We start from the raw sequence: 112,403 nt of genomic DNA on the forward strand, positions 1-112,403 counted from the left end.
TGTGAGGCGTTGAGCTAACCAATACTAATTGCCCGTGAGGCTTGACCATATAACACCCAAGCAATTTGCTGACGCAGATTGCGGTGGTGGAGATGATACGAACCGAAAGTTCGCAACGAACCACAAACATCACATATCCGGATTCGCTGGGCTGTCCATCTGGACATTCTGGCTACAGAATTTCTTGACGACCATAGAGCATTGGAACCACCTGATCCCATCCCGAACTCAGCAGTGAAACGATGCATCGCCGATGGTAGTGTGGGGTTTCCCCATGTGAGAGTAGGTCATCGTCAAGATTCATTTCGCAAAACCCCTATCTGCGCATGCAGGTAGGGGTTTTGTCTTTGTGGGCAAAAAAATCAGCCCTGCCCGAACCCCTGTAGGAGCAGCCTTGTGCTGCGAAGAGGCCGGTAAGGCTAAAGATTATCTTCGGCTGCAATGGCCTCTTTGCAGCACAAGGCTGCTCCTACAGGGGTCTGTGGTAAGTCGCCGATCGCGACACAAGGCCGCTCCTGCAGGGTCTGTGGCAACAGGTCAGGATCATGAAATGTACGTCATCTATGCCTGATGAAACGTAGGGCAATGCTACGCTCGCGGAAATACTCAGCACGGATACCCACCATGGACATGAACTGGCACCAGGCCCTGCAAGAGAGCCTGCGATGGCTGGCAATCGCTTCGTTCATCACCCTTGTCTGCTTTACCGCTGCCGCGACACTGGCTGTACGTTGCACGCGCTGGGGCAGCCAGTTCTGGCAGCTTGCCGGGCCCTACTTCAGTTTCAGGCGCAGTTGGCGGCCACTGCTGGTGTTTGCGCTGTTGCTGGTGTTGACGCTGTTCTCGGTGCGCCTCAACGTACTGTTCTCGTTCTGGTACAACGGCTTCTACAGTGCCTTGCAAGGCCTGGATCAATCCGCTTTCTGGTACATGCTCGGCGTCTTTGCCGTACTGGCCACCATCCATGTACTGCGTTCGCTGTTCACCTTCTATGTAACCCAGGCATTCAGCATTCGTTGGCGGGTCTGGCTCACCGAGCGTCTGACCCACGACTGGATGCATGGCGATGCCTACTACCGTGGTCAGTTTCTGGCCGAGCCGGTGGACAACCCTGACCAGCGTATCGAACTGGATGCCAATGCATTTGTCACCAACTCGGTCACCCTGGCCTTGGGTGCTGTCAGTGCACTGGTGTCGCTGGTGGCCTTCACCGGGATCCTCTGGTCGCTGTCGGCACCGCTGGCGGTTGCCGGTGTGGAAGTCCCCCGGGCGATGGTGTTTGCCGTGTACCTGTATGTCATCGTTGCCACCTGGATTGCCTTCCGCCTGGGGCGCCCGTTGATCCGTCTGAACTTCCTCAATGAAAAACTCACCGCCAACTTTCGCTATGCGCTGATGCGCCTGCGCGAGAATGCCGAGAACATTGCCTTCTACCAAGGCGCCTCGGTGGAGCGTGGCACGTTACTGGGCCGCTTTGGCGCCTTGATCGTCAATGCCTGGGCGCTGGTGTTCCGGAACCTGAAATTCAGTGGTTTCAACCTGGGTGTTAGCCAGGTTGCCGTGGTGTTCCCGTTTATACTCCAGGCGCCACGCTTCTTCAGCGGTGCGATCAAGTTGGGTGACGTGATGCAGACCGCCCAGGCCTTTGGCCAGGTGCAGGATTCATTGTCGTTCTTCCGCGAATCTTACGATGCGTTCGCTCAATACCGGGCCACCCTCGACCGTCTGACCGGTTTTCTTGATGCCAACCAGCAGGCGAGCGCCTTGCCGCGTGTCACCCTCGAGGCTCAGCAGCATGGGCTGGAAATCATTGATCTGCAGGTGCTGCGGCCAGACGGGCATGCCCTTGTCGCTGACCTTGGCCTGAGCCTGCACGCCGGTCAGGCATTGTTGATCAAGGGCCCGTCGGGCAGTGGTAAAACTACCCTGCTGCGAGCCCTGGCGGGCCTTTGGCCTTACGCTGAAGGTAAGGTCAGGCGCCCGCCAGGCCATCAGGCGTTGTTCCTGTCGCAGCGCCCCTACCTGCCGCTGGGCGACTTGCGGGCGGTCATCGCCTACCCGGCAGCCAGCAAGCCCGAGGACGAAGGACGTATGCAACAGGCCTTGCGCCAGGTCAACCTGGCTCATCTGGCGGAGCGGCTGGAGGTCAGTTGCGACTGGTCGCATATTCTCTCGGTGGGCGAGCAGCAGCGCCTGGCATTCGCACGGGTGCTGTTCAACCGGCCTCAGGTAGTGTTCCTCGATGAGTCCACTTCGGCGATGGACGAAGGGCTCGAGCACGCCCTGTATTCGCTGCTGCGCACGGAAATGCCGGGTGCGCTGCTGGTCAGTGTTGGCCATCGCAGCACGCTGGCGGGGTTCCATACTCACCGGCTGGAGGTGGATGGGCACGGGGGCTGGTCGTTGCTCAAGCAAGAGCCGGCGTTGGCCTAGTCCGGTGTGCTCAACGTAACAGCATCACCCCCACCAGGGTGGTGCTGGCAAGCCCTGCGCCGACCAGGAAGGTTGCCTGGAACCCCGCACCATCCCACAACAACCCTGCCACCACGCTGGCCGTCAGCAGTGCCACCCCGGTCAGCAGGTTGAACAGGCCGAAGGCGGTCCCGCGCAGGTTGGCCGGTGCGCTGTCGGCGATCATGGCCGCGAAGATGCCTTGGGTGAAGCCCAGGTGCAGGCCCCAGGCGGCAACCCCTAAGGCCAGCCCCGCCCAGCCAGACAGCAGGGCCAGCAACAGGTCGGCGGCGATCAGCAGCCCCAGCCCCGTCATCAGCACGCCGCGGCGCCCCAGACGGTCCGACATTACCCCGGCAGGGTAGGCCGACACCGAGTAGGCCAGCGCCATCAGCACCAGCACCGCAGGCGCCCACATTGGCGCCAGGCCCATGTCCTGGGCGCGCAGTAGCAGGAAGGCCTCGCTGAAGCGGGCAAGGGTGAACAAGGTGGCCAGGCCGATCAGCCGCCAGTAGGCCGGGCCCAGGCGTACCCGTTCGTGCACCGCCAGCGGTGCGCGCACGGGCGGTGTCGTGGCAGGCGTTTCAGGTTCGTGCACGAAGGCGATGAGGATGTACACCGCCACCAACGCCGGGATCACCGACACCCAGAACACCCTCTGGAAGTGGCTCGCGGTCAGCCACATCAGCACGATCGCCAGCAATGGCCCGAGGAAAGCGCCAACCGTATCCAGCGCCTGACGCAGGCCAAAGGCGGCACCACGCAACTCGGGGGGCGTGACATCAGCCACCAACGCATCACGCGGCGCCCCACGGATGCCTTTGCCGACCCGGTCGACGAAACGTGCTGCGATCAGCCACTCCAGCCCGGAGGCCATGGGGAATACTGGCTTGGTCAGCGCGCCCAAGCCGTAGCCGAGCACGGTCAGCAGCTTGCGCTTGCCCAGCCGGTCGCTGAGCGCGCCGGAAAACACTTTGGTGATCGAGGCGGTTGCCTCGGCGATACCTTCGATAACGCCCACAGCAACCACCGAAGTGCCGAGCACGGTGACCATGTACAGTGGCAGCAGGGCGTGGATCATCTCCGAGGAAATGTCCATGAACATCGACACGAAGCCCAGCGCCCAGACACTGCGCGGGATCTTTGGCAAGGTTCGGCTGGCATTAACGGCGCCGCTTTCTTCATTGCTGCGCATCTGGGGTCTCGTCAGCGTTGCTACGTTCAAACTGTAGGAGCCCACGCGCAGGATGCAAACCGGAACCACGACCGGTCAGGCCAAGCTGCGCACCCGCCGCCAGACGGTGCTGCGGCTGACCCCCAGGCGCCGCGCGGCCTCGTCCATGTCGCCGTCGCAGCAAGCCAGCACCTGACGCGCATGGGCCGTTTCGGCTGCTTTGCCCAGGCTACGCAGGTTGTCGGTGGCGGCATGGGGCAGCTTCGCCGCTGCAGCCGCGCCGGCCTCGAAGAACTCCGGGAACAACGTGGCCAAGTCGACCTTGTCATCGTGGCCCTGCGGACTCAGGCACAAGGCCGCGCGCTCGGCGATGTTCTCCAGCTCACGCATGTTGCCCGGCCAAGGGTGGCGCAGCATCAATGGCAGAATGTGCTGCACGTGCTCGTCACTTGAAGGCGGCAAGCCCCTGGCTCGGCAGTGGCGCGCAAGCAGGGCATTGAACAGCGGCACGATGTCTGCGATCCGCTCGCGTAGCGGCGGTACGGCCAGGCGCAGGATATTCAGGCGGTAATACAGGTCCTGGCGAAAGCGCTGGTCGGCGATGCGCGCGGGCAGGTCGCAATGGGTGGCGGCAATCACCCGGATATCCACTGCCTTCGGCTGGCAGGCGCCCAAACGCAGCACCTCGCGCTCCTGCAGCACCCGCAGCAGGCGGGTTTGCAGGGCCACCGGCATGTCACCTATTTCGTCGAGGAACAAGGTGCCGGTGTGCGCCAGCTCGATCAGGCCGGGCTTGCCGCCTTTGCGCGAACCGGTGAAGGCACCGTCCTCGTAGCCGAACAGTTCACTTTCAAGCAGCGACTCGGGCAGCGCCGCACAGTTGATCGCCACGAACGGCCCCTGTTGGCGCGGGCTGGCGTGGTGCATGCTTTGCGCCAGCAACTCCTTGCCGGTACCACTCTCGCCGGTGATCAGCACCGTGGCGTCGGCCTGTGCGTAGCGCTGAGCCAGGCTCAGGATGGCGCGAAATGCCGGCGCGTCACCGAGCAGTTGCTCGAAGCGATGGCGCGCCTTGAACGGGCGCGCATCGGGCTGTTCACGGCCGCGCCGTGGCAGGCGGTGTGTGGGGGGCTCACCAGCCTTGGCACTCAGGGTCACCAGGCTGTCGAATGTATGGCGCAGGCTTTCAGCATCCAGCGCCAGCACGCCTTGGGCACCCGCGGCGTCGGCCAACTGGCATACCGTTGGCGAGCCGATGATCACCTCGAAGCCATCCGCGACCAAGCGTTCGACCTGATCCCGGGCCTGCTCCAGGCTGGTGTAGGTGTGTTCGCGAATCTGCAGGGTGAACAGCGCCTGCATCGCCGCCAGTTCCGGGTACGGCTGGGCGAAACTGAGGATACCCACCCGGCTGGCCCGGTCGCGGGCCTGCACCAGGGCACGGATCAGGTCGAACTCGCCCAGGTGCAGGGTTCGCACCGAGGTAATCAGGTGATGTCGCAAGTAATCGGCGGCAGCCCCGGAACACAGAATGACGTCTGCCTGCTGGTGGCTTTCCAGCTTGCGCGCCAGTGGCAGCAGGTCGGCCAGGCTGGTTTCGATGACCTCTATACGGGCTTGTTGCCGGTAGTCGGCGCTTACTTGCTCGATCAGTTGCGCCATGCGGCTGGGAGCGGCGGGGCGATGCAGGTGGGTAACCAGCGCAACCACGCGGGGCAGGTAAGCGGTGACGGGCATACAGGCTCCTTGTCTACAGCAATTGGGGCATTACAGAGGGTTTACCAGGTGCCCGCCATCCACGGCCACGATGCTGCCGGTCATGAATGCGCCGGCATCACTGGCCAGCAACAGCAAAGGGCCGTCCAGTTCGTGCAGTTGCCCCAGGCGGCGCATCGGCACGTGGTTTTTGATGTAACCCTGACCGTCCTCGCTGTCGAAGTAGTCTTCGTTCATCTCGGTCCTGAAGTAGCCTGGGGCAATGGCATTGACGCGGATCCGGTAGCGGGCCAGCTCCAGTGCCATGGCCTTGGTCAGTTGCACCACGGCGGCCTTGGCCGTGCAGTAGTGGCTCAGGCCGCTGCCGACCCGCAGGCCGAGGATCGAGGCGATGTTGACGATGCTGCCTGGCTGCCCGGCCTTGACCAGGCGCTGGGCTGCGCACTGGGCAACATGAAACACACCGTCGAGGTTGGTCGAGAGCATGCGTTGCCAGTCCTGCTCCCTCATATCGAGAAAGCGCCCGGGGTCGCCGATACCGGCATTGTTGATGATCACGTCGACCACGCCAAAGCGTGCCTCGGCTTGGTCGAAGGCCTGCTCGACGCTGTCGCGGCGGGTCACGTCCAGTGCCACGGCAAGTGCTTCACCGCCGTTGGCCTGCAGTGCGTCGGCCAGCGCCTGCAGGCGCTCGACCCTGCGCGCTGCCAGCACCACCCGGGCGCCAGCAGCCTGGGCCAGGCGTGCGAAATGCGCGCCCAGGCCGCTGGAGGCCCCGGTGACCAGCACGGTCTTGCCAGTCAAGGAAAATGTGTTTGCAAGCATGCTGTCGGCCCTTGGTCAAAGTACTTCGAACAGGCCGGCGGCACCCATGCCTCCGCCCACGCACATGGTCACAACCACGAACCGCTCCCCGCGCCGTTTGCCTTCGAGCAAGGCATGCCCGACCATCCGCGCACCGCTCATGCCATAGGGATGGCCGATGGCGATGGCGCCGCCGTTGACGTTCAGCCGCGCGGGGTCGATACCCAGCTTGTCGCGGCAATACAGCACCTGGCAGGCGAACGCTTCGTTGAGTTCCCACAGGCCGATGTCGCCCACCTTCAGCCCATGCTGCTTGAGCAGGCGCGGCACGGCGTATACCGGGCCAATGCCCATCTCTTCCGGGGCCAGGCCGGCCACCGCGATGCCCCGGTAAAGGCCCAGCGGCTCAAGGTTGCGCTGCTCGGCCAGGCGCGCGTTCATCAGTACGCAGGCGCTGGCACCGTCGGACAGCTGGCTGGCATTGCCGGCGGTGATGCAGCCGCCTTCGAGCACGGGTTTCAAGCCGGTCAGGTCCTCCAGGCGTGTCTGCGGGCGGTTGCCTTCGTCCTGCGTCAGGGTCACCTCGCGGTAACTGACCTCGCCGGTCTGCTTGTCTTTGATCAACTGCTGCGCTGTCACGGGCACGATTTCGGTCTCGAACAACCCGTTGCGCTGGGCGGCGGCGGTGCGCAGCTGTGACTGTAGGGCGTAGGCGTCCTGGGCGTCGCGGCTGATGCCATAGCGCTTGGCCACGTGCTCGGCAGTCTGCAGCATCGGCATGTAGGCATGTGGGACACGTTGAATCACGCGGCTGTCCTGCTCGGCCAATGCCCATTCCAGGTTACGCGCCTGTACCGCGCTGATGTTTTCCTGGCCGGCGCCGACGGTCACCTGCATGCCATCGACCATGATCTGTTTGGCGGCGGTGGCGATTGCCATCAGCCCGGAGGCGCACTGGCGGTCCAGGGTCTGGCCGCTGACCGACACCGGCAGGCCGGCAGCCAGCGCGCTCATGCGGCCCAGGTTCCAGCCAGCGGTGCCGGAGGGCATCGCGGTACCCATTATCAGGTCTTCGATTTCATCACCGGCGATGCTGGCGCGGACCACCGCCGCCTGGATGGCCTGCGCGGCCAGGCTCGGCGAGCGGGTGTTGTTCAGCGCGCCGCGAAAGGCCTTGCCGATCGGGGTACGGGCGGTGGAGAGAATGACGGCTTCTTTCATGTCCGGGGTTCCTTGATGAACAGGGGAGAACGGCTCATAGGCTGGCCGTGCGCAACTTCGCACTGGAAGCCAGGCGCCGCAGCAACGGGGCTGGCTGTAGCCACATGTGGCCATAGGCGCCGAGCGCTTCGCGCTGTTGCTCGATGCCCGCCAGCACGTTGTCCAGGCCGAGCTCGCGGGCATAGTGCAGTGGGCCCCCACGCCAGGCCGGGAAGCCGTAGCCGTTGGTCCACACCAGGTCGATGTCGCCACTGCGCAGGGCAATGCCTTCATCGAGCACCTGCAGGCCCTCGTTGATCAGCATGAACAGGCAGCGGTCGTGGATTTCGGCGTCGCTGATGGTGCGCCGGGTGATGCCCAGCCTGGCCGCCAGTTGCACCGCAATCTGCTCCACTTCCGGGTCTTCGATGCGTTCGCGGCCTTCGTAGCGGTAGAACCCGCGCCCGCTCTTCTGGCCGTAGCGGCCCAGGCTGTAGAGTTCGTCGGCCAGGCGGAAGTAGCTCGGGTCGTGGGCGATTTCACTGCGCCGTGCCTGGCGCACCAGGTAGCCGACATCAATGCCGGCCAGGTCGTACATGGCGAACACGCCCATGGCCAGGCCCAGGCCGGTGAGGACCTTGTCCACCTGGGCTGGCGAGGCGCCTTCAAGCACCAGGCGGTGGGCTTCGCGGGCATAGGGTTCGAGCATGCGGTTGCCGATGAAGCCAAAGCACACGCCCGACACCACCGGCAATTTGCCGATGCGCTTGGCGACCTGCAACGTGGTGGCCAGCACGTCGGGCGCCGTCAGCCGGCCGCGCACCACTTCGAGCAGGCGCATGACGTTCGCCGGGCTGAAGAAATGCAGGCCGACCACGTCCTGCGGTCGGCGGGTACAGGCGGCGATGCGGTCGACGTCAAGGGTCGAGGTGTTGCTGGCGAGAATCGCGCCCGACTTGCACACCCGGTCCAGGGTGCGGAACACCTGCTGCTTGATCGACAGGTCCTCGAACACCGCCTCGATCACCAGGTCGGCGTCGGCCAGGTCGGCGTAGTCGAGGGTGCCTTGCAGCAGGTTCATACGTTGATCGAGCTGCTCGGCGCCAAGCTTGCCGCGCTTGATGCTGCCTTCGTAGGTCTTGCGGATCTGCGCCAGGCCCCGGTCCAGCGCTTCGGGCTTGAGCTCCAGCAGGCGTACCGGGATACCGGCGTTGATAAAGTTCATGGCGATGCCGGCGCCCATGGTGCCGGCGCCGATCACCGCTACCCGGTCAATGCCGCGCAGCGCCGTGCTGGCGTCGATGCCGGGTACGCGCAGCGCCTCGCGCTCGGCGAAGAACTGGTGGCGCAGGGCGGTGGCCTGTGGGTCTTGCAGGGCTTCGCGGAACAGTACCTGCTCGCGGGCCAGGCCCTCGGCCAGGGGCATCTCGCAGGCGGCGCGGACCGCGGCGAGCACGCGCAGGGGCGCAGTCTGGCCGGGCTTGCGGGCGATCAGCTGTGCCTCGCGGCTGGCGAAGAAGTCGCTTTCCAGGCCGTCGGCCAAAGGTGTTGCAGGGGCGCTTGGCAGGGCCGGTTGGGCCAGTTGCTCGCGAGCCAAAGTGCAGGCTGCTTCGAGTAAGTCCTGTCGGCTTTCGACCAGGCGATCGATCAGACCCAGGGCAAGGCCCTGGCGGCCATCGATCGGGTCGCCGCTGAGCATCATCTCCAACGCCGGGGCCACGCCGATAAGGCGCGGCAGGCGCTGGGTGCCGCCAGCACCGGGCAGCAGGCCCAGGCGGACTTCGGGAAGCCCCAGGCGTGCGGTGGCGGTAGCCAGACGATGGCTGCAAGCCAGGGCCAGTTCCAGGCCGCCGCCCAGGGCCACCCCGTCGATGGCGGCAATCAGGGGTTTTTCGATGCGGGTCAGGGCATCGAGGAGTTCGGGCAGTGCCGGCGCCTCCCAGGTGCGTGGGCTGCCGAACTCGCTGATGTCGGCACCGGCACTGAACGGCAGTTGCTCACCGTGCAGGATAATGGCCTGCACTTCGGGGTCAGCAGCGGCCCGGCTGCAGGCCTGCATCAGTGCCTGGCGCAAGTCATGGCCAAGGGCGTTGACCGGCGCGTGGCGCAGGCCGATCAGGGCCAGTTGGTTTTCGCGGCGATAGTCGATGAGTTGCATGGGGTAACCTTCCTGTTAGTGGGCCGTGGGCGCACGCCCGACCCGGTGGGAGCGGGCTCGCCCGCGAACACCGGCGAAGCCGGTGCCATGCACCGCGGTGTTTTCTTCGCGGGCAAGCCCGCTCCCACAGGGTAAAGCGCCGCTTGCCGGGGTTTTGACCGGCGCGCTGGTATCAGCGGGCGAATGCGGCCTCGCTGATGTCCATCAGGTTGTTGCTACCGGTGCGAATCAGCGTTTCGTGCAGGTTGGCGCGTGGCAGCAGGCGTTGCAGGTAGAAGCGTGCGGTCTCGCGCTTGCCTTGGTAGAAGGCCGCCTCGTCGCTGCCGGCAGCCTGTGCCCGTTCGGCCACGCACGCAGCGCGCAGCCAGAGGTAGCCGAGCAGGGTGTAACCGCTGAGCATCAGGTAGTCGTAGGCGCTGGCGCCGATCAGGTTGGCATCGCCTGCGCTGGCGTCACTCAGCCAGGCACTGACTTCGCGCCAGGCAATCACTTGCTTGAGCAGGGCCTGGGCCAGGTGGGTCGGGGCACTTGTGCTCTGGGTGAAGTCTTCGATTTCACCGAGCAGTTCGCCCAGGGCTTCGCCACCATCGGCGAGCACCTTGCGGGTCAGCAGGTCGAGGCCCTGGATGGTGTTGGTGCCTTCGTAGATCGCGGTGATGCGCACGTCGCGTGCAATCTGCTCCATGCCCCACTCGCGGATGTAGCCGTGGCCACCGAATACCTGAATACCCAGTTGCGCGGCCTCGTTGCCGGTTTCGGTGAGGAAGCCTTTGGCAATCGGCGTGAGCAGCGCGAGGCGGCGTGCCGCCGCCTCGCGCACGCCGGCGCTGGCGCCGTGGTGCAACTGGTCGACGCCCTTGGCGCAGGTGTAGGCAAGCATGCGGCCACCTTCGGCATAGGCTTTTTGGGTCAGCAGCATGCGCCGTACATCGGCATGGCCGATGATCGGGTCGGCTGGCTGGTCACTGCGCAGGCGGGGTGTGGCGCGCATCTGCACGCGGTCCCGGGCATAGGCCAAGGCACCCTGGAACGACGCTTCGGCGTGGGCCTGGGCCTGCTGGGACACCGCCAGGCGCGACTCGTTGATGTAGGTGAACATGGCGTTCAGGCCACGGTTGGCCTCGCCCAACAGGTAGCCTGTGGCGCTGTCGAAGTTGAGCACGCAGGTAGCGTTGCCGTGGATGCCCATCTTGTGTTCGATGGAGCCGCAGCTCACACCGTTGGGCGCGCCAAGCTGGCCTTGGGCATCGACCTGGATCTTCGGCACGGCGAACAGCGAAATGCCTTTGACCCCCGCCGGCGCGCCTTCGATGCGCGCCAGCACCAGGTGGATAATATTTTCGGTCATGTCGTGCTCACCGGCGGAGATGAACATCTTGCTGCCGCTGACCTGGTAGGTGCCGTCGGTTTGAGGCTTGGCGCTGGTACGCAGCAGGCCGAGGTCCGAACCACAGTGGGCTTCGGTCAGGCACATGGTGCCGCCCCAGCGGCCGGCGATCATCGGTGGCAGCAAGCGCTGCTGCAGGGCTTCGTCAGCGTGCTCGCTGAGGGTGCTGATGGCGCCTCCGGCGAGGTTGCCGTACATGCCCCAGGCGTGGTTGACGCTGCACACCATCTCGTAGTTGACGAACCCCAGCGACGGCGGCAGGCCCTGGCCACCGAAGGCCGGGTTCTTGTCCAGGCCCAGCCAGCCGTTGTCGGCGAAGCGTTTGTAGGCATCGGCAAAGCCGGGCGGGGTGGTGACCTTGCCGTCCTGCCACTGGCAGCCGTGCTGGTCGCCCACGGCGTTGAGCGGGGCCAGCTGCTGTTCGGCGAATTTGGCACCTTCTTCGACGATGGCGGCGAAGGTAGCCGCGTCCGGGGCTTCACAGCCAGTCAGTTGTTGGTAGTGGCGGCTCAGGCCGAGCAGCTCCTGGGCAACAAAGGTGATATCGCGCAATGGGGCGGTGTAGCTGGGCATGCCGAACTCCTGGCTGGGTGGACTCGGCATGTTGTAACAGGCAGGCCCGGGCACCGCGTCCACCCCGGGGTGGAATGGCGGGTGGAATCGCGGCGAGGGCCAGGTGGAGGTCAGCCCAGCAGTTGCAGTTCGCGCGCCGAACACAGGGCGCTGTCGCGGTCGGCCACGTCGAGCTTGCGGAACAGGTTGTTGATGTGGGTCTTGACCGTGCTAAGGCTGATGAACATCGCCTCGGCGATCTGCCCGTTGCTCTGCCCGCGGGCCATGCGCTGCAACACTTCCAGCTCACGGCGCGAGAGCGGCACGATCAGGGCGCTTTCCACGTTTTCCTTGTTTGCCAGCAATGGCCGGAACAGGGCATTCAGGTGCTCGCGCAAGGGCGCTGGGGCCTGCAGGCCCAGGCGTTGGCGCACCTGGGGCAGCAGCAGTTGGCGCAGGGCCTCCAGGCAGACGTCACCTTCATACTGCAGCAGTTGGCCGAAGCCGTAGGTGCAGGCCAGTTGCAGCGCCTGTTCGAGGCTGAGCAGGGCGTCGTCGCGGGCGCCACGGTCCTGTAGCAGGGCAGCGTGGAGCAGCAGTGCGTCGACCAGCAGGCGGCGGTTGCCTTGGGCCTGCGCTTGAGCCTGCAAGCTCTGCTGGATCTGCCAGGCCTTGTCGCGCTGGCCGAGGTGGCGTTGCACCCAGGCATAGGCAAGCCACTCTTCCGGTAAGAGTTGCTCGCCATATTGGCGCCGGCACCAGTGCCATTGGTCGAGCCAGTCGGGCAGGTAGTCCTGGTCATTGTCGCGCAAGGCCAGGCGCGCGAGCCAGGCGCCGGCCTGGCGGTAGAGGGTAAGCAAACGGTTTTGGCGGGCCAGCCGGCGTACCTCTGCCCAGCGTGCCCTGGCCTGGCCGGTCTCGCCCAGCGCCCAGTGCAGGCATGCCTGGTGGTGAAACACCCAGGGCAGCGCAGCGCTGTGGGGGAAGCCCAGTGCCAGCACCTCGGCCTGGGCCAGGGCTTGGCGTGCCTGGGCCAGGCGGTTGGCTTGCAGCAGTGCCAGGCCTTTGCCCAGGTGGCGGAACAGTTCATAGAAGCGCCCCGAACTGCCGGCGGCAGGCAGCTCGGCCATGCCTTGCAGGCGCGCCCAGGCAGCATCGTTGGCACCCTGGGCCAGTTCGATCTGCGCCAGCAACAGTTGCAGCAGGTTGGTGTAGCCGCTCAGGCCAAAGCCCTGCAGCTCGCGTAGGGCGCGGCTGCCTTCGGTGTGGGCCTGCTCCAGTTGGCCGAGCGCCGCCAGGCAGTTGGCGCGGTCGAAATACAGCACCGAGCGCGCTGCGTTGTGCTGGGGAAACCGCTGCAGTGCCCGCGCCGCGAGGGCCAGGGCGTGCCCCAGGTTGCCGCCCAGGTAGGCCAGGCGGCTGCGCAAGAACATTACCGTCTGCTGCACCCGCTCGGGGTGGCGCGGCACTGCCTGGCGGCGCTGCAAGGCGTGTAGCTGGTGCAGGCACTGGCAGGCCTGGGCGATATCGTTGGTGACCATCACCGTGGAGGCCTCGGTCACCGCCAAGGTGAAGCTGTCGTTGCCAGCGTGGCCAGCGACCTCGTCGAGCACATCGACCAGGGTGTTGACCTTGCCCTCGCGCAGCAGCTCGAAACCGTGCCGGTCGACGATGTTGAGCACGGCATCCAGGTCGCGTGCCCGGCCGAACTGGTAGATCGCCTCGGTGTAGCGGCGCTGGGCCAGCAGCCAGCTGGCAGCCTGGCGGTGCAGCTGGCGCAAGCGTTGGGGGTCGCGTTGTTCCAGGCGTTGGTAGAGGCTGTTGCGCAGGGCAGGGTGGTAGCGGTACTCGGCGTGGCTGCCCTGGGGGACTTCAATGATCAGGTCCAGGCGCTGCAGCTGGCGCAGCGCGGCGGGCACGTCGGCATCGGCGGCCAGTTCGCTGGCAAGGCCTGCATCAAACACCTGGGCCACGGCGGTGTGTTCCAGAAATATCCGCAACGGCACGGGCAAGCGCTGCAGCCGTTCTTCCTCAAGAAACTGCCGGGCATGGGCATAGGCCTGGCGGGTGATCGGGCGCAGGTCAGCGGGGGCCTGGCCGGTGCTGTGCAGCGCCTCGCGGTAGGCCTCGAACCAGAACAGCACACCGCTAAGCCAGCCTTCGCTGCCGGCGCGCAGCTGGTACAGCGCATCGCTGCCCAGGTTGACGTCCCGGGCCTGTGCCAACTGGCGCGTCTCTTCGCTGTCCAGGGCCAGGTCACGGGCGCCCAGCACAATCAACCGACCCTCGCGGCGCAAGTGGGCCAGCGGCAGCGGGGGCGGTCCTTCGCTGGCGGCGACCAGGCGCAGCGCAGGCGGCGGGTCATGCAGCAGCGTGTCCAGGTACTGCCAGGCGGGCGCGGCGTTGAGCAGGTGCAGGTCGTCGAGCAGCAGCGTCAGCGGCGCCTGGCGGGCCTCCAGGTCGGCCAGAATCAGGCTCCACAGGTGCTCGGCCTGCGGTGTATCGCGTTGTTGCGCAGGCAGTTGCAGCGCAGCGTGCAGGTGCAGCAGCAGGGCCAGTGGCTGGTTCTCGGCGCGGGTCAGGCGCAGCCATGCCCAAGGCCCGGCCAGGCTGCGGGTGAACTGGCCAAGCAGTGTGCTCTTGCCATAGCCCAGCGGTGCTTGCAGGAGCACGACGCTGCCTTCGTCCAGGGCGTTGGCCAACTGGTCGAGCAGCCGCGCTCGCACCACCCCCCTGGTCGGCTCGGCGGGCGGGCGAAGCTGGTTCGGTTTGAGCGCGGGAAGATGCATGGCTAGCAGGTTCCATCGGTTTGGCCAGACATCCTAGCCGAGCGCACGCCCGGCGCGGGGAAATTCTGCTGGGGGAGGGCAGTGGCTTGCTGTGCAGAATTGAACGGCGGTTTCAGCTGTGCAATGGCGCTGTTCAAGTTTGATTTGAATGGCGTTGAGTGCGCTGAAAGATTAGATACAACTTATTGATTTTTAAGCGAATATTTAATTCATAGGAAGCTGGCAACCATCTTGCTTAGAGCCACGGCACTCGTGAACAGTGAGTTGGACCGACCATGCCAAGCAGTCATTTAGCGCAGCAATCCAGTGCTCGCATCGACGTCGCAGACGCCCATGAGGTGCTGTCTGCCTATTTACAGGAGCGCCTTCACGGCCAGCCGGTGCGCATTACCCATAGCGAGCGATTGTCGGGTGGCGCCATCCAGGAGAACTGGTTGATCAAGGCCGAGGTTGCCGGTGTGCCGCAACGTTGGGTACTGCGTACCGATGCGGCTTCCGCCGTGGCCGCCAGCATGAGCCGCGCGCAGGAGTTCGCCGTGCTCAGCGCCGCTCACCAAGTGGGTGTGAAGGTGCCCGAGCCACTGTGGCTGTGCCAGATGCCACAAGTGATCGGGCGCGATTTCTTCATCATGCAGGCCCTGGCCGGCCACGCTGGCGGCCACCACTTGACCAGCAGCCAAGGCGCCCCCGAGGGCGACCCGGGGCTGTGCCGGGCGCTTGGGGCCAACCTCGCACGCTTGCACCAGCTGCGCCCGCCGCAATCGGCGCTGGCGTTCCTGCCTGCACCGGTGGCCGATGCCGTGCAGGCCAGCGTCGACCAGTACCGCCTGTTCCTCGATGCCTTGCCGGGTAGCCACCCGATCATCGAATGGGGCCTGCGCTGGTGCGAGCTGAACAAGCCTGCCCCCCTTGCCACTTGCCTGATCCACCGCGACTACCGCACAGGCAACTACATGGTCGAGGAAGGTGAGCTCTGCGGCGTGCTGGACTGGGAATTTGCCGGTTGGGGCGACCCCCGCGAAGACCTGGGCTGGTTCACCGCACGCTGCTGGCGGTTTGCCCGGCCGGACCTGGCGGCGGGCGGCATCGGCCGCCTGGACGACCTGCTCGCCGGCTACCGCAGCGTCTCGCCACTCGACCTGGACAGCGAAACGCTGCGTTTCTGGCAGGTCATGGCCCACCTGCGCTGGGCGGTGATCGCCCTGCAGCAGGCCGAACGCCATGCCTCAGGCCAGCAACGCTCGCTGGAACTGGCGCTGACCGGGCGCATGGTCAGCGAGCTCGAACAGGAACTGCTGTTGCTCACCCAAGGAGGCCGCGCATGAACCCGCCCGATGCCCAGGACTTGCTGCTGACGGCGCGTGACGCCCTGCTCAGACAGTTGTTGCCCGCATTGCCGGCACACTTGCACTACGAGGCGCGGATGGTGGCCAGCGCCTTGCTGATCGCCAGCCGCGAGGCTGCCCAGGGTGCGGCCTGTGCCGACATCGAACGCCAGGCCATGGCCGGGTTGGTGCAAGGCCAGGCGTCGCTCGAGCAAGCCCGCAGCGAACTCGCCCAGCGTATTCGCTTGGGTGCCTTCGACCAGGCCGGCGAGCCCCGCGCCCACCTGCTGGCGGCACTGCGCACCATCAACCGTGCACAACTGAGCATCACCAACCCCAAGGTATTGGCCCATGACTGAACAGCCTGCCCAGCCGGTGCGCCGCCGCCGCTGCTACCTGGTCCGCCATGGCCATGTCGACTACTTCGACACCAGCGGCCGTCCCCTCGACCCGCGCAGCGTGGCGTTGTCGGCCAACGGCGTAGCCCAGGCCCAGGCGCTGGGGCAGGTGCTGGCGCACACGCCATTCGACCGCGCCGTGTGCTCAGACTACCCGCGCACCCGGCAAACCCTCGACCAGCTCCTGGGCGGCCGCGTCCAGCCTGTGGAAGAGCACGCCGGGTTTCGTGAGATCCGTGCCGGCCGCTTGCGGGAAATCCCCCGTGAATACCTGCACCGTGAAGTGGCCCAGGCCTACCAGCTCGCCGATCACCCCGACGCAGCCTTTTTGCGCGGTGAGCCTTGGGCCGCGTTCCAGCAACGCGTGCTGGGCAGCTTCCAGCAGTTGCTGGAAGCACCTGACTGGAACGCGCTGCTGCTGGTCAGCCACGATGCGGTCAACCGCATTCTTCTGGCCTGGGCCTGCGGCGCCGGCCTTGGTGCCTTGGCTGCCTTCGAGCAAGACCCGGCCTGCCTGAACATCGTCGACATCGACATGGCGGGCCCGCAGGCGCTGCGTGCCTACATCCGCACCCTCAACTACTCAGCCTACGACCCTGCCAAGGCAACGATCGACCAGACCGTCATGGAGCATGTGCACGCCTCCATCGACCCACGTCGCCTGCTCGCCTGACCCTGATGACCCTGCTAAGGAATACCGCCATGCATTTCGCCCTGTCTGCCGAGTTGACTGCCCTGCAAGCCAAAGTACGGCAGTTCGTCGCTGACGTCGTCATCCCCCTGGAGCGCGACCGGCGCCAGACCCCCCACGGTCCGTCGCCCGAGCTGCGCCAGGTGCTGATCGAGCGCGCCCGTGAACACGGCCTGCTGACTCCGCATGCCTCGCGTGAGATGGGCGGGCTGGGACTGAGCCACATCGAGAAGGCGATCATCTTTGAAGAGGCCGGCTATTCGCCGCTTGGGCCGGTAGCCCTGAACATCCATGCCCCCGACGAAGGCAACATACACCTGATGGAACAAGTGGCAACGCCTGCGCAAAAAGACCGCTGGCTCAAGCCGCTGGTGCAGGGCCGGATCCGCTCCTGCTTCGCCATGACCGAGCCAAGCCCGGGCGCCGGCTCCGATCCTTCGATGCTCACCACCCAGGCCGTACGCGACGGCGACGACTACATCATCAACGGCCAGAAGTGGTTCATCACCGGTGCCGAAGGCGCGCAAGTGGCAATCATCATGGCGCGCATGGAAGACGGCAGCGCGACCATGTTCCTCACCGACACCGACCGCCCCGGTTTCATCCTCGAGCGCATGATGGACTCGCTCGACAGCTGTTTCGCCGGCGGCCACGCGGTGCTGCGCTTCGACAACCTGCGCATTCCCGCCAGCGATGTGCTGGGCGAAGTGGGCAAAGGTTTCCGTTACGCCCAGGTGCGCCTGGCCCCGGCGCGCCTGACTCATTGCATGCGCTGGCTCGGCCAGGCCCGTCGTGCCCATGACGAAGCCTGCCGCTACGCCAACCACCGGGTATCGTTCGGCAAGCCGCTGGGCGAGCATCAGGGCGTAGGCTTCATGCTCGCCGACAACGATATGGACCTGCACACCACGCGCCTGTCGATCTGGCACTGCGCCTGGGTACTGGACCAGGGCGAGCGCGGCAACTTCGAGTCGAGCATGGCCAAGGTGCTCAGCTCCGAGGCCATCTGGCGGGTGATCGACCGTTGTGTGCAGGTGCTCGGCGGGCAGGGCGTTACCGGCGAGTCGATCGTCGAGCGGATTTTCCGCGATGCGCGCAGTTTCCGCATCTATGACGGCCCCAACGAAGTGCACCGCATGAGCCTGGCGAAGAAGATCCTCGCCCGTACCGCGCCGGGGGTGGCCGGATGAACCTGGACAGCTATCGCAACCAGGTCGTGATGATCACCGGCGCCGCCAGCGGTTTTGGCGCATTGTTGGCCGAGCGCCTGGCCGGGTTGGGCGCCCACCTGGTGCTCGGCGACCGCAACGTGACGGGCCTGGAGCGGGTGGCCGGCACCTTGCGCGAGGCCGGCGCCACAGTGCTGGCGGTGCCGTGCGACGTGACCCGTGAGGTGCAGGTCAAGGCGCTGGTGGACGCGGCCATGGCCACCTTCGGCCGCCTCGATGTGGGGGTGAACAACGCCGGGATACTTACGCCGATGAAGCGCTTCGTCGACACCACCGAAGAAGAGCTGGACCGCAGCCACGCGGTCAACACCAAGGGCGTCTTCTTCTGCATGCAACAACAGCTGCGCCAGATGTTGCCGCAAGGGGGCGGGGTGATCCTCAACATCGCCTCCATGGCCGGGCTCGGCGGTGCGCCCAAGCTGGCCGCCTATGCGGCGGCCAAGCATGCGGTGGTCGGGCTGACCCGAACCGCAGCGGTCGAATACGCCCGCCGAGGCATCCGCGTCAATGCGCTGTGCCCGTTCTACAGCGCCACGCCCATGGTTACAGGGAGCGATGTGGGCGAGGAACAGGCGTTTCTCGCCCAGGGCTCGCCGATGAAGCGCCTGGGTACCCCCGACGAAATCGTGGCGGCCATGCTGATGCTGTGCGCCCGTGAAAACAGCTACATGACCGGCCAGGCGATCGCCGTGGATGGCGGTATTTCGGCGTTCTGAGCCATGCCAGCCGCGCCCCGGCACTGAAACCGGGGGCGCTGTCATGAACTGAAAAACCGTTGTCGTCCGATGATAAGCGGCGTATTGCGCAACGGCCTAAATTGCCCTTCAAGACGCATGTTGCTGTTCAACAAAAACTACAAGAAGGGAGATTGGCATGGCCAAAGCGGTACGTTTCTACGAAACCGGAGGGCCTGAGGTCCTGCGCTACGAAGACGTCGAAGTCGGCGAACCGGGCCCTGGGCAGGTGCGCCTGCGGCACGTGGCGGTCGGCTTGAACTACGCCGACACCTATTTCCGCAACGGCACCTACCCGATCCCGCTGGCCAACGGCATGGGCGTGGAAGCGTCCGGCGTGGTCCAGGCGGTGGGCGAGGGTGTCAGCGACGTAGCGGTCGGCGACCGGGTGACCTACACCGGCTTCATGAATACCCTCGGCGCCTACAGCACCGAGCGCCTGATCCCTGCCGCGCCGCTGATCAAGCTGCCGGAAACCATCGCGTTCGAAACGGCCGCGGCCATGACCATGCGCGGCCTCACGGCCTCGTACCTGATGCGTCGCCTGTACGACTTCAAACCGGGTGACAGCATCCTGCTGCACGCCGCTGCGGGTGGTGTCGGGTTGATCGTCTCGCAGTGGGCCAAGCTGCTGGGGCTGACCGTGATCGGTACCGTGTCCACCGACGCCAAGGCCGAATTGGCGCGTGCCCATGGTTGCGACCACACCATCAACTACAGCCACGAAGACGTGGCCAAGCGCGTGCGCGAGCTGACCGATGGGGTTGGCGTCAACGTGGTGTTCGACAGCGTCGGGCGCACTACCTTCATGGGCTCGCTGGACTCGCTCAAGCGCCGTGGCCTGATGGTCTGCGTGGGCACCGCTTCTGGCACCATCGAACCGTTCGACCCGCAGATCCTGGCGATGAAGGGCTCGTTGTTCCTGACCCGCCCGGCACTGGCCGACTATATCGCCGACCCGGCCGAGAAAGCCGCCCTGGCAGGCGAGCTGTTCGGCCATGTGGCCAGTGGCCGCATCAAGATCGAGATCAACCAGCACTACGCCTTGCAGGACGCAGTTCAGGCGCACCGTGATCTGGAGTCGCGCAAGACCACCGGTTCGTCGATCTTCGTCATCTGAGGAGGGCACTGCCATGCAAGTCGAACAATTGACCTGCGCCATCGGTGCTGAACTGCTTGGCGTCAGGCTGGCCGATGCGATTCATGATGACGGCCTGTTTGCAGAGGTGCGTGCCCAGTTGCTCAAGCACCGGGTGCTGTTCCTGCGCGACCAGGACATCAGCCGCGCCGACCACGTGGCGTTCGCCCGCCGCTTTGGCGAGCTGGAGGACCACCCCGTGGTCGGCAGCGACCCGGACCACCCCGGCCTGGTGCGGATCTACAAATCGCCGGAAACGCCGGTAGACCGCTATGAAAATGCCTGGCACACCGATGCCACCTGGCGTGAAGCACCGCCGATGGGGTGCGTGCTGCGCTGCGTGGAAAGCCCTGCGGTGGGCGGCGACACCCTGTGGACCAACATGGTGCTGGCCTACGACAACCTGCCTACCGAGATCAAGGCGCGCATCGAGGGCCTGCGTGCCCGGCACAGCATCGAGGCCAGCTTCGGCGCCGCCATGCCGATCGAAAAGCGCCTTGCCCTCAAGGCCCTCTTTCCCGATGCCGAGCATCCGGTGGTGCGTACCCACCCGGAAACCGGCGAGAAGGTGCTGTTCGTCAACGCCTTCGCCACCCATTTCAGCAACTACCACACCCCCGAGCGCGTGCGTTTCGGCCAGGACGCCAACCCCGGCGCGGGCGAATTGCTGCGCTACCTGATCAGCCAGGCCTACATCCCCGAGTACCAGGTGCGCTGGCGCTGGAAGCCCAACAGCATTGCCATCTGGGACAACCGCAGTACCCAGCATTACGCCGTCATGGATTACCCCGCCTGCCACCGCAAGATGGAGCGCGCCGGGATCATGGGGGATGCGACTTTCTGACCCGCCAGACACGTTGGGGCCGCAATGCGGCCCCAATCGCTACGCGATAGCCTGTAAGCAATAACAACAATAAAACTCAGATATCCGAGGAGGCAGCATGGCCACCTATCACGCCAGTGCGGCAGAACCAGGCACTGATACTTCGCTCGGCATTCCACGGCGCTACGCCTGGATCGTTTTCGCCCTGACCTTCGGCCTGCTGATTTCCGACTACATGTCGCGGCAAGTGCTCAACGCCGTATTCCCGCTGCTCAAGCAGGAATGGCAGCTCAGCGACAGCCAGCTGGGGCTGCTCAGCGGCATCGTCGCGCTGATGGTCGGTTTGCTGACCTTCCCCCTGTCGTTGCTGGCCGACCGCATTGGCCGGATCAAGAGCCTGACGTTCATGGCCGTGATGTGGAGCCTGGCGACCTTGGGTTGCGCCCTGGCGGAAAACTACCAGCAGATGTTCATCGCACGCTTTCTGGTTGGTGTCGGCGAGGCGGCCTACGGCAGCGTCGGTATTGCCGTGGTGGTGGCGGTGTTCCCGCGTGAGATGCGCGCCACCCTGGCCGGCTCGTTCATGGCCGGTGGCATGTTCGGTTCGGTACTGGGCATGGGCCTGGGCGGTGTGATGGCCCAGCACCTGGGGTGGCGCTGGGCATTCGCCGGCATGGCCTTCTTTGGTTTGGCGCTGGCGCTGCTGTATCCGCTCATCGTGCGCGAGGCGCGCATTGCCCCCAAAGGCCTGGCGGCAACGCCCGACAAGGCTGCGCTCAAGGCAATGCGGCCACTGCGTACCCTGTATTCAAGCCGCTCGGTCATCAGCGCCTATGTCGGCAGCGGTTTGCAGTTGTTCGTCGGTGGCACGGTGATCGTGTGGTTCCCCAGCTACCTGAACCGCTACTACGCCATGAGCACTGACCGCGCCGGCGCCGTGGCTGCGATTATCGTGCTGTGCAGCGGGGTGGGCATCGTGCTGTGCGGCATGCTTTGCGACCGCATGGGGCGCAAGCGCCCGGACCACAAAATCAGCCTGGCCATCGCCTACTGCCTGGGCAGTTGTGTGCTGCTGTCAGTGGCCTTTGCCTTGCCGCCGGGCATGCCGCAACTGGTGCTGATTTGCCTGGGCATGATGATCGCCGCCGGCACCAATGGCCCGTCCAGCGCCATGGTCGCCAACCTCACCCACTACACGGTGCACGGCACCGCGTTTGCCACGCTGACCTTGTGCAACAACCTGCTCGGGTTGGCCACCGGCCCGCTGATCACCGGCAAGGTGTCTGACCTGATCGGCTTGCAGTCGGCATTCCAGCTGGTGCCGTTGATCAGCATCGGCGCAGCAGCGGTGTTCATTTATGCCAAGCGTCACTATCACCTGGACATGGCGCGCCTGCAGCTCGGTGAAACCGCCCAGGCACCTGTCCAGCCAGAACTGGAGGCCCGTTCGTGAAGCGTTTGTTGTCGATTGATGTGTACTTCGATTTTATCTGCCCGTGGTGCTTGATAGGCCGCCGGCAATTGCAAGCCGCCCTGGTGCAGTTCAAGGCAGCGCAGCCAGAGGTCGAGGTCAACCTGGCCTGGCAGGGCGTGCAACTGTTGCCTGAGCTGCCATTTGACGGCCAGCCGTTCGCCGAGTTTTACCGGCGACGCCTGGGCAGCGATCAGGCCGTGCGGCAACGTCAGGCCCAGGTGCGCGAAGCGGCCAGCGCCGTCGGCGAGCAGATCGAATTCAGCCGCATCGAGCGCATGCCCAATACCGCCGACGCCCATCGCTTGTTGCTTCACGCCAGTGAGCTGGGCAATGAAGCACAGGTAGAGGCACTGCTGGAGCGGTTACTGGCTGCGTATTTCAAGCAGGGTGAAGACCTGGGCGACCGCGCTACGCTGTTGTGCATCGCCGAGCAGTGCGGCTTTGCCCCCGAGGCCCTGGCCGGCAGCGTGCGTGGCGATGGCCTGCCGTTCGTCAGTGCCGGCGCCGACATCGCCGGCCGTGGCGTGCCGTGCTTCGTTTTCGATGACCGGCTGCAAGTGGTTGGTGCGCAGCCGGCCGAGGCCTTGCTGGAGGCCATGCATCTGGCGGTGTCGGGCCTGGCGGAGAGGGAGGCATGAGCACGCTGGCGTTTGCCTGGGTCAACAACCGGGTGCGCGACCTGGCCCCGGGCCTGATCGTCAGCCTGATCGCCGCGGGTGCGGCGAGTTTCCTGGCCGAACACTACGGCGCGCCGGTGATGCTGTTCGCCCTGTTGCTGGGGCTGGCGCTGAACTTTCTGAGCGCGGACGGCAAGTGCAAGGCCGGCATCGAGTTTACCGCGCGCAGCGTGCTGCGCCTGGGCGTCGCGCTGCTGGGGATGCGCATCACCCTGGAGCAGATGGCTGGCCTTGGCTGGAAGGCGGTGGCGCTGGTGGTGATCCTGGTGGTGGTGACCATCGGCGTGTCGATGGTGGCGGCCAAGGCCATGGGCTTCCAGCGCCTGTTCGGCATGCTGACAGGCGGCGCCACGGCGATCTGCGGTGCTTCGGCGGCGCTGGCGCTGGCTGCTGCGCTGCCCAGCCACCCGCAGAAGGAACGGGCGACGCTGTTCACGGTGATCGGCGTGTCGGCGCTGTCGACCCTGGCGATGATCCTCTACCCGATGATCGCCAATGCCCTGGGCCTGTCGCCGCAAGCCGCCGGCGTGTTCCTCGGCGCCACCATCCATGATGTGGCGCAGGTGGTGGGGGCCGGCTACAGCATGTCCACCGAAACCGGTGATACCGCCACGGTGGTCAAGCTGATGCGCGTGGCCATGCTGGTGCCGGTGATCGTCGTCGCGGCCATGATCGCGCGTCGCCAGGGTATCGACAGTACCGGCAAGCGCCCGCCGTTGCTGCCATGGTTCGCGGTCGGCTTCATGATCCTTGCCTGCGTCAACAGCACCGGCTGGGTGCCGCTGGCGGTGCAGGGCAGTATCAACGAACTGTCGCGTGGGTGCCTGGTGGTATCGATCGCAGCCCTGGGCATGAAAACCCAGCTCAAGGAGCTGGCCGCCGTAGGCATCAAGCCGATTTTGCTGATGGTGGGCGAGACGGTGTTCCTGGTGCTGCTGGTGCTGGGCCTGATGCACGTCGGCCTGTAGCCCAGAGGCCCAGGGCCGTCAGCGTGCGCTGGTGGTCGCCTGGGCGGCGCTGCGGTTGCGTCTGGTTTGTGTGTGCGGCTCATGCTGCGCACGCCAGGTGGCTGGCGGCTGGCCGAACTGGTTGATGAACCAGCGGGTGAACGAGCTGTGCATGGAATAACCGAGCATGTCGGCGATGCGCCCCAGCGAATAGCCAGGGCTTTCCAGGTAGCGCACCACCAGGTCGCGGCGTACGCCGTTGACCAGCTCGCTGAAGGTCGCGCCTTCTTCTTCCAGGCGCCGCTGCAAGGTGCGCACGTTCATGCCCTGGGTCTGGGCGATGTGCTCGATGGTGGCGCGGCCCATGGGCATCAGCAGGAAGATCGCCTTGCGCACTTCCAGCGTCAGTGATGGCAGGTTTTCGTCCTGCAGCAACCCCACATAACGTTGCGCCAGCCGCGCCATGCCTTCGTTGGCCTGGGGGTTGGCGGTGTCCAGGTCGGATGCCGAGCAGACGATGCCATTGAAGTCGGTGTTGAACTCCAGTTTGCAGCCGAAGATGCGCCGGTGGATGGCCAGGTCAGCGGGGGCGGCGTGGGTGAAGTTGGCGCTGATCGGGTGCCAGTGCGAGCCCAGTAGCGCCGAGCAGAAGCGGTGCATCACGCCGATGGCCAGCTCGATAGCCTGGCGGCTGTGCATCGGCTGGTCAGTGATGACCTCCTGGCGGATGATCACCGTCTTGCCGATTTCCTCGATGTGGATGGCCAGTGCGTTGTTGAGCAGGTGGCGGTACTGCACGATCACCTGCAGGGCGTCGCGCAGCGAGTGCTGATGGCTGATCAGCAGGCTGACCTGGCCAAAGTCCGACAACTGGCGGAGTTCGGCCATGCGCAGGCCGAAGGCTTCGCAGCCGCTCAGCCGCGCCGACTCCTCCAGCACGTTGATGGCAGCGGCCACCGGGATGCGTTGATCGGGGGTTTCCAGCAGCGATGCACTGAGGCCGGCCTGAGCCAGCAGGCCATGGCCGTTGAGGCCCAGATGGCGTGAAACTTCCAGGTAATTGGTGAGGGTTGCAGCACGGGCGAGCACGGTCATTTTATTGTTTTCCACGTGATCTTGATGAGCTTCCGCTGCGCTGGCGGGTGGTCTTTTATAGCGGTTGTGTCGTCAGATGCAAAGCCATTTCCGAGCAGCGGAGCCCGGGGCCGGGCGGCACGGCAGCCGTGTCATCAACTGAAAAGTTCGTGACGCGCAATGTAAAGCGGCTGGCAGGGCGACTCTTTACTCTGGCTTCAAGCAGTCGGCAATCGACCGAGTTGACCAGAGCAAGGGCCCTGACGTGGAAAAACTGCAAACCGCCGCAACCGTGCTGATCGTGCCTGGCTTGCGCGACCATGTACCCGAACATTGGCAAACCCTGCTGCAAGCGCGCCTGGGCAAGGTGCGCTCGGTACCACCGCTGGAAACCGACAAGCTCAGTTGCAGCGCCCGCGTCGAAGCGATCGAGCGCGAACTGGCCAGCATTGACGGCCCGGTGATCCTGGTCGCGCACAGCGCCGGTGTGCTGATGGTGGCGCACTGGGCCGCCCGCTACCAACGCCCGATCAAGGGCGCCTTGCTGGCCGCCCCACCGGACCTGGATACCGATTGGCCGGCCAATTATCCCACCCCCGACAGCCTGCGCGCCAACGGCTGGGCACCCCTGCCAAGCGGCCGGCTGCCATTCCCCAGCCTGGTCGCGGCCAGCAGCAACGACCACCTGGCGAGCTTCGAAGCCGTCGCCCGCATGGCCGACGAGTGGGGCAGCGAGCTGGTCGATCTCGGCGCCGTTGGCCACCTCAACCCAGCCTCGGGCTTCGGCCCATGGCCACACGCCGAGGCCTTGATCCAGCAACTCGATCGCTAAACCGCCCGGGGCACGCGCACTCAGGGTCAGGCCGGCGCCCGATCGTTGCTGGCACCTTGCACATCCCAAGCAGAGATACCGCATGAACAACAATAAGAACGTTCTCTTCTGCCTTCACCGCCGCAATCTGTTGGCCACGCTGGTGCTGGTCGCCGGCGCGCCGGCTGCCCAGGCATTTCAGCTTGACCTCGCCGACCCTGACTGGAACGTGCGCTTCGACAACACCGCCAAGCTCAGCTACGGCCAGCGCGTCGAGGGCCAGAACGCCAAGGTCGCCCGCACCGCCAACCTCAACGACGGTGACAAGAACTTCAGCGTCGGCAGCGCGGTGACCCAGCGGGTCGACCTGCTGACCGAACTGGACGTGGTGTACCAGGGCAACATGGGCATGCGTGTCAGTGCTGCGAGCTGGTACGACCACGCTTATGACGACGTGGGCTCCAATTCCAACCCGTTTCCCGGCCAGGCGGGCAATGCCGGCAACCTGGTGCTGGCGCGCCCGGCCGGTGGCCTGCCGGCTGGCACTGTGCTGCAGGGCGGCCCGTCCAGGCGCCATGGCCTGAGCAATTACAGCGACCGGTACTACAACGGCCCGTCTGGCGAATTCCTCGATGCCTTTGTGTTCTACAGCACCGAAATCGGTGACGAGTCAATGGTGAGCGGCAAGCTCGGCTGGCACTCGCTGTACTGGGGCGAGACCTTGTTCAACGCCGCCAACGGCATCAACTATGGCCAGTCGGCACTGGACCTGGCCAAGCTGTACAACGTGCCCGGCACCGAAACCAAGGAACTGTTCCTGCCGCGCAAGCAGCTGTCGCTGAGCTACACGATCAACCCGGAACTGACCCTGGCGGCCCAGTACTTTCTTGAATTCGAAAACTCGCGCCTGCCTGAAGGGGGCACCTACATGGGCGCCTACGACATGCTTGGCGACGGTGCCGACATTTTCTGGCTGCCGGTGCCCAACGCGGTCGGCGGTGCCGGTGCCTTCTATGGCGCACCCCGCGGGCATGACATCCGCCCGCACAACAGCGGCGACTTCGGTGTAATGGCCAAGTGGAGCCCGGAATGGCTCGACGGCACCCTGGGCTTCTACTACCGCAATACCTCCGACCCGACCCCCGCGGTGCTGATCAATGCCCCCAACCTGCACACGGGCAGCCTGGAAGGCACTAGCTACATGACGGCCTATGCCGACGATATCGATATCTACGGCATCAGCCTGGCCAAGAGCGTCGGTCCGGTGAGCGTGGGGCTGGACGTCAACTACCGCGAAAACATGCCGCTGATCAGCAACTTCACCACGATCAACGGGCCGCTGTACGGTGCCCTGGCCGGCACCGCCGGCGGCACCAACCTGATCGGCGAAGTGCCAGGCCACGGTGAAACCGGGCTGGCCCGCGGCAAGACCTTGCATGTGGTACTCAACGGCTTGGTGTCGTTCGGCGCCACGCCGTTGTGGAACGCTTCGTCGCTGGCCGTGGAAGGCGCCATGACCCATCTGGTCAGCGTCGACAAGGGCGAGCAAACCTTCAAGGGCGACGCCAGCTACGAAGGCGTCGACAAGGTCACCACCAACGCCTACACCCTGGCAGTCAACTTCACCCCGACCTGGTTCCAGGCGCTGCCAGGGGTCGATATCACACTGCCGCTGTCCTACAACGTTGGCCTCAAGGGCAACTCGGCCGTGCAGCTGGGCGGTAACGAAGACGCCGGCAGCTACTCGATCGGGATCGCCGCCGACGTCTACCAGAAGTACAAGTTCGACCTGAAGTACGTCGACTCCTTCGGCAAGTTCGATACCTGCGAAACCGGCACCGACAACAACACCCCGGGCACCAACGGGCGCTACCAGTGCATCCCCGGGCAGATCACTTCGCAGGCTGGGCTTGCACCGCTGCTGAAAGATCGCGGCATGGTCACGGCCTCGTTCAAGACCACCTTCTGAAGCTCCTAGTACAACAACAAGCGGAGAAACGCGATGAAGTATCTCAATAGCCTGCTGTCGGCCTCGCTTGCGGTCGTTATTGCCGGTAGTGCCCATGCGGCCGCCCCGGCCCAGGACGTCGCCCGGCTGGGCAAGGACCTGACCATGGTCGGCGCCGACAAGGCCGCCAGTACCGACGGCGCGATCCCGGCCTACCAGGGTGGCCTGAACACCCCGCCCGCCGGCTTCAAGCAGGGCGATACCCTGCGCCCGGACCCCTTCGCCTCGGAGAAACCGCTGCTGGTGATCGACGGCAAGAACGTCGACCAGTACAAGGATTCGCTGACCGCTACCACCGTGGAGCTGGCCAAGCGCTTCCCGAGCTTCCACATCGATGTGTACCCGAGCCACCGCACCGCGGCGTTGCCCAAGGTGCTGCTCGACAACACCCTGAAAAATGCCGCCAATGCCAAGTCCCTGCAGGACGGCATGGCCATCGAAAATGTGCTGCCCGGCGTGCCGTTCCCGATCCCGCAGTCGGGCGCCGAGGCCATGTGGAACCACCTGCTGCGCTACCAGGGTGTGGCACAGAAGGCCAAGTATGACTCCTGGAACGTCGACTCCGCCGGTGTCGCGGCCCTGGCCACCACGGGCCTGGCGTACAACGCCTACCCGATCTACGAAGACATGAACAAAGTCATCGAACCCAAGGACATCTACTTCCAGACCAAGCTGTACTTCGAAGGCCCGGCGCGCCGCGCCGGTGAGTCGATGATGCTCAAGGACGCCGCCAACCCGCTGGTACAAGAGCGCCGCGCCTGGCAGTACCTGCCAGGGCAGCGCCGGGTGAAGCTGGCGCCGAACCTGGCCTACGACACACCCAACCCAGGCACCGCAGGCTCCGGTACCTTCGACGACGTGTACGTGTTCAACGGTGCGCTGGACCGATACGACTGGCAACTGCTCGGCAAGAAAGAAATGTACGTGCCGTACAACACCTACAAGCTCACCTACATCCACGACCCGAAGGCCCTGACCACGCCGAACCACCTCTCGCCCGACCAGGTGCGCTGGGAAAAGCACCGTGTCTGGGTAGTGCAAGGCACCCTCAAGGGCAATGCCCGCCACATCTATGCCAAGCGCCGCTTCTACCTTGACGAGGACAGCTGGTTTGCACTGGCTTCTGACCAGTACGACGCCCGTGGCCAGCTGTATCGCGGCTCGTTCAGCTTCTTCACCCAGAGCTACGACGTGCAGATTCCCAACAACAACCCGCACGTGGTCTACGACCTGGTCGGTGGCACCTACAACGTCAACGGCCTGATCGGCCCGCACGGCGGTATCGAGTACATCGCCCCTCTGTCCAAGGCGCAGTGGTCACCGGAAGCCCTGGCCGGCGCCGGCATTCGCTGACCCCGATGACCCGTCAGGTTTTGCAGAGGATGTGGCATGGCTTCTTTGAACAAGTATGCGCCGTGGGCGTTGGCAATCACGCTCGCCCTGGGCGGCAGCTGCGGTGTGGCCCAGGCGGCCTATGTCGATGTGCTGGACCTGCCGGCCGAGCCTAGCGCGCTAGCGGTGCACAGCGCCCTGCGCGATGTGGTGCGGGCCGGCGAGCGGCTGGTCGCGGTGGGGCCCCGTGGGCACATCGTGTATTCCGACAATCAGGGCCAGGACTGGCGCCAGGCCAGCGTGCCAGTCAGCGCCGACCTCAATGCCCTGGCGTTCCCAACCCCCCAGGAAGGGTGGGCGGCAGGCAACGATGGCGTGGTGCTGCACAGTCGTGATGGCGGTGTGAACTGGGCCGTGCAGCTCGATGGCCGGAAGATCGGTGCACTGGTCACGGCCCATTACCAGGCCTTGGCACAGGCCCACCCCGACGATGCGCAATGGCCGCAGTTCGCCGCCGAAGGCCAGCGCCTGGAGCAGGAGGGTGCCGACAAGCCGTTTCTGGGTGTGTGGTTCACCGACACCCGGCACGGCTATGTGGTGGGCGTGTTCAACCTGATCCTGCGCACCGACGACGGTGGCGAAAGCTGGGTGCCGATGCAGGACCGCACCGACAACCCGCAAGGCCTGCACCTCAATGCCATCCGGGCGGTCGGCGATGACCTTTACGTGGCCGGCGAACAGGGCCTGCTGCTTAAGTGGAATGCCCGGCAGCAGCGCTTCGTCGCCCTGCCTGGCCCTTACCAGGGCACCTGGTTCGGCATTCTCGGCAAGCCCGGCGAAGTGCTTGCCTACGGCCTGCGTGGCCACGTGGCGCGCAGCCTCGACGGCGGCCAGAGCTGGACCAAGGTGGACACCGGGCTGGGCCAGAGCATCACCGCCGCCAGCCTCGACAGCCAGGGTGACTACTGGCTGTTCAGCCAGGCCGGGCATGTGCTGCGCAGCCACGACGGCGGTCAGAGCTTCGCCCTGCAACCGCAGGTGCCGCTGGCACCTGTGGCGGCTGCCCTGCAGACCCGCGGCAACGGCACCGTGCTGGTAGGTGAGCGCGGCGTGCGCGTGCTGCCAGCCCGCTAAGACCCACAAGTATTCCAAGAGAGCCTCGTGATGGCCAACATCAAGCAAGACACCATGCCGGTGATCCGCGACCTGCGGGATTTCGATCCACGTTCCGGCAACCTGCTCGAACGCATGATCTTCAACTATCGCCCGCTGTTCATGCTGTTCATGGTGCTGGCCACGCTGGTGCTCGGCTATGTGGCTGTCACTCGCCTGGAACTGCGGCCCAGCTTCGAGAAAATGATCCCGCAGAGCCAACCCTACATCCAGAACTACCTGGACAACCGCAAGTCGCTGCGCGGCCTGGGTAACTCGGTGCGGGTGGTGGTGGAGAACACCCAGGGCGATATCTTCGACCCCGAATACCTGGACGTGCTGAAAAAGATCAACGACGAGCTGTTCCTTGCCCAGGGCGTCGATCGTGCCTGGATGAAGTCGTTGTGGAGCCCGGGCGTGCGCTGGACCGAGGTCACGGAGGAGGGCTTCCAGGGTGGCGCGGTGATGCCCGATGACTACCAGGGCAAACCGGCCGACATCGAGCAGTTGCGCCAGAACATCAACCGTGCCGGTATTGTCGGCAGCCTGGTGGCGAGCGACTTCAAGTCCAGCATGCTGGTGGTGCCGCTGCTCGACCACGACCTGGCTACCGGGCGCGGTATCGACTACCGGCAGTTCTCGCAGATGCTCGAACAGCAGTTGCGCGACACGTACGAATACGGCGGCGACAGCAAGGCGCGCGCGTCTGGCAAGGAAGGCGAGGGCAAGTACAAGGTGCGGGTCATCGGGTTTGCCAAGCTGATGGGCGACCTGATCGACGGCCTGATCCAGGTGATGATGTACTTCGCCCTGGCGGTGGTCACCTCGCTGGTGATTATCTTCCTGTACACCCGCTGCGTGCGCAGTACCCTCTTGGTGGTGTTCTGCTCCCTGGCGGCGGTGGTGTGGCAGTTGGGCATTGTCGGTTGGCTCGGCTATGCCATCGACCCGTACTCGATCCTGGTGCCGTTCCTGATCTTCGCCATCGGCGTGTCGCACGCGGCGCAGAAAATGAACGGCATCATGCAGGACGTCGGCCGTGGCACCCACAAGCTGGTGGCGGCGCGCTATACCTTCCGCCGCCTGTTCGTGGCCGGGGTTACGGCGCTGCTGGCGGACGCCGTGGGCTTTGCCGTGCTGATGCTGATCGACATTCCGGTGATCAAGGACCTGGCGATCACCGCCAGCATCGGCGTGGCGGTATTGATCTTCACCTCGTTGCTGTTGATTCCGGTGTCGCTGTCTTACGTTGGCGTTGGCCGCAAGGCGTCGGAGCGTGCCTTGCGTATCGACCAGCGCGCCGCCGAGCACCGGGGCTTTGGCAAGTTGTGGGACGCCCTCGACCGCTTTACCACGCGCAAGTGGGCCACCGGCGCGTTGCTGGTAGCCACGTTGCTGGGCCTGGGCGGTTTCTGGGTGAGCCTGCAGCTGAAGATCGGCGACCTCGACAGCGGCGCGCCGGAGCTGCGCGCCGATTCGCGCTACAACCGCGACAACGCCTACATCACCAGCCACTACGCGCTGTCCAGCGACCTGTTCGCGGTGATGATCAAGACCCCGCCGGAAGGCTGCCTGAGCTACAAGACGCTGATCCTCGCCGACCGCCTGGCCTGGCAGTTGCAGCAGTACCCCGGGGTGCAGACCACAGTGTCGCTGGTCAACGCCGTGCGCCAGATCACCGCAGGCGCCTTCGAAGGCAACCCGAAGATGAGCAGCCTGCAGCGCAACCAGGACATGCTCAACTACGCCGCCCAGCAGGCTTCGGTCAACGCCCCGGAGCTGTTCAACACCGATTGCTCGATGATGCCGGTGATCGCCTACCTCAAGGACCACAAGGCCCAGACCCTGGACGACGTGGTGGCCATCGCCGACCGCTTCGCCCGCGAAAACAGCAGCCCCGACCGGCAGTTTCTGCTGGCCGCCGGCAGCGCCGGTATCGAAGCTGCCACCAACATCGTGGTGCGCGAAGCCAACCGCACCATGCTGCTGTTCGTCTACCTGGCGGTCACGCTGTTCTGCCTGATCACCTTCCGCAGCTGGCGCGCGACCTTGGTGGCGCTGCTGCCTCTGGTGCTGACTTCAGTGCTGTGCGAAGCGCTGATGGTGGCCATGGGCATTGGCGTGAAAGTGGCCACCTTGCCGGTGATCGCCCTGGGCGTCGGCATCGGCGTGGACTACGCGCTGTACCTGCTCAGTGTGCAGCTGCACTACCAGCGGCAGGGCCGCACCCTGGGCGAGGCGTACCAGAACGCCGTGGCCTTCACCGGCCGGGTGGTCGGGCTGGTGGGTATCACCCTGGCTGCCGGCGTGGTCGCCTGGGCGTGGTCGCCAATCAAGTTCCAGGCCGACATGGGCATCCTGCTGACCTTCATGTTCCTCTGGAACATGCTCGGCGCACTGCTGCTGATCCCGGCCCTGTCGCACTTCCTGCTGCCGGACAAGCGCTTTGTCGCGGCGGCCCCCGCGCATTGCGAAGCCGCACCACAGCCCCGTGACAGTGCCCAGGTACCACGCGCGCAAGCGCGGGTGCAGGCGTAGTCAGCTCTTAGTCGATTCGAACATGGAAACTGGAACCAACGTCATGGCCAAGACAAAAATAATGCCGCCGGCAGCCGGCGCCTATGCCTACCCCTTGCTGATCAAACGCCTGCTGATGTCGGGTGTGCAACACCAGCCGGACCAGCAGATCATCTACGCCGACACGCTGCGCTACACCTACCGCGAGCTCGAGCAGCGGGTGCGGCGCCTGGCCAACGTGCTGCGCGCGGCCGGCGTGCAGGCCGGTGACACCGTCGCGCTGCTGGACTGGGACAGCCACCGTTCGCTGGAATGCTTCTTCGCCGTGCCGATGATTGGCGCGGTGCTGCACACAGTGAACATTCGCCTGTCGCCGGAGCAGGTGGCCTACACCATGAACCACGCCGGGGATGACCTGGTGCTGGTGCATGACGACTTCGTGCCGCTGCTGGAGCAGCTGCACGGCCAGTTGGGCAAGGTCAAAGGCTACCTGCAACTGACGGACCGGGAGGCTGCGGCCACGTCGCTGCCGGTGCTCGGCGAGTACGAAGCGCTGCTGGATGCAGCCAGCCCCGAGGCCGAGTTCGAGGACTTCGACGAGCAGTCGGTGGCCACGCTGTTCTACACCACCGGCACCACCGGCAACCCCAAGGGGGTGTACTTCTCGCACCGCCAGCTGGTGCTGCACACCCTGAACCAGTTAGGCACTTTCGCCGCCTACGACGGCCAGCCGTTGCTGCGATCCAGCGACGTGTACATGCCGATCACCCCGATGTTCCATGTGCACGCCTGGGGCGTGCCCTACACGGCCACGATGCTGGGCATCAAGCAGGTGTATCCGGGCCGCTACGAGCCGGACAAGCTGGTGCGCCTGTACCGCGATGAGGGGGTGACGTTCTCCCACTGCGTACCCACCTTGCTGCAGATGATGCTCGACAGCGAGCAAGGCCGGCACACCGATTTCAGCCGCTGGAAGATCCTGCTCGGCGGCAGCGCGCTTACCCACGGCCTGGCGCGTCAGGCCAGCGAGCGCGGCATGCTGATCTTCAGCGGTTACGGCATGTCGGAAACCTGCCCGCTGCTGACCCTGACCCACCTGCACGACGAAGACCTGGCCTTGCCCATGTGCGAACAGGTGGCTCAGCGGATCAAGACCGGCGCCCCGGTGGCGATGGTCGACCTGCGCATCGTTGATGCGGCGGGCGTCGAGGTGGCCCACGACGGTGAGTCGCTGGGCGAGATCGTGGTGCGTTCGCCGTGGCTGACCCAGGGGTACCTGCACGAGCCGGAAAAGGGTGCCGAACTGTGGCAGGACGGTTGGCTGCACACCGGCGACATGGGCTCGATCGACCGCCACGGGGTGCTGGAGATCAAGGACCGCATCAAGGACGTGATCAAGACCGGGGGTGAGTGGATCAGCTCGCTGGCGCTGGAGAACCTGATCAGCCAGCACGCTGCGGTCAATGCCGTGGCGGTGGTGGGCATTCCCGACGAGCACTGGGGCGAGCGGCCGATTGCGCTGGTGGTGTGCATGCCGGGTGACAGCCTCGATCAGGTAGGGCTCGAAGCGCACCTGAAGCAGTTTGTCGACAGTGGCCAGATCAACAAGTGGGCGATTCCGCGCCAGGTGCACTTCGTGGCGGACATCCCCAAGACCAGTGTCGGCAAGATCAACAAGAAGCTGATCCGCGAGATGCATTGCTGAAACCCAATAGCCGTCGGTCTGTACCGACACCTTTCCAACAATCCCAATATAAGGAACACCCCATGAACTTCCTTGATGGCCACCTGTTCACCGAGAACCAGCAGCCGTTGATCATCACCGCAGCGCCCTATGCGCCTTCCTGGGTGCCGTCCGACTTCCCCGAGGACATCCCGGTGACCATGGCCGAGCAGGTACAGAAGGCCGTGGATTGCTACAACGCCGGTGCCACGGTGCTCCACCTGCATGTGCGCGAGCTGGATGGCAAGGGCTCCAAGCGCCTGTCCAAGTTCAACGAGTTGATTGCCGGTGTGCGTGAAGCGGTACCGGAAATGATCATCCAGGTGGGGGGCTCGATCAGCTTTGCCCCCGAGACCGAAGGCGCTGCGGCCAAGTGGCTGAGCGACGATACTCGCCACATGCTGGCCGAGCTCGATCCCAAGCCCGATCAGGTCACGGTGACGGTCAACACCTCGCAGATGAACGTGGTCGAGCACTGGGGCTATCAGGATGTGCGCGGGACTTCGATGGAAGACCCGGCGGTGTACGAGGCCTATAAGGAAATGACCGTGCCCGCGCAGCCCGGCTGGGTCGAGGAGCACGTGCGCCGCCTTAGCGCCGCGGGTATCCAGAGTGCCTTCCAGTGCTACAACCTGAACAGTTTCGAGTCGGTCGAGCGCCTGATGCGCCGTGGCATCTACAAAGGCCCGCTGGTGATGAACTGGGTGGCCATCGGCGGCGGCATGGACGTGCCGAACATCTACAGCCTCGCCAACATCGTGCGGGCCGTGCCGGACGGCGCCGTGCTCACCGTGGAAAGCTCGATGCGCAACGTGCTGCCGATCAACATGATGGGCATCGCCATGGGCCTGCACGTGCGCTGCGGCATCGAGGACAACCTGTGGAACCAGGCGCAGACCGAGAAGATGTCCACGGTGCAGCAGATCGAGCAGCTGGTGCGCATGTCGCGCGAGTTCGGTCGGCCGATCGCCACCGCCAGGCAAGCCCGCGAAATCAGCAAGATCGGCGTGTTCTACGACACCGTCGAAGAAAGCCTGCAGGCCAATGGGTTCGCGCCAAACCGCAACGGTGGCCAGCAGGGCTTCTTGCGCAAGACGGCTGAAACCGCTGACGGCAACTGAGCATTGGTTGACGAGAGGTTTTGCGCTGGCTGAAGCTGTGCTCCAGGGATTGGAGCCAGCTGCTCGGCAACCTCAAACACTCAACCAAAGTGCCAGGGCCGCCAAGGTCACCAGCAGCACCGGCACGGTCAGCAGTACGCCGACCTTGAAGTAATACCCCCAGCCGATCACCACCCCTTTGCGCGCCAGCACATGCAGCCACAGCAACGTGGCCAGGCTGCCGATCGGGGTGATCTTCGGCCCCAGGTCGCAGCCGATGACATTGGCGTAGATCATCGCCTCGCGCACCACGCCCTGAGCTTCGCTGGCATGGATCGACAAGGCGCCGATCAGCACACTGGGCAGGTTGTTCATCAGTGACGAAAGCAGCGCTGCAATCAGCCCGGTGCCCAGCGTAGCCGCCCACAGCCCATGCCCGGCGAGCCAGTCCAGTACCCCGGCAAGGGCGTCGGTCAGGCCGGCATTGCGCAGCCCGTACACCACCAGGTACATCCCCAGTGAGAACACCACGATCTGCCACGGTGCTTCGCGCAGCACGCGGCGGGTTGAAATCACGTGGCCGCGGGCGGCCACGGCAAACAGCACGGCGGCGCAGGCTGAGGCCACGGCGCTGACCGGGATGCCCAGCGGCTCCAGCACGAACAGCGCGGCCAGCAACACCACCAGTACCACCCAACCCGCACGGAACGTGGCGCGATCGCGCACTGCCAGGGCAGGCACTTGCAGGTCGTCGGTGGCGTACCGCAGCGGGATGTCGCGGCGAAAATACAGCCACAGCACCAGCAGCGTGGCCGCGACCGCCACCAGGTTCACCGGCACCATCACGGCGGCGTAGGCGTTGAAGCCGAGCCCGAAGTAGTCCGCCGACACGATGTTGACCAGGTTCGATACCACCAGCGGCAGGCTGGCGGTGTCGGCGATAAAACCGGCGCCCATCACGAAGGCCAGGGTTGCCGTGGGGGAAAAGCGCAGCGCCAGCAGCATCGACATGACGATGGGGGTGAGGATCAGGGCTGCGCCATCGTTGGCGAACAGCGCGGATACCGCTGCCCCCAGCAGCACCATGAAGGCAAACAGGCGACGCCCGTCGCCTCGGGCCCAACGCGCCACATGCAGCGCCGTCCAGGCGAAGAAACCGGCTTCGTCCAGCAACAGGCTGATGACGATCAGGGCGATGAAGGTGGCGGTGGCGTTCCAGATGATTGCCCAGACGGTGGGGATATCGTGCAGTGACACCACGCCGCACAGCAGGGCCAGAAGCGCACCGAAGGTGGCACTCCAGCCGACGCCGAGGCCTTTGGGTTGCCAGATGACCAGGGTCAGGGTGAACAGGAAAATCAGCGTGGCTGGGAGCATGAACAGATGGCTCGGGTTAGAGGAAGGCCAGTGTAGCCAGTGCAGCAGCCAATTACTGCAGCATGGCCAGGATTCTGTGTGAGCGGGAATACGGCGCTCTACCGCGCGCTTCAGCAAAGTTCGGTTACAAACATGTAAACTTCGTAAATACGATTTACTCTCATTTGCAATTCCCTATATTTACCACCCCTGTTGGCCACCAGACTGTGTTTGCGAGGCCGGTGGGCGAGGGCTCCCGGTTTGCGACAGGGATGTGCCGTTTCGCTCATGAATCGCAGGAGATGTACCCATGCAGTGCAGAACTTCACCCAACAGCCTGGCCCTGGCGTTCGTGGCGCTGGCGTCACCGGCCATGGTGGCCACCGCGGCCCAGGCTGAAGAGCAGCGTACGGGTGAGGTGCTGGAAGTGCCGGTTGCCGACAACGCGCTGGTGATTCAGGACACCCTGATCACCGCCGAGCGCGAGGCGCGTCAGGCCTTGGGTTCGTCGATCATCACCGCCGACGACATCAAGCGCCACCCGCCGTCCAATGACCTGTCCGATATCATCCGCCGCGAGCCCGGCGTCAACCTGACCGGCAACAGCGCCAGCGGCGCGCGCGGCAACAACCGCCAGATCGACCTGCGCGGCATGGGCCCGGAAAACACCCTGATCCTCATCGACGGCAAGCCCTCCAGCGCCCGCAACGCTGTGCGTTATGGCTGGAACGGTGACCGTGATACCCGGGGTGAAACCAACTGGGTGCCCGCCGAGGCCGTCGAGCGTATCGAGATCTTGCGTGGCCCAGCCGCCGCTCGCTACGGCTCCGGCGCCATGGGCGGGGTGGTGAATATCATCACCAAACGCCCCACCGACGAGCTCAAGGGCAGCGTCAGCCTGTTCACCCAGTTGCCGGAAGACGGTGCCGAGGGTGCCAGCCGGCGCGCCAACTTCAACCTCGGTGGCGGCCTCACCGATAACCTTGGTTTCCGGCTGTTCGGCGGCTTGGCCAAGACTGACGCTGACGACCTCGATATCAACGCCAGCCACGCCAACAGCGCACTGGTTGCCGGGCGCGAGGGGGTGCGCAACAAGGACATCAACGGCCTGCTCAGCTGGAAGTTGAACGACGAGCACCGCTTCGAAGCCAGTGCCGGCTACAGCCGCCAAGGCAATATCTACGCGGGCGACACCATGAACAGCAACGGCGGCAGCGACGTCGCACTGATTTCCAGCCTGTATGGCCACGAAACCAACGTCATGCAGCGCAGCACCTACGACCTGACCCACCTGGGCGACTTCACCTGGGGTACCAGCAAGACCACACTGGCCTACGAATACGTGCGCAACTGGCGCCTCAACGAGGGTTTGGCCGGTGGCCCGGAAGGGGCGATCAACGACAGCGGCGCGGCGATGTCGCGGTTGCGTAACACGCGCTTGAACAGTGAGGTCAACTTGCCGTTCGCCCTGGGCAGCACCGAGCATGTGCTGACCCTGGGGGGCGAGTACCTGTACGAGTCGCTCAACGACCAAGGCTCGTTCCGTCCGCAGAGCTTCGACCCGAGTGGGTCGGGCAATGACGCGATCAGCGGTTTCGACCGCAGCGAATCGAAGATGACCGCCAGAAGCTACGCGTTGTTCGTCGAGGACAATATCGTCATCGGCGACACGACGGTGACGCCTGGCTTGCGTTTTGACCATCACGAGATGTTTGGCGACAACTTCAGCCCCAGCCTGAACCTGTCGCACAAGCTCACCGAGGCGCTGTCGGTCAAAGGCGGCATTGCTCGCGCCTACAAGGTGCCGAACCTGTACCAGTCCAACCCCAATTACCTGCTCTACAGCCGCGGCCAAGGTTGCAGTGTGGGGCAGACCAACTCCGGTGGTTGCTACCTGCAGGGTAACGCCGACCTCAAGCCGGAAATCAGCGTCAACAAGGAGATTGGCCTGCTGTACGACCGCGGCACCTGGCGTACCAGCGCCACCTACTTCCGCAATGACTACAAGAACAAGATCATCGGCGGTACCGATGTGCTCTATGCCATCAACAGCGGCCGCCGCGTGACCCAGTGGGAAAACGCCGGCAAGGCGCGGGTGGAAGGGATCGAAGGCAACGTCTTCATCGAGCTGACGCCGACCCTGGACTGGAACACCAACCTGACCTGGATGCTCGACAACGACAATCGCGAGACTGGCGAACCGCTGTCGGTGATCCCGGAATATACCGTCAACACCACCCTGGACTGGCGCGCCACCGAGCAGCTGTCGTTCCAGGTGGCGGGCACCTACTTTGGCAAGCAGAAATCGCCGACCTACAACTACCGCACCCAGCAAGACTACGACAAGGCCGCGCAGCAGGACGTCGAGGCCTATGGCCTGGTGGATGTGAGCGCCGGGTACAAGTTCAACGCCAACTATGACGTGCGGGTGGGCGTGAACAACGTGTTCGACAAGCAGATCCTGCGTGGCGGCAACGCCAGCAGTTCGGGGGCCAACACGTATAACCAGCCGGGCAGGGCGGTGTTTGCTGCGCTGAATATCAACTTCTGACAGCGGGGGCCGCTTCGCGGCCCGATCGCGACACAAGGCCGCTCCAGCAGGTACCGCACAGCCCTCGGATGCTGTGCGGGGCCTGTGGGAGCTGGCTTGCCGGCGATTGGGCTGCGCACAGCCCTGGCCTCATCACCGGACCTCAAGGAACCCTCCGATGATCAAAGCCCCTGCCTGGCTACAACTACTCTCTCGCAGCGCCGCCGCGTTGCTCGGCGGTTACGCCCTCAGCTACGCCGCCAGTGCCTGCCTGGCCCGAATCCTGCCGCTATCTGCCGCCGATGCGGTCATCGTCGCGACCCTGCCGGCGTTCATTTTTTACACCGTTGCCATCCTCTGGGCCTTCGCCTGCCGTGATGCCCTGCGCGCCTGGGCGCCGCTGGCACTGGCCGTGCCCCTTGCCCTGATCGGTTTCTGGCCCCAGGTAATGGAGCGGCTGACATGAAGAATACCTTCACCCAATCGATGGCCTGGCTGCATACCTGGGCCGGGCTGATCTTCGGCTGGCTGTTGTTCGCCATCTTCGTCACCGGCACCCTGGCGGTGTTCGACAAGGAGCTCAACCACTGGATGCAGCCGGAAATCCCGGCCACCCAGGTGCCCCAGGCCGACGCTGCCCGGCGCGCTATCAACTACCTGCAGGCCCATGAACCAGAAGCAGGCAACTGGGGCATCAGCCTGCCGAGCGAACGCGCGCCAGGGCTGCGCGTTTCTACCGGCGAGCGCCGCCACGGCGGTGGCGTGCAGCTCGACCCGCGCACCGGCGAGGCCATCGAGGTGCGTGACAGTGTCGGCGGCAACTTCTTCTTCCGCTTCCACTTCACCCTCGACCTGCCACGCAACTGGGGTATTTTCGTGGTCGGTGCGCTGGCGCTGGTGATGCTTGCGGCACTGGTGACCGGCATCGTCATCCACAAGAAGATCTTCAAGGAGTTCTTTACTTTCCGGCCGAACAAGGGCCAGCGCTCGTGGCTGGATTTCCACAACGCCAGCGCGGTGCTGTTGCTGCCGTTCCACCTGATGATCACCTACACCGGCCTGGTGATCTTCATGCTCATCTACATCCCCGCCGGGGTCGATGCGCTCTTTGCCGGCGACGCACGCGCCTACTTCCAGGCCCAAGGCAATGCCCGCGTGGAACAGCCCCGTGGCCTGGCCAGGCAGCCGGCCGCGCTGGTGGATGTAGCCCCGCTGTTGGCCCAGGCCGAGGCGCGGTTGGGGCCGATCGGCGGCTTGAACATCCGCAACCCGAACACGGCGGCGGCGCGCGTTGAAATCCGCCCAGAGCTGGGTAACCGGATTGCCCTGGCCAAGGGGCAGGCCATGGTCTTCGATGGCGTCAGCGGGCAACTGCTCAGCGACGTAGCTGAGTGGCGCGCGGTGCCTTTGACCCAGCGGGTCATGGTCGGGTTGCACTTTGCCCAATTTGGCGGCTACCCGATGCGTTGGTTGTACTTCGTGTGCGGGCTGGTCAGCTGCCTGATGATCGCCAGCGGCCTGGTGCTGTTCTGCGTAAAGCGCGGGCGCAAGTATGTCAGTGCCACTGCCGATGCTTCGGCACGGCGCTGGTACCGGGTGGCCGAGGTGTGCAACGTGGGCTTCATCAGCGGTTTGCTACTGGCATGCGTCGGGCTGCTGTGGGCCAGCCGCTTGTTGCCGGTGGAACTGCTACAGCGGGAGAGCTGGGAAGTACGTGCGTTCTTTGGTGTATGGCTGCTGGCGCTGTTGCATGCGGGTGTCAGGCCGGCACGCCGTGCATGGGCCGAGCAACTGTTGCTGACGGCATTGCTGTGCATCGGCCTGGGTGCGTTTGGCGGCCTCGAAGACGCCATGCGCCTGGGCGTAGCGGCCTGTGCGTTGGTGCTGGGCGTGTTGATTGGGCTGGTGGCCTGGCGGGTGCGGCAAGTACAACCGGTGCAGCGCAAGGCCCGGGCAGGCCGGCAACAGGAGGCCGAGGCATGATGATGTGGATTGCAGGCGCAGTGCTGTTCGCTTATGCCGGTATGCTCGGGCTGTGCCAGGGGCTGGAGCGGCATTACAAACAGGTGTGGAATCGCACCTGCCCGCGCGTTTGGAGTATCAGCCTGCGCAGTGCCGGTTGGTTGGCGTTGCTGGCGAGCCTGACGCTGTGCGCCCAGGCCTGGGGCTGGGCCATGGGGCCGGTGGCCTGGTTCGGCGTGTTGTCGCTGGCGGGGTTGGTGCTGGTGATGTTACTGCCGTACTGGCCACGGCTGGCGGTGGGATTGGTGGGGGCGCTGCCGGTGTGGGGTTTGGCGCAGGTGGTTACCTATCTATGAACTGAGCGCGCCTACAAGGGATACGCGTTTGTGCGGGCGGCGACATTGTTGCAGCCAAACGCCTCGCAGCATGCTAAACCATGGGCCCCTGCCTGCTGCGAGAGAGCCCCGGTGAAAGCCGTCCGCCTGACCCTGATCTGCCATGCCCTGACCCAGGCCCAGAAGACCGGGCGCCTGCACCGTGCAGATGACGCCATCTTGCCGTTGACCCAAGAGCCCGACGCCATCGTGCCCGGCGTGCAAATGCTGACTGCGCCAGAACGGCGAGCCTGCGAGACGGCGGCGTGGTGGTCGGGGCCGGTGCAGATCGAGCCGGCATTGGCCGATTGCGACCTGGGGCGTTGGCAGGGTTTGCCGCTGAAGCAGTTGCAAACCGAACAACCGCAGGCGTTGGCGCAGTGGCTGCAGGACCCGGCCAGTGCGGTGCATGGGGGGGAATCTTTCGCGAGAGTATGCCAGCGGGTGGCCGCTTGGCTGGCGGCCTTCGACACGCCGGGTGAGTGGCTGGCAGTGACTCACCCGATGGTGATGCGCGCCGTGTTGGTACAGGTGTTGGGGTGCCCGATGCAGGCTAGCCAGCGTGTCGACGTGCCGCCGCTTTCGCGCCTCGAGTTGAGCTTTACCGGGCAGTGGCGCCTGCGCCTGGGCTGAGGGTCAGAACGCCAGCTTGTAGCCGATCAGCAGCAGCATCGCCGCCAGGCACGGGCGCAGTACGCGGTCCGAGATCCGTCCGGTGAGGTGGCTGCCCAGGTAGATGCCCGGCAGCGAGCCCAGCAGCAGGTAGCCCAACAGCGACCAGTCCATGTTGCCCATGCCCGCGTGGCCCAGGCCTGCTACCAGGGTGAGCGGCACCGCGTGAGCGATTTCCGTACCGACCAGGCGGCGGGTGACCAGAAACGGGTACAGCAGGAACAGCGCCACGGTGCCCAGGGCGCCAGCACCGATGGAGGTGAGGGTGACCATAACCCCCAGCACCACGCCGGTGACTACGGTGAGGGTGTTCAGGCTGCGGTCGCTGAGGTGATAGTGGTCACTGGCATGGCGGCTGGCAAAGGCCTGCAGACGCGATTTGAACAGAATGGCCAGCGCGGTCAGGATCAGCACCACTGCCAGGCCTTGCTTGATGATGGCGTTGAGCGCCGAGGTGTCGGTGTGCAGGGTGCTGAGGAACCACAGGGTCAGTGCTGCGGCGGGCACGCTGCCCAGGCTGAGCAGCCCGGTGATCTTCCAGTCGATGTTCTTGTGGCGCGCATGCACCCAGACGCCACTGGCCTTGGTGATGGCTGCATAGAGCAGGTCCGTACCAACGGCCGTAGCCGGGTTGATGCCAAACCACAACAGGATCGGGGTCATCAGCGAGCCGCCACCGACGCCGGTCATGCCGACGATGAAACCCACGACCAGGCCCGCAATGGTGAAACCGAAAGAACCTACATCCATACGCTACTCGACTGCCCATCTTTGCCCGTTATCGGATGCAGCCAGCATATAGATTTTTTTATAGCCAAATAGACTTGTTCGTTATTAGGTTATAACCGGCATATGTTCAGGCCCCGGGCGAACGCTTGCCCGGGGTTGCAGATAAAAACGTCGAACTGGCGCCCGTTCGCGGGCGATAATCCGGGCTTGGACCGGAGCCGATCAGTGCGGCATGGCGAGGGTCGGCCTGTCACCTTGCCGGCGCAGCGCCCCCACCTTCCCCGGCCCGTTTCCAGCAACCTCGAAAGGAGCATCCCATGAGCAATGACATCCAGCGTTTCCCCAGTAGCCTGCCGTTTCCGTTTTCCCGTGCAGTGAAGGCCGGGGGGTTTCTGTTCCTCTCCGGCCAGGTGCCGATGAGCGCCAGTGGTGAAGTAGTGCGCGGTGATATCCAGGCCCAGACCCGCGCAGCCTGCGAGCGCATCGCCGAAAGCCTGGCGGCCTGCGGCGCGCGCTTCGATCAAGTGGTCAAGGCCACGGTATGGCTGTCGGACATGAGCCACTTTGCCGGTTTCAACGAGGTCTACAAGGAGTTTTTTGGCGCGGCGCTGCCAGTGCGTTCGACTGTGGCCTCGGCGTTGGCGCTGGGGGTGGATGTGGAAATTGAAGTGCAGGCGTTTGTCGGCGAAGCCTGACCGGGCTGAGTCCCTGGCAAATCAATAACCCATGTTTTCTAAGAGGCGGCAACAGGCAGTGGCTGTTGCCGTCTATGACAGGGCTTAGATCCTGAAGCTGCCTACCAGCTGCTTCAAGCGGCCAGCCTGTTGAGCCAGTTGATCGCAGTGCAGCAGTGTCTCGTTCAGGTTCTCGACGCCTTGCTGATTCAGGGCGTTGATCTGGGTGATGTCCAGGTTGAGGCTCTCGACCACGGCAGTCTGCTCTTCGGTTGCGGTCGCCACCGACTGGTTCATGCCATCGATTTCGCCAATACGCTGGGTCACGCTGGCCAGGCGTTCGCCGGCCTGGTTGGCCACCTGCACGGTCTGCTCGCTCGAAACCTGGCTGGTGTTCATGGTGTGCACCGCTTCGCGCGAGCCTACCTGCAGACTGGTGATCATGCGGTGGATCTCTTCGGCCGATTCCTGGGTGCGGTGTGCCAGGTTGCGCACTTCGTCGGCCACCACGGCAAAACCACGGCCGGCCTCACCGGCACGGGCGGCCTCGATCGCGGCGTTCAGTGCCAGCAGGTTGGTCTGCTGCGAGATGCCCTTGATCACATCGAGGATCTTGCCGATTTCGTCGGTGCTGGCGTTAAGCGTTTCGATCTGCGCGCAGGACTCGCTGATGCGCTGGGACAGGGCGGTCATGGCGCTGATCGCTTCCTCGACCACTGCACGCCCGCCGTGGGCCTGCTCGCTGGCGCCGCTGGCATGCTGCGAGGCATCGGCGGCGTTACGGGCGATTTCCTGGGTGGCAGCCCCCAGTTCGTTGATGGCCGCGGCCACACTGTTGGTGCGCATACTCTGTTCTTCAGAACCGCTGATTGACGCGTTGGACGCGCTGACCACTTTTTCCGACAGGTCATGCACCAGGCGGGTGGCCGAGGACACTTCGCTGATGGAGGCATGGATGCGTTCGACAAAGCGGTTGAACGAGGTGGCCAGCTCGCCGAATTCGTCCTTGTTTTGCACGGTCAGGCGGCGGGTCAGGTCGCCTTCACCTTCGGCGATGTCGCGCATGGCGCGGCCCATGGTGGTCAGCGGGCGCATCAGCACCGGGATCAGCAGGCCCAGCAGGCCGGCGATGGCAGCCACGGCAATGAGCATGGCGATGATCGCCGAGGTGCGGAATTGGCTAAGCGCCGCGTAAGCCTTGTCTTTATTGATGGACAGGCCGATGTACCACTGTGCCGACGGCAGGCCGGCCACCGGGGCGAAGGAAATGATGCGGTCCTGGCCGTTGAGGATGACATCCTGCATGCCGGCGGCAACCCGCAGGTTGCTGCCCGGATAGATGTCCTTGAGGTTCTTCATCACCTGGTCTTTGTCGGGGCTGACAATCACCTGGCCGTTGGCGTCGGCCAGGAAGGCGTGGCCGATGCCGCCGAAATCGACCGAGTTGATGATCTCGACCAGCGTGTCCAAAGTCACGTCGCCACCGACCACACCCATCAGTTCACCATTGCCCTTGCGCTTCACCGGGGTGGCGATGGTCACCATCAGGCCACCGACAGCGCCTTGGTAGGGGGCTGTCAGCACAGTCTGCCCGGCGCTGGCGGCGGCGCCGTACCACGGGCGCTGGCGAGGGTCGTAACCGGCAGGCATCTGGGTATCCGGGCGCTGGGTGAACACACCGTTGGCCTGGCCCAGGTAGGTGAACAGGAAATTGCGCGTGTAGGAAGGCTGCTCGATCAGCCCGGCCAGGGTCTCGCCGGTGCCTTGCTGGCCGATATCCTGGGCCAGGTTTTCCAGCACCAGGATGCGCCCGCTCATCCAGTTTTGCACGCTGCTGGCAGTCAGTGCGCCGGATTGCTGTACCGAGGCTTCGATGTTCTGGCGGATCGTGTTGCGTTGCAGGTAGTCGTTGTAGAGCGTGAACAGGGCAAATGCCAGGACCACGACGCCGCAGGCGCTGAGCAGGATCTTGTGGCGAAATTTCAGGTTCATGTTTCGAGACCTTGAGCCAATGAGGGGAGGGCGCAGCACGCTCATGACGCGATGCGGTGCCTGTCGACCGAGATATCGGCTCAAGGGGTAAAAGATTGAAGCACTTACAGTAATTTCTTCTGGGCGTTTCGACAGACGGCAGTCACTGATTCGTCAGCTGTTCGATCAACAGCCGTGCGGCCTGCTGCAGCGGTTGTTGTTTGCGCCACAAAATGTGTACCGGCATCTGCAACTCGTTGCGGGTATTGCGAAAATCCAGGCGTACCAAGCGCCCGTTGGCCAGCCGCGGCGCGACCCGCGACAGTGGCAGGTCGCCCCAGCCCAGGCCGGCTTCCACCATTTGCAACGCCAGGTCGAAGCTGTCGGTGGACCAGTGTGTGGCGCCGATCAGCGGGCGCGGGTCAGCCAGCGGCAGGTCGCGGCTGCGCACCAGAATCTGGCGCACCCGGGTCAGGTCTTCGAGGTAGTGAATGCGCCCCTCGCGCAAGGCCGGGTGGGTGGGCGACAGCGTGGCCACCAGCGACTCCACGCCGATGTGCTGGAAGCTTCGGCGGGCATCGACCTGCAGGCCGGCAAAGGCCACGCAGAGGTCGGCCCGCCCGCTGTCCAGCAAGTGCAGGGCTTCTTCCTGCGGGGCGCTGAGCAGGGCGATATCCAGCAACGGGTGGCGCTCGCCCAGGCTGGCGATGGCCGCCAGCAACGGGCGGTGGTCGATGTCTGGCACAACGGCCACGCTCAGGCTGCTTTCCAACCCCTGGGACAGCTCCAGGGCATGCACTTGTAGCAGCCCCAGTTGTTCGGCAATCAGCCTGGCGTGTGGCTCCAGGGCCAAAGCCTTTGCGGTAGGGCGAACCTCACGTGAGCCGCGCTCGAACAGGCTGTAGCCCAGCTCGGCCTCAAGATTGCCGATGGCCATGCTCACGGCCGAAGGCACCCGCTGGAGGGCGCGTGCGGCGGCGGAAAACGAGCCGCGGTCGAGTACGGCAAGAAACAGCTGGATGTTGTCGCTGGAAAAATTCATGGCAGCCTCCTGTCAGTAGATCTGACAGCCGCTGACTTTTGCTGTCAAGCATGATGACGCATGATCGCGCCCATCGCTTTTGTCATTGGAGTAATCCCGATGCAGGGACTAAAACGCAAACTGGTCTACGTGACTTTCTATGAGCTGATTGGGCTGTGCATGTCGACCCTCGGCCTGGCCTACCTGTCGGACACCCAGGCGTCGCATACCGGGCCACTGGCGGTCATGATCACCACCATCGCCATGCTCTGGAACCTGATTTACAACACCCTGTTCGAGTACTGGGAGAGCCGCCAGGCCAGGCGCGGGCGCAGCGTGGCGCGCCGAGTGGCGCATGCCATCGGTTTCCAGCTGACCTTGGTGGTGTACCTGATCCCGCTGATTGCCTGGTGGCTGGACATGACGCTGATGGAGGCGTTGCTGGTCGATATGGCGTTCATCATTCTGGTGCCGTGCTACACCTTCGCCTACAACTGGGCGTTCGACCGGGTCTTTGGGCTGCCACGTTCTGCCATGGCTGCTGCTTGATCCAGCCTGTACCCACTAAGGCGGCAGGCGGATGATCAAAGGTTCTTGCTGCTGCTTTACCTGCTGTTCCACCGGTTGTTCAACTGGCCGTGGTGCGCTGGCGAGCAAGCTGTCCTCAACCTGCCCCGACAGGTAATACACCCCCGCCATTGCCCCGCTCTGGCGGTTCTCCATCAACTCCTGCCATTCCTGGTTCAGTGCCACGTTGAGGATCACCCGCAACTGCTCGACCATCTGCGGCTGTTCGCGGTCATGGGTCATCATGCCGTAGCCGGCCGCGGCGATTGAAATCATCGCTCCCGCCACTTTGCCGACTGCTGATGCGACGGCGCTGGCGATGCCGCGTGGGGCCAGGGTAGCGCCGAGCTTGTCGCTCGCCTGGGTGGCCACCGAATTAAGCCCGACATCGGTTCTCCCGGGGCCCTTGCTGGCCAGTTGATGAAGGTGCTGGCGCATGGCTTGCCAGGCCGGCTGCTGGTCCAGCGGCTTGGCCCGTAGCAGTTGATACAGGCTGGCATTGCGGGCATCCGGTGGCCCCAGGGCGATGGCGGGGATGCGGTTGAGGCGCTGGCTGAGCTGCTCGGGCGGCGCGTTGTAGCGGCTGATGATGGCTGGCAGTTGCTGGCCGAACAGTTGCAGGTACAGCTCGCAGGCCCGGTCACGGATGCCCTCGGGGTTGATCTGTTCGGCCACCGGCTCGATCACCCGCACGTGGTATTGCTCCTGCAGGTACAGGGCCAGGCGCTTTTCTGCCGGCTCCCGGCCTGTGCCACTGTCGAGTTTGTACCAGGCCACCTTGAGGGTCAGCCACTGTTGGGTCCAGTAGCCGGTGAACCAGGGGATGAAGTCACTTTCGGTGCGCTGTTGTACCTGTTCCCGCCACACCCGCATGGAGCGCCGTGCATAGTCATTGGCCGAGCCGGCTGCGCCGACCGAGGCGTCGATCAGTTCCTGATCGATGCGTTGCCAGGTGGCCGGGGTGAGCACCGCAGGGGGCGGCGGGGCTGGTGGGCGCTTGCCCGCGCAACCGGTGAGGGCCAGCAGAAGGCACAGCAACAGAAGGATTCGAGAACTCACGCGGCCGCCTCCCTGGTAGAGGCTGGGGTGGTTCTCGCAGTATAGGGCCGGGTGAGTGGGGTTGCTGTGCAGCCCATCGCCCGGTCATCGCGGTCCTACAGGGACCGCGTCAGCATGAGCGGCTAGTTCAGGTCGAGCTTTGCTTCCAGGCGGTCCAGGTGCTTGTGCATCAGCCCAAGCGCCGCCTCGGCATCGCCTTGCTCCACGGCATCGATGATCGCCGCATGTTCTTGCCAGGCGCAGTGGTCGCAGCACGGCGATTCGTAGCGGGCAATGATTAGCGAGGTCATTGGAACCAGGCCGTTGAGAAACCGCGCCAGTGGCGCATTGGCCGCCACCTGCGCCAGTTTGAGGTGAAACTCGCCGCCCAGGCGGATTGCCGCGCACCGTTCGCCGCTTTCATGGTGCTGGCGTTCGCGTTCCACCAGTTGCCGCAGCTGGCGCACCTGCGCCGGCCGAGCGCGTTGGGCGGCCAAGGTGATCAGCGTGGTTTCGGCCAGGCGTCTGGCACTGAGTACCTGGCGCGCCTGGTCCGGGTCGGGCGCCGCCAGGTGCGCGGTGTGGCTGGGCCGCTGCACCACCACCTGCTGGTCGGACAGGCGCCCAAGCACACGGCGTATCACGGTGCGGCTGACGCCAAAGGCATGGCCCAGCGCCTGCTCGGGCAACAGGGCGCCCGGTGGCAGGCGCTGTTCGAGAATGGCGTCGAACAGCCGAGGGTAGATTTGCTCGGCCGACAGACGGGTTTCGCCAGCAGCCAGCAGGGCTGGCAGGTGGGGGGCGGCATTCATGGTCGCTCTCCTGGGGTCATGGGCGCGGGTGTTCGTCCGGGATGTTCAGCGGGATGCCCATGCGTTGGCCTTCGGCCAGAATGTGCTGGCGCATTTGGGCGCTGGCCTGGGCACTGTTGCGTTCGCGAATGGCGCGTACCACGGCTTCATTTTCCTTGAGCCGTGCTGCCAGGTGTTCGGGCGAATTGCGCAGCATGTCGGCACTTTGCTTCAAGGCATTACCGGTCTGTTGCACCACGCTCTGGAAGATCGGGTTGGTGGTCAGGGTGAACAGCGCCTCATGGAAAGCGATGTAGGCTTTTACCCCGGCTTCGCTGTCATCGGCCTCCAGCGCTTCACGCATGTCCATCAAGGTGAGGCGCAACTGGCCGACGTCCTGGCTATTGGCCGACTGCGCCACCAGCCCGACGATGAAAGGCTCGAGGGTGTAGCGCAGCTCCAGCACATCGGCCAGGCTGGCCGCGGCACCGGTGTCCATGCCCTGTTCCTGAGTGACGGCGTCGGCATCCAGCACCAGGACGCCCTTGCCCGGCAGCGAGCGCACCAGGCCCAAGGTTTCCAGTACGGTCACCGCTTCGCGCAGGCTGGGCCGGCTGATGCCCAGCTGTTCGGCCAGCTCGCGCTGGCCCGGCAGCATGTCGCCGGTGCGCCATTGGCCCCGGGCCAGGGCCTGGCGCAGTTTTTCCACCACTGAGTTGACGACGGTCGATGAGCTGATCACGGTTCGCTCCTGCAAGGGCCGGCGTCATCGCCGGCCACTTTCGGTCAAAATTCCTGTTGATGGTGCGTATTGGGCTGTTTGCGCGGGGTTGGGGTAAAGCCGAGCTTGCCGTCGAGCACGTTCTGCGCGCGTTCCAGGTCAATATCCTTTTCCCAGCGGGCGATGGCCACGGTGGCCACGCAGTTGCCAATCAGGTTGGTCAGCGCCCGGCCGATGCCCATGAACCAGTCCACCGCCAGCACCAGCACCAGGCCTACCACCGGGATTGCCGGCACGGCAGTCAGGGTGGCGGCGAGGATCACCAGTGCCGAGCCTGGGATGCCATGAGCCCCCTTGGAAGTCACCAGCGACACCAGCAGGATGGTCAGCAGGTCGGTCATTTCCAGCGGCGTGCCGGTCGCGTTGGCGATGAACACGATGGCCAAGGTCAGGTAGATGGAGAAACCGTCGAGGTTGAACGAGTAGCCGGTGGGGATCACCAGGCCGACCGTGGAACTGCCAATGCCCAGGTGCTCCAGCTTGCGCATGATCTGGGGCAGCACAGCGTCGGAAGACGCGGTACCAAGGACGATGGTCAGCTCCTCTCGCAGGTACTTGATCAACGGCAGCAGTTTCAGCCCTGACAGGCGCATCACCGTACCCAGCACAATCAGCACGAAGCCGGCGCAGGTCAGGTAGAACAATGCCACCAAGCCGCCCAGGTGTTGCAGCGATTCCAGGCCGTACTTGCTGGTGGTAAAGGCGATGGCGCCGAATACGCCGATGGGGGCCAGGCGTACGATCATGCCCATGATGCGGAAGATCACATGGCTCAGCTCGTTGATCAGCCGCGAGATACCGGCGGCCGAGTCACCTACCAGGTTCAGTGCACTACCGAACAGCACCGAGAACAGCAATACCTGAAGAATGTTGTTGTCGGCGAAGGCACCTACCACGGAGGTGGGGATCAGGTCCATGAAGAACGCCGTGGCGCCATGGATGTGCTGGCCGCGCTCGGCCAGGCCATTGGCATCGGCGCTGGATAACTGGTCCAGGTGGATGTTGGCACCGCTGCCGATGCCACTGCTGAAAGCGAACACCAGACCGATCACCAGCGCCAGAGTGGTCAGCACTTCAAAGTAGATCACCGACTTCAGGCCGATGCGTCCGACCTTTTTCAGGTCGCCCGCGCCCGAGATGCCGCTCACCACCACACAGAACACGATCAGGCCGATGAGCATCTTGATCAGCTTGATGAACCCGTCGCCGAGGGGTTTGAGTTGCAGGGAAAGGTCGGGAAAACTGAGACCGCAGGCGATGCCGAGGGCAAGGCCTAGCACGACTTGCAGGAATATCGAACGCGAGCACCATTTGAGCATGGGGGGAGTCTCTGATCGGTGTCCTTGCTTCGGTAGCCGCACGGGGCGAAAGAGCGCAGGACTTAATTATTGTGGTCTTACCGGTTTGTTCAGCGCGAAGCCATAAAAGCGCGAAAAATCCGACATTGCAAGGGTTTTTGGCCTTACCGGTCTGACCAGTTATGGGGCACTTTGGCTTGCCAGGCTCTAGTTCGGTGCGCGCCATGCAGGTGGCGCGTACGAAATTGTGCAGGGCTTGACCAGCGCCTCAAGGGCTTTGCAATCAGCTTGCCAAGCCCAGCCAAGGGCCTTGAATAATAGATAACGCCATGATCCGTAAGGTTTATTTGCTTTATGTGTTGGGGCTCGTAGAATCCGCGCCTGACTGGGCAGTCACCAAGCAGGTGTTTGCGGGATTATTTATCCCGCAAAACGCTCGGTAGCAGCCGCCTGGCACCCCCCATGAATGGAGTCTCACTGTGCGTCTCAACTTGCCGGTAACCCCGGTCGAGCAACGTTTTCCCTCTGATCAGCGGCTCATTTCCGCTACCGATACCGCCAGCCTGATCACCTATTGCAACCCCGAATTCGCCGCCATCAGCGGCTACAGCGACGCTGAACTGATCGGCAGCCCGCACAACCTGGTGCGCCACCCGGACATGCCGCCGGCGGTGTACGAACTGATGTGGCGCTACCTGAAGGCTGGCAAGAGCTGGATGGGTATCGTCAAGAATCGCTGCCGCAACGGCGACTACTACTGGGTCAACGCCTATGTCACGCCGATCCTCGAAGGTGGGCGGGTGGTGGGCTATGAGTCGGTAAGGGTGTGCCCCACGCGTGAGCAGGTGGCACGCGCCGAGGCCCTGTATGCGCGGATGCGTGCCGGCCAGGCGGCACTGTCGGTACCGCGCCGGCTGAGCATGCTGGTGCAGGCCTTGGCCTTGCCACTGGCCGGCGGGCTGCTGGCGCTGGGCGCCAACCAGCTGTGGCCTGGCCTGGTGGGGCAGGGGCTGACCGTGGGGTTGTTCCTGGCCTACGGGCTGTGGGCGCACAACGCCATCGGACGCCGGATGCAACAGGTGGTCGAGGGTGCCGAAGGTACGTTCGCCGACCCGGTCGCGGCCTTGACCTACAGCGACCTGCCTGGCGCTGCCGGGCAACTGCAACTGATGCTGATCAGCGAAGAAGCGCGCCTGAAAACCGCGTTGACGCGGTTGAGCGACCTGGCCGGGCAAATGGCCGTGGCGGCCCACGATGCCGGGCAGTTGTCACGCAGCACTGAGGCGGCGTCGCTGGAGCAGCGCGCAGAAACCGATCTGAGTGCCACAGCGATGAACCAGATGGCGGCCTCCATCGGTGAAGTGGCCAACCACGTGCACTTGACTGCTGCCGAAGCCCGCACTGCGCACCAGTTGGCCGAACAGGGTAGCCAGGTGGCCGATGCCAGTGGCGCGGCGATTCGCACCTTGGCCAGCACCGTAACCCAGATCAACCAGGCGGTCAGCCACCTGGCCGGTCAGACCGGTGCCATCGCCGAAGCTGCCGGGATGATCCGCGGTATTGCCGAACAGACCAACCTGCTGGCCCTCAACGCAGCCATTGAAGCTGCGCGTGCAGGCGAACAAGGCCGTGGTTTCGCCGTGGTTGCCGACGAGGTACGTGCACTGGCTGACAAGACTCGCCAGTCAACACTGCACATCCAGGCCATCATCGACACCTTGCGCACTGGCGCCGAGGAGGCCGTGGCCATTGCCAGCCAAGGCATCATTGGCGCCGAGCAAGGTGTTGCTCAGGTCCAGGAAGCCCAGCAGGCATTGCATGGCATTCGTGACGCGGTGCAGCGTATCAGTGACATGAGCCAGCAGATGGCGACCGCCTCGCAGCAGCAGTCGGCGGTGGCAGAAGACGTTTCGCGGCAGATCAACGGCGTAGCCGGAATTGCCCAGCATAGCGCTCACAGCGCCAACGCCGCCGCCTCGCGCGGCGCCGAACTGGAACAGGTGTGCGCCGGATTGCGCGCCCTGGTGGAGCGCTTCAACCGCTAAGGCAGGATGCTTTATGGATGATAACTATCGCGCGGCCGTAGATGCGGCCGCGATCTTTTCCGAAACCGACCTGCGTGGGAACATCACCTACGTCAACCAGCAGTTCTGCAGCATCTCGGGCTACAGCCGTGAGGAGCTGCTGGGCGCCAACCACCGCATCCTCAACTCCGGCCTGCACGAGCCGGCGTTCTTTGTCGGCATGTGGCGCGCCCTCGCCGCCGGGCGGGTGTGGAAGGGGGAGATCTGCAACCGGTCCAGAGACGGTTCGCTGTATTGGGTCGACAGCACAATGGTGCCACTGGTCGATCCGCTGACTGGCCAGGTGCGCAAGTATGTGTCGATCCGCTTTGACGTCACCGAGAAGCGCCAGTTGCTGCATACCTTGCAGTGGCGGGTGGGTCACGATGTGCTGACGGGCCTGCCCAACCGTGCCTACCTCTCCGACCTGCTGAACCAGGCCTTGGCCTACTCACGCCGCGAAGACATCTCGCTGGCGGTGTGCATGCTCGACCTGGATGGCTTCAAGGCGGTCAACGACGGTTACGGGCATGCCGTGGGCGACCTGCTGCTGGTGGAAGTGGCGCAGCGCTTGAAGGGTATCCTGCGAGGGGGTGATGCCGTGGCCCGGTTGTCGGGTGACGAGTTTGTGCTGATCCTGCGCCATGTTGATGATGAGCGCCAGCTGCATGCAGCCCTGAGGCGGGTGTTGCGGGCATTGGCGGCGCCCTGTGTGGTACGTGAACACACGCTGTCGCTCAGCGCCAGTATTGGCGTGACCCTGTACCCGCAGGATGACGAAGATGCCGATACGCTGGTACGCCACGCCGACCAGGCCATGTATCTGGCCAAGCAGCGCGGGCGCAACCGCTATCACCTGTTCGACGTATCGCAGGAGCAGGAGCTCAAGGCTACCCACCAGACGGTGGCGCGGGTGCGACGGGCACTGACCGACCGCGAGCTGTGCCTGTATTACCAGCCCAAGGTGAACCTGCGCAGTGGTCAGGTGCTGGGCTTCGAGGGCTTGCTGCGCTGGCAGCGGCCTGGCCGGGGCGTGGTGCCGCCCGGCGACTTTTTGCCTTGGGTTGAGCAGACCGACCTGATCGTTGAAATCGGCGAGTGGGTGATCGGCCAGGCGCTGAGTCAGTTGCAGGCCTGGGGGCGGCAGGGGCAGCCTTGGTCATTGAGTGTGAATATTGCGGCGCGGCATTTACAGCGCAGTGACTTTACCGAGCGGCTGCAGCAGCTGTTGGCAGAGTACCCGGAGGTGAACCCGTCCCGGCTTGACCTGGAAATCGTCGAGTCAGTGGCCATCGACAACCTGCAGCACGTCAGCCGCTGCCTGGATGCCTGTCGTGCACTGGGCGTGCGCTTTTCGCTGGACGATTTCGGCACCGGCTATTCGTCGTTGAGTTACCTGAAACGCTTGCCCACCCAGACGATCAAGATCGATCAGTCGTTCGTGCGCGACATCCTGCACGACCAGGACGACCTTGCGCTGACCGCCGCCGTCATCGGCCTGGCGCGAGCCTTCGGTCGCGAGGTGGTAGCCGAAGGGCTGGAGAGTGTGGAGCACGGCAGGGTGCTGATGGGCCTGGGCTGCGAGCTGGCGCAAGGTTATTGCATTGCCAGGCCGATGCCGGCCGGCGAAGTGCAAGCCTGGGCGCAGGCCTACCGGCAGCCGGTGCAGTGGCGCCAGCCCTGAGCGGCCACCCGCGGAGGGTGGTAAAGACTCAGGCCTGCCAGCGTGCTGCCAGCGCATTGCTTATGGGCAAAAAAAACGGCACCTGCCAGAGGTGCCGTTTTCACATCACGTACTGTTACTTATGCAGCTCTTCCGCCGCATACAGCGTGTTTTCCAGCAGGCAGGCCCGGGTCATCGGCCCGACGCCACCCGGCACCGGGGTGATCCAGCCAGCGCGCGGCAGGGCGGTCTCGTAGACCACGTCGCCCACCAGCTTGCCGTCTTCCTGGCGGTTGATGCCCACGTCAATGACGATGGCGCCTTCCTTGACCCACTCCCCCTTGACCAGGCCCGGCTTGCCGGCAGCCACAACCACCAGGTCGGCACGCCCGACATGGCCGGCCAGGTCCTTGGTGAAGCGGTGGCAGACGGTCACGGTGCAGCCGGCCAGCAGCAGCTCCATGGCCATCGGGCGACCCACGATGTTGGAGGCGCCGACGATGACCGCATCCATGCCGTACAGGTCCTGACCAGTGCTTTCCAGCAGGGTCATGATGCCTTTCGGTGTGCATGGGCGCAGCAGCGGGATGCGTTGGGCCAGGCGACCTACGTTGTACGGGTGGAAGCCGTCCACGTCCTTGTCCGGGCGAATGCGCTCGAGCAGCAGCGAGGCGTCCAGGTGCTCCGGCAGCGGCAGTTGCAGCAGGATGCCATCTACGGCCGGGTCGTCGTTGAGGCGATCGATCAGCTCGGTCAGGGCCTGCTGCGAAGTGTCGCTGGGCAGGTCGAATGCCTGCGAAATGAAACCGACCTCTTCGCAGTCCTTGCGCTTGTGCGAGACATAGACTTGCGAGGCGGGGTCGGTGCCGACCAGGATCACTGCCAGGCCCGGCGTACGCAGGCCTTGCTGGCGACGCTCCACGACACGTTGAGCGATCTGCTTGCGCAGGCTGGCGGCGATCGCCTTGCCATCGATTAGGTGTGCAGTCATAGACGCGTGATTAACCATCGAGAAGGAAACAATAAAGAACGCGTATTCTCGCACGACACGCGCCAAGGGCAAAGGCGGGTGGTCGGGCAAATCCCCTAACCCCTTAAATAATTTAAATTTTTTTGAAAAAGGTGTTGACGACTTTCGGGGTCGCCTATAAGATTCGCCGCACTTGTCGGGCACAGCCTAGCACTGGTTGGCTAAGTCGGGCAGAATGAGTGGTTTAGCAGTTACCTGTTAATGACTTGTTCGGTTAGGCTTCAAGCTTAAGCGCCCGTAGCTCAGCTGGATAGAGCATCCGCCTTCTAAGCGGATGGTCGCAGGTTCGAGTCCTGCCGGGTGCGCCATTAGGCAGCTTGGGCAAGCAAGTAAAGTTGTAATGCAATATGGTGGGCGTAGCTCAGTTGGTAGAGCGCTGGATTGTGATTCCAGTTGTCGTGGGTTCGATTCCCATCGTCCACCCCATATTCTTCAAAGGCGCCTCGATAGCTTCTGGCGCCTTTGTTTTAAGCGTTACGCGGACGTGGTGAAATTGGTAGACACACTGGATTTAGGTTCCAGCGGCGCAAGCTGTAAGAGTTCGAGTCTCTTCGTCCGCACCATGCTTCTGTAAAGCTGTACCGCAACATCGCAAGACCGCAATATGGTGGGCGTAGCTCAGTTGGTAGAGCGCTGGATTGTGATTCCAGTTGTCGTGGGTTCGATTCCCATCGTCCACCCCATATTTCAGAAAAGGCGCCTTGATCGTGAGATCGGGCGCCTTTTTGTTTTGGCGCTGTGCGTGCCTTCCATGCGCTGAAAATGTCGTGGCGAACGCCCTCACCGCCAATTCACATCCGCCCCCTTGCAATCCTCTAGTGGCATCCCAATAAAAGCTGTTAGATTTCAGCCGGTTGAAACACCGGTCTTTTGGCCGGCAGAGGAACAGCCGAATGATCGCAAAAGAATCCCGTCAGGCCCTGGCGCTACAGCGCTTCGCAGAGGCCAACCCGCAGTTGCTCGAGGAGATCCGCGAGCTGGATGCGCGCGAGCAGGCCCAGCAAATCGAGTGGGCGTTCGAGGACGCGGCCGAGGAGCAGGGCGTTCAGCCCTGGGAATTGGCGCTGCAATTGATTGCCGAAACCCCGGAGCAGCTGCAGGCCATGCGCCTGGAGACGCACCGCGAGGTGGCCGAGGCGCTGGGGATGGAGTGGGAAGAATATTGCCAGTTCAACGAAATCGAACCTGAATAAAGGCAGCGATTTCGCCACTGGCAGTTGTTTGACAAGGTATTTCGGCTACAGGGCGCTACGGGCGCCGTGCGGCCCCTATTGGAAGCAGGCCTGGCGGTATGCCGTGCGGGCCATGAAAGTTAATCGACCGGCGTGGTTTCCCGTCGTCCCGAGTGGGGTGACTTCTGCTGCGCGACTCACTAGAATGCTTGCCCTTGATTCTGGAGTCGGGCTAACGCCGGCTAACGTCTGTGCAACGAGGAATATCCATGCAAGTTTCTGTTGAAAACACTTCCGCTCTCGAGCGCCGCATGACCATCGCCGTTCCGGCCGAGCGCGTCGAGAACGAAGTCAACAAGCGTCTGCAGCAGACTGCCAAGCGCGCCAAGATTGCGGGCTTCCGTCCTGGTAAAGTGCCGATGAACGTGATCCGTCAGCGTTTCGAAGCTGACGCCCGTCAAGAGGCTTTCGGTGACCTGGTCCAGGCATCCTTCTACGAAGCCATCGTCGAGCAGAAGCTGAACCCGGCCGGCGCCCCCGCTGTAGAGCCGAAGTCCTTCGAAAAGGGCAAGGACCTGGAATTCGTCGCCATCTTCGAAGTGTTCCCGGAGTTCACCGTTGCCGGCCTCGAGTCGATCAGCGTCGAGCGCCTGAGCGCCGAAGTGGCTGACGCCGACCTGGACAACATGCTGGAAGTGCTGCGCAAGCAGAACACCCGTTTCGAGGCTGTCGAGCGCGCCGCGCAGAACGACGACCAGGTCAACATCGACTTCGTCGGCAAGGTCGACGGTGAAGTGTTCGCGGGTGGTTCGGCCAAGGGCACTCCGCTGGTGCTGGGTTCCGGCCGCATGATCCCGGGCTTCGAAGAAGGCCTGGTTGGCGCCAAGGCTGGCGAAGAGCGCGTTGTCAACGTGACCTTCCCAGAGGACTATCAGAACCTGGACCTGACTGGCAAGGCTGCCGAGTTCACCATCACCGTCAACAGTGTTGCCGCCCCTGTGCTGCCAGAGCTGAACGAAGAGTTCTTCGCCCAGTTCGGTATCAAAGAGTCGACCCTGGAAGGCTTCCGCACCGAAGTTCGCAAGAACATGGAGCGTGAACTGCGCCAAGCGATCAAGACCAAGGTGAAGAACCAGGTCATGGACGGTCTGCTGGCCGCCAACCCGATCGAAGTGCCAAAGGCTTTGCTGGAAAACGAAGTCAACCGTCTGCGCGTGCAGGCCGTTCAGCAGTTCGGTGGCAACATCAAGCCTGAGCAGCTGCCAGTTGAGCTGTTCGAAGAGCAAGCCAAGCGCCGCGTAGTGCTGGGCCTGATCGTGGCCGAAGTGGTCAAGCAGTTCGAGCTGAAGCCGGATGACGCCAAGGTTCGCGAGATGATCGAAGAAATGGCTTCGGCTTACCAAGAGCCTGAGCAGGTCATCGCCTGGTACTACAAGAACGACCAGCAGATGAACGAAGTCCGTTCGGTTGTGCTGGAAGAGCAAGTTGTAGATACTGTCCTGCAGAAAGCGACTGTGACCGACAAGTCGGTCTCGTACGAAGAAGCCGTAAAACCAGCTGAGGCACCTGCCGCTGCTGAGTAACGGGCTTCTCTCGTAGGAAACCCCCACAAGCCAGCCTTCGAGCTGGCTTGTGCGTATTCAAGCCATGACTATTTGGGAGTGAGCGCAGGACATGTCCCGCAATTCTTATATTCAGCAGAGCTCTGACATCCAGGCCGCAGGCGGCCTGGTCCCGATGGTTATCGAGCAGTCCGCCCGTGGCGAACGTGCCTACGACATTTACTCGCGCCTGTTGAAGGAGCGAGTGATCTTCCTGGTCGGTCCTGTAGAAGACTACATGGCCAACCTGGTAGTGGCGCAGATGCTGTTCCTGGAAGCGGAAAACCCGGACAAGGATATCCATCTTTACATCAACTCCCCAGGCGGCTCGGTGACTGCTGGCATGTCGATCTACGACACCATGCAATTCATCAAGCCGGATGTCTCGACCATCTGCATCGGCCAGGCCTGCAGCATGGGTGCCTTCCTGTTGACCGCCGGTGCCAAGGGCAAGCGTCATTGCCTGCCTAACTCGCGGGTGATGATTCACCAGCCGCTGGGCGGCTTCCAGGGCCAGGCTACCGACATCCAGATCCACGCCCAGGAAATCCTCAGCATCAAGGCGCGTCTCAACGAGCTGCTGGCCTATCACACCGGCCAGGACCTCGAGACCATCCAGCGTGACACTGAGCGTGACAACTTCATGAGCGCCTCGCGCGCGGCCGAGTACGGCCTGATCGACTCGGTCTACGACAAGCGGCAACTGGCCTCCTGAACCGGGGCGCCAGAGCAGGCAGGCGCGCAAACCGCCTGCCTGCGGACTTGAAAAAGCCCGCAATTGCCTTCATCTTGTGTTGCAAGCCTACCGGATTGGATCGATCGAATGACTGACACCCGTAACGGCGAGGACAGCGGCAAATTGCTCTATTGCTCCTTCTGCGGCAAAAGCCAGCATGAAGTGCGCAAATTGATTGCCGGGCCCTCGGTATTTATCTGCGACGAGTGCGTCGACCTGTGCAACGACATCATCCGTGAGGAGGTGCAGGAAGCCCAGGCCGAGAGCAGCGCGCACAAATTGCCTTCGCCGAAAGAAATCAGCGGCATCCTTGACCAGTATGTGATTGGTCAGGAGCGCGCGAAGAAGGTGCTTGCCGTAGCGGTGTATAACCACTACAAGCGCCTGAACCAGCGTGACAAGAAGGGTGACGAAGTCGAACTGGGCAAGAGCAACATCCTGCTCATCGGGCCGACCGGCTCGGGCAAGACCCTGCTCGCCGAAACCCTGGCACGCCTGTTGAACGTACCGTTCACCATTGCTGACGCCACCACCCTGACCGAGGCCGGTTATGTGGGTGAGGACGTCGAGAACATCATTCAGAAGCTGTTGCAGAAGTGCGACTACGATGTGGAAAAGGCCCAGATGGGCATTGTCTACATTGACGAAATCGACAAGATCTCGCGCAAGTCGGACAACCCGTCCATCACCCGTGACGTCTCGGGCGAGGGCGTGCAGCAGGCGCTGTTGAAACTGATCGAGGGCACTGTGGCCTCGGTGCCGCCGCAAGGCGGGCGTAAACACCCGCAACAGGAATTCCTGCAGGTTGATACCCGCAATATCCTGTTCATTTGCGGTGGCGCGTTCTCGGGTCTGGAAAAAGTCATCCAGGGCCGCTCCACCAAGGGTGGCATCGGTTTTGGCGCAGAAGTGCGCAGCAAGGAAGAGGGCAAGAAGGTTGGCGAGTCCCTGCGTGAGGTCGAGCCGGACGATCTGGTCAAGTTTGGCCTGATTCCGGAATTCGTCGGCCGTCTGCCGGTGCTGGCTACCCTCGACGAGCTGGACGAGGCTGCATTGATGCAGATCCTCACCGAGCCGAAGAATGCTCTGACCAAGCAGTATGCCAAGCTGTTCGAGATGGAAAGCGTCGACCTCGAGTTCCGCAGCGATGCGCTCAAGGCCGTTGCCCGCAAGGCCCTGGAGCGCAAGACTGGCGCCCGTGGCCTGCGTTCGATCCTCGAAGGCGTGCTGCTCGACACCATGTACGAGATCCCTTCCAAAAAGGATGTCAGCAAGGTGGTGATCGACGAGAGCGTCATCGAAGGCACCTCGCAGCCGCTGATGATCTACGAAAACAGCGAGCCGCAAGCCAAGGCCGCGCCAGACGCCTGATTCAGGCAATGGCCGGTGGCGGTTGCAAGCAAGAAGGGGGCCTACGGGCCCCTTTCTGCTTTTCCTGCGCTAGCGCTTGTAATTTCCCAGGCATGCCCCCACATTAGGTCCAAGCATCATTTCCACCGGTTTCCGGCCATAAGGCCGCTGTAGAGGCGAAATCATGAAGACAACCCTCGACTTGCCTCTTTTGCCATTGCGCGATGTCGTTGTTTACCCGCACATGGTTATCCCGCTGTTCGTGGGGCGCGAAAAGTCCATCGAAGCCCTCGAGGCAGCGATGACGGGCGAAAAGCAGATCCTCCTGCTTGCCCAGAAAAACCCGGCCGACGACGACCCGGGCGAGGACGCCCTGTATCGTGTCGGTACCGTTGCCACCGTACTCCAACTGCTGAAACTGCCTGATGGCACCGTCAAGGTGCTGGTCGAGGGCGAGCAGCGCGGCGCCGTCGAACGTTTCACCGAAGTAGAAGGGCACATCCGTGCCGAAGTCTCCCTGATCGACGAAACCGACGCCGCCGAGCGCGAGTCGGAAGTGTTCGTGCGCACCTTGCTGTCGCAATTCGAGCAGTACGTGCAACTGGGTAAGAAAGTCCCTGCCGAAGTGCTGTCTTCGCTGAACAGCATCGAGGAGCCAGGGCGTCTGGTCGATACCATGGCCGCCCACATGGCCCTGAAGATCGAGCAGAAGCAGGAAATTCTCGAAATTGTCGATCTGACTACCCGTGTCGAGCACGTATTGGCGCTGCTGGATGCTGAAATCGACCTGCTGCAGGTTGAAAAGCGCATCCGCGGCCGGGTCAAGAAGCAGATGGAGCGCAGCCAGCGCGAGTACTACCTGAATGAGCAGATGAAGGCCATTCAGAAAGAGCTCGGTGATGGCGATGAAGGCCACAACGAAGTCGAAGAGCTGAAAAAGCGCATCGAAGCCGCTGGCCTGCCCAAGGATGCCCTGGCCAAGGCCCAGGCAGAGCTGAACAAGCTCAAGCAGATGTCGCCAATGTCGGCCGAGGCCACTGTGGTGCGCTCGTACCTCGACTGGCTCGTGCAGGTGCCTTGGAAAGCCCAGAGCAAGGTGCGTCTGGACCTGACAAAGGCCGAGGAAATCCTCGATGCCGACCACTACGGCCTGGAAGAGGTCAAGGAACGCATTCTCGAGTACCTTGCCGTGCAGAAGCGCGTCAAGAAAATCCGCGGCCCGGTGCTCTGCCTTGTTGGCCCGCCTGGCGTCGGCAAGACCTCGCTGGCTGAATCGATCGCTGCTGCCACCAACCGCAAGTTCGTGCGCATGGCCCTCGGTGGCGTGCGTGACGAGGCAGAGATCCGTGGCCACCGCCGTACCTACATCGGCTCCATGCCTGGCCGTCTGATCCAGAAGATGACCAAGGTGGGGGTGCGCAACCCGCTGTTCCTGCTCGACGAAATCGACAAGATGGGCAGCGACATGCGTGGCGACCCGGCCTCGGCACTGCTTGAAGTGCTCGACCCTGAGCAGAACCACAATTTCAACGACCACTACCTGGAAGTCGACTACGACCTCTCGGACGTGATGTTCCTGTGCACCTCGAACTCGATGAATATCCCGCCGGCGCTGCTCGACCGGATGGAAGTCATCCGCCTGCCGGGCTACACCGAAGACGAGAAGATCAACATCGCGGTCAAATACCTGGTGCCCAAGCAGGTCAAGGCCAACGGCCTGAAGAAGGACGAGCTGGAGGTCGATGTCTCGGCGATCCGCGACATCATCCGCTATTACACCCGCGAAGCCGGTGTGCGTGGGCTGGAGCGGCAAATTGCCAAGGTCTGCCGCAAGGTCGTCAAGGAACATACCGGGCAGAAGCTGGTCAAGGTCAAGGTGGCCAGCGAGCAGCTGGAGCACCTGCTGGGTGTGCGCAAGTTCCGTTACGGCCTGGCCGAGCAGCAGGACCAGATCGGTCAGGTCACCGGCCTGGCCTGGACCCAGGTGGGTGGCGAACTGCTGACCATCGAGGCCGTGGTCATTCCTGGCAAGGGCCAACTGATCAAGACCGGCTCGCTGGGCGATGTGATGGTCGAGTCGATCACCGCCGCACAGACCGTGGTGCGCAGCCGCGCCCGCAGCCTGGGGATTGCCGCCGACTTCCACGAGAAGCGCGACGTGCACATTCACATGCCGGAAGGCGCCACGCCGAAGGACGGCCCAAGCGCGGGTATCGGCATGTGCACTGCACTGGTGTCGGCGCTGACGCAGATTCCGGTACGTGCCGACGTGGCCATGACCGGCGAAATCACCCTGCGTGGCCAGGTACTGGCCATTGGCGGGTTGAAGGAAAAACTGCTGGCGGCACACCGTGGCGGCATCAAGACGGTGATCATTCCAGAGGAGAATGTTCGCGATCTGAAGGAGATTCCGGAAAATATCAAACAGGATCTTCAGATCAAACCGGTCAAATGGATTGACGAAGTCCTGCAAATTGCGCTGCAATACGCCCCGGAGCCCTTGCCAGATGTGGCTCCTGAGATTGTCGCGAAAGATGAAAAGCGCGACGGCGATGCTAAGGAAAGAATCAGCACGCATTAGTAGTTTTTGGCTGGGGGGCTTTCCTTGACAGTTTTTTCGGGCCCTTGCTATAAAGCGGCACGCTATTGTCATCAGGCCACCCAGCGCACGTTTCATAAGCTTTTCATTACATACTTAGAAACAAACTCATTAGAGAAATAAGGGGACTTAGAGTGAACAAGTCGGAACTGATTGACGCTATCGCTGCATCGGCTGACATTTCCAAAGCTACCGCAGGTAAGGCTTTGGACGCTGTGATCGACTCCGTAACCGGTGCCCTGAAAGCAGGCGACGACGTCGTTCTGGTTGGCTTCGGTACCTTCTCGGTCAAGGACCGCGCCGAACGTACTGGCCGCAACCCTCAAACCGGTAAGGCCATCAAGATCGAAGCCGCCAAGGTTCCAGGTTTCAAGGCTGGCAAAGGCCTGAAAGACGCCGTCAACTAAGTCGTCTTTCAGCCGGCCCCGGCCTTGCCGGGTCCGAGCACGCTGAAGGCGGGGCGCAAACGTTCCCGCCTGACACGTTTGCTAAGAAAAGGCGCATCCTCGGATGCGCCTTTCTTTTATCAGGATTCTACCCACGCTCCGCGGTTGTCGACGCAGTGGTACAGCCGTTTCTGGGGGACGCATGCTGCAAAATATCAGGGACAATTCACAAGGTTGGATTGCCAAGACCATCATCGGCCTTATCGTCGTCTTGATGGCGTTGACCGGTTTCGAAGCCATTTTCCAGGCCGCCACCCATAGCCAGGACGCCGCCAAGGTGAACGGCCAGACCATCAGCCAGAACGAGCTGGGGCAGGCTGCCGACATGCAGCGCCGTCAGTTGATGCAACAGTTGGGCAAGGATTTCGACCCAGCGCTGCTGGATGACAAATTGCTGCGTGAAGAGGCGCTCAAGGGCCTGATCAGCCGCAAGTTGCTGCTGCAAGGCGCCGAAGATGCCAAGTTTGCCTTCTCCGAGGCTGCGCTGGATCAGGTGATCCTGCAAACCCCGGAGTTCCAGGTGGACGGCAAGTTCAGTGCTGACCGCTTCGACCAGGTCATCCGCCAAATGGGTTACGGCCGCATGCAGTTCCGCGACATGCTCGCCGAGGAAATGCTCATCGGCCAGCTGCGCACCGGCCTGGCCGGCAGCAGTTTTGTCACCGACCAGCAGGTCGATGCCTTCGCTCGCCTGGAGAAGCAGACCCGTGACTTCGCCTCCCTGACCTTCAAGGCCGACCCGGCTGCGGTCAAGGTCAGCGACGAAGAGGTCAAGGCGCATTACGAGCAGCACGCCAAGGAGTTCATGTCGCCTGACCAGGTGGTGATCGACTACATCGAACTGAAGAAGTCGGCGTTCTTCGACCAGGTCAAGGTGACCGACGAAGAGCTCAAGGCCCAGTACGAGAAGGAAATCGCCAACCTGGCCGAGCAACGCCATGCCGCGCACATCCTCATCGAGGTCAACGACAAGGTCACCGACGCCCAGGCCAAGGCCCGTGCCGAAGAGATCGAGCAGCGCCTGGCCAAGGGTGAAAGCTTTGCCGCGTTGGCCAAGGAGTTCTCCCAGGACCCGGGTTCGGCCAGCAGCGGTGGTGACCTCGGCTTTGCCGGCCCGGGTGTCTACGACCCGGCGTTCGAGGACGCGCTGTACAAGCTGCAGGACGGCCAGGTCTCGGCGCCAGTGCGCACCGAGTTTGGCTACCACCTGATCAAGCTGCTGGGTGTGCAGGCGCCTGAGGTGCCGAGCTTCGCCAGCTTGAAGGACAAACTGACCCGTGACCTGAAAATCCCGCTGGTCGAGCAGCGTTACGTCGATGCCAGCAAGCAGCTGCAGGATGCTGCCTACGAGGCTTCCGACCTGGCCCAGCCGGCTCAGGACCTGAACCTCAAGGTGCAGACCTCTGCAGCCTTTGGGCGCGAGGGTGGTGAAGGCATTACCGCCAACCGTTCGGTGGTGCAGGCTGCGTTCTCCGAAGAAGTGCTGGAGGAGGCTGCCAACAGCACCGCGATCGAGCTCGACCCGGAGACCACCGTGGTATTGCGCGTCAAGGAGCACCGCAAGCCGGAGCAACTGCCGCTGGAAGCGGTGGCCAGCAACATCCGCGAACACCTGGCCAAAGAGAAGGCGACTGCCGAGCTGAAGGCCAAGGCGGACAAGCTGATTGCCGGCCTGCGTGATGGCTCCATCGCCGCAGGCAGCGTGCACGAAGGGCAAGGCTGGAAGGCCCATGAAGCAGTCACCCGTGGCGAGGACGGTATTGATCCGGCCGAACTGCAGGCGCTGTTCCGCCTGGGCAAGCCGCAAGCCAAGGACAAGCCGGTGTATGGCAGCGTAGTGCTGCGTGACGGTAGCCTGGTGGTGCTGCAGCTCAAGGGTGTCAACGAAGGCGCTACCGCCACCGACGAAGAGAAGCAGCAGATCCGCCGCTACCTCGCATCGCGTGCTGGTCAGCAGGACTTCGCGGCGTACCGCAAGCAGCTGGAAGCCAATGCTGACATCACCCGTTACTGAGGTGGTTGCTGCATGAAGGAACAGGCCGCCTCGTGCGGCCTGTTTCGTTTCAGTACCTGTGGGGGCGGGCTACCGCGAAGAGAGCGGCACAGGTGCTATAGCGCTTAGCGCTTCACCCCTTCGTGGTTATCCAGCGTATCCCGCGCAATTTCCCGTCCCAGGGCAATCAGCTCGGGCGCCTTGTAGAACTCGAAGAATCGGCACACCCGTTTGGGCACGTTGATCAGCACGTCCGGTGGGTAGCCGGCGATCTTGTATTGCGCCAGCGAAGTCTGCATGACCTCGAAGCTCTGGTTGATCAGGTCCAGCAGCGAAGCAGGCCCCACGTTGTCGATGATGAACGAGCCGGTCGCCGATTTTGGCGCGCCCTCGCGTTCCGGTGCCGCCGCCGGTTGCTGGCCTTCCGGGTCGGCGGCATCTGCCAGCCAAGGGTTTGGCGGTGCCAGGCCATCGGCAGCGATCTCCTGTTCGATACGCATCAGCTCTTCCGCCGGCTTGCGCCGGAATGGCAGGCGAGAGCCCAATGAGCTCAGCAAGGAGTCAAAACGCATCTTGAACGCCGCAGGGCGCTCAATCACCGGTAACTGGTATTGCTTCTGATTGGTGGCGTTGAGGTTGACCGCGATGATCAGGTCGCAGTGGCTGGATACCACAGGCACAATCGGCAGCGGGTTGAGGATGCCCCCGTCGACCAGCATACGGTTGCCCTGCATCACAGGGGTGAACAGGCTTGGGATGGCCGCCGAGGCGCGCATGGCCTGGTGCAGGCAGCCTTCCTGGAACCAGATTTCCTGTTGGTTGGTGAGGTCGGTTGCAACCGCTGTATAGGGGATGCGCAATTGCTCGATGTTGATTTCGCCGACGATCTTGCGGATTTGCCCGAACACCTTGTCGCCACGAATGGCACCGAGGCGAAAGCTGACGTCGACCAGGCGCAGTACATCCAGGTAATCGAGGCTCTCGATCCAGTTGCGATAGTCGCTCAGCTTGCCGGCGGCATAGATGCCGCCAACCACTGCACCCATGGAGCAGCCGGCAATGCAGGCAATGTCGTAGCCGCGCCGCTCGATTTCTTCAATCACACCGATGTGTGCATACCCCCGGGCTCCGCCTGAGCCCAGTACCAGTGCCACGCGTTTGCTCATGAATATTCCCCGTCCAGTGCAACCATGGTCCTACAATGCACCCATCACAGGCTGTGCTTCAATGTCGATCGCGCTGAGCTACTGTAATAAAACCGGCCAGGCACAGTTGGTCGGGCAGGGCACTTTTCAGCTGCCGGGGCGTCGAACAGCCACTGTTTTTTCCATTGAGGTATTACTGATGAAAGCCTGGATCTGCCTTCCACTGATTGCCTTGGCCCTTGCTGGCTGCGCAGGCAAGACGGCCTACCGTGACAGCTGCGCGACCCAGCTGGATGCCGCCTGGAAGGAATTGGACCTGGCCAAGGCCGAAGGCTTTGCCGGTGCTGTCAGTTACTCCAAGGCTTTGTCGCTGTTGACCGGGGCCAAGACCCAGCAGCAGTTCGAAGGTTATGAAAGCTGCACGCGCAAAGCCGAAAAGGCGCGCTTCTACATTCGTGAGTCGCGCGCTGGGCGCTGACCGAGGAGCGTCGTATGTCTGCCATGCTAGACCATGTCGTTGCACAGATCCTGGCGGTGCAGGTGCGGCTGCTGGCTTGCCGGGAACGCCTGGCCGCTGATACTGACAGCGAGGCCTTGCACGACCTGCGCATCAGCCTGCGGCGCTTGCGCAGCCTGCTGAGGCCCCTGCGCGGGCTGCCTGGTGTGGAGCAGTTGGAGGAGGCCGCCAGCGCGTTGGGTACCCTGACCACGCTATTGCGTGACCGCGAGGTGCTGGCAGCGGAGCTGATCGGGCGCGGCCATACTGCAGCAGGGCAGCGGCGCCTGGACGGGCGTGGCAGGACCTTTGCCAGTGTGGCTGCCAGCCCGCAACTGACCCGGGTGCTGGCGATTGTGGACGCGTTTCCGTTGTTCTTGCGGGCGGCAGGCCGTGAGGGGCTGGTCAAGTCGCTGGACAAGCGCATTGACAAGCGCCTGGTCAAGCAGTGGCGTAGGCTGCACGAAGCCCTGCAAGACCCTGCTCACGACCGCCACCGCCTGCGCTTGCTGATCAAGCGTGCGCGCTATGGCGACGAAGCCTACCCGCAGCTCGACCATGCCGGGAAAAAACTGCAGCGCCTGCTGAAAAAGGCACAGGCAGACCTGGGCGGCTGGCATGACCGCCTGCAGTGGTTGCTGCAGGCACGCGACCATGCTGACCTGGCCCCTTGCAAGGCCGCGTGGGAGCAGGAACTGCACGAGGCGGAACGCACGGCGGATGTGACGCTGGATGCCCTGCTGCGCGCGCTGGCGCGTCGCTAGCCCGAACATTGACCGATATGCGGGCTGATCGCCTGGAGTTTGCTGGCTACGATGGGCAGACCTTATCGCTGTGGGCAGGAGCCAGCCAATGAACTTCAACCAACTGCTTGACGCCGTGCGGGCCAATCCGGATGCCGTCAGTATCCCGCCTGGCTGGGCCCAGGGTCGCGCCGCCTTTGGCGGCCTCATGGCGGCCATGGTTTATGAGGCCATGTGCCTGAAACTGTCCGACAGCCGCCCTGTGCGCTCGCTGGCCATCAGTTTCGTCGCGCCTGCTGCTGCCGATGTGCCAATCCGTTTCGAAGTGGAGGTGCTGCGCGAAGGCAAGGCGGTCAGCACATTGCTCGGCCGCGCCGTGCAGGATGGCCAGGTGGTGACCCTGGTGCAGGGTAATTTCGGTGCAGGCCGGCCTTCGGTGGTCGAGGTGCCAGCGTTACCGGCGATGGAAATGCCAGCACTCGATGACGCAGCGCCCGAGTTGCCGTATATCAAAGGCGTTACTCCGGAGTTCATGCGGCACGTGGCCTTGCGCTGGGCAGTGGGTGGGTTGCCATTCAGTGGCAATCAGTCGCGCAAGATGGGCGGTTGGGTGCGCTTGCGCGATGTGGCTGAAGAACAGGTCAATGAGGCGCATTTGCTGGCGTTGGTCGATGCCTGGCCACCCAGCCTGATGCCCTTTCTCAAACAGCCCGCAGCAGGCAGCACCCTGACCTGGACCATCGAGTTCATTCAGCCCACGGCGAAGCTGTCGACCCTGGACTGGTGCCGCTACTGCGTGGAGACCGAGCATGCGCGGGAGGGTTATGGGCATGCTGCGGCGGCGTTGTGGACGGCGGAAGGCGAATTGCTTGCCCTGAGCCGACAGACTGTGACCGTGTTTGCCTGATCAGTCTTGGGAGCGCTGCGCGCTCCTTTCGCGGCGCAAGGCCGCTCCCACAGGAATCACGCGCAATCTGAAAATTGCGAGATCCTTGTGGGAGCGGCCTTGCGTCGCGATTGGGCTGCAAAGCAGCCCCATGGCATCAATGGCGGTGTTTGTGCCGCTCCCGCCAGGCCTTCCACCAGGCCCCGCTCAGCACAAAGCGCGGAAAGGTGATGAACTGCTCTGTCAGCAGGCGCTGCACGGCATCCTGGCGGTTGGCAAAGGGTTCGGGCTGCTCTACCTCCAGGCGGTGGCCATGGCGCTGTAAGCCAAGGCCGGCAATCAGGGCGATCACGCCAACGGCGATCTGGCCCAGGTCCAGGGCGAAGAGGCCCGACAAAATCAGCAGGGCGCCCAGTATGAACAGCGGCACCGCAATCAGGTGCAGCACCAGATTGGCGGGGTGACGGTGGTTATTGTGATAGCCGCGCCATTGCCAGGCGGGCAGGTTGGGCAGGCGTTTGCTCATGGGCAATTCCTCTCGGTCATGCCCAAAGTCTAGTGCGGTTGCCGGGCGCAGGCCAATCGAGGCAGGCTATGGCGACTATAGCTTGAGCTGGCCAATGGCCCTGTTCAGTTCGCCGGCCAGGGTCGCCAATTCGCTACTGGTATTCGCCGAACCCACCGTCTGCTGCACGGTCTGTTCGGTGACATCGCGGATGCTCACCACCGCCCGGTTCATTTCCTCGGCCACCTGGCTTTGCTGCTCGGCCGCCACGGCAATCTGGGTATTGCTTTCGCGCATTTGCGCCACAGCTCCGGTAATCTCGGCCAGTGCTTCGCCGGCCTCCTTGGCCTGGCGCACGCAATCGTCTGCCTTGAACGAGCTTTCCTGCATGAATTCCACGGCATCGCGGGTGCCTGATTGCAGGGCAGAGACCATGGTGGTGATTTCGTCGGTTGAGGTTTGCACGCGCTTGGCCAGGTTACGTACCTCATCGGCCACCACAGCAAAGCCGCGGCCCAGATCCCCGGCGCGCGCCGCTTCGATGGCCGCGTTGAGCGCCAACAGGTTGGTCTGCTCGGCGATGCTGTGGATCACACCGACCACGCTGTTGATTTTCTGGCTGTCGTCAGCCAGTTGGCGAATCATTTCAGCGGTTTGCTGAACACCGCTGGAAAGCCCGGAAATCGAATCCTGCACCCGGCTGACCACCTCTTGGCCGCTGCCGGCCAAGGTGTCGGCGGTTTGTGACAGGTCACGGGTGGCACCGGCATGCTGGGCAATATGGTGCACCGTCGCCGACATTTCGTTGATGGCGGTGGCGGCCTGATCAGTCTCGCTCTGCTGGCCGAGCATGCCGTGGCGGACGTTGCTCATGCTGGCGGCCAGGCGTGCGGCGCCCGAGTCCAGCTGTGCCGCAGTGTGGGCGACGGTGCTGACCACGCGGTGGTAGGTGGCCTGCATGGCATTGAAGGCGCCGGCCATCTGGCCGACCTCGTCGCCGCAGGCCAGCGGCACACGGGCAGCAAGGTCGCCGGTCTTTTCCACGTGCAGCATCACATCCTTCAACGTATTGAGCTGGCTGAGCAGGAAGCGGATCAGCAACTGCGAGGCGCCGAGCATGGCCAGCATCAGGATCAGGACGCACACCGCGTAGTTGCTGAAGCGGTCGAAAAATACCTGACGCAGGCTTGGCGACTGCGCCAGTACGGCCACCTGCTGGTCGCCGTTGCGCAAGACCTGCGCACCGCGCAACGGGTTTTCGCCGAGGATCCAGGCGCTCGGCAGCTCGACCCAACCTTGGCCGCTGCGCAGGCTATCGAGCGCTTCACCGGCGAAAATCGGCGTCTGCCCGGCCGACCAGCTGATGACGTTGGCCGTGCGTGGCAATGCTTGCCCGGCAGGCCAGGCAGCCAGCAGCTGGGCTTGCGCTGCCGCCTGCGCCTGCGCCGCTTCGGCGCGGGCGCGTTGCTCAAGGTGTACGGCGTAGAGCACCAGCAGCAGGGTCGTGACAAAGGCCACCGCATTGACGGCCCAGAATTTGTACTTCAGGGAAACATTGCTAAGCCAGGCACCCATGGGCAGGTCTTCTCTGAGTTGAGCGGAAACAGTATTCGCAAGGTGCCATCATTGTGCCTGCATCTACTCAGCCAGATGTTGACCCATATCAACAGCCCGCGCACAGGGCTCAGGGGAGCCGGAAAAACGCCCGCGCCGTTGCGGTGGTATGCGCCGCCGTGTGCTCGACCGATTCGCCCCGATGCAGCGCCACTTCGCGCAACACCTCCGGCAGAAATGCTGGCTCGTTGCGCCCATTCTTCGGCTTGGGCCGCAGGCTGCGTGGCAGCAGGTAGGGGGCATCGCTCTCCAGCATCAGCCGCCCTTCGGCAATGTTGCCTACCAGTGGATGCAGGTGGGTGCCACGGCGTTCATCGCAGATCCAGCCGGTAATGCCAATGTGCAGGTCCATGTCCAGATAGGCGAACAGCGCCTCGCGCTCGCCGGTAAAGCAGTGCACCACCGCGCCGCTCAGGTGGTCGCGGTAATGCTTGAGGATCGAAAGCAAGCGCTCGCTGGCGTCGCGCTCGTGCAGGAACACCGGCAGGCGCAGCTCTGCGGCCAGCGCCAACTGGGCTTCCAGGGCTTGTTCCTGCAGTGGGCGAGGGGAGAAGTCGCGGTTGAAATCCAGGCCGCATTCGCCCACGGCGCGCACGCGCGGCTCATTCAACAACTGGCGTAACTGGCGCTCGCTGCCGGCATCCCAGGACTTGGCATCGTGGGGGTGCACGCCCGCTGTGGCGAACAGGTGCGCACCGCTTGCATCCAACTGCTGGCACAGCTCCAGCGCCTGTTCACTGACTGCCAGGCTGGTGCCTGTCAGCACCATTTGTGTGACCCCGGCCTCAAGGGCGCGCTCGACGATTGCCGCCTGCTGGTCGTGGAAACTGCTGTTCGTCAGGTTGACGCCGATATCGATCAGTTGCATGGTGCTATCTCGTGCCGCGGGGCGGCCAGCATAGCAAAATCCGCGTTTTTCTGAAAAAACCAAGAACTTCATGCTGTTGCCGTGGTCTTTTACCGTCATTTCTCACTTGGCGGCTCAACCCATGGATACCGCCCAACCACCACGGACACGTTTTGGCATGCTGCGATGCTGGCTTGTTTTTCTGCTGACGCTGGGCCTGACCCTGACCGGCCCGGCCCAGGCGCGCGCGCCGGGGCCGCAGCAGAACATACCACCCGCCAAGGTGCGTGACCTGCAGCAGGTTCGCACCAGCAAAGTGCTGCGGGTGCTGGTCAACCAGAGCCGTAACAGCTCTGGCGAGGTCAAGGGCGAGCCAGTTGGCATCGAGTACTATCGCCTGCGTGCCCTGGAGCATTACCTCAATGCCCGCAACGCGGACGACCAGCAGATCCAGCTAAAGCTCATCCCACGTGCCAAGGAGCAGTTGCTGGGCGCTCTGGCCCGCGGGGAGGGTGACCTGGCTGCGCCGGGCGAGCTGCTCGACCCTGGCACGGTACGCGGCGTCAGCAGCACTGCGCCGATACTCGACCAGGTGCCGTTGACGCTGGTGGGGCGCAAAGGCGAGCGAAGCTTCAGCAAGGTCGAACAGCTGTCCGGGCGTACCGTGGCCTTGACCAGCGCGAGTGCCGCCGGCCCGCTGATCCAGCAGGTCAACCAGCAACTGGCGCTGCGCAAGCGGCCGCCGATCAAGGTGGAGTGGGTTGACTCCACGTTGGCGGTGGAGGATGTACTGGAAATGGTGCAGGCAGGCATCTACCACCTTACCGTTGTCGAACAGCCGATTGCCCGGCGCTGGGCGCGGGTTATGCCGCGCCTGCGGCTGGACAGCCGTGTGCGCCTGGGGCCACCGCAAGCCATGCGCTGGTATGTGGGGCGCGATGCGCCGCAGCTGTTGGCCACGGTGGATCACTTTCTGCGAGGTTACCGCGCGCCAGACAATCAGGATGCCGCGTTCGAGCGCATCTACCGGCGCCAGTACCGGGTGCACAACCCATTGGCCAGCAAGGACCGCCAGCGGCTGGCCTCGGTGCGGGCAGTGCTGCAGAAGCATGGTCAGGCGCAGCAGATCGACTGGCTCAACCTGGCGGCGCTGGCTTTCAAGGAATCGACGCTCAACCCGGCCGCACGCGGCACGGGCGGTGCCCATGGCCTGATGCAGATTACCCCTTCGGCGGCCCAGCGCGTGGGGGTAAGCAACACCGCCACGGTAGATGGCAATGTACAGGCCAGCGCACGCTACCTGGCCCTGATTCGGCGTAAGTTCTTTGCCAGCCCCAGAATCAACGAGCGTGAGCGCATGGCCTTTGTGCTGGCGGCTTACAACCTCGGCCCCGAGCGCGTTCAGGCCATGCGCGCCGAAGCCCGGCGGCGCGGCCTTAACGGCAATCAGTGGTTCTTCCAGACCGAACGCATCGCCATGGAGCAGGTAGGCATGGGGCCGGTCAACTTCGTCAACAGTGTCAACAAGTACTTTTTGGCATTCAACCGCGAGCGGGCCGTGCTGGAGCGCGTAGCGAAGCGTTGATAAATGATTTTGCTGGCGTGCTTTTGCTTGCAGCTTGCAGCTTGCAACTTGTAGCTCATCGCTCTAGCATACCGCCTGCGCCGATTTAAACAGCTACTTGCGGGGCGCAGGAAAGCCCCACCTCCGGGCCATCCGAAATACCGCTAAAGCGCTGGTTCGGTGACGCCTCCCACCGCTGCCCAGCGGGATTCGCGAGGCGGAGAGAAGCTCCATGAGTTGTCCACGTACCAGTGTCTGTTTGAGCCCTTTGCCTGCCAGCCAGGCCACCCGCACACCGCGCATTCTGCTCGGTGGTCAGCATCAGCCCACCCTTTTGCGTCATCTCGAAGGCCTGTCCCGGCGCAAGGGCCAGGCGCGTGCCTTTCTGATCCAGTTCGCTGAAATCGGCTGCCACCTGGCGCAATACGGCAATGACCGTTTCGACCTGGCCGTAATTCAGGCCCCGGCGCCGGGCGAGGCCGCAGAAGTCATTGGCCACCTCACTCGCATCGCGCGCCAAGGCCTTATTACCCGCCGCTGAGGAGTGCGCTGTTGAGTACCAACATCATCACCACGCAAGGCCATGAGGCGCTGAAGAAAGAACTGGACCACCTGTGGCGGGTATATCGCCCGGAGATCACCCAGAAGGTTGCCTGGGCCGCGTCGCTGGGCGACCGCAGCGAGAATGCCGACTATCAGTACAACAAGAAGCTGTTGCGCGAAATCGACCGCCGGGTGCGTTACCTGCGCAAGCGTCTTGAAGATGTAAAAGTGGTGGCCTACTCACCTCAGCAGGAAGGCAAGGTATTTTTCGGTGCCTGGGTCGAAGTCGAGAATGACGATGGCGAGACCATGAAATTTCGCATTGTCGGCTATGACGAGATCTACGGGCGCAACGATTACATCTCGATCGACTCGCCCATGGCGCGCGCCTTGCTCAAGAAGGAGGAGGGCGATGAGGTAGTGGTGCACACGCCTACCGGTGAAGCGACCTGGTATGTCAACAGTATCAGTTACGGCCAATAAATTGATGTTACCTGCACCGGCCCCTTCGCGGGCACGCCCGCGAAGGGGCCGGTGCAGGTAACCCTCAACCCTCGCGCAACACCGTCAACGGGCTGGCATTCAACGCCCGCCGCGTGCCCAGTACTCCGGCACCGCCCACCAGCAGCGCCCCCGCCAGCGGCAACGCCAGCAGCCACGGGTGCGGGCTCCACTGCAAGTCGAAGGCATAGCGGTACAGCACCAGGGTAATCAGTTCACAGCCCACTGCGGCCAACAATCCGCTGGTTGCCCCCAGCAAGCCGAACTCGATACGCCGTGCCTTGACCAGCAATGGTCGGCCGGCCCCCAGCGCACGGAGCAAGGCACCCTGGCGAATGCGTTCATCCAGCGTTGCCTGCAAACCGGCAAACAGCACCGCCAGCCCGGCAGCCAGCACAAAGACCAGTACATACTCCACTGCCAGGGTCACCTGGGCGAGGATGCTGCGCAGTTGGTCGAGCAAGGCATCCACCTGCAAGATGGTCACTGCCGGGAATGCCCGTGACAGCGCCACCACGTCCAGGTCGTGGCCCGGCGCCAGATAGAAGCTGGTCAGGTAGGTGGTCGGTAGCCCCTGCAGCGTGCCGGGCTGGAAGATCATGTAGAAGTTTGGCTGGAAGCTGTCCCAGTGCACGCTGCGAAGGCTGCTGACCCGCGCTTGGCGCTGCTGGCCGCCGATGTCGAAGGTCAGCAGGTCGCCCATTTTAAGCTTCAGGCTGCTGGCCAGCTCGGCCTCCACCGAAACGCCAGGGGGCTCGTCGTCGGCGGGCAAGGCTTGCCACCACTTGCCGGCGGTCAGTGCATTGCCTTCGGGCAGCTCGGCGGCCCAGGTCAGGCTGAGGTCGCGCTGCACGGCGCGCTCACCCGCCGAATCCTTGCTGACGATTTGCTGTACCGGTTGCTGGTTGATTTGCACCAGGCGCCCGGGCGTTACCGGGTATAGCGGTGCTGAAGTGGCATTGACCTGATGCAGCCGTTCAGCGAACGGTTCACGGTCATCCGGCAGGATGTTCAGGGCGAAGTGGTTGGGGGCATCCTTTGGCAACTGAGCTTGCCAGGTGTCGAGCAGTTCTGCGCGTAGCAGGGCGACCAACCCCATGGCGAGCAGGATCAGGCCGAAGGCCAAGGCCTGGCCGGCGGCTGCCGTGGGGTGGCGCAGCAACTGGCCCAGCCCCAGGCGCCAGGCCAGTGGTGCGCCGGCCAACAGCCGGCGCAGGCTGCGCAAGCCGAGCAAAAGCAAGCCACCGAGCAGTAGCGCGGCGACCAGCCCGCCACCGAGCAGGGCGAAGGTGAGCAGCAGGTCAAGGCTCAGGCGCCACATGATCAGGCCCAAGGCAAACAGTGCGGCGCCGTACACCAACCAGCTGCTCGGTGGTATCGGCAACAGATCACGGCGCAGCACCCGCAGTGGCGGGACTTGGCCCAAGGCAGCAATCGGCGGCAGGGCGAAGCCGGCCAGTGCAACCAGCCCGGTGCCGATGCCAGCCAGGGCAGGGACGATGCCGCCGGCCGGCACCACGCTCGGCAGCAGGCCGTGCAGCAAGCGGAACAGGCCCAGCTGTGCCAGCCAGCCGAGCAGGGCGCCGGCAAAGGCGGCGACCAGGCCGAGCATGGCCAACTGCAGGCAATACAGGCCCAGTGCCTGGCGGCGTGAGAGCCCCAGGCAGCGCAGCAGCGCGCTGGCATCCAGGCGCCGAGCGGCATAACGGCTGGCCGACAGGGCCACGGCGACCCCGGCCAGCAGCACCGCCACCAGACTCGCCATGTTCAGGTAGCGTTCGGCCTTGCCCAAGGCGCCACCGATCTGCTGGTTGCCATCGCGTGTGTCGCGCAAGCGCTGGTTGGCGGCCAGGTCTTTTTCCACGGCCTGGCGGTATTGGGTCAGTGCCTCGGCATCGCCGCGCCACAGGTCGCGGTAGGTAACCCGGCTGCCAGGCTGGATAACACCGGTGGCTTCCAGGTCGGCCAGGTTCATCATCACCCTTGGGGTAAGGCTGTAGAAGTTGTTGGCGCGGTCCGGTTCGTAAGTAAGCACACGGCTCATGCGCAGGGTTTTCATGCCTACGTCGATGCTGTCGCCAATCGCCAGCCCCAGCGCCGCCAACAGGCGGGGCTCGACCCACGCCTCGCCAGGTGCCGGGCCGCCACCAGGTATTTCCTCTGCATAGGGCGCCGGTGCGCTGCGTACCTGCCCGCGCAATGGGTAGGCAGCGTCGGCGGCCTTGACGCTGGACAACTGGATGCCGTTGTCGCCGCCCACCACACTGGTGAACTCGATCACCTGCGCGTGGCGCAAGCCAAGTGCCGTGCCGGTAGCGATCTGTTGCTCGCGAGCGGGGGCACTGCCCTGTAGCACCAGGTCGGCGCCCAGGAATTCGCTGGCGCGCAGTTGCATGGCGCCATTCAGGCGTGCACCGAAGTAGCCGATGGCGGTGCTGGCTGCCACCGCCACCAGCAGGGCGAAGAACAGCACGCGTACTTCGCTGGCGCGAAGGTCGCGTAGCAACTGGCGCAGGGCCAGGCCGTACAGGCGGGACAACGGCATATGTTTCATCAAGCCTCCACCGGGGCCACCAAGCGCCCCGCATCCAGGCGGATCTGGCGGCGGCAGCGTCGGGCCAGGCGTTCGTCATGGGTGACCAGCACCAGGGTAGTACCGCGCTCTTTGTTCAGTTCAAACAACAAGTCGCTGATGCGCTCGCCTGTGTGGCTGTCGAGGTTGCCGGTGGGTTCGTCGGCAAACAACACCGCAGGCTGCGCGGCGAAGGCGCGGGCGATGGCTACCCGCTGCTGTTCGCCGCCCGACAGTTGGCGCGGGGTGTGGCTCAGGCGCTTGCCCAGGCCGACCCGTTCCAGCAGGCTGCGCGCCTGTTCGCGGGCGTCGCGGCGGCCGTCCAGTTCCAGTGGCAGCATCACGTTCTCCAGCGCATTCAGGCTGTCGAGCAGCTGGAATGACTGGAACACAAAGCCCACATGTTCGGCACGTACCCGGGCGCGCTGGTCTTCATCCAGTGGCCCCAGGTCGGTGCCGGCGAGGAGGACTTTGCCCGCGCTGGGCTGGTCGAGGCCGGCGAGTAGGCCGAGCAGGGTCGACTTGCCCGAGCCCGAGGCGCCGACGATGGCCAGGCTGTCGCCTTTGGCCAGCTCGAGGGAGAGTGCGTGGAGGATGGTAAGGTCACCTTCCGCGCTGGGGACCACTTTGCTAAGGTTCTGCGCAACGAGTATGTTGGGGCCCATGGAGAATCCGATGCGAGTGTGGTGGTTGAGTGCCGGTCTGGCCCTGTATTGCCTGGCCCAGAGCGCGGCGGCGGGAACACTGCTGGTTGTTGGCGATAGTATCAGCGCCGGTTTTGGCCTGGATACCCGCCAGGGTTGGGTCACCCTGTTGCAGACCCGTCTCAAGGACGAAGGTTTCGACGACAAAGTGATCAATGCGTCAATCAGTGGCGACACCAGCGCAGGTGGCCAGGCGCGGCTCCCGGCGCTGCTTGCCGCGCATAAACCGGACCTGGTGGTGCTGGAGCTGGGCGGCAACGATGGCCTGCGGGGGCAGCCGCCCGCGCAATTGCAACAAAATCTTGCCTCGATGATCGGGAGCGCGCGGCAGGCCGGCGCCAAGGTGCTGCTGCTGGGCATGCGCCTGCCACCCAATTACGGCGTGCGCTATACCACCGCTTTTGCCAAGGTGTATGAGCAGCTGGCCGCGGACATGCAGGTGCCGTTGGTGCCGTTTTTCCTCGAAGGGGTAGGAGGGGTGCCCGAATTGATGCAGGCCGATGGCATCCACCCGGCCCAGGGTGCCCAGCAGCGCCTGCTGGAAAATGCCTGGCCGGCGATAAAACCCTTGCTGTGATGCTTTAAACGGGGCGGGCTTTCGGCTAATGTTGCGCCCCCCGTTTCGAGTGCACCCGATGCCGCGCCCTGCCTGGTCCCTGTATGCCTATCAACTGATCGAGCCCGACGAGCAGCTCGACCTGTTCGCCTGCCAGGAAATCCGTGTCCACCTGGTGGCCCGCCAGCTTGAGCTGGGCGTGCCGGTAGACCGTACCTTGTGCGGCGGTCTGCTGCCAGCGCAGCCGCGTTGGTCAGGGGTGCCGCGCGCGATCTACCGCGACAGCCGCCTGTGTGACTTGTGCCGTGCCATCCTCGACGCTCAACGGCGCGGCATGCGCCCGGTCTGGCCAGAGCTGCAAGCCAGCTGAACGGCACGCACCTTTCATCATCTGAAACGCTTGCATCGCGCCAATGCCTCCCGCTTGCATCGGTGCGGGTGTACAATCGATCCTCTTGACCCACCTTTCGAAGGATTTACCGGATGTTGCCGCGCTTTCCTGCCGTCACCCGTAGCCTGTCCCTGGCCGCCCTGCTGGTAGCGGGCCCCGCTGCTGCGCTGGAGCTGCCACTGCCACCGCCCGGTGAAGACATCGTGGGCCAGGTGCATTTGATCAAGGCAAAGTACGAGGACACGTTCGCCGACATCGGCACCGCCAACGACCTCGGCTACCTGGAAATGATTGCCGCCAACCCGGGTGTCGACCCTTGGCTGCCGGGCGCCGGTACCGAGATCATCCTGCCGACCCGCTACGTACTGCCGCCGGGCCCGCGTGAAGGCATTGTCATCAACCTGGCCGAGTACCGCCTGTACTACTACCCGAAAGGGCAGAACGTGGTGCATACCTTCCCGCTGGGCATTGGCCGTGAGGGTTGGGGTTCGCCGATCGCCAACACCAAGATCACCGCCAAGACGCCGAATCCGACCTGGACGCCACCCGCTTCGATCCGCAAAGAGCACGCGGCGGACGGTGACATCCTGCCGACTGTGGTACCGGCTGGCCCTGATAACCCGCTGGGGCCGTTCAAGTTTACCTTGGGCGTGCCGGGCTACTTGATCCATGGATCGAACAAGAAGTTCGGCATTGGCATGCGTACCAGCCACGGCTGCTTCCGGATGCTCAACAACAACGTGCTGGAACTGTCGAAGATGGTGCCTGTGGGCACTCCGGTGCGCATCATCAATGAGCCTTACAAGTTCGGTATCAGCGGCGGCAAGGTCTATCTGGAGGCGCACACGCCGCTGGACGATCAGGGTAACCCTTCGGTGGTCGACAAACACACCGCAGTTATCAATGCGCTGCTCAAGCGTGAAGACTTGGCCAATAACCTGCGCATGAACTGGGACATGGTGCGTGACGTGGTGGCTGCAGAAGATGGCATGCCGGTAGAAATTGCCGTGCCGGTCGAGACCCAGGGTGGCGCGCCAATGGTGTCGAGCATTCCGCCTGAACTGCAGTAAGGTAATTGCGACACATCACGGCCCGCCTAAGTGCGGGCCTTTTCGTGAATGTCGGGCGTGTTTGCCTGGCTGGCAGGCAATAAAAAAGCCGACCCACAAGTGGGTCGGCTTCTTAACAATCCGTGAGGATTATTACTTGCGGCTGGCTTTGTCCAGCATACGCAGAGCGCGCTCGTTGGCTTCGTCAGCGGTCTGCTGAGCCTTCTGAGCGGCTGCCAGTGCGTCGTCAGCCTTACGGTAGGCTTCGTCAGCACGAGCTTGAGCGCGAGCTGCTGCGTCTTCAGTCGCAGTCAGACGAGCTTCGGTTTCTTTGGATACGCTGCTGCAACCGGTAGCCAGAACTGCGGCCAGAGCCAGAGCAGAGAATTTCAGAACGTTGTTCATCGTGTTCCCCTTCAAGGACTTTCTATTAAAGAGCCATCTCTCAGGAAAGAGAAACTGGCCGGCGTACATAGTACCCATTACTTGTAGTAAGTAAACTGACTGAGCGCAAGAACTGCAAAAAAAATGTGGCTAGACGCCGTCCCGACAAGATTTGCGACGCGCACGTGAAAAAAACGTGCACGGTTCCCAAGCTGTTGTAGTACAGGAACTTTTTTGTTGAACTAACGGTGACTTTAACTGTCTTTGGACGTCTTAAGCCCTACAACATCCGGCGGCTATTGAGCGTACAGGGAAGAGTCGCTCTCTCAGCATTTTCACCCTTTTTTAGCCACCGCCACCTTGAGCAATCCCATTCGCGGCGCCTACTATCTTGTGAGTGCCAGAGGCTTCGAACGATTACAATCGTCCAGAGGTCGAAGGGGCAACAGGTGGCGTCGAGGATTTTGCGCCGGATAAACCACCATCGGTTAAGGTATGGGTCTGCCGAGAAGACCTGCGAGGAGTAGTGATGAGCGAAGCGCTGACCATCCACCATGACCAGGCCGGTCATCAGTTCGAGACCAACGTGGACGGTCATCGTGCCTATCTTACGTACATGGATCTGGGCAAGCAGACGCTGGACATCTATCGCACCTTCGTGCCCAACGCCTTGCGGGGCCGCGGCATTGCTGCCGCACTGACCGAGCGGGCTCTGGAGTACGCTGAACAGATGGGCTACACGGTGATCCCGTCCTGCTCATATGTGGAACGCTACATGGAGCGCCAGCAGCGGCACTCGAGCAAGGCCTGACGCACCCCTAAAAAAGCGGGGCCGCTTCGCGCCCCCGCTTTTTCTACATCACTCAGCCACGCTTACGCTGCGGCAGCACATCCTTGAGCTTGGCGTGCATGCTGCGCAGGGTCTTCTCGGTCGCCGACCAGTCGATGCACGAGTCGGTAATCGAGACGCCGTACTGCAATTCGTTCAAATCTTTCGGAATCGACTGGCAGCCCCAGTTCAGGTGGCTTTCGACCATCAGGCCGATGATCGACTGGTTGCCTTCCAGAATCTGGTTGGCAACGTTCTCCATTACCAGTGGTTGCAGGGCCGGGTCCTTGTTGGAGTTGGCGTGGCTGCAATCGACCATGATATTGGCCTTGATCTTGGCCTTGGCCAGGTCCTGCTCGCACAGGGCGACGCTGACCGAGTCGTAGTTAGGCTTGCCGTTACCGCCGCGCAGTACCACGTGGCCATACGGATTACCCTTGGTGGTGACGATCGACACGCCGCCTTCCTGGTTGATGCCGAGGAAGCGGTGTGGCTTGGACACCGACTGCAGGGCATTGATGGCAACGGTCAGGCCGCCATCAGTGCCGTTCTTGAAGCCGACCGCCGAGGACAGGCCTGAGGCCATTTCGCGGTGGGTCTGCGATTCGGTGGTGCGGGCGCCGATGGCCGACCAGCTGATCAGGTCTTGCAGGTATTGCGGGGAAATCGGGTCCAGTGCTTCGGTAGCGGTCGGCAGGCCCATTTCGGCCAGATCCAGCAGCAACTGACGGCCGATGTGCAGGCCATCCTGGATCTTGAACGAGTCATCCAGGTACGGGTCGTTGATCAGGCCTTTCCAGCCGACGGTGGTGCGCGGCTTTTCGAAGTACACACGCATGACCAGGTACAGCGTATCGGACACTTCTTCGGCCAGTACCTTCAGGCGCTCGGCGTATTCGTGGGCGGCCTTGATGTCGTGGATGGAGCAAGGGCCGACCACGACGAACAGGCGATGGTCCTTGCCGTCGAGAATATTGCGCACCACTTCACGGCCGGCAGTCACGGTCTGCAGGGCCTTGGCGCTGAGGGGGATTTCCTTCTTGAGCTGATCGGGGGTGATCAGGGTCTCGTTGGAGGCAACGTTCAAGTCATCGATCGGTAAATCAGCCATCGTGTTACTCGTCAGGTCACGGGTGCCGGCCGCCAACTATCCCCGTGCGGCCCAGCAGCAAGAATAATCGCAGCGGGGAGCCGAACCTTAGCGCGTTACGGGTGGCGCGACAATGGGCGCAAGTCCCGTCAGCGTGCTGTTTTACCTGCTCCTTTAGCGCGCTGGTGTCGATGGGCTACCTGACAGTGCGCAAGCGGTGTAAAAAGAAGGCTGATATTTCCCGGGAGGTCCGCATGCATCCGCACACACCACGCATTGGCATCATTGGCAGTGGGGCTATCGGTGGCTTCTATGGTGTGATGCTGGCTCGCGCGGGTTTCGACGTGCATTTTCTGCTGCGCAGCGAGTATCAGGTTGTACGCGAACAGGGGTTGGCGCTGGACAGTGCGGTGCACGGCAAGCTGCTGATGAAGGTGCAGGCCTATGCCAATGCCGCAGATATGCCGGCTTGCGACTGGTTACTGGTCGGTGCCAAGGCCACCAGCAATGACCAGCTGGCGCCTGTGATCGTGCAGGCTGCTGCGCCGGGCGCCAAGGTTTTACTGCTGCAAAACGGCCTGGGTGTGGAAGAGCAGCTGCGTCCGGCATTACGTGGCGACATGCACCTGCTCGGCGGCCTGTGCTTCATCTGCGTCAACCGCCACGCGCCGGGTGTAATTCGTCACCAGGCCCTGGGGGCGGTCAACCTGGGCTATCACAGTGGGCCGGCCCGTGAGGGTGGTGCCGCAGTTGTCAGGGAAGGTGCCGGGTTGTTTCAGGCGGCGGGCATCGATTCGCAGGCCATGCCGAACCTGGACTTGGCGCGCTGGCAGAAGCTTGTATGGAACGTGCCTTATAACGGCCTGTCGGTGCTGCTGGGTGAAGGCACCACCGGGCTGATGGCAAGCAGCCACAGCCGTGCCCTGATACAGGCCTTGATGGCTGAGGTGGTGCAAGGCGCTGGCGCCTGCGGGCACGTATTGCCCGAGGGCTATGCCGAGCACCTGTTCCAGATGACTGAGCGCATGCCCGACTACTGGCCAAGTATGTATCACGACTATGCCCTCATGCGCCCGTTGGAACTGCAGGCTATCTATGCTGAACCGCTGGCGCGTGCACGTGCGGCAGGCTGCAGCTTGCCACGCACCGAAATGTTGTACCAGGCACTGAGTTTTCTCGACGACAGCGATCGACCCCGCTGAGCTGGCTTTGACCCCGATGGCGCGATTTTGCGGGGCCTCCAGCCCGTGCCGGTAGCGCGCCGGACGGCAAAGCGTGTGTCCGGTGCGCTGCTAAGCTGAAGCTTGCTCTGCCGCTGCGGCAGTCGAGGAGGTCGAATGATCCGCTCCATGCTGTACGCCACCGACCTCGGTGTCTACGCCCCTTTTGTGATGCAGCACGCGCTGGCCTTGGCGCGCACGTTCAATGCCGAGCTGTATGTGATCCATGCGGTGGAGCCAATGGGGCAATTCGCCGAATCCCTGCTGCAAAGCTATCTCGATGAGCAGACGCTTGACCAGTTGCACAGCCAGGGGGTGAGCACGGTGATGGCCAACATTGAGCAGCGCGTGCTGGAGAGCTTCCGCGATGAGCTGGGCGAGGAGGCCGACCTGGCAGTGATCAAAGCGGTGCGGGTACGCCAAGGTGACCCCGCGCAGGTGATCCTTGACCAGGCGCAGCGGTTGAGCGTTGACCTGTTGATTTTCGGCAGCCACAGCGCCGGTGCCGGTGTGGATGTGCCCTTGGGGCGTACGGCGGTGCGGCTGCTGCAGCTGTCGCCGGTGCCGGTGTACATGGTGCCGTTGGCGCAGCATCTGGGGCGTAGGAAAGTGTGAAGATGGCCGTAGGCTGTTTGCGGGGGCATGTAACAAAATAGTTCTAGATTTATTTCCAGAACCACTAATATAGTTATATATCGTCGCTGCCTGCTGCCGCGGACTCATCGCTGAACCGAGGGGAACCTATGAAGCTTCAACAACTGCGCTACATCTGGGAAGTGGCGCACCATGACCTCAACGTCTCCGCGACGGCGCAGAGCCTGTATACCTCCCAGCCTGGTATCAGCAAGCAGATCCGCCTGCTCGAAGACGAACTGGGTGTTGAAGTCTTTGCTCGCAGCGGCAAGCACCTGACCCGTGTCACGCCGGCCGGTGAGCGCATCATCAATACCGCCGGCGAAATCCTGCGCAAGGTCGAGAGCATCAAGCAGATCGCCCAGGAATTCTCTAACGAGAAGAAGGGGACGCTGTCCATCGCCACCACCCACACCCAGGCGCGCTATGCCTTGCCGCCGGTGATCAGCAGTTTCATCAAGCAATACCCGGAAGTGTCGCTGCACATGCACCAGGGTTCGCCCATGCAGATTGCCGAGATGGCTGCGGACGGTACGGTCGACTTCGCCATCGCCACCGAGGCGCTGGAGCTGTTTGGCGACCTGATCATGATGCCGTGCTACAAGTGGAACCGCTGTGTTGTGGTGCCCCAGGGGCATCCGCTGGCCAAGCTGCCGAAACTCACCCTCGAAGCAGTTGCCGAATACCCGATCGTGACCTATGTGTTTGGTTTCACCGGGCGCTCGAAGCTGGACGAAGCCTTCAACCACCGTGGCCTCACGCCAAAAGTGGTGTTTACCGCGGCAGACGCCGACGTGATCAAGACCTATGTGCGCCTTGGGCTGGGCGTGGGTATCGTCGCGGGTATGGCCGTGGACGCCAAACTCGACAATGACCTGGTGGCCCTGGATGCCAGCGAGCTGTTCGAGGCCAGCATCACCAAGATCGGCTTCCGCCGTGGCACCTTCCTGCGTGGCTTCATGTGCGACTTCATCGAGAAGTTTGCCCCGCACCTGACTCGCGAAGTGATGGCCAAAGCCATTCAGTGCCATAACAAGCAAGAGCTCGAAGAGCTGTTTGCCGGTGTTGAGCTGCCGGTGCACTGATCCACGATTGCTGGGGGCTGCAAAGCAGCCCCGGCTATCTCAAGCCTTGCTGATCAGGTTGCCTGCGTGCAACCCGCATTCCTTCTGCGTTGACTCTTCCCACCACCAACGCCCTTCGCGCTCATGCTGGTTTGGCAGTACCGGGCGGGTGCATGGCTCGCAGCCGATGCTGATGAAGCCGCGCTCATGCAGGCTGTTGTATGGCAGCTCAAGCATGCGGATATAACCCCACACTTCTTCACTGCTCATCTGCGCCAGCGGGTTGAATTTGTAGAGGGTGCGCTCGGGCGTGGAGAAAGCGCTGTCGATTTCCAGTGCCGCCACCTGGCTGCGGGTGCCTGGGCTCTGGTCGCGGCGCTGGCCGGTAGCCCAGGCGCTCACGGTGGCCAACTTGCGGCGCAGCGGCTCGATCTTGCGAATACCGCAGCACTCGCCGTGGCCGTCCTTGTAGAAGCTGAACAGGCCCTTTTCCTTGACGAACGGGTCGAGTTTGGCACGGTCGGGGCTGAGCAGTTCAATCGGCAGGTTGTACTGCTCGCGCACCTGGTCGATGAACCGGTAGGTCTCCGGGTGCAGGCGGCCGGTGTCGAGGCTGAACACCTTGACCTGCTTGTTCAGCTTCCAGGCCATGTCGACCAGCACCACGTCCTCGGCGCCGCTGAAGGAAATCCACAGGTCATCACCAAAATGCTCGAAGGCGAGCTTCAGAATATCCTGTGGGGACTTGTTGGCGTAGGTCGCGGCCAGGGCGGCGACGTCGAAGGGTTGGCTCATCAGGCGGTTTCCATCTTGGCTGTGGCGCTGTGCGCTCGTAGTGAGGTGATGGTAACAAAAAAACGCGGGCTAGACGGACTCACAGGCCCTGCAAGGTCTGCATCAGCACCCGCACCTTGGCGATCGACTCTTCATATTCGGCCTGCCACTCGGAGTCGGCCACCACGGCACCGCCGCCCCAGCAACTGACCTGGCCGTCTTTGACCAGCAGGCTGCGAATGGCAATCGAGCTGTCCATCTCGCCGCGCACGTCCACATACAGCAGCGAGCCGCAGTACAGCGCCCGGCGCGCCGGCTCCAGCTCGTCGATGATCTGCATGGCGCGAATCTTCGGCGCCCCGGTGATCGAGCCGCCGGGGAAGCTGTCGCCGATCAGGTCCAGGGCATCCTTGTCGCTGGCCAACTGGCCGGTGATGCTGCTGACCAGATGGTGGACGTTAGGGTAGCTCTCCAGGCTGAACAGCTCCGGTACCTTCACCGAACCGATCTTGCAGGTACGCCCGAGGTCGTTGCGCAGCAGGTCGACGATCATCAGGTTTTCCGAGCGGTCTTTGGGGCTGTGCAGCAGCTCTTCGGCATTGCGCTTGTCTTCAACCGGGTCGTGGGCACGTGGGCGCGTGCCCTTGATTGGTCGGGTCTCAACCTGGCCCTGGCTGACGCGGATGAAGCGCTCAGGCGAAAAGCTCAGCAACGCGCTGCCGTCGGCCAGTTGCTGGTAGCCGGAAAACGGCGTCGGGCAGGCTTGCCGCAGGGCCTGATAGGCCCGCCAGGGGTCACCTTGGCAGGGTGCGCGGAAGCGTTGGGTAAGGTTGATCTGGTAGCAATCGCCGGCCTGGATGTAGCGTTGTACCTGATCGAAGGCGGCCCGGTACTGTTCAGGCTGCAGGTCGCCGGCCATCGGCGCGCGCAACTGGAAGTCGCCAATTGCGGTGCTGCTGGCGCTTTCGAAAAGCGTGATCAGGCGTTCACGTTCGCTGTCTGCCAGGCTTGGGTGGAACACCAGTTGACTGGTGCCATGCATATGGTCACTGACCAGTGCCCAGGCATACAGACCCAGTTGTGCGTCGGGCAGGCCAAGGTCGTCCACAGCCAGGCTGGGCAGGTGTTCCAGACGGCGGCCGAAATCGTAGCTCAGGTAGCCGATCAGGCCCCCGGCGAAGGGTAGCGCGCTGCCTTCGGGCAGTTGCGCATGGCCCAGTTGCGCCAGGCCGGCGCGCAAGCGTTGGAGGAAGGCGCGGCCTTGTTCACCGGGGTGCGCTTGAAGCTGCTGCAGCGGCCACGCGCTGAGCAGGTCGAAGCGGCCGCGTTCGGCGCCGGGGCGGGCGCTGTCCAGCAGAATCGCCCCAGGGGCCTGGCGCAGGCGGGCGAAATACGCGGCAGGGTCGGGCTGGTAGGGCAGGGGGTAAAGCGTACAGGTCGGCATCAGTGTGGACGGCGATGTAAAAGCGAGGAGGGCGATTGTAGACCTGTGCAGGAAAAGCGCCTAGCACTGGGCGCGACATTCAACAGAGTGTTTGGCCCATTCGCAGCACAAGGCTGCTCCTACAGGTGAAACGCAGCCCTGGAAACCTGCGCAGTACCTGTAGGAGCAGCCTTGTGCTGCGAAAAGGCTGCCAGGCAGCCCCGGCACTTCAGCGGTTAGGCACGTGCCCGAACAAACCCTGAGCTACCCGAACCCGCTGTTCGGCATCTTCGGTGATGCCGTCCTTGGCCAGTGCTTCGATGTGCGCCTCGATGGCATGTGTGCGCTGGGTCAGGCCGCAGTCGTTGGCAATCTGGATGTTCAGGCCCGGACGGGCGTTGAGCTCAAGAATCAGTGGGCCCTTCTCCTGGTCCAGTACCATGTCCACACCGATGTAACCCAGCCCGCACAGTTCATAGCAGCCGGCGGCCAGTTTCATGAAACCGTCCCAGTTCGGCAACTGCACGCCGTCCACTGCGTTGGTGGTATCCGGGTGCTTGCTGATGATGTTGTTCAGCCAGGTACCGCGCAGGGTTACGCCGGTGGCCAGGTCAACGCCTACGCCGATGGCGCCCTGGTGCAGGTTGGCCTTGCCGCCGGACTGGCGGGTCGGCAGGCGCAGCATGGCCATTACCGGGTAACCCATCAGTACAATGATGCGGATGTCCGGCACACCTTCGTAACTGATGCTTTTGAAGATCTGGTCGGGGGTAACCCGGTACTCGATCAGCGCCCGGTCGCGGTGCCCGCCCAGCGAGTACAGGCCAGTGAGGATGCTCGAAATCTGGTGCTCGATTTCCTCATGGCTGATGATCTTGCCCGATACCGTGCGGTAGCGGTCCTCGAAGCGGTCGGCGATCACCAGGATGCCATCACCGCCGGCGCCTTGCGCCGGCTTGATGACGAAATCACTGCGCCCGCCAATGATCTGGTCGAGCTTCTCGATTTCTTTCTCGGTTTCGATGATGCCGTACATTTCCGGCACATGGATGCCGGCCGCCAGGGCGCGCTCCTTGGTGATGATCTTGTCGTCGACGATCGGGTACAGGCTGCGCTTGTTGTACTTCAACACGTAGTCCGCGTTGCGCCGGTTGATACCCATGATGCCCCGGGCCTCCAGGGCTTTCCACGTCTTGATCAGGCCAAACATCAGGCGTCAGCCTTCTTCAGGAATGCCTTGAAGCGGAGAAGTTCGGTCAGGCGGTAGCCACGATAGCGGCCCATCGCCAGCATGAAGCCCACCAGGATCAGCAGCACGGCCGGGAACGTGAACACGAAGTACACCAGCTCGGGCACCATCATCAGCAGGTGCGCCACCGAGGCGGCAAACAGGGTGCCAATGGCCACTTTCATGGCATGGCCACCGCCACGCTCTTCCCAGGTGATCGACAGGCGCTCGATGGTCATGGTCAGGATCACCATCGGGAACAGCGCCACCGACAGCCCGCGCTCAAGGCCGAGCTTGTGGCTGAACAGGCTGATGGCTGCGATCAGCACCACGACGAAGGTCAGCACCACCGACAGGCGTGGCAGCATTTGCAGCTTGAGGTGTTCAAGGTACGAGCGTAGCGACAGGCCAAGGGCGGTAATCACCGTGAACAGCACGATGCCGAAGCCTAGCTGCGTTTCGCGGAACGCCAGGGCGATCAGCACCGGGGTGAAGGTACCCAGGGTCTGCAGGCCGACCAGGTTGCGCAGGACCAGAATCACCAGCACGCCGATCGGGATCATTACCATGATCATGAAGGTTTGCTGGGTCTGCAACGGCAGGCCGTACAGCGAATACTCGAGGAAGTCGGCGTCGGTGTTCTCGTCGGTCAGCTTGGCCAGGCGGATGGCGTTCATCTCGCTGTTGTTCATGCTGAAGGTAACGTTGGCCTTCTTGCCGCCATCGACGGTGATCAGGTTGTCGTCACCGGTCCACCACAGCAGGCGATCGTTGGGCAGGCCTTGTTCACCGGTGTCGGGGTTGAAGTACAGCCAGTCGTTACCGTTGAAGCTGCGCAGCCATAGCTCCGGGGTTTGCGGGGTGTCAGCCACCAGGCGGATGGTGTGCACCTTTTCCATCGGCACGTGGGCAATCGACAACAGCAGGTCGATGACCTGAGCTTTCTTCATCGGTGAGGTGTCGCCGGCCAGCAGCAGCTTGACGTTGTCGTCGTTGAGGTTGTTGACACGCTTGATGGTCTCGCTGACGAAGGTCTCGACGTCGGCGGAGTGCTGGCGAATCGGCGCCATCAGGGCTTCGGCGGCGATCTTCTCGGGGCCTTCGATAGCCAGGCTGTCCCGGAAGGTCGGGCCTTTGACCGTGGTCTTTTCGTTGCTGTAGCGCTTGGTAAGCACCAGGCGGTAGTAGAGGGTCTGGTTGCCGCTGGCGCGACGGGCCGACCAGGTGACCTTGCGGTTGCCGTCGGCGCGGTTGACGCTCACCCCGTAATTGTTGGAGATGAAGCTCTCGTTGAGGCTCACGTAGTCGCGGTTCAGTGGTGGCACGAACATCTGCACCTTGACCGGGTCCTTGGTGCTGGCCACAAACTCGACCTTGGCGTCGATGTTCCACAGGTCGTCGGTTTCGTCTTCGGTCACCGGAATGCCGAGGAAGAAGATCTGATAGGCCGTGACCGCCACGCCCAGTAGCACCAGTACGGTGATCAGGACTTTCAGATGGAGGGTAAGAGAGCGCATCGGGATTACTCTGCTTTGGGAGCGTCGGTGGCACAGGCAGGTTTGCCGGCCGCATATTTAAGGCTTGGGTCGACCAGCGCGTCGAAGTGCTTGAGCGCCTCGGAGCCGATCAGCAGCGGGAACTGGAAGGCGCTGCGGTCGGTGAGGTTGACTTCGATGGTGCGCATGGCCTGGCCCATGCAGATTTCAAGTTCGATGACCGGGCGTGCCGTGTAGGCCTTGCCCGATTCGGCATCATAGTCGCCGGCCCGGCGCTTGATCTTGCTCACGCGTGCCAGCGGACGCTCGATCGGGTGCGAATGGGCAGCATCGATGGCCAGGTAGAAGCGCACCCAGCTTTCGCCGTTGCGCTTGAAGCGCTTGATGTCACGGGCGCTGAGCGAGGCGGTCTTGGCACCGGTGTCGAGCTTGGCAGCCACTTCCAGGTCCAGGTCGCCCAGCCGTGCATATTCGTTCAGGCCATAGACGGTCTTGCCCGCAGCTTGGCCAAGGGCCGGCAGCAGGGTGAGGCATAGCAGCAATAAAACGGGTGTAAGTCTCATAATCCTGGCGCGGTGCAGTGCAAGGTTCTAGGCAAGGTTCTGGTCAAGGCGACTGGCAACGACTGCGCAACCTTCCTCTTGTATCTGTCAACAAGCATGAATGTATGACAGACAGGCTATCCATACCCCAACGGAGGCGCGGCATTCTATCACGCCGACGTCTTGACGCCAGCGGTGCGCGATCTGACATCACCTGGGCGGGGTTAGTTCGTTCTTAGACGATTGTCGACAATATTCATTTTTTCTTTGACTGGGTCGCTTTAGTTCGCTAATTTCTGGCGAATAGATTTTCAAGGTGTCGACAATATGCAGGACCTTTCCACCCCCAGCCCGGTGCTGACAGACGAAACGGAAACCTTGTCTGAAAACGTCTTCAGGCGCATTCAGGCGGCCATCGTCAAGGGCGAAATCGCCCCCGGCAGCAAGATTTCCGAGCCGGAGCTGGCGCGCACCTACGGCATCAGCCGCGGGCCGCTGCGCGAGGCCATCCACCGCCTGGAGGGCCAGCGCCTGTTAGTGCGCGTGCCGCATGTTGGGGCGCGCGTGGTGTCGTTGAACCACGCCGAGCTGATCGAGCTCTACGAAATTCGCGAGTCGCTGGAAGGCATGGCCTGCCGCCTGGCTGCCGAGCGCATGAGCCAAGGCGACATCGACGAACTGCGCCGGGTGCTCGATACCCATGAGCGCGATGCTGCGTTTCAGGCCGGCCTGGGTTACTACCAGCAGGAAGGCGACTACGACTTCCATTACCGGATCATCCAGGGCAGCGGCAACCAGACCTTGGTCAAGATGCTGTGCGGCGAACTGTACCAATTGGTGCGCATGTATCGCATCCAGTTCTCTGCCACGCCCAATCGGCCACGCCAGGCTTTTGCCGAACACCACCGCATACTCGATGCCATCGCCGACCGTGACGGCGAGCTGGCCGAACTCCTGATGCGCCGCCACATCGGCGCGTCCAAGCGCAACATCGAGCGTCACTATCTGGACGCCCACAACAACAGCCCACGAGGTGAGAAATGACTGTGAAGAGCACCCCCGGTCAGCGTTTTCGCGATGCCGTTGCCGCCGAGCATCCACTGCAGGTGGTTGGCGCCATCAACGCCAACCATGCGCTGCTGGCCAAGCGCGCCGGCTTCAAGGCCATTTACCTGTCCGGTGGCGGTGTGGCCGCAGGCTCGCTGGGCCTGCCGGACCTGGGCATCACCGGCCTGGACGACGTGCTCACCGATGTGCGCCGGATTACCGACGTGTGCGACGTGCCGTTGCTGGTGGATGTCGACACCGGCTTCGGTGCGTCGGCTTTCAACGTCGCCCGCACCGTGCGCTCGATGAGCAAGTTCGGCGCTGCCGCCATCCATATCGAGGACCAGGTTGGCGCCAAACGCTGTGGCCACCGCCCGAACAAGGAAATCGTCAGCCAGCAGGAAATGGTCGACCGCATCAAGGCGGCCGTCGATGCCCGCAGCGACGACAGCTTCGTGATCATGGCGCGTACCGATGCCCTGGCCGTCGAAGGCCTGAACGCAGCCCTTGATCGCGCCGAGGCGTGCATCGAGGCTGGCGCCGACATGATCTTCCCGGAGGCCATCACCGAGTTGCAGATGTACAAGACGTTCGCTGATCGGGTGAAGGCACCGATTCTCGCCAATATCACCGAATTCGGCGCCACGCCGCTGTATACCACCGAAGAGCTGGCCTCGGTCGACGTGTCTCTGGTGCTGTACCCGCTGTCGGCGTTCCGAGCCATGAACAAGGCGGCCGAGAACGTATACACCGCGCTGCGCCGCGACGGCACCCAGAAAAACGTGATCGACACCATGCAGACCCGCATGGAGCTCTACGATGCCATTGGTTATCACGCCTTCGAGCAGAGCCTCGACGCGCTGTTTGCCCAGAAAAAGGGCTGAGCAACACCCCGAATTAGCCAGAGCAAATCCATAACAAGTTCAAGAAAGGAGAAACACCATGGCCGAAGCGAAAGTACTCAGTGGCGCAGGTCTGCGCGGTCAGGTGGCCGGCCAGACCGCACTGTCGACCGTGGGCCAGGCCGGTGCCGGGCTGACCTATCGCGGTTACGACGTACGTGACCTGGCAGCAGGTGCCGAATTCGAAGAAGTCGCTTACCTGCTGCTGTACGGCGAACTACCCTCCCAGGCCGAGCTGGATGACTACAAGCGCAAGCTCAAGGGCCTGCGTGACCTGCCGCAAGCCTTGAAAGAAGTCCTGGAACGTATCCCGCGTGACGCTCACCCGATGGACGTGATGCGCACCGGTTGCTCGGTGTTGGGCACTCTGGAGCCAGAGCTGACTTTTGAAGCCCAGCGTGACAAGACCGACCGCTTGCTGGCGCTGTTCCCGGCAGTGATGTGCTACTGGTACCGCTTTACCCACCATGGCGTACGCATCGACTGCACCAGTGACGAAGACACGCTCGGCGGCCACTTCCTGCATCTGCTGCACGGCAAGAAGCCGAGCGAGCTGCACGTCAAGGTCATGAATGTGTCGCTGATCCTCTACGCCGAGCACGAGTTCAACGCCTCGACCTTCACCGCCCGCGTCTGCGCGTCGACCTTGTCCGACCTGTACTCCTGCGTCACGGCCGCCATCGGTTCGCTGCGCGGCCCGCTGCACGGGGGGGCCAACGAGGCAGCGATGGAGTTGATCGAGCGTTTCCAGAGCCCGCAGGAAGCCACTGCCGAGCTGCTGCGCATGCTGGAGCGCAAGGACAAGATCATGGGCTTTGGCCACGCCATCTACAAAGAGTCCGACCCGCGCAACGAGGTGATCAAGGGCTGGTCGAAGCAGTTGGCTGACGAAGTGGGCGACACCGTGCTGTACCCGGTTTCCGAAGCCATCGACAAGACCATGTGGGAGCAGAAGCGCCTGTTCCCCAACGCTGACTTCTACCATGCGTCGGCGTATCACTTCATGGGCATTCCGACCAAGCTGTTCACCCCGATCTTCGTCTGTTCGCGCCTGACCGGCTGGGCGGCGCACGTCTTCGAGCAGCGCGCCAACAACCGCATCATCCGCCCGAGCGCCGAGTATGTCGGCGTCGAGCAGCGTCAGTTCGTGCCCATCGAGCAGCGCTGACAGACCGAACCTGTGGGGTGGCCTGGTCCGGCCTCATCGCCGGCAAGCCAGCGCCTACAGGTGTTGCACCGCCCTTGAGGCTTGCGCTGCACCTGTAGCAGCTGGCTTGCCGGCGATGAAGCCGGACCAGCCAACACAGGACAGCAATTAGAAAGCTATCCACGACCGTACCGTGACCGAGCCTGATAACGATATGAACACAGCATTTCGCAAGCACCTGCCAGGCACCGACCTGGACTACTTCGATGCCCGTGCGGCGGTCGAGGCGATCAAGCCCGGCGCCTACGACGGCCTGCCTTACACGTCCCGCGTGCTCGCCGAGAACCTGGTGCGCCGCTGCGACCCGGCAACCCTCGACGCCTCGCTGGGCCAGCTGATCGAGCGCCAGCGCGACCTCGACTTCCCATGGTTCCCGGCCCGCGTGGTGTGCCACGACATCCTCGGCCAGACCGCGCTGGTCGACCTCGCCGGCCTGCGCGATGCCATTGCCGAGAAGGGTGGCGACCCAGCTGCCGTCAACCCGGTGGTACCGGTGCAACTGATCGTCGACCACTCGCTGGCAGTGGAGTGCGGTGGCTTCGACCCGCAGGCCTTCGAAAAGAACCGCGCCATTGAAGACCGCCGCAACGAAGACCGCTTTCACTTCATCAACTGGACCAAGAAGGCGTTCAAGAACGTCGACGTGATCCAGCCGGGCAACGGCATCATGCACCAGATCAACCTGGAGAAGATGTCGCCTGTCATCCACAACGACCGCGGTGTGGCCTACCCGGACACCTGCGTCGGCACCGATAGCCACACCCCGCATGTTGATGCCTTGGGCGTGATCGCCATCGGCGTGGGCGGCCTGGAAGCAGAGAACGTGATGCTCGGCCGCGCCTCCTGGATGCGCCTGCCGGAAATCGTCGGCGTCGAGCTGACCGGCAAGCTGGCACCGAACATCACCGCCACCGACCTGGTGCTGGCCTTGACCGAATTCCTGCGCAAACAGAAGGTAGTTGGCGCCTATCTGGAGTTTCACGGTGAAGGTGCCCGGGCCCTGACCCTGGGCGACCGCGCCACCATTTCCAACATGGCGCCGGAATACGGCGCCACCGCAGCGATGTTCGCCATCGACCAGCAGACCATCGACTACCTGCGCCTGACCGGCCGTGAAGAGCAGCAGGTCAAGCTGGTGGAAACCTATGCCAAGGTCTCCGGCCTGTGGGCTGACAGCCTGGGTGGCGCCGTCTATGAGCGCACCCTGCGCTTCGACCTGGCGAGCGTGGTGCGCAATATGGCCGGCCCGTCCAACCCGCACGCTCGCGTGGCTACCAGCGACCTGGCAGCCAAAGGCATTGCCGGCAGCTGGGAAGAGGTGCCTGGGCAGATGCCGGACGGCGCGGTAATCATTGCCGCGATCACCAGCTGCACCAACACCAGCAACCCGCGTAACGTGATCGCCGCTGGCCTGATTGCACGCAATGCCAACAGGCTGGGGCTGGCCCGCAAACCGTGGGTCAAGTCGTCGCTGGCGCCAGGTTCCAAGGCTGTGCAGCTGTACCTGGAAGAAGCGGGGCTGGAGAAGGAGCTGGAGCAACTCGGTTTCGGCATCGTCGCCTTCGCCTGCACCACCTGCAACGGGATGTCCGGTGCCCTGGACCCGGCGATCCAGCAAGAAATCATCGACCGAGACCTGTACGCCACCGCCGTGCTGTCGGGCAACCGCAACTTCGACGGGCGTATCCACCCGTATGCCAAGCAGGCCTTCCTGGCCTCGCCGCCGCTGGTGGTGGCCTATGCCATTGCCGGTACCATCCGCTTCGACATCGAAAAAGATGTGCTGGGCGTGGTCGATGGCAAGGAAATCCGCCTCAAGGACATCTGGCCGAGTGATGAAGAGATTGATGCCGTGGTGCGTGCTGCGGTGAAGCCAGAACAGTTCCGCAAGGTGTATATCCCGATGTTCGCCATCGAGGAAGACCGTGGGCCGAAGGTGGCGCCGCTGTATGACTGGCGCCCGATGAGCACCTACATCCGTCGCCCCCCGTACTGGGAAGGCGCATTGGCGGGTGAGCGTACCCTGCGCGGCATGCGCCCGCTGGCGGTACTGCCGGACAACATCACCACCGACCACCTGTCGCCGTCCAACGCCATCATGCTCGACAGCGCCGCCGGTGAGTACCTGGCGAAGATGGGCTTGCCGGAAGAGGACTTCAACTCCTACGCCACTCACCGTGGCGACCACCTGACCGCTCAGCGTGCCACCTTCGCCAACCCCAAGCTGTTCAATGAAATGGTGCGCAAGGAAGACGGTAGCGTGAAGCAGGGCTCGCTGGCGCGTATCGAGCCGGAAGGCAAGGTCACCCGCATGTGGGAGGCAATCGAGACCTACATGCAGCGTAAACAGCCGCTGATCATTGTTGCCGGCGCCGATTACGGCCAGGGTTCGTCCCGTGACTGGGCGGCCAAGGGCGTGCGCCTGGCGGGTGTCGAGGCCATTGTCGCCGAGGGCTTCGAGCGCATACACCGCACCAACCTGGTGGGCATGGGTGTATTGCCGCTGGAGTTCAAGCCAGGCACCGACCGCAAGACTCTGGGCCTGGACGGCAGCGAGACCTATGACGTGATTGGCGCGCGTACGCCACGGGCGACCCTGACGTTGGTGGTTACCCGCGCCACTGGCGAGCGCCTGGAAGTGCCGGTGACCTGCCGCCTGGACACTGCAGAGGAGGTGTCGATCTACGAAGCGGGCGGCGTGCTGCAGCGCTTTGCCCAGGACTTCCTCGAAGCGACCGCCTGAACATGAATCGGGGGCCGCATTGCGGCCCATCGCGACACAAGGCCGCTCCCACAACGGGCGGCGCAGTACCTGTGGGAGCGGCCTTGTGTCGCGAAAGGGCTGCATAGCAGCCCCAGGGTATTTCACCGGACTATCAGGATGCCCAAGACAATGGCACATGTACCCCAGATCAAAATCCCCGCTACCTATATCCGTGGCGGCACCAGCAAGGGCGTGTTCTTCCGCCTGCAAGACCTGCCCGAACAGGCGCAAATCCCCGGCCCCGCGCGCGACGCACTGCTGCTGCGGGTCATTGGCAGCCCTGACCCTTACGGCAAGCAGATCGACGGCATGGGCGGCGCGACGTCGAGCACCAGCAAGACCGTGATCCTGTCGCAAAGCATCAAGCCTGAGCACGATGTCGACTACCTGTTCGGCCAGGTCAGCATCGACAAGGCCTTCGTCGACTGGAGCGGCAACTGCGGCAACCTGTCCGCCGCAGTGGGTTCGTTCGCCATCAGCAGCGGCCTGGTCGACCCGGCGCGCATTCCGCGCAACGGCATCGCCACGGTGCGTATCTGGCAGGCGAATATCGGCAAGACCATCATCGCCCACGTCCCGATCACCGAAGGTGAAGTCCAGGAGACCGGCGATTTCGAGCTCGACGGCGTGACCTTCCCGGCCGCCGAGGTGCAACTGGCGTTTCTTGACCCGGCAGCCGATGAAGACGGCGACGGCGGCGCCATGTTCCCTACCGGCCAGCTGATTGATGACCTGGAAGTGCCGGGTGTCGGCACCTTCAAGGCGACCTTGATCAATGCTGGTATCCCGACCATTTTTATCAACGCTGCCGATCTCGGCTACACCGGTACCGAACTGCAGGACGCCATCAACGGCGACCCTCAGGCGCTGCTGCGGTTCGAGACCATTCGCGCCCATGGCGCCGTGCGCATGGGGCTGATCGACAACGTTGAACAGGCTGCCGGGCGTCAGCACACACCAAAAGTGGCGTTCGTTGCGCCACCGAGCACCTACACTGCGTCCAGTGGCAAGTCGGTGCAGGCAAGTGATATCGACCTGTTGGTGCGGGCCTTGTCGATGGGCAAGCTGCACCATGCCATGATGGGGACGGCGGCGGTGGCGATCGGCACTGCGGCGGCCATTCCGGGCACGCTGGTCAACCTCGCCGCTGGTGGGGGCGAGCGTAGCGCTGTGCGTTTTGGCCACCCTTCGGGCACCCTGCGGGTCGGGGCCGAGGCGCGGCAGGTGGGGGGGGAGTGGACAGTAACCAAGGCAATCATGAGCCGCAGTGCTCGCGTGCTGATGGAGGGCTGGGTTCGCGTGCCTGGCGACAGCTTCTAAAGCACCACTGGCGCTCGGCTTTAGTTCGTTGGGGCTGCACCGCAGCCCCGGCAATTCTGAAGGGAGCTGGATATGAGCGCCAACGTAGACCTCAACGACCGCCCGGACTACGACCGGGTGCTGCAAACCCTGGCCGACTACGCCCTCGGCTACCGGGTCGAGTCCCTCGAGGCCCTGGACACCGCGCGCAATTGCCTGATGGACACCCTTGGCTGCGGCCTGCTGGCCCTGCGCTTCCCTGAATGCACCAAGCTCCTCGGCCCTCAGGTGGAAGGCACGCTGGTCCCCAATGGTGCCCGCGTCCCCGGCACCGCCTACCGTCTGGACCCGGTCAAGGCTGCCTGGGACATCGGCTGCACGGTGCGCTGGCTGGACTACAACGACACCTGGCTGGCCGCTGAATGGGCTCATCCCTCGGATAACCTTGGCGGTATCCTGGCTGTTGCTGATCACCTGTCCCAGAAACATGTAGCCGCAGGTGAGGCACCGCTGCTGATGCGTGATGTGCTTGAGGCCATGGTCATGGCGCATGAGATCCAGGGTGTGCTGGCACTGGAAAATTCATTCAACCGCGTCGGCCTCGATCATGTGATTCTGGTGAAGGTGGCTTCAACCGCCGTGTGTGCCAGGCTGATGGGGGCCAATCGCGAGCAGATGCTCTCGGCCTTGTCCCACGCCTTTGTCGACGGTCAGGCCCTGCGTACCTATCGCCACGCGCCCAATGCAGGTTCGCGCAAGTCCTGGGCCGCTGGTGATGCTTCCAGCCGGGGCGTGCGCCTGGCCGATATCGCCCTGCGCGGGGAGATGGGCGTGCCGAGCGTGCTCACGGCCCCTCAGTGGGGCTTCTACGACGTGTTGTTCAGCCATACCAACAAAGACCTGGCACTCAAACCTGCCGGGCAGCAGGCGCTGCGTGTGTCGCAGGCCTTGGGCAGCTACGTGATGGAAAACGTGCTGTTCAAGGTCAGTTTCCCTGCCGAATTCCACGCCCAGACCGCCTGCGAGGCGGCGGTAACCCTGCATCCACTGGTACGCAACCGCCTGCATGAAATCGACCGTATCGTCATCACCACTCAGGAGTCGGCGATCCGCATCATTTCCAAGAGTGGCCCGCTGGCCAATGCTGCCGATCGTGACCACTGCCTGCAGTACATGGTGGCGATACCGCTGATCTTTGGTCATTTGATGGCCGAGCATTATGAGGATGCCTTCCATGCCAACCACCCGAGCATCGACCGCCTGCGCGAGAAGATGGAGGTGGTCGAAGACCCGCGCTTCAGTCGCGAGTATCTGGAGCCGGACAAGCGCTCGATTGCCAGCGCGCTGCAGGTGTTTTTCAAGGATGGCAGCAGTACCGCGCAGGTCGTGGTGGAGTACCCGATCGGGCACCGGCGGCGGCGCGGGGAGGGCATACCGCTGCTGGAGGCCAAGTTCAGGGCAAACCTGGGGACGCGATTTGCCCGTCAGCGGTGTGCGCAGATTGTGAATGTGTGCAAGGACCAGCAGCGGCTGGAGGGGATGGCGGTGCACAGGTTTGTGGATTTGTTTGTGATCTGAGGTTGCCAGTACAGCCTGAAACAAAAAAGCCCCGGCATCGCTGCCGGGGCTTTCTTTACAACCTGTAACTCAGCTTAGGCCTGAACCACCGGGATCTTGGCGTTGGCTGCCGCTTCGCGGAACTCGGCGATCTGGTCGAAGCTCAGGTAGCGGTATACATCGGCAGCCATGCTGTCGATGTCTTTCGCGTACTGCATGTACTCTTCGACGGTCGGCAGCTTGCCGATGATCGAAGCGACAGCAGCCAGCTCGGCCGATGCCAGGTACACGTTGGTAGCATCGCCCAGACGGTTCGGGAAGTTACGGGTCGAAGTGGAGACCACGGTCGAACCGGTCTGCACACGCGCCTGGTTACCCATGCACAGCGAGCAGCCTGGCATTTCCATGCGCGCACCGGCCTTGCCGTAGATGCCGTAGTAGCCTTCTTCGGTCAGCTGGTGAGCATCCATCTTGGTTGGCGGAGCCAGCCACAGGCGGGTCGGGATACCGCCCTTGACCTTCTCCAGCAGCTTGCCGGCAGCGCGGAAGTGGCCGATGTTGGTCATGCACGAACCGATGAACACTTCGTCGATCTTCTCGCCCTGTACCGAAGACAGCAGGCGGGCGTCGTCCGGGTCGTTCGGCGCGCAGAGCACGGGCTCTTTGACGTCGGCCAGGTCAATTTCGATGATTTCGGCGTACTCGGCATCGGCGTCGGCCGACAGCAGCTCAGGGTTGGCCAGCCAGGCTTCCATGGCCTGGGCGCGGCGTTCCAGGGTGCGGGCATCGCCGTAGCCTTCGCCGATCATCCAGCGCAGCAGGGTGATGTTGGACGTCAGGTACTCGGCAATGGCCTTCTCTGGCAGCTTGATGGTGCAACCGGCAGCGGAACGCTCGGCCGAGGCGTCGGACAGCTCGAAGGCTTGCTCGACGGTGAGTTCGTCCAGGCCTTCGATTTCCAGGATGCGGCCGGAGAAGGCGTTTTTCTTGCCTTTCTTCTCGACGGTCAGCAGGCCTTTCTGGATGGCGTAGTAAGGGATGGCATGCACCAGGTCACGCAGGGTGATGCCGGGTTGCAGTTTGCCCTTGAAGCGCACCAGGATCGACTCTGGCATGTCCAGCGGCATGACGCCGGTGGCGGCGGCGAAGGCCACCAGGCCGGAACCGGCCGGGAACGAGATGCCGATCGGGAAGCGGGTGTGCGAGTCGCCGCCGGTACCGACGGTGTCAGGCATCAGCATGCGGTTCAGCCAGCTGTGGATGATACCGTCGCCTGGGCGCAACGACACGCCGCCACGGGTGCGGATGAAGTCTGGCAGGGTGTGGTGGGTGGTGACGTCGATCGGCTTCGGATAGGCCGCGGTGTGGCAGAACGACTGCATGACCAGGTCAGCGGAGAAGCCCAGGCACGCCAGGTCTTTCAGCTCGTCGCGGGTCATCGGGCCAGTGGTGTCCTGGGAACCGACGGTGGTCATCTTCGGCTCGCAGTAAGCACCTGGGCGCACGCCCTGGCCTTCTGGCAGGCCACAGGCACGGCCAACCATTTTTTGCGCCAGAGTGAAGCCCTTGCCGGAATCGGCAGGCTGCTCGGGTTTCTTGAACAGGTCGGAAGCACCCAGGCCCAGCTCGGCGCGGGCTTTTTCGGTCAGGCCACGGCCAACGATCAGCGGGATACGGCCGCCAGCGCGGACTTCGTCCAGCAGCACTTCGGTTTTCAGCTCGAAGTTGGTGACCAGTTCGTCGCTGCCGTGACGGCGTACTTCACCTTTGTAAGGGTAAACATCGATGACGTCGCCCATGCCCAGGTTGGTGCAGTCGAATTCGATCGGCAGGGCGCCGGCGTCTTCCATGGTGTTGTAGAAGATCGGGGCGATCTTGGTGCCGAAGCAGAAGCCACCGGCGCGCTTGTTCGGCACGTACGGAATGTCGTCGCCGAAGAACCACAGTACCGAGTTGGTAGCGGATTTACGCGAGGAGCCGGTACCGACCACGTCACCTACATAGGCAACCGGGAAGCCCTTGGCCTTGACGGCTTCGATCTGTGCCAGCGGGCCGACCGAACCAGGCTGCTGCGGCTCGATGCCGTCGCGGGCCATTTTCAGCATGGCCAGGGCGTGCAGCGGGATGTCAGGGCGCGACCAGGCGTCCGGAGCAGGCGACAGGTCGTCGGTGTTGGTTTCGCCAGGCACCTTGAACACGGTCAGGGTGTACTTCTCGGCGATGGCCGGGCGGGCGGTGAACCACTCGCCGGCAGCCCAGGAGTCCAGCACGGCCTTGGCGTGAGCGTTGCCGGCCTTGGCTTTTTCGGCCACGTCGTGGAAGGCATCGAACATCAGCAGGGTGTGCTTGAGCTGTTCGGCCGCGACGGCGCCCAGTTCGGCGTCATCCAGCAGTGCGACCAGCGTTTCGATGTTGTAGCCGCCCTGCATGGTGCCCAGCAGTTCGGTGGCGTGCTTGCGGTCGATCAGTGGCGACTTGGCTTCGCCCTTGGCAACAGCAGAGAGGAAAGCGGCCTTGACGTAGGCAGCTTCGTCGACCCCTGGCGGTACGCGGTTGGTGATCAGGTCTACGAGGAAGGCTTCTTCGCCGGCCGGCGGGTTTTTCAGCAGCTCGACCAGGCCTGCAGTTTGTTCGGCGTTCAGCGGCTGGGGCACGATACCCAGGGCGGCACGCTCTTCGATGTGTTTGCGGTAGGCTTCAAGCACAGTTATTTCCCTCATCAGTGGTCCCTAAAGGGGGTCCGGGACGCTTATCCAGCATTCAATGCACCCATGCGCTGCGCCGGCTTTGTGGGCCGCCCAGCCAGAGTCGCAAAGAATCCTTACAGAAGCTGCTTTCAAAGTTTTACGCCTGCAGAACGGGGAGCTGATGAGGGCTGGCACGGGCATGCGAGGGGTGCATGGCCCGGGCCAACGCCGTTCTACCGGATTAACTGTGCTCGTGACGCTTTGAAAACAGCTTCCAACGGACATTGTTGCCTTCGAAAAGGCCGGATGATTCTACGGCAAAAAAAGCCCGAAGGTAAGGCGGTGAACATGACTTTAACGAGTGACCCTGGTTAGACAAAGGGCTAACATGGGCCGGTGTTCCACCGCCAAGCTGTTGTTTTTCATGTCCAACAAGTCCATCAAAACCCCTTGCGTCGGCCTGTGCTCCACGGTGTACGGAGACACGGTGTGCCGTGGCTGCAAGCGTTTTCACCACGAAGTGATCAACTGGAACGGCTACGACGACGCGCAGAAGCGTGCGGTGTGGCTGCGCCTTGAGCAGTTGCTGGTACAGGTGATGATGGCCAAGCTGGAAGTGTTCGACAAAAGCCTGTTGCGCCAGCAACTGGAGCAGCGCTCCATCCGCTTTGTCGATCAGCAGTCGGAATATTGCTGGGCTTACCAGCTGATAGCCCGCGGGGCGCGGATGATCCGTGACCTGGAGGCCTACGGCATGGTGTTGCTGCCGGAGTTCCGTGGCTGGGAACTGCCGCAACTGCGCGACGCCATCGATCGCGAGTTCTTCCTGCTTTCAGAAGCGCATTACCAGCGCTACATCGCCCCCAGCTTCCTGCGCGATGCCATGGGCAGCGCGCAGGGCCAGTGAGCAGGGCGAATCAGTCGCCGGTATATTCGCAACCACTGGTGCAGGTTTCGTGGATGCGCACCTTCGACAGCTCTGGCATCAGCGGCTTGACCTGGTCCCAGATCCACTTGGCGATCACTTCGCTGGTCGGGTTTTCCAGGCCAGGGATGTCGTTCAGGTAATTGTGGTCCAGTTGCTCGTAAATGGGCTTGAAGATCGCCTTGACCTCGGCGAAGTCGCGGATCCAGCCCGTGTGCGGGTCGAGCGGGCCGGTCAGGTGCAGGCCGACCTTGAACGAGTGGCCATGCAGGCGGCCGCATTTGTGCCCTTCAGGGACGTGGGGCAGGCGATGGGCCGATTCGAATGTGAATTCTTTGAAAATTTCCACTGGTGGACCTGTAAAGCTTATGGGATATGGGCTTGAGCGGAATCTGGTGTTTCAGTGTACTGCTCAATGTACTGATTGGTCGTCGCTGGGGTTGAATGAGATCATCCACTGGGTGATGTCCGACTGGCGCCAGGCGACCGAATTGGGGCCTATCTTAACCTGTTTTGGGAAGGTGCCCTCCCTGATTCTGCGATAGACGGTGTTCCGGCCGATCCCGGTCACGTGCAGCACCTCGTCGAGGCGCAGGAAGCGGTCGATGTTTTCTGCGTGTCGCATGGGTGTCTCCTTTATATGGAAAGGTCAGGCCGTGAAGTGGTGCCCGACCTGCGCCGCCCGGGCGGCTTCCTCGGTGCGGAACATGAGCCGTGTTGTGCTGGTGCTGCCCCAGCTGTTGTATTCGACGTCGACCCACCAGGCGCCGAACTTGCGATACGGCTCGCCGAGGATCTTCGTGACGTAGCAGTCGATCAGGTTCATGGGCAGAGCTCCTTCGGTACGCTGACGGTTTCGCCGCGGGCGTGGTGAACCACAGCACGGGCTGCAGCTTCTGCCCGGGTATCGCCGGGCTGGCGGTCCAGTGGGTGACCTGACACACAGGCCAACCATGGCCAGCTGTAGCCGCGGTCGATCCACATGCCGTGCTTCTGGATCAGGTACTCGCCGGTTGCGTCGTCGATGACCTGGTCGCCCAGTGACAGTTGCAGCTGTCCGGCCGCCGCCGGCACCGGACCGTCCACCAGTTCAACGGCCCAGAGCAGCGCCTTGCCGGCAAGGTCGCAGGTTGAAACCTTGATCATGCTGGGCATTGGATCAGCTCCTTGGGCACCTGGACGATATCGCCGAGCTCGAACTGGGCGATCGCCCGCATGGCTACGGTCAGAGGGTTGTCGGGATGGTGGAACGCGGTGCGCCGGTGATTTCGCTCTTTGCCGAAGATCGTGCTGCTCCAAAGGCCCGACTCGTAGTAGCCGTTGCGCTTGTCCATGTAGCCGAAGTTGCGGTGCACGGCGCTTGTCGGCGGCGACAGCGAAACCTGGTACTTCTCGATCAGCTTCCCGCCCAGCGCCCAGTCTTCCCACGGGTTGTAGCGCTTGGTGTGCTCGGTCACCGTGTAGCTGTAGCGAGCGAACACCCGCCAGGGGTTGCCGTACTCCGGCGGGGCCAGGAACAAGTCCAGTCCCTCAGCCTTGCCGACTGCCCACCCAAGCGCCTCGCCGGCGAGGTCTGCCGTCTTCACTTCTTCAAGCTGGTGATGGAAAGGGTTCGCTAGTTGGCTCAAAGGTGATACCTCTCATCAATCCAGCGCCCAGGCGCCAGTGCGGGTGTAGGTTCGGGTTGTGTTTCGTGCGGGGAGAGCTGGCGCTGGTTGCCGGCCTGCAGTTGGCTGTCGGGGATGCAGCTGATGCCGACCCCGTTGAGCAGGTAGCAGGTGACGCCGCGCTGGCTGTCGTGCTGCACGTCGATTACGTTCTCGGTTGCGCTGGCGCCGGTGGCCAGCAGCAGGAGGTAGAGGGCGAGGCGGTTCATGGCTGCACCTGCTTAAACTCGACAGCCCAGACCCATGGATTGGCCTCCCATGCTCCAGGCCCGTTGATCGAGTCCCACACCTCGGCGAAAGCGTCAAAGGCCGTCGTCACAGGGATGAACTCGTAAATCGAGCGCGCCAGGCCCTCCTTGCAGATCTGGCCGATGGAAATGGCCTGCAGCTGCTCGACGCGCACGTCGGTGACTTCCAGCAAGATGCGGCTGGCCCAGCGGGGCATATGGATGCTGGGTTTCCAAGCGGGCTGATCGGCTTCGTACGGTGTTAGCCCATCAGCGGCGTAGACCAGCGTCCCGTCGCTGCGAGCCTCGGTAACGACCAGATCAGCCGGCTTGAGATAGGGGCCGCGCATCACTTCGAAATGATCGCAGTACCAGGTCTCGCGCACCCACAGGCGGTCGCCAGGCTTGCCGTAGGGGCAGATCACCGGGTGCTCCGTACCCTGATCATCCATGCAGCTCTCGTCGAACGTGTGCATGGGTCGCCAAGAACCGTCCTCCTGCTGGTGAAGCTCGAACGAGATGTCGAAGCCTCGCATGCTCGGCTTTATTGGCCGGCGGGTGACCGTCTTCCGGCCGTCCAGGATGGCGCGCACCATTGGCCCGCTGAACAGGATCGGGCGTTCCTTTGCTTGAGACATAGCTTCGCCTTGGCCGCCATATCGCGGCAGTGAATAGAGGGGAGAGGGGTTACATCTGAGTGGAGTACATTTGTACTCCAGTGGTCAGGCTGGACGGTTTTCCTTGCAGCGGCGGCATTTGCCGCAAGCTGTGCCGAGCTGCCAGGCGCCTTTGCACACTGGCTCGTCGATCTCAATCGGAGCGCTCGGCTCTGCACTAGTGGATAAGGAGTCAGCAATCCGGCGTAGCTCGTATGCGGCGTCCTTTAGTCGTGCATCAGCAACCTCAACGGCATGGTTAACCCGCGCCTTGGTCATTTTCTTGTCTTCGTCCTGAAGGTCTTGCAGAGCAAATAACGGCGCGCTGATTAGGTGAGCCGCCATGCGGATAAGGTCTCCAGACTTGTCGCGCAGCAGCGCATCCCGCTCGGCCAGCTGGGCGCGCAGGGCGTCGCGCTCGCGGCCAACATCGTGCGCTGTATCGGCGTTGTACTGGCAGCGCTGCTTCCATTCGTTCAGTTCAGCGCACAGCCGCTCAACCTCGCCAGGATCGACGTGGGCAAAAACGTCGCGAACTGGGTATCCGGCGTCCTCAGTATTCTTTCGATGATCCTTGATGCGGTCGTCACCATTCCACCACTTGCCGTCTTGGTAGAACTGCCAGCCCACCGGCTCGCCTTGGTGCTGCTCTACTTGATAGCAGCTGCCCATCATCGGCCCGACCGCAATGATCGGCAGCCCAGTCGCCGCCGCATCCCGCTCCGCCTCTTCTTTGGTCCACCAGATGGCAGTACCAACCATCCACGCTATAGGGTCGGGGTGGGGCTGCGGGGCTGCCATGGCTTGGATGATGTTCAGCAGATCATGGCGCTCAAGTTCGTCGCAGTCGCCCAGGCACAGGCGTTCACCAACGTCGCGGGTGCACTGCGCATCGTCCTCGGTCAGCTCTTCGGAGCTGCCAACCCAGCCGCAGCGGCGGCATTGGGCGGGGTAGTAGCGTCCGACCAGCGGCTCCAGGCCAATGTATGGAGGCACGCTGACCATCTCTGTGTTGCTGGATCGGTTTTCTGTGGGCATGGGGATACCTCAGCCGTATATAATTCAGCCACTCATGGAAGGGGGAGGAAACGGTAGTGAGTTCAGTTTTATCGTGGATTGAGACGCACCAAGGATTGGCTGCATGGCTGGCTTTGCTAGCTCCCCCGGTATTTTGGCTCGTTCTCAGGATTTATCGCTTCTCTTCAAACGCTATATCTAATCGAGAAAAGACTCGAAACATCGCCGATGCCGTGGAAAAGACATATTCAAAATTGCTAGATATTGCAGCTTCTGCAGACTCTGCAGGCAGAAAAGATAGATTTGGTCTCGCCACACTTGCGCATGAGCAATGGGAGATCATTCGCTCACTCGAAGCACCTTTAGAAAACTCCAAGTTGAAAATCCATCTCTCGAATGCTGCAGAAGGGGTGCTCACCTTCCAAAGAGCAGTCATTGATTGGCATGGTGCAGATAGTGATGATGATAGGCAGCGAAATGCAGGATTTACCGCTCTCGAGAAAGTCAGGTTAGCTGCGGAAAGCCTCAGGAAGCTGGTTTGATGAAAGCGGCTGCCGATTACTATCGGATGCAGCAATTGAGTACCTAGGTGGTGGATTCTCCGGAGTCGATCTTGCGCAGCTCGACGACTTCGATCTCTTGGGTGCCATCGGTGATCACCCAGCAGGGCAGGTCAAGATTCTGGAAGGTGCCCCGGTAGTTTCGGTATGCGCCAAGCGCTGCTTTTCGGAAGCAGCTCGATGCAACCTTGCCGATCGGCATGGGCTTACCCCCCCCCCTGTCAGCTGAAGGTCGAACACGGCGATCTGGTCGATGCGCTTGGCGGCCGCTCGCACGGTGTTGGGCGAGATCCTGAATTCCTCTGCGACCTGGGCCACGCGCTTGTACATCAGAGCGTCGTGTATCGCCTGATCGCGGGCGCCGTTCCGCAGCCCTGCATAGATGACTTGCATGGGTAAGCCTCCTGGCCTGCGCGGCCTGGTGCGTTATCGTTGAATAGGGGAAGGCGCTGGCGGGCAGCGCAGGAGCGTCAGGCGGGGATGATCGCGACGCAGGTGTTGACCATGGTGCCCGAGGTCTTGAACGAGGCGTCAGGCAGGTTAACGATGCTGCCGCTGCGCGCTGAGACGATGCCTCGGAAGTCACGGGATAGGGCGTCTTCGCGGAAGATCACACCGGTGGGCATGATCGCCACCAGCAGGCCGCGCGGCTTGAGGAATTTCAGCGCGTGCAGCACGTGGTGAATGTCGCTTCGCTTCTTGTCGAACGGTGGGTTCATCACGACACGGTCATAGATGGGCGCTGGCTCGATGCCGAGGAAGTCGGCGCACTGTACTGATCGGAATGGAAGTTGCTCCAGGTGCTTGGCGTTATCCGGCAGCAGCTCAACGCAGTCGACTTCCAGGCCAGCAATAGCCAGGGCGCTCGCGATAGCGCCGCGACCGGCAGAAGGCTCCAGAGCTGACATACCTTTCTCCAGTTGCGCGAACTCAAGCAGCCGGGCAACCACCGGGCCAGGCGTCGGGAAGAACCCAAAATCCTGCGGCACCGCAACTTCGCCGGTGAGAATGATGTTCTCAATAGCCTCGGCGGCGTCATCAGCGAACAGGTGCGCCTTGGCCTTGGTGTTCCACTTGCCGCCGGCAGCTTTCAGAGTCTTGTCCAGGCGTGCATACAGGCCACGATCCAGCTGGCCACCGGTGATGTACAGCTTGTTGCCTTCGGTGCGGGCAGCGCTGAGCAGCGCCATGACTTCGGTGTCGACCTTCATGTGTTTCTCCTGGGTGCGCGAGGCCCTGCCTGGGTCGCGGCATGGTGGCAATTTGGTTTGGGATGGGGTATTACGGGTGACCGGCATGGGGCCGGATCAAGGATCCTGACATGAGCCGCAGAACACGCGTCAAATTCACAATCAAGGAAGCCGGGAACGGGGTTCCGTACCTCCATATGGAGGCGCTCGATTCAATACCGAACTTCCCCGATGAGCCTCCGGCGTTTTATCTGCCAGAGGGTACAGATATGAAAAAAGCCGAAGAGATTGCCCGCTATCTCAACGCTAACCTGGCGGGGTACTCCCCAGACCCATCAAGGCCAGCCACAGGATGGCAGCCAATGCGGTGAGCCGTATCAAGCGGCCGGACTGATGATCTCGTCGCCCGGGTCCTGCTGAATCATCAGCATGCTCTTCCGGTCGAAGGCCAGGGCCAGGCGTGGCGATATGCTGATTTCGTGCCGCGGCGGGGTGAGGAACTTCGCCGCGTGCAGTCGGCCAAGGGCGTGTATGCCGTGAATCAGGGCCTCGATCATCTGACTGTAGGTGGTGTCAGCCCAGCCGCAGATCGCCCGCAGGTGCTGACCGGTTCGCTTCCTGGCTGACAGCCGCAGCGGCTCAGTCCGCGCACATCCCGGTGACCCTCGATTTCGTGGCGCGCGATCCGGAACAGTGCGTGATGCCCGAGCGCTTCGATGTGATGAATCATCAGCGTCATCGCCTCGCCCTGTTCCTCGATCACGGCCCACTCCATCAGCTCCAGCAGGGCCCGCTTAGTCCCTGGTCGAACCTTCAAGCGCAGGTCTTCTTCCTGCAACCGTGCGGCTTTGGCGCGGCGTTTCTCGTCGCGCTCCTTGGGTGACATCGCCATACGGCACCTCCATGATTCCGCTGGGCGGGATGTGTATGTGCAGCTGGTGGCGACGCTGCTGCGTGAGCTTCTGGATGCGTCTCATGGGTGGCACACCTCAATGGGCGTTTTCTTGGTCGAGCCAGACGGCATGACCACCAGTAGACGCTTGTTTCCTCGGTATATGCCCCAAGGCTGACCAGTGGATCTGGCCATGGCCGCCGCGTACTTCACGGCGGGCACAGGCTGAGACATGGTGGCGATCATGGCCTACCCTCGATTCCGCTGGAGCGGGAAGTCAATGTCGAGCTCGGCAATGATGCGCGCGAACTTGCAGTTACCGATGCCCAGCTCCAAAGTCACGCCCCACCGGGACTTGCCGGCATCACGCAGGGCAATGATCTTGTTGGCGAGGTCACGATCTTCCTGGCTCGGTTCGGCCTTTACCTTCTCCGGTCTGGCCGGCTTCGGCGGGCTGAAGAACCTGAATCCTCCCCGCGCCGCTACGCCCCAGAGAGCGGTCTTGGTTTCGCCCAGCAGCTTTGCGACCTCACCACAGGTCATGGTCTTAGCGAGCTCTTCTACCTGAGCTGTGCGTGCCTTGGCGCGGCTTTTACGCTCGCCGCCGCGCTCCTGATTGACTGGCTTGACCCGCTTCTGCTTCGGCTCAGGGTGATGGCGCTGGCGGAAGGGCACGTACTGGAATCCCTCAAGCACTATGATCCGGCCGCCAGACGAGAAGAAGGCCGCTTTGGCGGCCTCCAGGTCGATTGATGGGTTCATGCTGCAAGACCCTCTTCAATTGATTTTTTCACCTGTGCGACCAGCTCAAGAAACTGCGCTCGCCGCTCGGCAAGCCTTGGCAGCTCATCCTTGAAGTCGTCGCGATCTTGTCGGTAAACGATCAGCTGTCCTGATTCTGGGAAGTCTGAGCAATAGCTGATGAAGTCCACCCAGTCGCGACCAGAGCAGTCTAGGTGGCCGACCAATTGCCAGCGGTAGGATGGGTCAAATGACCCACGGCGCAATGTGTCGTAGTGAACAGAGGCGATCACCGACTTGATCTCGATCACGCCATCGTCTCCGATCAAGCCATCCGGCGAGTCGCCGTAATCGCCGCAGTCGTAGAAGCCGCCGTTCGTTACCTCGACGAAGCGCTCGTCTTCGTAGAGCATCCGGGCAACCGGCTCCTGCTCATGCCCGCGATCGGTATCGGCATTCTTGAAACCAAACTCAGCCTTGCGCCCGGTCAGCTGCTCGAGGGCGAGCTGGAGTGCATATTTCTTGGCAGGCTCGCCGAATGCTTTGCCGTCGTTAGCCATGAAGCAGGCGAAGTTCGAAGCTGTGGCCTTGCCCGTGCGCAGCGTCTGCCACACCTCGGTGTTCTGCTCGATGTCATGCCACAGCCGATTCATTGGCGCACTCCTGCATCAGCTGCTGTTGGTGATCGTCACTCATGGCCAAGCGCGAAAGCACTGCGTCGAGGTTGCCGTCTCGCTTGTAGGCCATCTTGGCGTTGTTCCACTGACGCTGGTTGTCCGGCGTCAGCCAGGCCACTGTTGGCGCCTTAGGGCTGATACGCAGGCCCTCCATCACCTCCCGGCCGAACTTCACGTTGGAGTCGACGTAAATCGTCACACGGATGCCTTGCCAGTCCTCGATGAAGGGTGAGCCAGTCAGCGCCTTGAGGGTCTTGCTGTTGGTCACGTTCAGGATCATCGGCTTCAGCTTCTCGCCCGGGCGGATCTCGCGCTCGGCAAAGTAGGCCGTGTTGAATTGATCCTTGGTTTTTTTGGTCTTGTCCGTCTCCAGCGCTACGCGAGCAATGGTGAAGGTCATGTGGCCGACGACATCGGCGCTGCTCAAGTACGGGCTGTTGAAAGCCTTCTTGAAGTGGGTTTTCGATTCGTTGGACACGATTCGTCTCCGCGCCAGGCCGGCGCCGTCATTTGGAATAGGGAAATGCCAGGTCACCCAGGCACGGAGGTACGCTCCAGGCCCTGGCTGCGGTGGATGGTTGCGCGCTCTCGCCGCTTACGCTCCGGGTAGGTCCGGTTATCCCCTAAGGGCCCGCCGGGCTCGGGTGTGTATTCAGGAAGTGATACTGCCGGCCAGTGCGCTGGCGAGCATGAAGAAGGAGCAGGCGAAGAGCATGGAGAAAGAGCCGCGCCAAGCCGCGATGCGGCGGGCCCGTTGGTAGGAGGTCACGCCCGAACCTCGTAGCCGACCGTCCATTCTCCGCAGATACAGGCCCGGCACTTCCAAGCCTGCGGGTTCTCGATGCTGGCCAATGCCGCCTCACTCACCGCTGCGGCGAACGTCGGCCCCTTGAACAGCATCAGCACCCGGTCGGCCGGCATGGCCTGAGCCTCTGGCAGTTCCGCGATCTGCTCGTCGATGAGCGTTTGAACGATTGGCGTAGTCATGCAGCCTCCTTGCGCCGCTCGGCAATACGCCGGATGCGCTCGCAGTAGTGTTTGAACTCGTTGGAGTCGATGGCCAAGAGAGAGAAGTAGGCGACCACCATGGTCTCGGCCTTGGCATCCTCCACCGGGCCCGAGCCCGGCAGAAGCATCGTTTCGATTGCGGCCTCGATTGCGCTGACTGCCAAGCTGTGAGGGCTCATTGCGCCTCCTCAGCCTGGGCCAGCACTCCTTCTTTGGCGAAGGGGGTGAGCAGCTGGCGGGCGATCTCTTCCAGCGCCGACTCAGGGTTGGCAACGCTCAGGATCTCGTCGGCTGCCGCTGCCGCATCGCTGGTGACCTTGCAGCGTGCAGCCAGAACCAGGCGGCCCAGCACCGAGTTGCTGATGCCATTCAGGCCCAGCTGGCCCATAACGAACTCATCCACCGCCTGGGCGAAGCGCTCATAGGTGACGCCCTGCTTCGGGCGCATCCGGCGCTGAAACACCACATCGCGGCGCGCCATCAGCTCAGCGATGCCGTCGTCGATCCAGGTGGATTCCGCGTCGGCTACTTCGCTCACCGCCGGCGGCATCCGGTTGTCGTACTCAAACTGTGCTGCTCGAAGTGCGCCCATGGCGATCTCCAGGTGGGTTATGCGGCCGCATTGGTCAGGAGCCAGGCGCGGGTGACCAAACCCACCGTGAAAGGTGGCCTGGCGCCTGCCAATGCGGTCGATGCGAAGGGAAGGGGTGCAGGCGGTGAGCGCTACCTCACATGCATCTGGCCTGGCCAGGTAGGCCCCGGATTCGCCTGCGTGTACGT

At 63.2% G+C, this 112,403-nt stretch carries 102 protein-coding genes, 4 tRNA genes, 1 rRNA gene and 3 pseudogenes; 62 read left to right on the forward strand and 48 right to left on the reverse strand.

What is annotated here, in order from left to right:
• Positions 1-183: 183 nt before the first annotated feature.
• Positions 184-299 (forward strand): 5S ribosomal RNA (rrf, locus tag CKW35_RS00010).
• 325 nt (positions 300-624) lie between these two features.
• Complete coding sequence (locus tag CKW35_RS00015) at positions 625-2,433, forward strand: ABC transporter ATP-binding protein/permease (protein WP_016485840.1); 1,809 nt, start codon at positions 625-627, stop codon at positions 2,431-2,433.
• Between the two features lie 10 nt (positions 2,434-2,443).
• Here CKW35_RS00015 and CKW35_RS00020 read toward each other — a convergent pair whose 3' ends face one another.
• From CKW35_RS00020 to CKW35_RS28750, 7 genes are all read right to left on the reverse strand, one after another.
• Positions 2,444-3,646, reverse strand: coding sequence for an MFS transporter (locus tag CKW35_RS00020; RefSeq protein WP_016485841.1), 1,203 nt, complete (start codon positions 3,644-3,646; stop codon positions 2,444-2,446).
• Between the two features lie 75 nt (positions 3,647-3,721).
• A complete protein-coding gene (gene prpR, locus CKW35_RS00025; protein ID WP_016485842.1) occupies positions 3,722-5,362 on the reverse strand; it encodes a propionate catabolism operon regulatory protein PrpR in 1,641 nt (546 codons plus the stop codon).
• Between the two features lie 30 nt (positions 5,363-5,392).
• A complete protein-coding gene (locus tag CKW35_RS00030) occupies positions 5,393-6,166 on the reverse strand; it encodes an SDR family NAD(P)-dependent oxidoreductase (RefSeq protein WP_016485843.1) in 774 nt (257 codons plus the stop codon).
• Positions 6,167-6,181: 15 nt separating this feature from the next.
• A complete protein-coding gene (locus tag CKW35_RS00035) occupies positions 6,182-7,366 on the reverse strand; it encodes an acetyl-CoA C-acyltransferase (protein ID WP_016485844.1) in 1,185 nt (394 codons plus the stop codon).
• Positions 7,367-7,400: 34 nt separating this feature from the next.
• Entirely contained in the window at positions 7,401-9,503 is a 2,103-nt protein-coding gene (locus tag CKW35_RS00040) for a 3-hydroxyacyl-CoA dehydrogenase NAD-binding domain-containing protein (RefSeq protein ID WP_024717595.1), read from the reverse strand.
• Between the two features lie 172 nt (positions 9,504-9,675).
• A complete protein-coding gene (locus CKW35_RS00050; RefSeq protein WP_095114672.1) occupies positions 9,676-11,463 on the reverse strand; it encodes an acyl-CoA dehydrogenase C-terminal domain-containing protein in 1,788 nt (595 codons plus the stop codon).
• A 110-nt stretch (positions 11,464-11,573) separates the two neighbouring features.
• Positions 11,574-14,231 carry a LuxR C-terminal-related transcriptional regulator gene (locus CKW35_RS28750; RefSeq protein ID WP_016485846.1) on the reverse strand — a complete coding sequence of 886 codons (2,658 nt, stop codon included), beginning with the start codon at positions 14,229-14,231 and terminating at the stop codon, positions 11,574-11,576.
• Between the two features lie 275 nt (positions 14,232-14,506).
• On the opposite strand from CKW35_RS28750, the gene CKW35_RS00060 reads away from it, so the two are divergent.
• The 10 genes from CKW35_RS00060 (at position 14,507) to CKW35_RS00105 (ending at position 23,688) form a co-directional block, all read left to right on the forward strand.
• Entirely contained in the window at positions 14,507-15,556 is a 1,050-nt protein-coding gene (locus CKW35_RS00060; RefSeq protein ID WP_095114673.1) for a phosphotransferase family protein, read from the forward strand.
• Positions 15,553-15,915: a DUF6285 domain-containing protein gene (locus CKW35_RS00065; protein ID WP_016485848.1), complete on the forward strand. Its 363-nt coding sequence runs from the start codon at positions 15,553-15,555 to the stop codon at positions 15,913-15,915. The genes CKW35_RS00060 and CKW35_RS00065 overlap by 4 nt, the downstream gene beginning before the upstream one ends.
• Positions 15,908-16,627 carry a histidine phosphatase family protein gene (locus tag CKW35_RS00070; RefSeq protein ID WP_016485849.1) on the forward strand — a complete coding sequence of 240 codons (720 nt, stop codon included), beginning with the start codon at positions 15,908-15,910 and terminating at the stop codon, positions 16,625-16,627. The genes CKW35_RS00065 and CKW35_RS00070 overlap by 8 nt, the downstream gene beginning before the upstream one ends.
• 29 nt (positions 16,628-16,656) lie before the next feature.
• Positions 16,657-17,835, forward strand: coding sequence for an acyl-CoA dehydrogenase family protein (locus tag CKW35_RS00075; RefSeq protein ID WP_016485850.1), 1,179 nt, complete (start codon positions 16,657-16,659; stop codon positions 17,833-17,835).
• Entirely contained in the window at positions 17,832-18,590 is a 759-nt protein-coding gene (locus CKW35_RS00080; protein ID WP_016485851.1) for an SDR family NAD(P)-dependent oxidoreductase, read from the forward strand. Before CKW35_RS00075 ends, CKW35_RS00080 begins: the two co-directional genes overlap by 4 nt.
• 157 nt (positions 18,591-18,747) lie before the next feature.
• Positions 18,748-19,728 (forward strand): quinone oxidoreductase, encoded by a 981-nt coding sequence (locus CKW35_RS00085; RefSeq protein ID WP_016485852.1) that lies wholly within the window; start codon positions 18,748-18,750, stop codon positions 19,726-19,728.
• 13 nt (positions 19,729-19,741) lie between these two features.
• Positions 19,742-20,590 (forward strand): TauD/TfdA family dioxygenase, encoded by an 849-nt coding sequence (locus CKW35_RS00090; RefSeq protein ID WP_016485853.1) that lies wholly within the window; start codon positions 19,742-19,744, stop codon positions 20,588-20,590.
• A 97-nt stretch (positions 20,591-20,687) separates the two neighbouring features.
• On the forward strand, positions 20,688-22,022 hold the full coding sequence (locus CKW35_RS00095) for an MFS transporter (protein WP_016485854.1): 1,335 nt from the start codon (positions 20,688-20,690) through the stop codon (positions 22,020-22,022).
• Positions 22,019-22,681, forward strand: a complete 663-nt coding sequence (locus CKW35_RS00100; RefSeq protein ID WP_016485855.1) for a DsbA family oxidoreductase — start codon at positions 22,019-22,021, stop codon at positions 22,679-22,681. The genes CKW35_RS00095 and CKW35_RS00100 overlap by 4 nt, the downstream gene beginning before the upstream one ends.
• On the forward strand, positions 22,678-23,688 hold the full coding sequence (locus tag CKW35_RS00105) for a YeiH family protein (RefSeq protein ID WP_016485856.1): 1,011 nt from the start codon (positions 22,678-22,680) through the stop codon (positions 23,686-23,688). The genes CKW35_RS00100 and CKW35_RS00105 overlap by 4 nt, the downstream gene beginning before the upstream one ends.
• Before the next feature lie 18 nt (positions 23,689-23,706).
• Here the strand turns inward: CKW35_RS00105 and CKW35_RS00110 are convergent, their stop codons facing one another.
• On the reverse strand, positions 23,707-24,762 hold the full coding sequence (locus CKW35_RS00110; protein ID WP_016485857.1) for an AraC family transcriptional regulator: 1,056 nt from the start codon (positions 24,760-24,762) through the stop codon (positions 23,707-23,709).
• A gap of 244 nt (positions 24,763-25,006) precedes the next feature.
• On the opposite strand from CKW35_RS00110, the gene CKW35_RS00115 reads away from it, so the two are divergent.
• The 7 genes from CKW35_RS00115 to CKW35_RS00145 all read left to right on the forward strand — a co-directional run bounded on the left by CKW35_RS00115 (position 25,007) and on the right by CKW35_RS00145 (position 35,405).
• Entirely contained in the window at positions 25,007-25,573 is a 567-nt protein-coding gene (locus tag CKW35_RS00115) for an alpha/beta hydrolase (RefSeq protein WP_016485858.1), read from the forward strand.
• An 82-nt stretch (positions 25,574-25,655) separates the two neighbouring features.
• The gene (locus CKW35_RS00120; protein ID WP_016485859.1) at positions 25,656-27,521 is read left to right on the forward strand and encodes a DUF1302 domain-containing protein; all 1,866 of its coding nucleotides are present in this window, start codon (positions 25,656-25,658) and stop codon (positions 27,519-27,521) included.
• A 33-nt stretch (positions 27,522-27,554) separates the two neighbouring features.
• Complete coding sequence (locus CKW35_RS00125; RefSeq protein ID WP_016485860.1) at positions 27,555-28,913, forward strand: DUF1329 domain-containing protein; 1,359 nt, start codon at positions 27,555-27,557, stop codon at positions 28,911-28,913.
• A 36-nt stretch (positions 28,914-28,949) separates the two neighbouring features.
• Positions 28,950-30,026, forward strand: coding sequence for a YCF48-related protein (locus CKW35_RS00130; protein ID WP_016485861.1), 1,077 nt, complete (start codon positions 28,950-28,952; stop codon positions 30,024-30,026).
• A gap of 30 nt (positions 30,027-30,056) precedes the next feature.
• Positions 30,057-32,582, forward strand: a complete 2,526-nt coding sequence (locus CKW35_RS00135) for an RND family transporter (protein ID WP_016485862.1) — start codon at positions 30,057-30,059, stop codon at positions 32,580-32,582.
• Positions 32,583-32,625: 43 nt separating this feature from the next.
• Positions 32,626-34,266, forward strand: coding sequence for a fatty acid--CoA ligase (locus CKW35_RS00140; protein WP_016485863.1), 1,641 nt, complete (start codon positions 32,626-32,628; stop codon positions 34,264-34,266).
• Positions 34,267-34,328: 62 nt separating this feature from the next.
• The gene (locus CKW35_RS00145; protein ID WP_016485864.1) at positions 34,329-35,405 is read left to right on the forward strand and encodes a 3-keto-5-aminohexanoate cleavage protein; all 1,077 of its coding nucleotides are present in this window, start codon (positions 34,329-34,331) and stop codon (positions 35,403-35,405) included.
• A gap of 72 nt (positions 35,406-35,477) precedes the next feature.
• On the opposite strand, the gene CKW35_RS00150 is transcribed toward CKW35_RS00145, so the two are convergent.
• Positions 35,478-36,761 carry an arsenic transporter gene (locus CKW35_RS00150; RefSeq protein ID WP_016485865.1) on the reverse strand — a complete coding sequence of 428 codons (1,284 nt, stop codon included), beginning with the start codon at positions 36,759-36,761 and terminating at the stop codon, positions 35,478-35,480.
• 289 nt (positions 36,762-37,050) lie between these two features.
• On the opposite strand from CKW35_RS00150, the gene CKW35_RS00155 reads away from it, so the two are divergent.
• The 5 genes from CKW35_RS00155 (at position 37,051) to CKW35_RS00175 (ending at position 42,239) form a co-directional block, all read left to right on the forward strand.
• Entirely contained in the window at positions 37,051-39,291 is a 2,241-nt protein-coding gene (locus CKW35_RS00155) for a TonB-dependent siderophore receptor (RefSeq protein ID WP_016485866.1), read from the forward strand.
• A 157-nt stretch (positions 39,292-39,448) separates the two neighbouring features.
• Entirely contained in the window at positions 39,449-39,736 is a 288-nt protein-coding gene (locus CKW35_RS00160) for an iron transporter (RefSeq protein ID WP_095114676.1), read from the forward strand.
• Positions 39,733-41,253: a PepSY domain-containing protein gene (locus tag CKW35_RS00165; protein ID WP_016485868.1), complete on the forward strand. Its 1,521-nt coding sequence runs from the start codon at positions 39,733-39,735 to the stop codon at positions 41,251-41,253. Before CKW35_RS00160 ends, CKW35_RS00165 begins: the two co-directional genes overlap by 4 nt.
• Positions 41,250-41,588, forward strand: coding sequence for a DUF3325 domain-containing protein (locus tag CKW35_RS00170; protein ID WP_016485869.1), 339 nt, complete (start codon positions 41,250-41,252; stop codon positions 41,586-41,588). The genes CKW35_RS00165 and CKW35_RS00170 overlap by 4 nt, the downstream gene beginning before the upstream one ends.
• Positions 41,589-41,699: 111 nt before the next feature.
• Positions 41,700-42,239 carry a histidine phosphatase family protein gene (locus CKW35_RS00175; RefSeq protein ID WP_016485870.1) on the forward strand — a complete coding sequence of 180 codons (540 nt, stop codon included), beginning with the start codon at positions 41,700-41,702 and terminating at the stop codon, positions 42,237-42,239.
• A 3-nt stretch (positions 42,240-42,242) separates the two neighbouring features.
• Here the strand turns inward: CKW35_RS00175 and CKW35_RS00180 are convergent, their stop codons facing one another.
• Positions 42,243-43,028, reverse strand: coding sequence for a sulfite exporter TauE/SafE family protein (locus CKW35_RS00180; RefSeq protein ID WP_016485871.1), 786 nt, complete (start codon positions 43,026-43,028; stop codon positions 42,243-42,245).
• Between the two features lie 296 nt (positions 43,029-43,324).
• On the opposite strand from CKW35_RS00180, the gene CKW35_RS00185 reads away from it, so the two are divergent.
• Positions 43,325-43,702, forward strand: coding sequence for a RidA family protein (locus CKW35_RS00185; protein WP_016485872.1), 378 nt, complete (start codon positions 43,325-43,327; stop codon positions 43,700-43,702).
• 84 nt (positions 43,703-43,786) lie between these two features.
• On the opposite strand, the gene mcpA is transcribed toward CKW35_RS00185, so the two are convergent.
• A complete protein-coding gene (mcpA, locus tag CKW35_RS00190) occupies positions 43,787-45,673 on the reverse strand; it encodes a methyl-accepting chemotaxis protein McpA (RefSeq protein WP_095114678.1) in 1,887 nt (628 codons plus the stop codon).
• A gap of 142 nt (positions 45,674-45,815) precedes the next feature.
• On the reverse strand, positions 45,816-46,694 hold the full coding sequence (locus CKW35_RS00195; protein WP_095114680.1) for a LysR family transcriptional regulator: 879 nt from the start codon (positions 46,692-46,694) through the stop codon (positions 45,816-45,818).
• A 99-nt stretch (positions 46,695-46,793) separates the two neighbouring features.
• On the opposite strand from CKW35_RS00195, the gene CKW35_RS00200 reads away from it, so the two are divergent.
• Entirely contained in the window at positions 46,794-47,222 is a 429-nt protein-coding gene (locus CKW35_RS00200) for a PACE efflux transporter (protein ID WP_016485875.1), read from the forward strand.
• Positions 47,223-47,237: 15 nt separating this feature from the next.
• Here the strand turns inward: CKW35_RS00200 and CKW35_RS00205 are convergent, their stop codons facing one another.
• From CKW35_RS00205 to CKW35_RS00220, 4 genes are all read right to left on the reverse strand, one after another.
• Entirely contained in the window at positions 47,238-48,299 is a 1,062-nt protein-coding gene (locus CKW35_RS00205) for a hypothetical protein (RefSeq protein ID WP_016485876.1), read from the reverse strand.
• A 122-nt stretch (positions 48,300-48,421) separates the two neighbouring features.
• Complete coding sequence (locus CKW35_RS00210; RefSeq protein ID WP_095114682.1) at positions 48,422-49,090, reverse strand: GntR family transcriptional regulator; 669 nt, start codon at positions 49,088-49,090, stop codon at positions 48,422-48,424.
• Positions 49,091-49,106: 16 nt separating this feature from the next.
• Positions 49,107-49,811 carry a FadR/GntR family transcriptional regulator gene (locus tag CKW35_RS00215; protein ID WP_016485878.1) on the reverse strand — a complete coding sequence of 235 codons (705 nt, stop codon included), beginning with the start codon at positions 49,809-49,811 and terminating at the stop codon, positions 49,107-49,109.
• Between the two features lie 44 nt (positions 49,812-49,855).
• Positions 49,856-51,169 (reverse strand): C4-dicarboxylate transporter DctA, encoded by a 1,314-nt coding sequence (locus CKW35_RS00220; protein ID WP_016485879.1) that lies wholly within the window; start codon positions 51,167-51,169, stop codon positions 49,856-49,858.
• A 458-nt stretch (positions 51,170-51,627) separates the two neighbouring features.
• On the opposite strand from CKW35_RS00220, the pseudogene CKW35_RS28770 reads away from it, so the two are divergent.
• The 3 genes and pseudogenes from CKW35_RS28770 to CKW35_RS00230 all read left to right on the forward strand — a co-directional run.
• A pseudogene (locus CKW35_RS28770) lies at positions 51,628-51,909 on the forward strand (PAS domain-containing protein); the annotation flags it as partial.
• Positions 51,910-52,707: 798 nt separating this feature from the next.
• Positions 52,708-53,193 (forward strand): annotated as a pseudogene (locus CKW35_RS28775) (methyl-accepting chemotaxis protein); the annotation flags it as partial.
• Positions 53,194-53,206: 13 nt separating this feature from the next.
• On the forward strand, positions 53,207-54,895 hold the full coding sequence (locus CKW35_RS00230; protein WP_016485881.1) for a bifunctional diguanylate cyclase/phosphodiesterase: 1,689 nt from the start codon (positions 53,207-53,209) through the stop codon (positions 54,893-54,895).
• Between the two features lie 115 nt (positions 54,896-55,010).
• Here the strand turns inward: CKW35_RS00230 and folD are convergent, their stop codons facing one another.
• Positions 55,011-55,865, reverse strand: coding sequence for a bifunctional methylenetetrahydrofolate dehydrogenase/methenyltetrahydrofolate cyclohydrolase FolD (folD, locus tag CKW35_RS00235; RefSeq protein ID WP_016485882.1), 855 nt, complete (start codon positions 55,863-55,865; stop codon positions 55,011-55,013).
• 270 nt (positions 55,866-56,135) lie between these two features.
• On the opposite strand from folD, the gene CKW35_RS00240 reads away from it, so the two are divergent.
• The 11 genes from CKW35_RS00240 to CKW35_RS00290 all read left to right on the forward strand — a co-directional run bounded on the left by CKW35_RS00240 (position 56,136) and on the right by CKW35_RS00290 (position 65,822).
• A tRNA-Arg gene (locus CKW35_RS00240) sits at positions 56,136-56,212 on the forward strand.
• A 42-nt stretch (positions 56,213-56,254) separates the two neighbouring features.
• Positions 56,255-56,330: transfer RNA gene (locus CKW35_RS00245), tRNA-His, on the forward strand.
• A 52-nt stretch (positions 56,331-56,382) separates the two neighbouring features.
• Positions 56,383-56,467 (forward strand) — tRNA-Leu (locus tag CKW35_RS00250).
• Between the two features lie 44 nt (positions 56,468-56,511).
• Positions 56,512-56,587, forward strand: a tRNA-His gene (locus tag CKW35_RS00255).
• 210 nt (positions 56,588-56,797) lie between these two features.
• Complete coding sequence (locus tag CKW35_RS00260) at positions 56,798-57,097, forward strand: DUF6388 family protein (RefSeq protein WP_016485883.1); 300 nt, start codon at positions 56,798-56,800, stop codon at positions 57,095-57,097.
• 248 nt (positions 57,098-57,345) lie between these two features.
• Positions 57,346-58,659, forward strand: a complete 1,314-nt coding sequence (tig, locus tag CKW35_RS00265) for a trigger factor (protein ID WP_095114685.1) — start codon at positions 57,346-57,348, stop codon at positions 58,657-58,659.
• Between the two features lie 91 nt (positions 58,660-58,750).
• Positions 58,751-59,392: an ATP-dependent Clp endopeptidase proteolytic subunit ClpP gene (clpP, locus tag CKW35_RS00270; RefSeq protein ID WP_012271562.1), complete on the forward strand. Its 642-nt coding sequence runs from the start codon at positions 58,751-58,753 to the stop codon at positions 59,390-59,392.
• A 108-nt stretch (positions 59,393-59,500) separates the two neighbouring features.
• On the forward strand, positions 59,501-60,784 hold the full coding sequence (clpX, locus tag CKW35_RS00275; protein WP_016485885.1) for an ATP-dependent Clp protease ATP-binding subunit ClpX: 1,284 nt from the start codon (positions 59,501-59,503) through the stop codon (positions 60,782-60,784).
• A 163-nt stretch (positions 60,785-60,947) separates the two neighbouring features.
• Positions 60,948-63,344, forward strand: a complete 2,397-nt coding sequence (gene lon, locus CKW35_RS00280) for an endopeptidase La (protein ID WP_060518931.1) — start codon at positions 60,948-60,950, stop codon at positions 63,342-63,344.
• Positions 63,345-63,496: 152 nt separating this feature from the next.
• Entirely contained in the window at positions 63,497-63,769 is a 273-nt protein-coding gene (locus CKW35_RS00285) for an HU family DNA-binding protein (protein WP_016485887.1), read from the forward strand.
• Between the two features lie 181 nt (positions 63,770-63,950).
• Positions 63,951-65,822 carry a SurA N-terminal domain-containing protein gene (locus tag CKW35_RS00290; RefSeq protein ID WP_016485888.1) on the forward strand — a complete coding sequence of 624 codons (1,872 nt, stop codon included), beginning with the start codon at positions 63,951-63,953 and terminating at the stop codon, positions 65,820-65,822.
• A gap of 104 nt (positions 65,823-65,926) precedes the next feature.
• Here the strand turns inward: CKW35_RS00290 and CKW35_RS00295 are convergent, their stop codons facing one another.
• On the reverse strand, positions 65,927-66,967 hold the full coding sequence (locus CKW35_RS00295) for a patatin-like phospholipase family protein (RefSeq protein WP_016485889.1): 1,041 nt from the start codon (positions 66,965-66,967) through the stop codon (positions 65,927-65,929).
• A gap of 178 nt (positions 66,968-67,145) precedes the next feature.
• On the opposite strand from CKW35_RS00295, the gene CKW35_RS00300 reads away from it, so the two are divergent.
• The 3 genes from CKW35_RS00300 (at position 67,146) to CKW35_RS00310 (ending at position 69,092) form a co-directional block, all read left to right on the forward strand.
• On the forward strand, positions 67,146-67,424 hold the full coding sequence (locus tag CKW35_RS00300; RefSeq protein WP_003250254.1) for a lipoprotein: 279 nt from the start codon (positions 67,146-67,148) through the stop codon (positions 67,422-67,424).
• A gap of 14 nt (positions 67,425-67,438) precedes the next feature.
• Positions 67,439-68,206 carry a CHAD domain-containing protein gene (locus tag CKW35_RS00305; protein ID WP_095114687.1) on the forward strand — a complete coding sequence of 256 codons (768 nt, stop codon included), beginning with the start codon at positions 67,439-67,441 and terminating at the stop codon, positions 68,204-68,206.
• Positions 68,207-68,294: 88 nt separating this feature from the next.
• On the forward strand, positions 68,295-69,092 hold the full coding sequence (locus tag CKW35_RS00310) for an acyl-CoA thioesterase II (protein WP_016485890.1): 798 nt from the start codon (positions 68,295-68,297) through the stop codon (positions 69,090-69,092).
• A gap of 136 nt (positions 69,093-69,228) precedes the next feature.
• Here the strand turns inward: CKW35_RS00310 and CKW35_RS00315 are convergent, their stop codons facing one another.
• The 3 genes from CKW35_RS00315 to CKW35_RS00325 form a co-directional block, all read right to left on the reverse strand.
• Positions 69,229-69,597, reverse strand: coding sequence for an Mpo1-like protein (locus CKW35_RS00315; RefSeq protein WP_016485891.1), 369 nt, complete (start codon positions 69,595-69,597; stop codon positions 69,229-69,231).
• A 75-nt stretch (positions 69,598-69,672) separates the two neighbouring features.
• Positions 69,673-71,151 (reverse strand): methyl-accepting chemotaxis protein, encoded by a 1,479-nt coding sequence (locus tag CKW35_RS00320; protein ID WP_060518920.1) that lies wholly within the window; start codon positions 71,149-71,151, stop codon positions 69,673-69,675.
• A 109-nt stretch (positions 71,152-71,260) separates the two neighbouring features.
• On the reverse strand, positions 71,261-72,058 hold the full coding sequence (locus CKW35_RS00325) for a TatD family hydrolase (RefSeq protein ID WP_016485893.1): 798 nt from the start codon (positions 72,056-72,058) through the stop codon (positions 71,261-71,263).
• Positions 72,059-72,215: 157 nt separating this feature from the next.
• Between CKW35_RS00325 and CKW35_RS00330 the strand changes: the two genes are divergently transcribed.
• The 3 genes from CKW35_RS00330 to greB all read left to right on the forward strand — a co-directional run bounded on the left by CKW35_RS00330 (position 72,216) and on the right by greB (position 74,627).
• Positions 72,216-73,622 carry a transglycosylase SLT domain-containing protein gene (locus CKW35_RS00330; protein WP_016485894.1) on the forward strand — a complete coding sequence of 469 codons (1,407 nt, stop codon included), beginning with the start codon at positions 72,216-72,218 and terminating at the stop codon, positions 73,620-73,622.
• 211 nt (positions 73,623-73,833) lie between these two features.
• Positions 73,834-74,142, forward strand: coding sequence for a hypothetical protein (locus tag CKW35_RS00335; RefSeq protein WP_016485895.1), 309 nt, complete (start codon positions 73,834-73,836; stop codon positions 74,140-74,142).
• A gap of 11 nt (positions 74,143-74,153) precedes the next feature.
• Complete coding sequence (greB, locus tag CKW35_RS00340; RefSeq protein ID WP_016485896.1) at positions 74,154-74,627, forward strand: transcription elongation factor GreB; 474 nt, start codon at positions 74,154-74,156, stop codon at positions 74,625-74,627.
• A 64-nt stretch (positions 74,628-74,691) separates the two neighbouring features.
• Here the strand turns inward: greB and CKW35_RS00345 are convergent, their stop codons facing one another.
• Both CKW35_RS00345 and CKW35_RS00350 read right to left on the reverse strand, forming a co-directional pair.
• Positions 74,692-77,199 (reverse strand): ABC transporter permease, encoded by a 2,508-nt coding sequence (locus CKW35_RS00345; protein WP_095114689.1) that lies wholly within the window; start codon positions 77,197-77,199, stop codon positions 74,692-74,694.
• Complete coding sequence (locus tag CKW35_RS00350; RefSeq protein ID WP_016485898.1) at positions 77,199-77,882, reverse strand: ABC transporter ATP-binding protein; 684 nt, start codon at positions 77,880-77,882, stop codon at positions 77,199-77,201. Before CKW35_RS00350 ends, CKW35_RS00345 begins: the two co-directional genes overlap by 1 nt.
• A 10-nt stretch (positions 77,883-77,892) precedes the next feature.
• On the opposite strand from CKW35_RS00350, the gene CKW35_RS00355 reads away from it, so the two are divergent.
• From CKW35_RS00355 to CKW35_RS00365, 3 genes are all read left to right on the forward strand, one after another.
• Positions 77,893-78,498, forward strand: a complete 606-nt coding sequence (locus tag CKW35_RS00355) for an arylesterase (RefSeq protein ID WP_016485899.1) — start codon at positions 77,893-77,895, stop codon at positions 78,496-78,498.
• A gap of 58 nt (positions 78,499-78,556) precedes the next feature.
• The gene (locus CKW35_RS00360; RefSeq protein WP_016485900.1) at positions 78,557-78,847 is read left to right on the forward strand and encodes a hypothetical protein; all 291 of its coding nucleotides are present in this window, start codon (positions 78,557-78,559) and stop codon (positions 78,845-78,847) included.
• 113 nt (positions 78,848-78,960) lie between these two features.
• Complete coding sequence (locus CKW35_RS00365) at positions 78,961-79,938, forward strand: L,D-transpeptidase family protein (protein ID WP_095114691.1); 978 nt, start codon at positions 78,961-78,963, stop codon at positions 79,936-79,938.
• Between the two features lie 132 nt (positions 79,939-80,070).
• On the opposite strand, the gene oprI is transcribed toward CKW35_RS00365, so the two are convergent.
• Positions 80,071-80,322 (reverse strand): outer membrane lipoprotei OprI, encoded by a 252-nt coding sequence (gene oprI, locus CKW35_RS00370; protein WP_003259780.1) that lies wholly within the window; start codon positions 80,320-80,322, stop codon positions 80,071-80,073.
• Between the two features lie 508 nt (positions 80,323-80,830).
• Between oprI and CKW35_RS00375 the strand changes: the two genes are divergently transcribed.
• Positions 80,831-81,112 (forward strand): GNAT family N-acetyltransferase, encoded by a 282-nt coding sequence (locus tag CKW35_RS00375; RefSeq protein WP_003250290.1) that lies wholly within the window; start codon positions 80,831-80,833, stop codon positions 81,110-81,112.
• Between the two features lie 52 nt (positions 81,113-81,164).
• On the opposite strand, the gene CKW35_RS00380 is transcribed toward CKW35_RS00375, so the two are convergent.
• Positions 81,165-82,241: a 3-deoxy-7-phosphoheptulonate synthase gene (locus CKW35_RS00380; protein ID WP_016485902.1), complete on the reverse strand. Its 1,077-nt coding sequence runs from the start codon at positions 82,239-82,241 to the stop codon at positions 81,165-81,167.
• 233 nt (positions 82,242-82,474) lie between these two features.
• On the opposite strand from CKW35_RS00380, the gene CKW35_RS00385 reads away from it, so the two are divergent.
• The 3 genes from CKW35_RS00385 to cysB all read left to right on the forward strand — a co-directional run bounded on the left by CKW35_RS00385 (position 82,475) and on the right by cysB (position 85,158).
• Positions 82,475-83,422, forward strand: coding sequence for a putative 2-dehydropantoate 2-reductase (locus tag CKW35_RS00385; protein WP_060518840.1), 948 nt, complete (start codon positions 82,475-82,477; stop codon positions 83,420-83,422).
• Between the two features lie 135 nt (positions 83,423-83,557).
• On the forward strand, positions 83,558-84,055 hold the full coding sequence (locus CKW35_RS00390; RefSeq protein ID WP_016485904.1) for a universal stress protein: 498 nt from the start codon (positions 83,558-83,560) through the stop codon (positions 84,053-84,055).
• A gap of 128 nt (positions 84,056-84,183) precedes the next feature.
• Positions 84,184-85,158, forward strand: a complete 975-nt coding sequence (cysB, locus tag CKW35_RS00395) for an HTH-type transcriptional regulator CysB (RefSeq protein WP_016485905.1) — start codon at positions 84,184-84,186, stop codon at positions 85,156-85,158.
• Positions 85,159-85,197: 39 nt separating this feature from the next.
• On the opposite strand, the gene CKW35_RS00400 is transcribed toward cysB, so the two are convergent.
• The 5 genes from CKW35_RS00400 to CKW35_RS00420 all read right to left on the reverse strand — a co-directional run bounded on the left by CKW35_RS00400 (position 85,198) and on the right by CKW35_RS00420 (position 90,621).
• Positions 85,198-85,932: a phosphoadenylyl-sulfate reductase gene (locus tag CKW35_RS00400; protein WP_016500538.1), complete on the reverse strand. Its 735-nt coding sequence runs from the start codon at positions 85,930-85,932 to the stop codon at positions 85,198-85,200.
• A 79-nt stretch (positions 85,933-86,011) separates the two neighbouring features.
• Complete coding sequence (gene pabB, locus CKW35_RS00405) at positions 86,012-87,355, reverse strand: aminodeoxychorismate synthase component I (protein WP_016485907.1); 1,344 nt, start codon at positions 87,353-87,355, stop codon at positions 86,012-86,014.
• A gap of 208 nt (positions 87,356-87,563) precedes the next feature.
• Positions 87,564-88,544, reverse strand: a complete 981-nt coding sequence (locus tag CKW35_RS00410; RefSeq protein ID WP_023048389.1) for an alpha-L-glutamate ligase-like protein — start codon at positions 88,542-88,544, stop codon at positions 87,564-87,566.
• On the reverse strand, positions 88,544-90,079 hold the full coding sequence (locus CKW35_RS00415; RefSeq protein WP_016485909.1) for an inactive transglutaminase family protein: 1,536 nt from the start codon (positions 90,077-90,079) through the stop codon (positions 88,544-88,546). Before CKW35_RS00415 ends, CKW35_RS00410 begins: the two co-directional genes overlap by 1 nt.
• A gap of 5 nt (positions 90,080-90,084) precedes the next feature.
• Positions 90,085-90,621 carry an ATP-dependent zinc protease gene (locus CKW35_RS00420; protein ID WP_016485910.1) on the reverse strand — a complete coding sequence of 179 codons (537 nt, stop codon included), beginning with the start codon at positions 90,619-90,621 and terminating at the stop codon, positions 90,085-90,087.
• A 306-nt stretch (positions 90,622-90,927) separates the two neighbouring features.
• Here CKW35_RS00420 and CKW35_RS00425 point away from each other — a divergent pair, with 306 nt between their 5' ends.
• From CKW35_RS00425 to prpD, 6 genes are all read left to right on the forward strand, one after another.
• Positions 90,928-91,644 carry a GntR family transcriptional regulator gene (locus tag CKW35_RS00425; RefSeq protein ID WP_016485911.1) on the forward strand — a complete coding sequence of 239 codons (717 nt, stop codon included), beginning with the start codon at positions 90,928-90,930 and terminating at the stop codon, positions 91,642-91,644.
• Positions 91,641-92,531: a methylisocitrate lyase gene (gene prpB, locus CKW35_RS00430; RefSeq protein ID WP_016485912.1), complete on the forward strand. Its 891-nt coding sequence runs from the start codon at positions 91,641-91,643 to the stop codon at positions 92,529-92,531. Before CKW35_RS00425 ends, prpB begins: the two co-directional genes overlap by 4 nt.
• 58 nt (positions 92,532-92,589) lie before the next feature.
• Positions 92,590-93,717: a 2-methylcitrate synthase gene (gene prpC / locus CKW35_RS00435; protein WP_016485913.1), complete on the forward strand. Its 1,128-nt coding sequence runs from the start codon at positions 92,590-92,592 to the stop codon at positions 93,715-93,717.
• A 193-nt stretch (positions 93,718-93,910) separates the two neighbouring features.
• A complete protein-coding gene (gene acnD / locus CKW35_RS00440) occupies positions 93,911-96,499 on the forward strand; it encodes a Fe/S-dependent 2-methylisocitrate dehydratase AcnD (RefSeq protein WP_095114693.1) in 2,589 nt (862 codons plus the stop codon).
• A gap of 150 nt (positions 96,500-96,649) precedes the next feature.
• A complete protein-coding gene (gene prpF / locus CKW35_RS00445) occupies positions 96,650-97,840 on the forward strand; it encodes a 2-methylaconitate cis-trans isomerase PrpF (RefSeq protein WP_070086792.1) in 1,191 nt (396 codons plus the stop codon).
• Positions 97,841-97,912: 72 nt separating this feature from the next.
• Positions 97,913-99,397 (forward strand): 2-methylcitrate dehydratase, encoded by a 1,485-nt coding sequence (prpD, locus tag CKW35_RS00450; RefSeq protein ID WP_095114695.1) that lies wholly within the window; start codon positions 97,913-97,915, stop codon positions 99,395-99,397.
• A gap of 74 nt (positions 99,398-99,471) precedes the next feature.
• Here prpD and acnB read toward each other — a convergent pair whose 3' ends face one another.
• Positions 99,472-102,081, reverse strand: a complete 2,610-nt coding sequence (acnB, locus tag CKW35_RS00455; protein ID WP_016485917.1) for a bifunctional aconitate hydratase 2/2-methylisocitrate dehydratase — start codon at positions 102,079-102,081, stop codon at positions 99,472-99,474.
• A gap of 406 nt (positions 102,082-102,487) precedes the next feature.
• Here acnB and CKW35_RS00460 point away from each other — a divergent pair, with 406 nt between their 5' ends.
• Positions 102,488-102,970, forward strand: coding sequence for a DUF1289 domain-containing protein (locus tag CKW35_RS00460; RefSeq protein ID WP_161775554.1), 483 nt, complete (start codon positions 102,488-102,490; stop codon positions 102,968-102,970).
• Between the two features lie 10 nt (positions 102,971-102,980).
• On the opposite strand, the gene queD is transcribed toward CKW35_RS00460, so the two are convergent.
• The 8 genes from queD to CKW35_RS00495 form a co-directional block, all read right to left on the reverse strand.
• Positions 102,981-103,337, reverse strand: a complete 357-nt coding sequence (gene queD, locus CKW35_RS00465) for a 6-carboxytetrahydropterin synthase QueD (protein ID WP_012271598.1) — start codon at positions 103,335-103,337, stop codon at positions 102,981-102,983.
• Between the two features lie 63 nt (positions 103,338-103,400).
• Positions 103,401-103,613, reverse strand: a complete 213-nt coding sequence (locus CKW35_RS00470) for an AlpA family transcriptional regulator (protein WP_095114697.1) — start codon at positions 103,611-103,613, stop codon at positions 103,401-103,403.
• A gap of 24 nt (positions 103,614-103,637) precedes the next feature.
• The gene (locus tag CKW35_RS28300; protein WP_177434951.1) at positions 103,638-103,814 is read right to left on the reverse strand and encodes a hypothetical protein; all 177 of its coding nucleotides are present in this window, start codon (positions 103,812-103,814) and stop codon (positions 103,638-103,640) included.
• Positions 103,811-104,143 carry a hypothetical protein gene (locus tag CKW35_RS00475; protein ID WP_095114699.1) on the reverse strand — a complete coding sequence of 111 codons (333 nt, stop codon included), beginning with the start codon at positions 104,141-104,143 and terminating at the stop codon, positions 103,811-103,813. The genes CKW35_RS28300 and CKW35_RS00475 overlap by 4 nt, the downstream gene beginning before the upstream one ends.
• Positions 104,131-104,616 carry a DUF2591 domain-containing protein gene (locus CKW35_RS00480; protein ID WP_095114701.1) on the reverse strand — a complete coding sequence of 162 codons (486 nt, stop codon included), beginning with the start codon at positions 104,614-104,616 and terminating at the stop codon, positions 104,131-104,133. Before CKW35_RS00480 ends, CKW35_RS00475 begins: the two co-directional genes overlap by 13 nt.
• On the reverse strand, positions 104,613-104,864 hold the full coding sequence (locus CKW35_RS00485; RefSeq protein WP_095114703.1) for a hypothetical protein: 252 nt from the start codon (positions 104,862-104,864) through the stop codon (positions 104,613-104,615). The genes CKW35_RS00480 and CKW35_RS00485 overlap by 4 nt, the downstream gene beginning before the upstream one ends.
• Positions 104,861-105,520: a hypothetical protein gene (locus CKW35_RS00490; protein ID WP_095114705.1), complete on the reverse strand. Its 660-nt coding sequence runs from the start codon at positions 105,518-105,520 to the stop codon at positions 104,861-104,863. Before CKW35_RS00490 ends, CKW35_RS00485 begins: the two co-directional genes overlap by 4 nt.
• 84 nt (positions 105,521-105,604) lie before the next feature.
• Positions 105,605-106,576 (reverse strand): hypothetical protein, encoded by a 972-nt coding sequence (locus tag CKW35_RS00495; RefSeq protein ID WP_143499707.1) that lies wholly within the window; start codon positions 106,574-106,576, stop codon positions 105,605-105,607.
• A gap of 56 nt (positions 106,577-106,632) precedes the next feature.
• Here CKW35_RS00495 and CKW35_RS27670 point away from each other — a divergent pair, with 56 nt between their 5' ends.
• Entirely contained in the window at positions 106,633-107,097 is a 465-nt protein-coding gene (locus CKW35_RS27670) for a hypothetical protein (RefSeq protein ID WP_143499709.1), read from the forward strand.
• 43 nt (positions 107,098-107,140) lie between these two features.
• Here CKW35_RS27670 and CKW35_RS28215 read toward each other — a convergent pair whose 3' ends face one another.
• Entirely contained in the window at positions 107,141-107,317 is a 177-nt protein-coding gene (locus CKW35_RS28215; protein WP_159971648.1) for a hypothetical protein, read from the reverse strand.
• 268 nt (positions 107,318-107,585) lie between these two features.
• Positions 107,586-108,326 (reverse strand): SAM-dependent methyltransferase, encoded by a 741-nt coding sequence (locus CKW35_RS00505; RefSeq protein ID WP_095114711.1) that lies wholly within the window; start codon positions 108,324-108,326, stop codon positions 107,586-107,588.
• 110 nt (positions 108,327-108,436) lie between these two features.
• On the opposite strand from CKW35_RS00505, the gene CKW35_RS00510 reads away from it, so the two are divergent.
• On the forward strand, positions 108,437-108,676 hold the full coding sequence (locus CKW35_RS00510) for a hypothetical protein (protein ID WP_095114713.1): 240 nt from the start codon (positions 108,437-108,439) through the stop codon (positions 108,674-108,676).
• Positions 108,677-108,682: 6 nt separating this feature from the next.
• Here the strand turns inward: CKW35_RS00510 and CKW35_RS00515 are convergent.
• The 7 genes and pseudogenes from CKW35_RS00515 to CKW35_RS00545 form a co-directional block, all read right to left on the reverse strand.
• A pseudogene (locus CKW35_RS00515) lies at positions 108,683-109,197 on the reverse strand (hypothetical protein).
• 249 nt (positions 109,198-109,446) lie between these two features.
• Positions 109,447-109,959, reverse strand: a complete 513-nt coding sequence (locus tag CKW35_RS00520; protein ID WP_095114715.1) for a hypothetical protein — start codon at positions 109,957-109,959, stop codon at positions 109,447-109,449.
• On the reverse strand, positions 109,956-110,591 hold the full coding sequence (locus tag CKW35_RS00525; protein ID WP_095114717.1) for a lambda exonuclease family protein: 636 nt from the start codon (positions 110,589-110,591) through the stop codon (positions 109,956-109,958). The genes CKW35_RS00520 and CKW35_RS00525 overlap by 4 nt, the downstream gene beginning before the upstream one ends.
• Positions 110,572-111,093 carry a hypothetical protein gene (locus CKW35_RS00530; RefSeq protein WP_095114719.1) on the reverse strand — a complete coding sequence of 174 codons (522 nt, stop codon included), beginning with the start codon at positions 111,091-111,093 and terminating at the stop codon, positions 110,572-110,574. Before CKW35_RS00530 ends, CKW35_RS00525 begins: the two co-directional genes overlap by 20 nt.
• A gap of 287 nt (positions 111,094-111,380) precedes the next feature.
• Complete coding sequence (locus tag CKW35_RS00535; RefSeq protein WP_095114721.1) at positions 111,381-111,602, reverse strand: hypothetical protein; 222 nt, start codon at positions 111,600-111,602, stop codon at positions 111,381-111,383.
• Positions 111,599-111,802: a hypothetical protein gene (locus CKW35_RS00540; RefSeq protein WP_095114723.1), complete on the reverse strand. Its 204-nt coding sequence runs from the start codon at positions 111,800-111,802 to the stop codon at positions 111,599-111,601. Before CKW35_RS00540 ends, CKW35_RS00535 begins: the two co-directional genes overlap by 4 nt.
• Entirely contained in the window at positions 111,799-112,215 is a 417-nt protein-coding gene (locus tag CKW35_RS00545) for a hypothetical protein (RefSeq protein WP_046854934.1), read from the reverse strand. The genes CKW35_RS00540 and CKW35_RS00545 overlap by 4 nt, the downstream gene beginning before the upstream one ends.
• Between the last annotated feature and the right edge of the window lie 188 nt (positions 112,216-112,403).

This window comes from Pseudomonas sp. Irchel 3F3, assembly GCF_900187545.1.
Classification (GTDB): Bacteria; Pseudomonadota; Gammaproteobacteria; order Pseudomonadales; family Pseudomonadaceae; genus Aquipseudomonas; species Aquipseudomonas fortuita.

What these genes read in the sequence shown, in the direction of transcription:
- CKW35_RS00160 (WP_095114676.1), top strand. Translation starts at nt 39,449, where the DNA reads ATGATCAAAGCCCCTGCCTGGCTACAACTACTCTCTCGCAGCGCCGCC.
- CKW35_RS00425 (WP_016485911.1), top strand. Translation starts at nt 90,928, where the DNA reads ATGCAGGACCTTTCCACCCCCAGCCCGGTGCTGACAGACGAAACGGAA.
- CKW35_RS00210 (WP_095114682.1), bottom strand. Translation starts at nt 49,090, where the DNA reads ATGAATGCCGCCCCCCACCTGCCAGCCCTGCTGGCTGCTGGCGAAACC.
- CKW35_RS28750 (WP_016485846.1), bottom strand. Translation starts at nt 14,231, where the DNA reads ATGCATCTTCCCGCGCTCAAACCGAACCAGCTTCGCCCGCCCGCCGAG.
- clpX (WP_016485885.1), top strand. Translation starts at nt 59,501, where the DNA reads ATGACTGACACCCGTAACGGCGAGGACAGCGGCAAATTGCTCTATTGC.
- oprI (WP_003259780.1), bottom strand. Translation starts at nt 80,322, where the DNA reads ATGAACAACGTTCTGAAATTCTCTGCTCTGGCTCTGGCCGCAGTTCTG.
- mcpA (WP_095114678.1), bottom strand. Translation starts at nt 45,673, where the DNA reads ATGAACCTGAAATTTCGCCACAAGATCCTGCTCAGCGCCTGCGGCGTC.
- CKW35_RS00145 (WP_016485864.1), top strand. Translation starts at nt 34,329, where the DNA reads ATGAACTTCCTTGATGGCCACCTGTTCACCGAGAACCAGCAGCCGTTG.
- CKW35_RS00150 (WP_016485865.1), bottom strand. Translation starts at nt 36,761, where the DNA reads ATGCTCCCAGCCACGCTGATTTTCCTGTTCACCCTGACCCTGGTCATC.
- CKW35_RS00475 (WP_095114699.1), bottom strand. Translation starts at nt 104,143, where the DNA reads ATGCCCAGCATGATCAAGGTTTCAACCTGCGACCTTGCCGGCAAGGCG.
- CKW35_RS00120 (WP_016485859.1), top strand. Translation starts at nt 25,656, where the DNA reads ATGAACAACAATAAGAACGTTCTCTTCTGCCTTCACCGCCGCAATCTG.
- CKW35_RS00315 (WP_016485891.1), bottom strand. Translation starts at nt 69,597, where the DNA reads ATGAGCAAACGCCTGCCCAACCTGCCCGCCTGGCAATGGCGCGGCTAT.
- CKW35_RS00330 (WP_016485894.1), top strand. Translation starts at nt 72,216, where the DNA reads ATGCTGCGATGCTGGCTTGTTTTTCTGCTGACGCTGGGCCTGACCCTG.
- cysB (WP_016485905.1), top strand. Translation starts at nt 84,184, where the DNA reads ATGAAGCTTCAACAACTGCGCTACATCTGGGAAGTGGCGCACCATGAC.
- CKW35_RS00090 (WP_016485853.1), top strand. Translation starts at nt 19,742, where the DNA reads ATGCAAGTCGAACAATTGACCTGCGCCATCGGTGCTGAACTGCTTGGC.
- folD (WP_016485882.1), bottom strand. Translation starts at nt 55,865, where the DNA reads ATGACTGCACACCTAATCGATGGCAAGGCGATCGCCGCCAGCCTGCGC.
- CKW35_RS00135 (WP_016485862.1), top strand. Translation starts at nt 30,057, where the DNA reads ATGGCCAACATCAAGCAAGACACCATGCCGGTGATCCGCGACCTGCGG.
- CKW35_RS00410 (WP_023048389.1), bottom strand. Translation starts at nt 88,544, where the DNA reads ATGTTTGGCCTGATCAAGACGTGGAAAGCCCTGGAGGCCCGGGGCATC.
- CKW35_RS00065 (WP_016485848.1), top strand. Translation starts at nt 15,553, where the DNA reads ATGAACCCGCCCGATGCCCAGGACTTGCTGCTGACGGCGCGTGACGCC.
- prpD (WP_095114695.1), top strand. Translation starts at nt 97,913, where the DNA reads ATGAGCGCCAACGTAGACCTCAACGACCGCCCGGACTACGACCGGGTG.
- CKW35_RS00510 (WP_095114713.1), top strand. Translation starts at nt 108,437, where the DNA reads ATGAGCCGCAGAACACGCGTCAAATTCACAATCAAGGAAGCCGGGAAC.
- CKW35_RS28300 (WP_177434951.1), bottom strand. Translation starts at nt 103,814, where the DNA reads ATGAACCTGATCGACTGCTACGTCACGAAGATCCTCGGCGAGCCGTAT.
- CKW35_RS00050 (WP_095114672.1), bottom strand. Translation starts at nt 11,463, where the DNA reads ATGCCCAGCTACACCGCCCCATTGCGCGATATCACCTTTGTTGCCCAG.
- CKW35_RS00085 (WP_016485852.1), top strand. Translation starts at nt 18,748, where the DNA reads ATGGCCAAAGCGGTACGTTTCTACGAAACCGGAGGGCCTGAGGTCCTG.
- CKW35_RS00390 (WP_016485904.1), top strand. Translation starts at nt 83,558, where the DNA reads ATGATCCGCTCCATGCTGTACGCCACCGACCTCGGTGTCTACGCCCCT.
- prpB (WP_016485912.1), top strand. Translation starts at nt 91,641, where the DNA reads ATGACTGTGAAGAGCACCCCCGGTCAGCGTTTTCGCGATGCCGTTGCC.
- CKW35_RS00325 (WP_016485893.1), bottom strand. Translation starts at nt 72,058, where the DNA reads ATGCAACTGATCGATATCGGCGTCAACCTGACGAACAGCAGTTTCCAC.
- CKW35_RS00300 (WP_003250254.1), top strand. Translation starts at nt 67,146, where the DNA reads ATGAAAGCCTGGATCTGCCTTCCACTGATTGCCTTGGCCCTTGCTGGC.
- CKW35_RS00545 (WP_046854934.1), bottom strand. Translation starts at nt 112,215, where the DNA reads ATGGGCGCACTTCGAGCAGCACAGTTTGAGTACGACAACCGGATGCCG.
- CKW35_RS00200 (WP_016485875.1), top strand. Translation starts at nt 46,794, where the DNA reads ATGCAGGGACTAAAACGCAAACTGGTCTACGTGACTTTCTATGAGCTG.
- CKW35_RS00040 (WP_024717595.1), bottom strand. Translation starts at nt 9,503, where the DNA reads ATGCAACTCATCGACTATCGCCGCGAAAACCAACTGGCCCTGATCGGC.
- CKW35_RS00125 (WP_016485860.1), top strand. Translation starts at nt 27,555, where the DNA reads ATGAAGTATCTCAATAGCCTGCTGTCGGCCTCGCTTGCGGTCGTTATT.
- tig (WP_095114685.1), top strand. Translation starts at nt 57,346, where the DNA reads ATGCAAGTTTCTGTTGAAAACACTTCCGCTCTCGAGCGCCGCATGACC.
- CKW35_RS00060 (WP_095114673.1), top strand. Translation starts at nt 14,507, where the DNA reads ATGCCAAGCAGTCATTTAGCGCAGCAATCCAGTGCTCGCATCGACGTC.
- CKW35_RS00320 (WP_060518920.1), bottom strand. Translation starts at nt 71,151, where the DNA reads ATGGGTGCCTGGCTTAGCAATGTTTCCCTGAAGTACAAATTCTGGGCC.
- CKW35_RS00345 (WP_095114689.1), bottom strand. Translation starts at nt 77,199, where the DNA reads ATGAAACATATGCCGTTGTCCCGCCTGTACGGCCTGGCCCTGCGCCAG.
- CKW35_RS00165 (WP_016485868.1), top strand. Translation starts at nt 39,733, where the DNA reads ATGAAGAATACCTTCACCCAATCGATGGCCTGGCTGCATACCTGGGCC.
- CKW35_RS00030 (WP_016485843.1), bottom strand. Translation starts at nt 6,166, where the DNA reads ATGCTTGCAAACACATTTTCCTTGACTGGCAAGACCGTGCTGGTCACC.
- CKW35_RS00470 (WP_095114697.1), bottom strand. Translation starts at nt 103,613, where the DNA reads ATGCGACACGCAGAAAACATCGACCGCTTCCTGCGCCTCGACGAGGTG.
- acnD (WP_095114693.1), top strand. Translation starts at nt 93,911, where the DNA reads ATGAACACAGCATTTCGCAAGCACCTGCCAGGCACCGACCTGGACTAC.
- CKW35_RS00495 (WP_143499707.1), bottom strand. Translation starts at nt 106,576, where the DNA reads ATGCCCACAGAAAACCGATCCAGCAACACAGAGATGGTCAGCGTGCCT.
- CKW35_RS00365 (WP_095114691.1), top strand. Translation starts at nt 78,961, where the DNA reads ATGTTGCCGCGCTTTCCTGCCGTCACCCGTAGCCTGTCCCTGGCCGCC.
- CKW35_RS00380 (WP_016485902.1), bottom strand. Translation starts at nt 82,241, where the DNA reads ATGGCTGATTTACCGATCGATGACTTGAACGTTGCCTCCAACGAGACC.
- lon (WP_060518931.1), top strand. Translation starts at nt 60,948, where the DNA reads ATGAAGACAACCCTCGACTTGCCTCTTTTGCCATTGCGCGATGTCGTT.
- CKW35_RS00110 (WP_016485857.1), bottom strand. Translation starts at nt 24,762, where the DNA reads ATGACCGTGCTCGCCCGTGCTGCAACCCTCACCAATTACCTGGAAGTT.
- CKW35_RS00220 (WP_016485879.1), bottom strand. Translation starts at nt 51,169, where the DNA reads ATGCTCAAATGGTGCTCGCGTTCGATATTCCTGCAAGTCGTGCTAGGC.
- CKW35_RS00485 (WP_095114703.1), bottom strand. Translation starts at nt 104,864, where the DNA reads ATGAACCGCCTCGCCCTCTACCTCCTGCTGCTGGCCACCGGCGCCAGC.
- CKW35_RS00185 (WP_016485872.1), top strand. Translation starts at nt 43,325, where the DNA reads ATGAGCAATGACATCCAGCGTTTCCCCAGTAGCCTGCCGTTTCCGTTT.
- CKW35_RS00095 (WP_016485854.1), top strand. Translation starts at nt 20,688, where the DNA reads ATGGCCACCTATCACGCCAGTGCGGCAGAACCAGGCACTGATACTTCG.
- CKW35_RS00130 (WP_016485861.1), top strand. Translation starts at nt 28,950, where the DNA reads ATGGCTTCTTTGAACAAGTATGCGCCGTGGGCGTTGGCAATCACGCTC.
- CKW35_RS00355 (WP_016485899.1), top strand. Translation starts at nt 77,893, where the DNA reads ATGCGAGTGTGGTGGTTGAGTGCCGGTCTGGCCCTGTATTGCCTGGCC.
- CKW35_RS00180 (WP_016485871.1), bottom strand. Translation starts at nt 43,028, where the DNA reads ATGGATGTAGGTTCTTTCGGTTTCACCATTGCGGGCCTGGTCGTGGGT.
- CKW35_RS00415 (WP_016485909.1), bottom strand. Translation starts at nt 90,079, where the DNA reads ATGCGCTCTCTTACCCTCCATCTGAAAGTCCTGATCACCGTACTGGTG.
- CKW35_RS00375 (WP_003250290.1), top strand. Translation starts at nt 80,831, where the DNA reads ATGAGCGAAGCGCTGACCATCCACCATGACCAGGCCGGTCATCAGTTC.
- CKW35_RS00420 (WP_016485910.1), bottom strand. Translation starts at nt 90,621, where the DNA reads ATGAGACTTACACCCGTTTTATTGCTGCTATGCCTCACCCTGCTGCCG.
- CKW35_RS00490 (WP_095114705.1), bottom strand. Translation starts at nt 105,520, where the DNA reads ATGTCTCAAGCAAAGGAACGCCCGATCCTGTTCAGCGGGCCAATGGTG.
- CKW35_RS00290 (WP_016485888.1), top strand. Translation starts at nt 63,951, where the DNA reads ATGCTGCAAAATATCAGGGACAATTCACAAGGTTGGATTGCCAAGACC.
- CKW35_RS00535 (WP_095114721.1), bottom strand. Translation starts at nt 111,602, where the DNA reads ATGACTACGCCAATCGTTCAAACGCTCATCGACGAGCAGATCGCGGAA.
- CKW35_RS00305 (WP_095114687.1), top strand. Translation starts at nt 67,439, where the DNA reads ATGTCTGCCATGCTAGACCATGTCGTTGCACAGATCCTGGCGGTGCAG.
- CKW35_RS00070 (WP_016485849.1), top strand. Translation starts at nt 15,908, where the DNA reads ATGACTGAACAGCCTGCCCAGCCGGTGCGCCGCCGCCGCTGCTACCTG.
- clpP (WP_012271562.1), top strand. Translation starts at nt 58,751, where the DNA reads ATGTCCCGCAATTCTTATATTCAGCAGAGCTCTGACATCCAGGCCGCA.
- CKW35_RS00020 (WP_016485841.1), bottom strand. Translation starts at nt 3,646, where the DNA reads ATGCGCAGCAATGAAGAAAGCGGCGCCGTTAATGCCAGCCGAACCTTG.
- prpR (WP_016485842.1), bottom strand. Translation starts at nt 5,362, where the DNA reads ATGCCCGTCACCGCTTACCTGCCCCGCGTGGTTGCGCTGGTTACCCAC.
- CKW35_RS00075 (WP_016485850.1), top strand. Translation starts at nt 16,657, where the DNA reads ATGCATTTCGCCCTGTCTGCCGAGTTGACTGCCCTGCAAGCCAAAGTA.
- CKW35_RS00155 (WP_016485866.1), top strand. Translation starts at nt 37,051, where the DNA reads ATGCAGTGCAGAACTTCACCCAACAGCCTGGCCCTGGCGTTCGTGGCG.
- CKW35_RS00540 (WP_095114723.1), bottom strand. Translation starts at nt 111,802, where the DNA reads ATGAGCCCTCACAGCTTGGCAGTCAGCGCAATCGAGGCCGCAATCGAA.
- CKW35_RS00035 (WP_016485844.1), bottom strand. Translation starts at nt 7,366, where the DNA reads ATGAAAGAAGCCGTCATTCTCTCCACCGCCCGTACCCCGATCGGCAAG.
- prpF (WP_070086792.1), top strand. Translation starts at nt 96,650, where the DNA reads ATGGCACATGTACCCCAGATCAAAATCCCCGCTACCTATATCCGTGGC.
- CKW35_RS00260 (WP_016485883.1), top strand. Translation starts at nt 56,798, where the DNA reads ATGATCGCAAAAGAATCCCGTCAGGCCCTGGCGCTACAGCGCTTCGCA.
- CKW35_RS00505 (WP_095114711.1), bottom strand. Translation starts at nt 108,326, where the DNA reads ATGAAGGTCGACACCGAAGTCATGGCGCTGCTCAGCGCTGCCCGCACC.
- CKW35_RS00460 (WP_161775554.1), top strand. Translation starts at nt 102,488, where the DNA reads ATGTCCAACAAGTCCATCAAAACCCCTTGCGTCGGCCTGTGCTCCACG.
- pabB (WP_016485907.1), bottom strand. Translation starts at nt 87,355, where the DNA reads ATGCCGACCTGTACGCTTTACCCCCTGCCCTACCAGCCCGACCCTGCC.
- CKW35_RS00080 (WP_016485851.1), top strand. Translation starts at nt 17,832, where the DNA reads ATGAACCTGGACAGCTATCGCAACCAGGTCGTGATGATCACCGGCGCC.
- CKW35_RS00360 (WP_016485900.1), top strand. Translation starts at nt 78,557, where the DNA reads ATGCCGCGCCCTGCCTGGTCCCTGTATGCCTATCAACTGATCGAGCCC.
- CKW35_RS00310 (WP_016485890.1), top strand. Translation starts at nt 68,295, where the DNA reads ATGAACTTCAACCAACTGCTTGACGCCGTGCGGGCCAATCCGGATGCC.
- CKW35_RS00295 (WP_016485889.1), bottom strand. Translation starts at nt 66,967, where the DNA reads ATGAGCAAACGCGTGGCACTGGTACTGGGCTCAGGCGGAGCCCGGGGG.
- CKW35_RS00385 (WP_060518840.1), top strand. Translation starts at nt 82,475, where the DNA reads ATGCATCCGCACACACCACGCATTGGCATCATTGGCAGTGGGGCTATC.
- CKW35_RS00335 (WP_016485895.1), top strand. Translation starts at nt 73,834, where the DNA reads ATGAGTTGTCCACGTACCAGTGTCTGTTTGAGCCCTTTGCCTGCCAGC.
- prpC (WP_016485913.1), top strand. Translation starts at nt 92,590, where the DNA reads ATGGCCGAAGCGAAAGTACTCAGTGGCGCAGGTCTGCGCGGTCAGGTG.
- CKW35_RS00230 (WP_016485881.1), top strand. Translation starts at nt 53,207, where the DNA reads ATGGATGATAACTATCGCGCGGCCGTAGATGCGGCCGCGATCTTTTCC.
- CKW35_RS00520 (WP_095114715.1), bottom strand. Translation starts at nt 109,959, where the DNA reads ATGAACCCATCAATCGACCTGGAGGCCGCCAAAGCGGCCTTCTTCTCG.
- CKW35_RS00400 (WP_016500538.1), bottom strand. Translation starts at nt 85,932, where the DNA reads ATGAGCCAACCCTTCGACGTCGCCGCCCTGGCCGCGACCTACGCCAAC.
- CKW35_RS28215 (WP_159971648.1), bottom strand. Translation starts at nt 107,317, where the DNA reads ATGCCGATCGGCAAGGTTGCATCGAGCTGCTTCCGAAAAGCAGCGCTT.
- CKW35_RS00525 (WP_095114717.1), bottom strand. Translation starts at nt 110,591, where the DNA reads ATGAATCGGCTGTGGCATGACATCGAGCAGAACACCGAGGTGTGGCAG.
- CKW35_RS00015 (WP_016485840.1), top strand. Translation starts at nt 625, where the DNA reads ATGGACATGAACTGGCACCAGGCCCTGCAAGAGAGCCTGCGATGGCTG.
- CKW35_RS00350 (WP_016485898.1), bottom strand. Translation starts at nt 77,882, where the DNA reads ATGGGCCCCAACATACTCGTTGCGCAGAACCTTAGCAAAGTGGTCCCC.
- CKW35_RS00195 (WP_095114680.1), bottom strand. Translation starts at nt 46,694, where the DNA reads ATGAATTTTTCCAGCGACAACATCCAGCTGTTTCTTGCCGTACTCGAC.
- CKW35_RS00140 (WP_016485863.1), top strand. Translation starts at nt 32,626, where the DNA reads ATGGCCAAGACAAAAATAATGCCGCCGGCAGCCGGCGCCTATGCCTAC.
- CKW35_RS00170 (WP_016485869.1), top strand. Translation starts at nt 41,250, where the DNA reads ATGATGATGTGGATTGCAGGCGCAGTGCTGTTCGCTTATGCCGGTATG.
- CKW35_RS00105 (WP_016485856.1), top strand. Translation starts at nt 22,678, where the DNA reads ATGAGCACGCTGGCGTTTGCCTGGGTCAACAACCGGGTGCGCGACCTG.